Source organism: Vibrio sp. EJY3 (assembly GCF_000241385.1).
Lineage (GTDB): Bacteria > Pseudomonadota > Gammaproteobacteria > Enterobacterales > Vibrionaceae > Vibrio > Vibrio natriegens.
The window spans coordinates 3,344,945-3,460,287 of the sequence record NC_016613.1 but is presented as its reverse complement, the minus strand read 5'-3'; the positions used below and the strand labels follow the sequence as shown (position 1 = coordinate 3,460,287).

Sequence of the window (115,343 nt, the reverse complement as noted above, 5' to 3'; positions counted from 1 at the left end):
CATCGATTTCAGGTAAGTAGTTGGGTAGAGCATTTCCTGCATACCCGGACCGCCTTTAGGACCTTCATAACGAATAACTACGACTTCACCCGCTTTAACTTTACCACCTAAGATGCCATCAACTGCTGAATCTTGGCTTTCAAAAACAATCGCAGGGCCTTGGAACTTAAGGTTTTCCTCATCAACACCAGCTGTTTTGACTATACATCCATCAACCGCAATGTTGCCTGAGAGAACGGCTAGGCCACCTTCTTGACTGAATGCGTTCTCTTTTGAACGGATACAGCCATTGGCACGGTCATCGTCTAGGCGATCCCAGCGGCAGTCTTGTGAGAATGCTTGGGTGGTGCGGATACCAGCAGGGCCTGCTCGGAAGAACTTAAGTACTTCTTCGTTTTCCGTTTGCATGATGTCGTACTCGGCAAGCTGCTGCTGCATAGTCATGCCCAATACCGTACTCGTACTGCCGTTTAGCAAACCAGCACGGTCGAGTTCACCTAAGATAGCCATTACGCCACCCGCACGGTGTACATCTTCCATGTGGTATTTCTGTGTCGATGGGGCCACTTTACACAAGTGTGGTACGCGACGAGACATTTCATCGATATCGTTCATATCGAAGTCTATTTCACCTTCTTGAGCCGCAGCTAAAAGGTGTAGAACGGTGTTGCTTGAGCCACCCATTGCGATGTCCAGCGCCATTGCGTTTTCAAAGGCGTCGCGGTTGGCAATGTTGCGTGGTAAGGCGGACTCGTCATCTTGTTCGTAGTAGCGTCGAGTCAGATCAACGATGCGTTTACCAGCGTTAATAAACAGTTGTTCACGATCAGCGTGTGTTGCCAGCATCGAACCATTGCCTGGTTGAGAGAGGCCTAGCGCTTCTGTCAGGCAGTTCATTGAGTTGGCGGTAAACATGCCTGAGCATGAGCCACAGGTTGGACAAGCCGAGCGCTCGACCTGTTCGCTCTGTTGATCTGACACGGTTGGATCTGCGCCCTGGATCATCGCATCAACCAAATCTAGCTTGATGATTTGATCAGAAAGCTTGGTTTTACCTGCTTCCATTGGGCCGCCAGAAACAAAGATAACCGGAATGTTCAGGCGCATAGCGGCCATCATCATTCCTGGAGTGATTTTGTCACAGTTAGAGATACACACCATAGCATCGGCACAGTGTGCATTGACCATGTACTCTACAGAGTCGGCAATCAATTCACGTGAAGGCAGTGAGTAAAGCATACCGCCGTGACCCATTGCGATACCGTCGTCGACAGCAATGGTATTGAATTCTTTTGCGATGCCACCTGCTTTTTCGATTTCACCTGCAACCAATTGGCCCATATCTTTCAGGTGTACGTGGCCTGGTACAAATTGAGTAAACGAGTTCACCACAGCGATGATTGGCTTACCAAAGTCTTCATCTTTTACGCCAGTTGCACGCCAAAGCGCGCGTGCGCCCGCCATGTTACGACCATGTGTGGTGGTTGCTGATCTATATTTTGGCATTTCCTAATTCCTTCTTACTTCTGCTCTGTGTACACACAGTCTAAACAGCCCACTTCTCTTTCGTGGTGCTGTTAAATAGGCCATCGTCGGCCTCTTGCAGTAGTTTAGTTGTTGGACAACGCTCGGCGCTGTCCATTTCCATTGTTTCGCTTGTTGCCACAGGGCTCTTATGCACTTACCTGTTGTTGTAAGTTGTGATTTGGCAGTTCATCGTTGCGGATTTTTAGTACCTCAACTTTGCGAACATCCCACAGTTTTTCAATTTGATTGATCAAAAATGAGATTGGTCGATCGCTGTCGACGATGATTTCCACACTGGCAACTTTACTTTCGTGGTTTTGAGTCGCAGCAACTTGTTTGATCACGAAGCCTCGGTGACGAATCACACGTAGAACGCGCTCTAACAATACCGGTTTGTCATCGGCTTTGATGTCGAGTAAATATCTGTCCATGTGATCGTCTCCTAGGTGTTTTCCAACATATCACTGTTTGATGCGCCAGGTGGCACCAAAGGCCACACGTTTTCTTCTTCGTCGATTAACACGTGAAGCATGTAAGAAGTTTTGCTTTCCAGCATCTCTTTCAGAGCCGGTTCCGCTTCTTCTTTTTTGGTGATGGTTTTGCCCGGAATGTCGAATGCTTTTGCCAGCATCACGAAGTCAGGGTTGTCATCAAGGATAGTTTCACTGTGTCGGCCATCAAAGAACAATGACTGCCATTGGCGGACCATGCCAAGACGTTGGTTGTTAAGAAGAACAATCTTCACCGGAATCTGGCGACGTTTTAGCGTACCTAATTCCTGCACGTTCATCATAAATGAACCGTCACCAGTAATAAGGATAGACTGATCATCCGGACGTGCGACTGCAGCGCCCATTGCAGCTGGAAGACCAAAACCCATGGTGCCCAGACCGGCAGAAGTGATGAAGTTTTGTGGGTCACGCGGCTGGATATGCTGCGCTGCCCACATTTGGTGTTGGCCTACGTCTGTTGAGACGATAGAGCTATCCGGCATCATGTCAGACAACTGCTTAAGCAGCAGTGGTGCGTAGATCAGTTCACCCGGATGGTCGTAACGCCACTTGAAGCCACTGCGTAAGCTTTCACTGTGGTGAACCCAAGGTGTGATGTCTTGTGTAAGTTCAAGCTGAGGAAGAATGGTATTGATATCGCCACGTAGTGGTGCGTTGGCGTGGCGTAGCTTATGGATTTCTGCCGCATCGATATCGATGTGAATCACTTTCGCATTGGGTGCAAAAGTATCAAGCTTGCCCGTCACACGGTCGTCAAAGCGTGCACCGACCACAATCAGCAGATCGGCTTCCTGAACGACGAGGTTGGCCGCTTTAGTGCCGTGCATGCCTAACATGCCTAGATAGTGAGGGTCATGGCGTTCAATCGTGCCTAGGCCTTTCAGAGTGCTTACCGCTGGCATCGGGTTCAGACGTAAGAACTCTCGTACTGCATCGGTCGCTTTAGCTAACTGAACACCACCACCGACGTATAAAACCGGGCGAGTAGAAGCTGCTAGCACTTCTTGCGCACGTTTAATATCTTCGGCAGCGACATCTTCGATTGCTGGAGCAACGTAAGGAGTCAGTAAATCGGTTGGTGCTTGAGCGAGTTGAACGTCTTTCGCGATATCAACAATGACAGGACCCGGACGTCCGGTTTTCGCTACTTCAAAGGCTTCAGCCAGAGTCGGGGCAAGATCTTCGATCTCGGTAACCAGATAGCTGTGCTTAGTACAGGCTAGAGACATACCAATCACATCCATTTCCTGGAAAGCGTCGGTACCGATATGAGAGCTGGCAACCTGACCTGTGATGGCTACCAGTGGAACTGAATCAAGGAAAGCGTCGGCAAGGCCAGTCACTAGGTTGGTCGCACCAGGGCCAGAAGTCGCCATACAAACTGCAACGTCCTGAGTCGAGCGAGCCATACCGATTGCAGCCATGGCTGCCCCTTGTTCATGACGACATAAGATGTGCTCTACACCTCCGTCATACAAAGCATCGTAGATTGGCATGATCGCCCCACCGGGGTAACCAAAGATGGTCTTGATACCTTGCTGTCTTAAAGCGGCTACGACAAGTTGTGCACCAGTCATCGTAAACCTCCTTTGCTACGTTGCGGCTCGTAGCTATTACCATTTGTTTTGCACTTCATGTGCACTCCCATTCTTCCCGTTAAACTGTCTAAGGGTTAGACAGATGACAACTTGTAGTTGTAAAAAAACCCCCGGACCTTTCAGTGCGGGGGTTTTTTGTAATTTGTGGTTATCTTTCGCCCACAATACCCCGCGCGGTGCCAATAATGACCACGATAATCAGGGCTAGCAGTGAGTTAATGTAAGCGAAAAGATTCATCTGTCTGTCGTTCTGTTTTCGTTAAATTTTGTTGTGTAATGTTCTACGAAATTGTTTGCGTCATTAGTGGTATCACACAATTCCTCTGCATGACAAGCAAAAAGTCATTCTTTTTTCACATTAACTCCCAATTAAGACGCGGTATATAACATAAACACATAGTGAAAACATTTGTTTATAAAGCAATCAATAACTGGTTGGGGATCGTATGGGGCTGGCAATCATTCATAGTCGGGCAAGTGTCGGTGTACAAGCGCCGTCAGTTAGTGTGGAAGTACATATTAGTAACGGTATGCCGGGCTTTACTCTGGTCGGGCTGCCAGAAACCACGGTAAAAGAATCAAAGGATCGTGTACGTAGTGCCATTATCAATTCCAATTTTCAATTTCCTGCCAAACGCATTACGGTCAACTTAGCTCCGGCGGATTTACCCAAAGAGGGCGGACGCTTTGACTTACCCATAGCGCTGGGTATTTTGGCCGCTTCAGAGCAAATCGCGACAGATAAGCTCAAAAACTACGAATTTGTTGGTGAGTTAGCATTGTCTGGAGGCTTAAGACCAGTAAAAGGGGTGCTACCTGCCGCACTCGCTGCAAGCAAGTTTCAGCGCCATTTGGTCGTGCCACATGTGAATGGTGATCAGGCGGCGTTGGTAGGTAAAGAACAGCATAAATCCGCTCAGTCGCTGCTTGAGGTGTGTGCTGAATTGTGTGGTCAACATCGGCTTAATCTGCATAAATCACCTAAGCGTAAAACAACAGAAAGCCATAACCGAGATTTACAGGACATCATTGGCCAGCAACAGGGTAAGCGAGCGCTTGAGATTGCTGCAGCAGGAAACCATAACTTACTTTTCCTTGGACCGCCGGGAACAGGAAAAACCATGTTAGCGTCGCGCTTATGCGATTTGTTACCTGAAATGAGTGATGATGAAGCGATGGAAACCGCATCCGTCGCGTCATTAACACAAAGCGAAGTCGATGAGCATAACTGGAAGATACGGCCGTTTCGTTCTCCACACCACTCCAGTTCTATGGCGGCTTTAGTCGGCGGAGGTTCGGTTCCGAGGCCGGGAGAAATTTCTCTGGCTCACAATGGCTTGTTGTTTCTGGATGAAATGCCGGAGTTCGATCGCAAGGTGCTGGATTCGCTGCGAGAACCGCTGGAGTCAGGCGAAATAATCATCTCCCGGGCTCAGGGCAAAACACGATTTCCTGCCCGTTTTCAGCTGGTGGGCGCTCTCAACCCCAGCCCGACTGGCTACTACGAAGGCAATCAAGCACGTACCAATCCACAAGCCATTCTGCGTTATTTAGGTCGTCTGTCGGGACCGCTACTCGATCGATTCGATATGTCTCTGGAAATTCCTGCTTTGCCAAAGGGCACATTATCTGAGGGTGGGGACCGCGGTGAGCCAACAGTGGTTGTGAAAGAGCGCGTTAATGACGCACGTCAGCAGATGTTAAGTCGCAGCGGTAAGGTGAACGCTTTGCTGGGTAGTCGTGAGATAGAAGCGTTTTGCCCGTTACAAAAAAGTGATGCAGAGTTTCTGGAGACAGCTTTACATAGACTGGGACTGTCCATTCGTGCGTATCACCGAATCATTAAAGTTGCCCGCACTATTGCCGATCTGGATGGGGAAGAGCAGATTGAGCGCGCCCATCTGGCGGAAGCCCTTGGATATCGAGCAATGGACCGATTACTGAAACAGCTTACTGCTCAGGCTGTGTAATCAGTCCTTACCCTAAATAGCGGCCAGAAAATTAAAAGCGATAGCTGAAGCCTAATGAGAATAGGTATTCCTTCTCGTCATAGAAAGTAATGTTTGAGTCGGTTTGACTATAGCCTGCGAATGAAATGAAAGACCAGTCTTGCCAATCAAACACATTTTGGTATTCGTAAGCGGCAAACAAGCTCAACGTATCGTCACTGCGCGTCTTGGTGAAGGTCTGGCTTTCAGATTGATAGTCCTCAAGGGTATAACCGCCAGTCAGAGCTAAACGGTGACGATTGATGAACTTAAACCAGCTCAGTTCAAACCCATACGAGTCGAAGGATTCTGCTTTACCATCGGCATCTTGGTTAATGTAAGTAAATGCAGGTTGCAGGATGGAAGTCCGATCAAGTGAAATTCGATAGTCACCTTTGATGTAGTAAATATCAGCATCACGAGCCAAAGAGCGATCCGTCACTTCCTCTTTATCAATTTCTTTGTTGGCATAGGCAAGATCAAGATTGAAGTTTTTATCAATCAGCCCTTTAACCTGAAAACGGTACGCGTTACCGCCCTCATCGGTTGTGCGCCTAGCCATGCCCACCTGATACGGATTACGCCAGGTTTCACCTTCTAATATGGTTGGCAAGTACGATACATCGAGTACGGTGCCTGATGGCAATTGGTATTGATAGCCTAGCTGAAATGCAAGTGTACCGATGGCCACATCTGAACGAGTGGTCCCTGCATAGACTTGTTGGTTGAGCTGCGTACCGAAGGTATAGGCGATGTTTCCAAGCGGCGCTGCGACTACAGAGCTATCGCTATCTGCACTGTGATTGAGTGAATCGATGGTTTTGCTGTTATCGGTATTAAAATTAGATTCTGATGCAATAAAGGCAGCGTTAAGTGAAATCTCACCGCTGAATCCAGCGGTTTCTGCGAGTTGAGCTTGAGCTGAACTGACGATAAAGGCCAAGGTCAAGACAGTGAGTCTTGGTTTCATTCATGATCTCCCTATTTGCGAATGAATGGTGCGAGCAATGGTTGAGTGTTTATTTGTATTGGAGAGTGACTTAATTTCTTTTCCCAACCAATACGACAATATATTCCCTTTGTTTCATATTGTGCAAGGTCAAGCAGGTAAGTGGTAACTAATCAGACCATTCTCATAAATGTTTCAATGTAGCAATGTGACAGTATAATTACACGCTGTTTTATTACTCACACCTTAGCGCTGTTATCATGTTGGCATATTTGTTACTTCTTCTTAATGCGTCTCTAGTCATAATCAATTCGGCGATCTGTTCATTGGTTATTTGCTTTATCGCCGTGATTAAACTGTTACTTCCAGGCGTAAAGCTAAAAGCGAAGGGAACCGAAGCCGCTAACAAGGTGATGTGGGCGTGGGCAACGGTAAATGCGGGGATACTCGCGCTGTCCAATCGCGTTGAATGGGATGTGCAAGGTGGCGATGAGCTAAAGAAAGATGGCTGGTACCTTTTGATCAGCAATCATCTGAGTTGGACTGACATTGTGGTGCTGTGTTGTGTGTTTAAAGATCGTATCCCAATGCCAAAGTTTTTCCTCAAACAGCAACTGTTGTATGTGCCATTTATTGGTATGGCTTTCTGGGCTCTGGATATGCCGTTTATGCGTCGTTATTCGCGCGAATATCTGATCCGTAATCCGCATAAGCGTGGTCAGGATTTAGCCACCACGCGTCGCTCTTGCGCTAAGTTTAAGCATACTCCCACGACGGTAGTCAATTACGTAGAAGGCACGCGTTTTACGCTAGAAAAGCAACGCCAGAGCAAAGCACGATATCAACATTTGTTGCAGCCAAAGTCTGGTGGCATCGCTTACACGCTGGCTGCTATGGGTGATCAGTTTGATAGTATTATTGATGTCACGTTGGCTTATCCGGAAAATACCCATAAACCATTCAGAGACATGTTAATGGGCCGTATGAGCAAAATAGTGGTTCGTGTGAAGGTACTGCCGGTCAATGAACAAGTGCAGGGTGATTACTTTAACGATAAACCCTACAAGCGTCAGTTTCAGCAGTGGTTGGGTGATGTTTGGCAAGAGAAAGACCAGTTACTGCAAGAGATACACAGATAAAACAAAGGGGAGCCGAAGCTCCCCTTTGTGAAATCTAGACGGATTATTTAAGTTCTAATAAGTAGTTTACCAGAGCAAAGTACTCATCCATGGTTTTGATGCTTTGCGCTTGTACCAGGTATTTGTTGTTTACAATCACGGCCGGAACACCTGTCAGGCCACTGTCTTCAAACTGTTTGTCCATACGACGAACCATAGAGTCGACAGCAAAACCTTTGAATGCTGAGTCGAACTTCTTCTCGTCCACACCTTCATCTAAGAAGATTTGACGCAGTTCCGCATCGTCGCGCGGCGCTTTGCGCAAATTGTGAATGCGGTTAAACATCACAGGTACCATTTTATCTTCAACCTTAAGCGCAACCATAGTTGCGAATGCTTTGCTCATTGAAGGGCCCATGCTGCCACCCATAAAGGATACGTGGTTCTTTTGTAGCTTCACGCCTTCTGGTAACTGCTTTTTAAGTTGCTGAATAATTGGCTCAAACGAATTACAGTGTGGGCAGTAAAATGAGAAGAATTCAGTCACTACAGGCTTATTAGAAGCCTCTAGATCTAATACTTTGTAGTGTTCACCTTCGTTGAATTGTGCGGCTTGTGCTGAAAGGCTCAGCATCAACATAGAAAACAGTGCGAACAGCTTTTTCATTTATATATCTCCATTTTGAATTAGTTGGCTGACTTACCATTGAGGCATTAAAGAAAGGGGTGCTTCTTCTAAGTTGGCAATCTGCTCTTTAAAGCCAAGAACCTGACCTTCCCAATATTTTGGCTCATTAAACCATGGAAAAGCCAACGGAAATGCAGGGTCGTGCCAACGTTTTGCTAACCATGCCATGTAATGCACCATTCGTAGACCGCGAAGTGGTTCAATTAGTTTCAATTCTGCGGAGTTAAAATCACAAAACTCTTGATAAGCTTCCAGAACGATATCCAGTTGCATCAGCTTATCTTGTCGCTCACCATTCAACAGCATCCACAAATCTTGTACTGCGGGTCCTTTTCGGGCGTCATCCAGGTCGACGAACATCGGTCCATCGCGCCAAAGAATGTTACCCGGGTGGCAGTCGCCATGCAGACGAATAGAGCTAAAGCTGTCCTGCCAGTGATTTTCGATAGCTTTGATCAGGATATCCAGGTCGTTAAAGAAACTGTTCTCCAGATGCATTGGAATCATGTTCGAATTTTGCAGAATCTCTCTAGGCTGATAGAGGTATTCTTGTAAACCGATGCTTGGCCTGTGTTGAAAGGTCTTTTTACCGCCAACCTTATGGATTCGACCTAAAAATCGACCGACGCCTTCCAGTTGATCCAGATTGTCGACTTCAAACTGGCGTCCGCCAACACTTTCAAACAGGGCAAAACCGTAGCCTTGGTAGTGATGTAATGTTTGACCGTTAAGAATGACAGGTGGCGCGACCGGGATTTCATTTTCGATTAGCTCCAAAGTGAAATCGTGCTCTTCCTGAATTTGTTCGTTGCTCCAACGCTCAGGGCGGTAGAACTTCACCACATAGCGGCGACGCTCCTCATCGGTAAACTGATAAACGCGGTTTTCATAACTATTGAGAGGGAGAAAGCCAGATTCCGCGCGAATACCAATGCTTTCTAACGCATACCACATAAAGTCTGGGGTAAGGGCGTCAAAGTTAAACGTACCTTGGGACATATAAATAAAAAGGCTCATTACTGAGCCTTTTTCCGTTAGTCATCGAATTTGAAATCAGAGTTTCTTGATAAACCGGCTTTCCACTTCGATGGTGAATTCATTGCTCTTATCGGTGAGTATAAACTGAATTGTGGTTATCGCAGAGTTTAGCTTGTCAGGATCTGCGCCAAGACTCATTGGTAAGTTCAATACTTCTCCAGGTTGTACCTGAATGGTCTGTTTTCCATACCAGCTCACATCGCTCATGCCTGTCACATCCAGTTGGTACTCTTGCACTTGCTGGGTCTTGTTGATTACTTTGAGCGTATAAGTATTCTCGACTTCTCCCGCGCTATTGATGCGGAACAGTTGGTTACGGTCTCGAAGCACGCTCATACCAGCCGGATCAACGGACGCAATCTGAGCGAAGAATAAGCCGATCATAATCAGTAATACCGCGCCATAGCCGATCAGTTTCGGACGCATAACCTTCGTATGTTTACCAGATAAACGGTGTTCGGTGGTGTAGTTGATCAACCCTTTTTCATAACCCATGCGATCCATGGTTTGGTCACACGCATCAATACAGGCACCACAGTTGATGCACTCATATTGCAAACCGTCGCGGATATCGATGCCAGTAGGGCACACCTGCACACATAAATCACAGTCGATACAGTCACCCAAACCAAGTTGTTTTGGATCGGCCTTACGTGAGCGTGGGCCGCGTTTTTCACCACGTTTGGTATCGTAACCAACTATGAAGGTATCTTTGTCGAACATGGCGGACTGGAAACGTGCGTAAGGGCACATGTGAATACACATGATAGATCGCATCCAGCCGGCATTACCGTAGGTACAGATTGCAAAGAACATCACCCAGAAAACAGGCCAGAAGCTGGAGTTAAACGTGAAGAAGTCGATCACCAGTTGCTTCATTGGCACAAAGTAACCGACAAAGGTGAATCCGGTGATCAGCGCTATCGAAAACCAGGCGATATGCTTGAGCGTTTTACGCATAGCTAAGTTAGCGGTGAGCTTGTTGGCGTCTTGCTTACGACGCTTATTCGCACTGCCTTCGAGTTTTTCTTCAAACCAGATGTACATGAAAGTCCAGACGGTTTGTGGACACAGATAACCACACCAGACCCGACCTAAAAAGGTGGTGATGAAGAACAGACCAAATGCCCCAATAACAAACAGCAGTGCAAGTAGAGTAAGATCTTGCGGATAGAGTGTGGTGCCAAAAAAGTTGAACTGCTGATTACCGATATCCAATAAAATCGCTTGGCGATCTCCGTACGGAATCCAAGGTGTCAAAGCAAACAGTAGCAGTAAAAACCAGCCGCCGTAGCGTCTTAGCTTTTGATAGGTTCCTTTACTTTCACGTACATAGATGCGATTGCTTGGGTTAAAACGATCCCCGTTACCTTTGTGGGTTTTGGGGTTAAAAGTTTTCGGAGTCACATCTTTAATGTCGATTTTATCCTGACTCATGTACTCATCCTTCTTAGGCTTTTTATAATGTTCGGCGTCATTTCTGATGATGTCGCTCTATGACATTGCTATTCGTTAACTATTTTAGTTAATGCTGATAAACGGTGATTATACAACCAATAACATTTCCTTTTCTTTAACGTAGTCAATGTTTAACAACAAAAGTCAGCACAGTTAACCTGATAATTGGCTGAACAGTTTTAACGTCCTATTATCTCTTACGTTCGGTTGTAAAAAAGCGACTCAATTGAGTCGCTTGGAATTTTGCCGGTGGGTGGTTTATTTGATGATGCCGCGTGCACGCAACAGAGCCGTTTTGAAATCGTCTTCCTGGTCTTTTTTCAAACCTGGGATCATTTCATCTTTACTGCTGTTACGCATTTTCAAATGGTAGATCAGAACATCGTCGGTGAGGTCTTCCAGTTTGCCCTCATAACCAGCTTCTTCAGACAGCTTGATGATGAACTGTAGCAGGTTCATGTCTTGGTCTTTTTGCCACTCTGGCTCTAACAGCTGAAGTAGTTCTTCGATACGATGACACTTCATTTCTTTCTCCACAAATTTTATAGGTATTTTGTTTAAGGTATCAAATTGTAGAGAGGATACAAATAGGCGTGAGAGGAAAAGAAAAAGCGCAGCTGATGCCGCGCTTTTTATTAAGCTGCTTTGATAACTTTGGACGGAGCTTTCGACGTTACCGCTTTTTTCTCAACCAATGTTTTAGCAGGCGCAACTTGGTGTGCCTTTGGTGCAGCAGCAAAGCCACTGCGGCGACGCATTGCACTACTATTGGTGTGTGCGAACCTGACTGTTGTTGGGCGCATTTAGTTACCTAACTGTCAGGCATATCCATTGCCGTTCTAATGCCCTGAAGCACTACGAGCTAGTCTCAAACTGCTTAAAGCTTCGCTCTTTTGGCTCGCGCCAATCCAGTTAGTGAGTCAGGAATAACGATATGCATGCATATCAAATAATAGGTTAGCACTCTTGTTATAATTGGTCGATACTTGAGCAATTGAATTCTTTCGATTTTGTCATTTTAAACCGAAAATGAGTGCAAAAATTTGTTTTGATCCCCTGATCAGCAGTAGTAGTATGAGATCTCTACAAAGGAGGTGCATATGTCATTTTTAAAGAAGACACTTGCGAGTTTTGGTATCGGCAGTGCTAAGGTAGATTCGATCCTCAATCAGGATGTGATATACCCGGGTCAGAGTGTGGATGTTTCTATCCATGTTTATGGTGGAGCGACAGAACAAAAGATCGATAACATCGATATGAAGCTCTGTTGTCGCTATATTGCTGAGGCACCTGATGACCGAGGCTCTCGAGAAGGGCATAACATGCGTCGAGTGCCACAGACTCATGTCTTGGCTGAATGGAGCCTCCCTTACTCGTTCACCATTCATTCCGCAGAAGAGCGTACCTTTGATGTGAAGCTCGATGTTCCCTGGAATACCCCAGTCACGATTGGCGATGCGAAAGTATGGCTTGAAACAGGGTTGGACGTTGCCGCCTCACTTGATCCAACCGATAAAGACACGCTCACCATTCGACCTGATCCGCTTATGGACGCCATTTTGTCGGCATTTGAAGCGCAAGGATTACGTATTCGCCAAGTGGAGTGTGAAGAAGTGAATGGCTTCGATCTGCCATTTGTTCAGGAATTTGAAATGGTGCCAACTGATGGGCCGTACCATGGTGTATGGCGTGAGTTGGAATTTGTTGCCCATCGCAGCGAGGACGAGTTGAAACTATGGTTTGAAGTTGACCGAACGCGCAGCGGTGCTGGAGGGATGCTGGCGAGCTTGCTCGGAAGCGGTAAGCTCAACCGAGAATTGACGATTCCAGTGACGACCAGCCCTGAAGAGGTGGGAGAGATGGTGCTAAATTATCTCGACCAAACTACGGCCGCTCATGACTCTGAATTTTAGCTTACACGTGTACGCCTAATGTGCCATACTAGAGTGAAATCACACGCTCTAGTATAGGTGCTTCGATGTCATCATCACAGAAACCTGAATACAGTCAGAGTGAAGAATTTGCCAATTCTCTCACCCATGGCCTCGGGATGGTTCTAGGTATTGTAGGGCTGATTCTGCTGCTAGTAAGAGCATTGGATCAGCAAGCTGATACCCTGACCATAACCAGTATGGCGATCTATGGCTCAAGTATTATTGTGCTGTTTCTCGCATCAACACTCTACCATGCCATTCCGCACCCGAAAGCCAAACGCTGGCTGAAAACGTTTGACCATTGCGCGATCTACTTATTGATAGCGGGTAGCTACACGCCGTTTTTATTGGTGAGCTTACGTACGCCTCTCGCGATTGGTTTGATGATCGTGATTTGGAGTATTGCCTTGCTTGGTATCATCATGAAGGTCGCGTTTATTCATCGCTTTAAGCATCTGTCACTGACGAGCTATCTGGTGATGGGCTGGTTATCGCTGATTGTTATCTATGAGTTGGCGATCTCCCTGGATATCGGAGGTCTGACGCTGCTAGCCGCAGGTGGCTTGATCTATTCTCTTGGTGTTATTTTCTACGTGGCTAAGCGCATTCCATTTAATCATGCGATTTGGCACGGCTTTGTTCTGGCGGGGTGCGTGTGCCACTTCTTCGCTATCTACTATTTTGTCGAGCCGATCTAAGCTTGGCTAAATCAGCTCGACAACGTAGGCGTATTAGCGCGTTTGTACTTCGACCACTTTTGCCGAAAACTGGTATTGCTGCGATTGCGGCACTGCCAGTTTGATGGTTTTACCTTGCTCAGCTTGTTGTGGGCGAAGATAGGTATCTGCCATACGCTTGATTGACTGCCAAACAGTGACCTTTTCTTTCGCCAACGCCTCTCCAGACATATCGAACACCTGAACTTCGACTTCAATCTGAATTACTGACTGCGAGCTTTGATTAGTGACCGAAGTAGGAAAAACCAGTTCGCCGCCTTCGTAACTTGCGGAGCCAATCAATATATCCACACCTGAATCAGATAGCTGCATAGTTGGTTTTTTTGCATTGACGGTAACCGTCGTGCCCACGGTTTTCGAGACGACAGGAATAGTCGCTATTACTGGAACAGCCACAGATTCAGTCGCTGCGGTGACCGCTTTGGTTGCTGAAGCAGCAGTAGCTTTAGGTGCCGAGTTCTCAACCACATATTCCCAAGTAAAATCATCATTTAACTTTACGTTTCTTCCATCAGCTAACGTTACTACCTCGGCAGCATAGACCGATGATGTGGCCAGCAAAGTAGCCAAAGTAATCCAAGTTTTCATTGTTGTACCTTTTATTTCATTGCCGTTAACGACGCCAGAAGGCTGGAAAGAACAATACAAGAATAGTCAGAATTTCCAGACGGCCCATTAACATGCCAAAACTTAATAGCCATTTTGCGGAGTCTGGTAATGGTGCAAAGTTACCTGTCGGGCCAATCACAGAGCCCATGCCCGGGCCTACGTTGGCGACTGCCGTAATTGAGCCAGATATGCTGGTTATTGGGTCTAAACCGAGTGCACTCAGACAACCAGCGATAAAGATGATGGTGATAAAGAACATCAAAACAAATGCAACTACAGAGCGCACAATGTCGTCATTCACAGGGCGTTGGTTATAACGCTGGACGAACACACCGGAAGGGTGAACCAGTTTCAGCATCTGCTTGTTCAGCAGGGTCATGGCAACCTGAAAACGGAATATTTTGATCCCACCAGATGTTGAACCTGAGCAAGCACCTGCAATCATCAAGAAGGCGAATAGTGTGGTTGGTAATGCTCCCCATGCTGTGAAGTCTTCCAGGCCAAATCCGGTGGTCGTCACGACGGACACGATGTTAAACATTGAGACACGCAGTGCATCGACCATGGTGTAACCATCACGAATCACCAGCCAACTGGCAATCACTAGGCTTGAGAAGAGGAACAGATAAGCAAAGCCACGAACTTGGGCGTCTTTAAGCAATATATCAATGCGACGTTTTCTCAGTGCCGCCACGAATAGCAAGAAAGGCAATCCGCCCAAGAACATAAAGGTTGTTGCTACCCAGTGCGCTCCATTTGAGAAGTGATTCATTGAGCCATCAGAGGTCGAGTAACCACCCGTCGACAGGGTGGTGAAAGCATGGTTTATTGCTTCAAATACCGTCATACCTGTCAGTATGTAACCGCCGATACACATTCCGGTTAAGATTAGATAAACCAGCACGATGTTTTTCGCCACGGTCTTGGCTCTTGGGCTACTTTTATCAGACCAGTCAGAAGATTCCGTTTGGAACAGCTTCATACCACCGACGTTAAGCATTGGTAGTACCGCTACCGCCATCACGATAAAGCCCACACCACCAAGCCACTGCAGAATAGAACGCCACAATAAGATGCTCGGTGCCATATCATCCAAGCCGCTTAGAACCGTTGAACCAGTAGTGGTGATGCCCGACATGGTTTCGAAATAGGCATCGGTAAAACTGATGTGGTTAATGAAAACAAACGGCAACGCTGCGAAAGCACTGGCGATGGTCCAGACCAAGCTGGTAATGAGGAACATGTCGCGCACACTGAGTTTGAATTTAGCCGTTCGGCCGATACTCAGGCAGATAAACGCAGCCAGGTGCGTAATCAAGACGGCTTGGGCAAAGTCGAGAAACCCGCCCGTACCAGTGAAGAAAGCGACCAAAGTAGGCACGTACATGAAAAGGGCCAGTTTCGATAAAACCAGCCCGATAACAAACAGTACGGGACGTAAGTTGACCATAAGAGAGTCCTAGAGGAAAAATGGGCTCGGCTGGAACAGAGCTTCGACGTCTGGTACGTACTTTTTGTCGACCAGGAACATCACAACATGGTCATCTTGTTCGATGATAGTGCGGTCGTGAGCGATAAGTACTTCTTCGCCACGAACAATGGCACCGATGGTGGTTCCTGGTGGAAGTTTAATATCACCAATGGCGCGACCGACAACTTTCGATGTGGTTTCATCACCGTGGGCAACGGCTTCGATCGCTTCCGCTGCACCGCGGCGTAGCGAAGATACGTTAACAATATCGGCACGGCGAACGTGGGTCAGCAATGCGGAAATGGTCGCTTGCTGAGGTGAAATGGCTACATCAATCACACCACCTTGTACAAGATCGACATAGGCACCACGCTGAATCAGTACCATTACCTTTTTGGCACCCATGCGTTTTGCCAGCATCGCGGACATGATGTTGGTTTCATCTTCGTTGGTCAGCGCAATGAACACGTCGACCTGGTCGATGTTTTCTTCGGTCAGCAGCTCTTGATCGGCAGCATCCCCACAGAAGACGATGGTGTTGCCGAGCTGCTCAGACAGCTGTTCAGCGCGTTGGTAGTTACGTTCGATTAATTTCACGCTGTAGGTCTGCTCTAAGCGTTTGGCTAAGCTTGCACCGATGTTACCACCACCAACAATCATAATACGGCGGTAAGGCTTCTCTAGACGCTGTAGCTCACTCATTACAGAACGAATATGATTACTTGCCGCGACAAAGAACACTTCATCATCAGCTTCAATGATAGTCGTGCCTTGCGGACGAATCGGACGACCTTGACGGAAGATTGCCGCTACTCGGGTATCGATATGAGGCATGTGCTCTCGTAGCGCAGAGAGTGCGTTACCCACCAATGGGCCGCCATAGTAGGCTTTTACAGCAACCAGACTGACTTTCTGCTCAGCGAAGCTGACTACCTGTAGTGCGCCAGGATATTGGATCAGACGTTCGATATAGCTGGTTACCAGCTCTTCTGGTGCAATTAGGTGGTCGACGGGGATCGCACCAGACTTAAATAGGGCTTCTTTTTCTGCCAGATACTCAGGCGAACGGATACGTGCAACACGGTTAGGCGTGTTAAACAGAGTGAAGGCTACCTGACATGCTGCCATATTGGTTTCGTCAGTGTTGGTGACTGCAACCAGCATGTCGGCATCTTGCGCGCCAGCTTCGTGGAGTACATCCGGATGGCTTGCGTGGCCATTGACCACACGCAGGTCATATTTGTCCTGTAGTTCACGCAGTCGGTCAGAATTGTTATCGACGATGGTGATATCGTTGTTCTCACCAACCAGGTTTTCTGCCAGTGTGCCGCCAACCTGACCAGCACCAAGAATAATGATCTTCATACTCTTTTCTCGTTATCTGAAAAAGGCGATTGAATGACTCCAATCGCCCTATTTAGCCTGCTGTTACGCGTGTGTTTTCGTCAGCACAGCGTAGTAGAATCCATCCATGTCTTCTTCACCTGGTAGAATTTGACGACCAGGGTGCTCAGGGTCAGAATCCAGCAATTTCGCATCAGCGGTGCGAGCTAAGAATGCTTTCACTTGCTCTACGTTTTCTTGTGGAGTGATTGAACAAGTTGCATAAACCATTGTGCCGCCTGGTTTTAGCTGTGTCCACATCGCATCGAAAATTTCGCTTTGCAGCTCTGCTAATGCCGCAATGTCGTCGGCTCGGCGCAACCATTTGATATCAGGGTGACGACGAATCACGCCCGTCGCAGAACAGGGTGCATCCAGCAAGATGCGGTCAAATTGCTCACCTTGCCACCATTCTTGAGGATTACGTGCATCGCCGCAAACCACTTTTGCCTGAAGATTGAGACGCTTCAGGTTTTCATGTACGCGTTTCAGGCGAGTGTCGTCACAGTCAATCGCGACCACTTCACTGCCGGATGTACGCTCAAGAATATGTGCGGTTTTGCCACCTGGTGCTGCGCAGCAATCCAGAATCAACTCACCATCTTTTGGCTCTAGGTAGTTAATTGAAAGTTGAGCGGCAGCATCTTGTACCGATACCCAGCCTTTCTCAAACCCAGGCAACTTGGTCACATCGCATGGTGCAGCCAATTTTAGCGCGTCCATTGCCTCTGTGTGCGGCGTGGCCTCAATGTTTTCATTTTTGAGTAGTGCCAGATATTCATCACGAGTATGGTGTTGGTGGTTAACTCTCAGCCACATTGGCGCTTTCTGATTGTTGGCTTCTACAATGCTTTCCCACTGCTCTGGGTAAGCGTCTTGCAGCAGCTTAAGTAGCCAACTTGGGTGACCATACTTGCCAGCGTTGTGGCTAACGGCAATCTCGTCAAGTTCTTCCTGATTGCGTTGGTAATTACGTAATACCGCATTAATCAGACCACGCAGGCGAGGGCCTTTCAAATCTTTAGTGCCTTCAACGGTTTCGCCAACGGCTGCATGCGCAGGAATACGCATAAAGCTCAGCTGATAAATACCAACCAGGATTAAGTGATGGAAAACACGCTGTTTACCTTTCAGAGGCTTATCCATTAGCTGGCTTGAAATGGTTTCAAGGCGAGGTAAGTAGCGAAGTGCTCCGTAACAGATCTCTTGCAAAAGCGCGTGATCACGAGGTCGGATGGTTTGTTGAGCCGCTGGTAGAGCGCTAGAAAGAGAATGGCCCTTGTCGACGACAAGATACAGGACGTTGGCAGCCGCAGCGCGAACATTCATGATGAGTACCTTAAAGTAAAGGAGGGCATCTCTGCCCTCTAAAAGTTCGTATTATTAGGGGAATAACTCACCCTAGTATGGCTTAAATCAGCTGGGTGCCAACTTCAAACCAAGATGCACGCGAGTTCAGAATGTCTTGAACTGGCATGGCTTTTTTACCAGGAACCTGTAGTTGCTCCAGAACTAATACGCCATTGCCTGTCGCTACATAGATACCTGTTTTGTCTGCTTGCACAATCGTGCCTGCTGGCTTATCGCTGGTTTGCTCAGCCACTCGGCTTTGCCAAACCTTGATGCTGTTTTCAGCCGCTTCAAAATGGCTCATAGGCCAAGGATTGAATGCACGAACGCAACGCTCGATGTGTGCTGCGTCGTCGCTCCAGTTGATGCGAGCTTCTTCTTTGCTGAGCTTTTTCGCGTAGTTTGCGAGTTCATCATCTTGCTTAACTGGCACTGCTTTATTTGCAGCGATATCTGCCAAGCAATCAATCAGCGCTTGCGGGCCAAGGTCGGCAAGCTTTTCGTACATAGATGCGCTGGTATCCGTCGCTTCGATTGGCAGTGTCGCGATTTTCAGCATATCACCTGTATCCAGACCAATATCCATCTGCATGATGGTTACGCCAGTTTCTGCATCACCTGCCCAAATAGAACGTTGGATTGGTGCCGCACCACGCCAGCGAGGCAGGATAGAACCGTGTACGTTAATACAACCGAGCTTAGGCGTGTCTAATACTGCTTGTGGTAGCAGAAGGCCATAAGCCACAACAACCATGATATCGGCGTTCAGATCAGCCAGTGCTTGTTTCGCTTCATCTGATTTGAAGTTTTCTGGCTGATAAACAGGGATGTCGTGTTCTAGTGCAATGTTTTTAACCGGGCTTGCAGTAAGCTTTTTACCGCGACCCGCAGGGCGGTCTGGTTGAGTATACACTGCAATTACTTCGTGCTCCGAAGACAACAACGCCGCCAAGTGACGGGCGGCGAAATCCGGAGTACCTGCAAAGACAATACGTAAAGACTGACTCAAGGTAGACTTCCTTCTTAATTGGTATGGGTCGCGATTAAGCGTTTAGCTGCTTTTCGTTGTAGCGTTTGATCTTCGCCAGCTTTTCCTGAATGCGCTTACGCTTCAGAGGCGATAGATAATCAACAAACAATTTACCTTGTAGGTGATCCAGTTCGTGTTGAACACAAATCGCTAGCAGGTCGTCAGCGTCAAAGGTAAATTCTTTGCCGTCGCGATCCAATGCTTTAACGGTAACCTCAGCCGCGCGAGGCACAAGGGCGCGAGCACCCGGTACCGATAGACAGCCTTCTTCGATGCCATCTTCGCCGCGCTTTTCCAGAATCTCAGGGTTGATAAGCACCATTGGCTCATCACGAGTTTCTGAAATATCAATCACTACGATACGCTTATGAATATCAACCTGCGTTGCAGCAAGGCCAATACCTTCTTCGTCGTACATGGTTTCAATCATATCATCGACGATTTTTTGAATTTCAGGTGTCACCTCTTCCACAGGCTTAGCTACTGTGCGTAGGCGATCATCTGGAAATGTTAATACTTGTAATACAGACATATTCACTCGAAATATTGAACTGTGCCGAAACAGCACAAACCTTGTTGGCTCAATTCTAGACATTTTATGACCTAAATGACAGCATCCTTGCATTAATTTCCATACCAACTACTGCTTAATAGACCAAGGATGAGGGGCATGAATCGCATTTTTCGCAATGTTTCCAGCATTATGTTGCCGTTACTATTCTCCTTCACTGCAGCAGCAAATGCTGACTCTAAACCGCTCGCAGTCAAAGCGGATGCCCCACAAACCTATGTGGTAGTGAAAGGCGATACTCTATGGGACATTTCGGCGATGTACCTAGAAAGTCCGTGGTTGTGGCCCCGCTTGTGGCAAATTAACCCAGAGATAGATAATCCACATTTGATTTATCCCGGCGATAAGTTGTCACTGGTGTGGATTAACGGTCAGCCAGTCCTGAGCTTAAAGCCCGTTAAAAAACTGAGTCCACAGGCTCGAATTACCGAAAAGAAGGCTGTGCCGACGGTTGCGGAAGGTCTGGTGATGCCTTATCTCAGTTCTGACCGACTGGTGGATAAGGAGACGCTCGACAATGCAGTCAAAGTGATGGGCAGTTCCAAAGGCAGTCGGTATTTGACCGCAGAAGATGTGTTGTACATCAGCGGTGAGCAGACCGCGACGGAATGGGCGATTTACCGCCCGGTCGAGACTTTCTCTCGTGAAGACGTTTCAAAGGAAATCACCGCATTGCGCTTGATCGCAAAAGGGGAGTTGGTGGATGCATCTGAAGCGTTTTCTGGATTAAAAATCACCGCTCAGTTGCAAGAAATTCTCCGTAATGACATCGCCTTACCAAATCAAATGGTAGAGAGTGGCGAGTTTTCCACGACGTTCTATCCCCTTCCTTCGCCGCAGGGTAGCACTGCGAAGCTCCTGGGAAATATCGAAGGTATTCGCTTCAGTTCAACCAATCAGGTTGTTGTTATTGATAAAGGGACGGCGGATAAGCTGAAACAAGGCAGTGTTTTTGACCTCAAAGAAGACGCTCATCCGGTTGCTAAAGATGGCGATGGCTTCCAAAAAGAGGTGGGGTTGTTCGATAAACCAATCATTCTGCCACAAAGTAAGGTAGGTGAGTTGCTGGTAATCCGTCCTTATGAATACTTCAGCTTGGCTTTGATCACTAACAGTACTAAACCAATTAGTAATGAGGTAACGGTGGTTTCGCCTCTTGCTGAAGTGCCTGTCACAGATGAAACCACTCAATGAGAATGACCTTGTTGCCTGGCTAAAGCTAAGTTGCTTGCCAGGCATAGGCGGGGTCAAGCTGAATAAGTTACTTGCTAAAGACACGCCTCGAAACATCATCAACTCCTCTCATGAATACCTGCAGCGCCTTGGACTAAGTCAGAAGCAACTTCAGGCTTGGACGTCAGCCGATAAAGAAGTTGAAGCTTGCCTCAATTGGAAAGAGATCGCTTCGAACCACCATATTCTGACTTTAGATGATTCGCTTTACCCTCCGCTACTTAAACAGATTGTTGCACCGCCGCCCCTGTTGTTTTTGCAAGGCGATCCTACGTGTTTATCTCAGCCTCAGATTGCTATGGTGGGAAGCCGTAACGCGAGTGTTGACGGATTGCAGTACGCTCGACACTTTGCTGCAGATTTCGTTAGTAATGATCTCATTGTAACCAGTGGATTAGCTTTGGGCATTGATGGTCATGCGCATGACGGAGCGTTGCAAGCGGGAGGAAAGACGATCGCGGTTCTTGGTTCTGGCTTAGCTCATATTTACCCAGCCCGGCACCGTGGGTTGGCGCAGCGCGTCGCGGAGAGCGGTGCACTGATTTCAGAATTTCGCCCCAATGCGAAACCAAGGCCGGAACACTTTCCACGTCGCAACCGAATCATCAGTGGGTTATCTCTGGGGGTGTTTGTTGTCGAAGCGGCAGAGAAAAGCGGTTCTTTAATTACGGCGCGTTATGCGCTTGAGCAAGGACGAGAAGTGTTTGCTCTGCCTGCTTCTATTAATGCGAAAAATGCCAGTGGCGGAAATCATTTGATTCGCAATGGTGCTTGCCTCGTAGAAAAGACAAAAGATGTACTCGATGAAATACAGTCATTACTTGATTGGTCTGTTAATCAGAGCAGAGATTTATTTTCTACCTTAATTGATGAAGAAGAATTGCCATTTCCTCAGCTGTTAGCTAACGTAGGAAATGAGGCTACACCAGTTGATATTCTTGCAAGCAGGACCAATATACCTGTCCAGGAAGTCATGATGCAGCTCTTAGAGCTTGAGCTCTCAGGGCACGTTGTTGCAGTTTCAGGTGGCTATATTCGAAAGGGGAGGGGCTAGCTATGATGATGGATATACTGATGTATCTATTCGAAACCTACATCCATAGCGATGCAGAGTTACAGGTCGAACAAGACGAGTTGGAAGATGAGTTGCTTCGTGCAGGCTTCCAGCAAAAAGATATCTACAAGGCCCTTGTCTGGTTAGAAGAGCTTGCCGCGCTGCAGCAAAGTGATACATCTTCTGCTATATCGGCTTGTATCGCATCGTCATCGACTCGTATCTACACTGCGAAAGAGATGCAGCGTTTGGATCTAGAATGCCGAGGCTTTTTGTTATTCCTCGAGCAAATTAATGTCCTAACAACAGAAACTCGTGAAATGGTGATTGATCGGGTGATGGGGCTGGAAACAAACGAATTTGAGCTTGAAGATCTCAAATGGATCATTCTGATGGTGCTGTTTAATGTACCGGGTAATGAGAACGCTTATACGCTGATGGAAGAGCTGTTGTACACCAAAGAACAAGGGATCCTTCATTAAGCCTAATCCCAACAAGTTCGTGTTCCGTTGGATGTGAACGCGAGCTTGTGTATTTGGTGTGTCTTTCAATTAAACGGTAAGTATGAGTAGTAAAATCGACAACAGCCTTTTCTCTGCCCATGAACATGCTCTCGAACATGAGCCGTGTCCTAAGTGTGGGTCAGACTTGACGCTCAAGCACGGTAAGCACGGTCCATTCCTTGGCTGTAGCCAGTACCCAGGTTGTGATTACATCAAAGCACTGCACAGTAACGATGGTCACATCGTCAAAGAATTGGGCGTACCTTGCCCTGACTGTGGCAATGAGTTGGTGTTGCGCCAGGGTCGTTATGGCATGTTTGTCGGGTGCAGCAGTTACCCGGCTTGTCATCATATTGAGTCTATTAACCAGCCAGAGCCGGAAAAGCAGTCACAAGAACAGCATGCTTGTCCTGAATGTGGTAAAGGTCATTTAGTTGAGCGTAAGACCCGATTCGGCAAAACATTTTACGCCTGTGATAACTACCCGAAATGTAAGTTTGCCGTGAACCTGCCACCGGTCAAAGGCCGTTGCGAAGCATGCGGTTTTTCATTGCTGGTTGAGAAGAAGCTCGCCAGCGGGGTGAAGTTACAGTGCGCTAACCGCAAGTGTCAGCATACGCAAGCTAAGTAAACGAAACTACCAATTAAAAAGGGTCGCATGATGCGACCCTTTGTTGTTTTTAGCTGGATTCTAAGCTTGAGACTGCTTGGCAAAATCATGCACGGCAGGGAAAGCCTCTGCATCCAGTACTTTGCCTAACGCACATAGTCTGCGATGAAGTTCGCCAGGGTAGTCTCCACACACATTAATGTGGCCCATCTTGCGTCCTGCTCGTTTTTCTTTGCCATACCAATGAATATGGCAACCATCCATCGCTAATACGGCTTCTGGCAAAGTATCTTCACCGAGAATATTAACCATCGATGTTTCGCGAACCAGTTTTGTGCTGCCTAGTGGCAAACCACAAACCGCGCGCAAATGGTTTTCAAACTGACAGGTTTCTGCACCTTGCTGTGTCCAGTGACCTGAGTTGTGAACGCGTGGCGCGATCTCATTCACCAGTAAAGTGCCATCAACATCGAAAAACTCTAGGGCTAATACGCCAACATAACCGAGACTTTCTGCAACCGCAGTAAACATCTGCTTGGCTTGGGTTTGAAGTTCTGGTTCATCAATGGCGGTAGAAAGGCTCAGTACACCATCAGTGTGCACGTTCTCTGCCAGTGGATAAACTTCAATGCTGCCATCTTTACCGCGAGCACCAACTAAAGATACTTCACAGTTAAATGGAACAAACTCTTCAGCCACTATAGCTTGGGTTGGTGTTGCTGCGATGCACTCGGCCATTTCCGTCCAGATAGCGTCTACCTGAGAAGCTTCTTTCAAGCGCCATTGGCCTTTACCATCGTAACCGCCTAATGCACTTTTCAGTACCATCGGCATACCCACGTGTTCAATCGCGCGGTCAAAATCTTCACGTGTTTCAATCACGTAGTATTTCGCATTACGCACGCCAGCGTTGTCGAGTAGAGCTTTTTCAAGACGACGGTCACCGCCTGCCTTGATCGCTTCTGTACTCGGAAGGAACTTTCCACTCTCTTCACAGATGTCGAGCACATCGTGAGGGATATGTTCGAATTCTGCTGTGATCACATCGACTTGCTCAATGGCATTTTCCAGACCATGACCAAGCACATGTTGAGTAAGAGGGTGAACGATATTGCCGCTACCCACATCGTAAGCAGAGATTTGAATATTCAGTGGTGCACCAGCCAGAGACATCATACGAGCCAACTGACCAGCTCCTAGAACCAGTACGTGCATCCGATTAGTCCTCAGCTGGGTTTGGGTTAGCCAGAACCGTTTCTGTCTGTTCGTTGCGGAATGCTTCTACCTTCGCCATGATACTTTCATCATGCGTACCCAGAATTTGTGCTGCCAGGATACCGGCGTTTGCCGCACCTGCTTCGCCAATCGCTAACGTGCCGACCGCAATACCTTTAGGCATTTGTACGATAGACAGCAGAGAGTCCATTCCTTTTAGAGCACGTGACTGAACCGGAACGCCAAGTACTGGCAAGCTCGTGAATGCCGCCGCCATACCTGGTAGGTGAGCTGCGCCGCCCGCACCTGCGATGATTACTTTGATGCCGCGCTCTTTCGCACTGCTTGCGTAATCAGCCAATAGTTGAGGAGTACGGTGAGCTGACACCACTTTTGTTTCGTAAGACACGCCAAATTGATCCAGCATGTCCGCTGCTAGTTTCATGGTTGGCCAATCTGATTTAGAACCCATGATGATACCGACTTTCATCTCAAACTCCTTCAAGCTGCAAAATTAGGTGAGCTGATAAATTTGTGCGCATTATACGGGGATTTTTATCTCAAGCAAACGTTTGCGCGCCTTTGTAAATGCTATTGATACATTTTATAAAAAAATTGCTTTAGTCTCTGAGAATGAATCTTTGTACACTTAGGTATAGAGAAAATAATACAGTCAGATAATCAGGAAGTAATCGGTGGATAACTTTGAACAGGTGCTCAATGCACTACAGCAAGGCGAAGTGATTGCCTATCCAACAGAAGGTGTTTTTGGCGTCGGGTGTGATCCTGATAATCCAGAGGCAATCCAAAAGCTGCTGGAACTAAAACAGCGCCCGGTAGAAAAGGGGCTCATCCTCATTGCTGCCAGCTACGATCAGCTATTACCTTACATTGACGAGTCTCAGCTGACGCAAGCGCAGTTAGATAAAGTTCATGCCACCTGGCCTGGTCCTTACACTTGGATCATGCCTGCGAGCGATAAAGTCTCTAATTGGGTTTCAGGACAGTTTGATTCAATTGCAGTTCGTGTGACTGATCATCCTTTGGTGCAAAAGATGTGTAATGCATTCGGAAAGCCGTTAACCTCTACCAGCGCGAATCTTTCAGGCTTGCCGCCGTGTATGACGACGGAAGAAGTTGAGCAGCAGTTGGGTGATAAGCTGGTGGCAATTCTTCGTGGTGAAACCAGCGGGCGTGATAAGCCAAGTGAAATTCGTGACGCCAAAACCTCGCAAATATTAAGACAGGGCTAACCCTGCCTACCAGCCTTCAAATAGGTACCAGATAATAGGTAATAACGTATGTCAGCAATCGATAAGCATGCCGTAAAGCAGTTCCTGATGTCGCTTCAGGATTCCATTTGTCAGCAGTTAGAACAAGAAGATGGAAAGGCCGTCTTTGTCGAAGATGCGTGGCATCGTGAACCGGGAGAGCGTCTTGGTGGTGGTGGCCGTTCACGTGTTCTGCGTGATGGCAACGTGTTTGAGCAAGGTGGAGTGAACTTCTCTCATGTAGAAGGCAAAGAAATGCCAGCGTCAGCAACAGCGCATCGTCCTGAATTAGCGGGGCGCCGTTTTGAAGCGATGGGAGTGTCTTTGGTTATTCACCCTAAAAACCCGTATGTGCCGACGTCACATGCCAATGTGCGCTTCTTTATCGCAGAAAAAGACGGAGAAGATCCGATTTGGTGGTTCGGTGGTGGCTTCGACTTAACGCCGTTCTATCCTTTCGAAGAAGACTGCCAGTCATGGCACGATACCGCGAAGGCAATCTGTGCCCCGTTCGGTGATGAAGTCTATTCGGATCACAAAGCTTGGTGCGATAAGTATTTCTTCCTTCCACATCGAAACGAAACTCGTGGTGTCGGTGGTTTGTTCTTTGATGATTTGAACCATTGGGAGTTCGACAAATGTTTCGATTACATCAAAGCGGTGGGTGAAGGCTTCTGTCAGGCTTATCTGCCAATCGTTGCACGACGTAAAGATATTGAGTTTGGCGAGCGAGAGCGAGAGTTTCAGTTGTATCGTCGTGGCCGTTATGTTGAGTTTAACTTGGTGTATGACCGTGGCACTTTGTTTGGTTTGCAAAGTGGTGGACGTACGGAGTCGATTCTTATGTCCATGCCGCCACTAGCACGCTGGGAATACAGTTATCAGCCTGAAGCTGGGACGCCTGAAGCCGAGCTTTACGAGCGATACCTAAAACCACGTGACTGGTAAGCGCTGAATCTCCTTTTCTATATAGAAAGATAGTGATAGGGTCATCTTTAATCAGATGGCCCTGTTTTTCTCTATATTAAGGTAAGGAATAAAGGTAAGGAAATGACTCAGCAAGTTGATCGCTATGCGGTGTTTGGTAATCCCATTGGGCACAGTAAGTCGCCATTTATTCACACACTCTTTGCTCGCCAAACGAATCAATCGCTGACTTACACAGCCGAATGTGCCCCTGTCGACGGGTTTATTGAAGCCGTGAACGTGTTTTTTGCTGAAGGTGGTAAAGGATGTAATGTCACTTTGCCTTTTAAAGAACAGGCGTATCAGTTTGCCACGCGTTTGACAGAGCGTGCCCAACTTGCCGGAGCTGTGAATACACTCAAAAAGCTTGATGATGGTGAAATCATCGGTGACAACACCGACGGTGCTGGTCTGGTGCAAGACCTACTGCAGCATCAAGTTGTTTTAGAAGGCGCTCGTATCCTAATCATCGGAGCTGGTGGCGCTTCTCGAGGAGTAATTCTGCCGTTACTTGAGCAAAGACCTGCTTCATTGACGGTAACCAACCGTACATTTTCTAAAGCTAAAGAATTGGCAGCGCTGTTTTCAGATTACGGGCCAGTGTCTGCGAAAGAGATGAATAGTATTACTCAAGAATACGACGTCATTATTAACTCAACGTCAGCTTCGCTGAGTGGAGAACTTCCTGAAATATCGTCAGCTATCTTTGCTCCCAACAGCACAAGCTATGACATGATGTATGGCGGTGGTGATACCAAGTTTAACCAATGGGCTAAAGAACATGGTGCAGCTCAAGCTTATGACGGTTTAGGAATGTTGGTCGGTCAAGCGTCAGAAAGTTTTATGCTCTGGCGTGGTTTGCGTCCTGGCGCTAAACAGATTTTACGTGAGCTTAGAAAAAATCTTGAAGGTCAATAATCGATGAATCAATCCATTTTATTCCCAGACATCCAGTCCTGGGATGAAGCATCACAATCAATCCATTTTCCTGCGCAGCAATCGGGCGCACTGATTGAATGCTACGTCACGAAACAACAACTCTCAAAAATGATTGGCTTGGATATTGAAGATGAGCAAAAAGCTGTAGAAGCATTTTTAGCCTTACGCTTTGAACTGGAAGAAATGGCCGAAGAGCTCATAGAAGATGAAGCCTTCAATGAAGAAGGCCACATTGTAATTGATTAACTAGGTTATCGGATGACTAACCAATGATTTCGACTTCATTAATGTAGTCGTTCTTATTCTGGACGTAGTTATCTGAAGACTTTTGTAAAAAAGCGCGCTCTTTTTCTGACAGTGGGCGTGCTTGTTTTACCGGGCTACCAACATAGAGGTAACCACTTTCTAATACTTTCCCTGGCGGAACTAAACTGCCAGCGCCAATCATCACTTCAGATTGTATAACTGCACCATCAAGAACGATTGCTCCCATACCTACTAATACGCGATCGTGAATCTCACAACCATGCAGCATGACTTTGTGACCGACAGTGACATCATTACCAATAATTAATGGATAGCCGTTTGGGTTTTCCTGATTCTTGTGTGTCACGTGTAATACACTGCCATCTTGGATATTTGTTCGTTCGCCGATGTGGATATGATTAACGTCACCACGCGCAGCAACCAACGGCCAAACGCTAGAATCGTCCCCAATAACGATGTCTCCGACTAAAACAGATGTTGAATCGACGTAAACTCGCTCACCAAGCTGAGGCTTTATACCTTTATAACTTCTTATTGAACTCATCTTTTCTCCTTATTATGGGCGATTAAAGGGTATATAGGGGTAGAAGAGTAGTAAAAACTCGCCTTTTAGAATAAAAAACACCCAAACGACAAATAAATCAAAAAAAACCTCAAAAAGGGCTTGCCAATGTGATCGCAATCTCTATAATGCCACCTCGCTGACACGGCAACGCTTCGAAAGAAACGAGCCAGGGTTAGCAAGCCAAATTAGCCAAGCGGAAACGCTTGAAAAAAGTTTGAAAAAAGTGATTGACACTAAACTTTAACTCGCTAAAATGGCCGTCCGATTTGAGCGAAGCTCAATAGGAAAGCTCTTTAACAATATAGACCTATCAATCTGTGTGGGCACTCGTTGATGATAATCCAATTAGAAACTTCGGTTTCAAATTAGGTTTCAATGATACGAAGTGACCATTGAATCTTCGGATTCAGCACAGTCAATTCAAACATTACTTTATGTAATGTTCAGTATTCATTGAGCCGAACAAAATCTTAAATTGAAGAGTTTGATCATGGCTCAGATTGAACGCTGGCGGCAGGCCTAACACATGCAAGTCGAGCGGAAACGAGTTAACTGAACCTTCGGGGGACGTTAACGGCGTCGAGCGGCGGACGGGTGAGTAATGCCTAGGAAATTGCCCTGATGTGGGGGATAACCATTGGAAACGATGGCTAATACCGCATGATGCCTACGGGCCAAAGAGGGGGACCTTCGGGCCTCTCGCGTCAGGATATGCCTAGGTGGGATTAGCTAGTTGGTGAGGTAAGGGCTCACCAAGGCGACGATCCCTAGCTGGTCTGAGAGGATGATCAGCCACACTGGAACTGAGACACGGTCCAGACTCCTACGGGAGGCAGCAGTGGGGAATATTGCACAATGGGCGCAAGCCTGATGCAGCCATGCCGCGTGTGTGAAGAAGGCCTTCGGGTTGTAAAGCACTTTCAGTCGTGAGGAAGGTTTATGCGTTAATAGCGTATAGATTTGACGTTAGCGACAGAAGAAGCACCGGCTAACTCCGTGCCAGCAGCCGCGGTAATACGGAGGGTGCGAGCGTTAATCGGAATTACTGGGCGTAAAGCGCATGCAGGTGGTTTGTTAAGTCAGATGTGAAAGCCCGGGGCTCAACCTCGGAATAGCATTTGAAACTGGCAGACTAGAGTACTGTAGAGGGGGGTAGAATTTCAGGTGTAGCGGTGAAATGCGTAGAGATCTGAAGGAATACCGGTGGCGAAGGCGGCCCCCTGGACAGATACTGACACTCAGATGCGAAAGCGTGGGGAGCAAACAGGATTAGATACCCTGGTAGTCCACGCCGTAAACGATGTCTACTTGGAGGTTGTGGCCTTGAGCCGTGGCTTTCGGAGCTAACGCGTTAAGTAGACCGCCTGGGGAGTACGGTCGCAAGATTAAAACTCAAATGAATTGACGGGGGCCCGCACAAGCGGTGGAGCATGTGGTTTAATTCGATGCAACGCGAAGAACCTTACCTACTCTTGACATCCAGAGAACTTTCCAGAGATGGATTGGTGCCTTCGGGAACTCTGAGACAGGTGCTGCATGGCTGTCGTCAGCTCGTGTTGTGAAATGTTGGGTTAAGTCCCGCAACGAGCGCAACCCTTATCCTTGTTTGCCAGCGAGTAATGTCGGGAACTCCAGGGAGACTGCCGGTGATAAACCGGAGGAAGGTGGGGACGACGTCAAGTCATCATGGCCCTTACGAGTAGGGCTACACACGTGCTACAATGGCGCATACAGAGGGCGGCCAACTTGCGAAAGTGAGCGAATCCCAAAAAGTGCGTCGTAGTCCGGATTGGAGTCTGCAACTCGACTCCATGAAGTCGGAATCGCTAGTAATCGTGGATCAGAATGCCACGGTGAATACGTTCCCGGGCCTTGTACACACCGCCCGTCACACCATGGGAGTGGGCTGCAAAAGAAGTAGGTAGTTTAACCTTCGGGGGGACGCTTACCACTTTGTGGTTCATGACTGGGGTGAAGTCGTAACAAGGTAGCGCTAGGGGAACCTGGCGCTGGATCACCTCCTTATACGATGATTACTCACGATGAGTGTCCACACAGATTGATACGGTTTATGAAGTTTAAGAGATAGAACATCCCCCAAGATGTTCAACTTAGTGTCCCGTTCGTCTAGAGGCCTAGGACACCGCCCTTTCACGGCGGTAACAGGGGTTCGACTCCCCTACGGGATACCATTGGGTCGTTAGCTCAGTTGGTAGAGCAGTTGACTTTTAATCAATTGGTCGCAGGTTCGAATCCTGCACGACCCACCATTATCTCAAGATATGGGGCTATAGCTCAGCTGGGAGAGCGCCTGCCTTGCACGCAGGAGGTCAGCAGTTCGATCCTGCTTAGCTCCACCATTCTTGATTCAATGGGCGATTAGCTCAGTTGGGAGAGCACCTGCCTTACAAGCAGGGGGTCACTGGTTCGAGCCCGGTATCGCCCACCATCTTTAAGCGCATTTCTTTTGAAACAGAAAGTCTTAAGTGTTCTTAAAAATGGTTCTTTAATGAATCTAGCTCTTTAACAATTTGGAAAGCTGACAAAATAATCTTTAAGATTATTTGTAAAGTTCTCAAAGTATTCATGTATTTGAATACAACTAAAAACACATTCAAGTGTTCTTGGAATTTGAGTCCGGCAAAATCGAAAGCTGTCTCGCTCATTCAAATAATGAGACAGCAACTTTGGTTGTTTAACATCAATTCGAAACTCCTTCGGGTTGTATGGTTAAGTGACTAAGCGTACACGGTGGATGCCTTGGCAGTCAGAGGCGATGAAGGACGTATTAACTTGCGATAAGCCCAGATTAGGCAGTAAAAGCCACTTGAGTCTGGGATTTCCGAATGGGGAAACCCACTTACATAAGTAAGTATCCTGTTGTGAATACATAGCAACAGGAGGCGAACCGGGGGAACTGAAACATCTAAGTACCCCGAGGAAAAGAAATCAACCGAGATTCCGAAAGTAGCGGCGAGCGAAATTGGACTAGCCCTTAAGCTTTATAAGCGTTAGGTGAACAAGCTGGAAAGCTTGGCGATACAGGGTGATAGCCCCGTAACTGACGACGCATATTCAGTGAAATCGAGTAGGGCGGGACACGTGATATCCTGTCTGAATATGGGGGGACCATCCTCCAAGGCTAAATACTACTGACTGACCGATAGTGAACCAGTACCGTGAGGGAAAGGCGAAAAGAACCCCTGTGAGGGGAGTGAAATAGAACCTGAAACCGTGTACGTACAAGCAGTAGGAGCAGGCTTTGTCCTGTGACTGCGTACCTTTTGTATAATGGGTCAGCGACTTATATTCAGTGGCAAGGTTAACCATCTAGGGGAGCCGTAGGGAAACCGAGTCTTAACTGGGCGTTCAGTCTCTGGATATAGACCCGAAACCAGGTGATCTAGCCATGGGCAGGTTGAAGGTTGAGTAACATCAACTGGAGGACCGAACCGACTAATGTTGAAAAATTAGCGGATGACTTGTGGCTAGGGGTGAAAGGCCAATCAAACCTGGAGATAGCTGGTTCTCCCCGAAAGCTATTTAGGTAGCGCCTCGGACGAATACTACTGGGGGTAGAGCACTGTTAAGGCTAGGGGGTCATCCCGACTTACCAACCCTTTGCAAACTCCGAATACCAGTAAGTACTATCCGGGAGACACACGGCGGGTGCTAACGTCCGTCGTGGAGAGGGAAACAACCCAGACCGCCAGCTAAGGTCCCAAATTACTACTAAGTGGGAAACGATGTGGGAAGGCTCAGACAGCCAGGATGTTGGCTTAGAAGCAGCCATCATTTAAAGAAAGCGTAATAGCTCACTGGTCGAGTCGGCCTGCGCGGAAGATGTAACGGGGCTAAGTAGTAAACCGAAGCTGCGGCAATGCACTTTTGTGCATTGGGTAGGGGAGCGTTCTGTAAGCGGTTGAAGGTGTGTGGTAACGCATGCTGGACGTATCAGAAGTGCGAATGCTGACATGAGTAACGATAAAGGGGGTGAAAAACCTCCTCGCCGGAAGACCAAGGGTTCCTGTCCAACGTTAATCGGGGCAGGGTAAGTCGACCCCTAAGGCGAGGCCGAAAGGCGTAGTCGATGGGAAACGGGTTAATATTCCCGTACTTCTTACAATTGCGATGGGGGGACGGAGAAGGCTAGGTGGGCCTGGCGACGGTTGTCCAGGTTCAAGTGCGTAGGCTTGAGAGTTAGGTAAATCCGGCTCTCTTTAAGGCTGAGACACGACGTCGAGCTACTACGGTAGTGAAGTCATTGATGCCATGCTTCCAGGAAAAGCCTCTAAGCTTCAGATTGTAAGGAATCGTACCCCAAACCGACACAGGTGGTCGGGTAGAGAATACCAAGGCGCTTGAGAGAACTCGGGTGAAGGAACTAGGCAAAATGGTACCGTAACTTCGGGAGAAGGTACGCTCTCGACGGTGAAGTCCCTTGCGGATGGAGCTATTGAGAGTCGCAGATACCAGGTGGCTGCAACTGTTTATTAAAAACACAGCACTGTGCAAAATCGTAAGATGACGTATACGGTGTGACGCCTGCCCGGTGCCGGAAGGTTAATTGATGGGGTTAGACTTCGGTCGAAGCTCTTGATCGAAGCCCCGGTAAACGGCGGCCGTAACTATAACGGTCCTAAGGTAGCGAAATTCCTTGTCGGGTAAGTTCCGACCTGCACGAATGGCGTAATGATGGCCACGCTGTCTCCACCCGAGACTCAGTGAAATTGAAATCGCTGTGAAGATGCAGTGTACCCGCGGCTAGACGGAAAGACCCCGTGAACCTTTACTACAGCTTGGCACTGAACATTGACCCTACATGTGTAGGATAGGTGGGAGGCTTTGAAACAGGTACGCCAGTATCTGTGGAGCCGTCCTTGAAATACCACCCTTGTAGTGTTGATGTTCTAACGTTGACCCCTTATCGGGGTTGCGGACAGTGCCTGGTGGGTAGTTTGACTGGGGCGGTCTCCTCCCAAAGCGTAACGGAGGAGCACGAAGGTGGGCTAATCACGGTTGGACATCGTGAGGTTAGTGCAATGGCATAAGCCCGCTTGACTGCGAGAATGACAATTCGAGCAGGTGCGAAAGCAGGTCATAGTGATCCGGTGGTTCTGAATGGAAGGGCCATCGCTCAACGGATAAAAGGTACTCCGGGGATAACAGGCTGATACCGCCCAAGAGTTCATATCGACGGCGGTGTTTGGCACCTCGATGTCGGCTCATCACATCCTGGGGCTGAAGTCGGTCCCAAGGGTATGGCTGTTCGCCATTTAAAGTGGTACGCGAGCTGGGTTTAGAACGTCGTGAGACAGTTCGGTCCCTATCTGCCGTGGGCGTTGGAGAATTGAAAGGGGCTGCTCCTAGTACGAGAGGACCGGAGTGGACGAACCTCTGGTGTTCGGGTTGTGTCGCCAGACGCATTGCCCGGTAGCTAAGTTCGGGATCGATAACCGCTGAAAGCATCTAAGCGGGAAGCGAGCCTTGAGATGAGTTCTCCCTGATACTTTAAGTATCCTAAAGGGTTGTCGTAGACTACGACGTTGATAGGCAGGGTGTGTAAGCGTTGTGAGGCGTTGAGCTAACCTGTACTAATTGCCCGTGAGGCTTAACCATACAACACCCAAGGGGTTTTGATGGACTCAATGTAAGAACATTGAATGTGTAAAAACGAGAATTAAAAACAGCTTTCCGAATTAAAGAATTTGCTTGGCGACCATAGCGTTTTGGACCCACCTGACTTCCATTCCGAACTCAGAAGTGAAACGAAATAGCGCCGATGGTAGTGTGGGGTTTCCCCATGTGAGAGTAGGACATCGCCAGGCTTTAAATTTTGGACGTTCGCTTTAAAGCGGATGATACCACTGCGGAGTGGTAGTTCAGTTGGTTAGAATACCGGCCTGTCACGCCGGGGGTCGCGGGTTCGAGTCCCGTCCACTCCGCCACTTATTCAGAAGCCTCGCTTATGCGAGGTTTTGTCGAATTTAAAAGATACAAAATTTTTAAAGGTGCAGCTCCAATTGGCAGAGCAGCGGATTCCCTAAAGTTTGCGAGATGGCGCGTGTTGGGAGTTTTAATATCTTAAACCATCGACAATTTGATTACCTATTTCTAGGGGTGTAGCTCCAATTGGCAGAGCAGCGGATTCCAAATCCGCGTGTTGGGAGTTCGAATCTCTCCACCCCTGCCATGTTTAAAGCCTCAGTCGAAAGACTGGGGCTTTTTTGCGTTTGTACTTGGCGATTTTAAGGTGCAATTATAATTCAATACTTATGGCTGGTATGGTTCTGCTTTGTATATAGCAAAGCGCAATGGCAGAAATAGTACTGTTATAAAGTAAATTAACGATAAAACGCTTTAACGTTACTTTATCTGACCTCTCATATTTACATTATGGTGAGAATACGTTTTATTACCCCTTCACTATACTGTTTTAGTTGGAGTAGAAATGGAACTAACTCGCCGTCGCTTTCTTTCAATGAGCTCTATTTTGGGTATGTCAGCTCTTTTGCCTGCATGCTCTCTTAAGAAGTCGGTTAGCAGCCAAGGTTATGCTTATGAGCTTACTGCTGAATCAGCAAATGCTGAATTGGTTCCTGGACATCAGACACCAGTACTCGGTTTTAATGGCTCTATCCCTGCTCCAACAATACGTTGTCGCCAAGGCGAGAAGGTTACTATCCGGTTTACCAACAAGCTTGATGAACCAACAACGATTCATTGGCATGGTCTGCGTATCCCAATAGGTATGGATGGCGTACCTTTTCTAAGTCAGAAACCAATCATGCCCGGTGAAACTTTCGTCTATGAATTTACTCCGCCCGACGCTGGTACTTTTTGGTATCACCCACATATGAATAGCGTAAAGCAGTTAGGGATGGGGCTTGTTGGCCTGATTGTGGTGGAAGAAGCACAACCCGTTGAGTTTGATGAAGAGCACGAGCTGGCACTTAAACACTGGCACCTGAATAAAACTGGTCAGTGGAAAGATTTAATGATTCCTCGCTATAGTGCGCGTATGGGTACTCCAGGTGAGTGGGGGACAGTTAATGGTCAACATAATCCAACTTATAGCCTTAAGGAAAACGCAACAGTACGGTTGCGCATAGCTAATGTAGATAACACCATTACGTATCCAATCGCTGTCGAAGGGGTTGATGCCTTGGTCGTTGCTATTGACGGAAACCCGATTAAAACGCCTTATAAGCTAACTCAGCATAAGATTGGTCCGGGTATGCGGCTTGATGTCGCCTTCATTGCACCTCCTGCGGGTAACCTCGTAAGTGTTCGTCAGATGAAAGGAAAGTTTCCATTCTCACTATGTGATTTTAAATGCCAGGAATCTAGCTTGGCTGAAAACCAAAGTATTCCCGCTTTACCATTAAATCCTGTTCCCGCTGTTGATTTAGATAATGCTGAATTGATTGACTTCGTGTTTGAGTGGGAAGGTGCGGTCACACCTGCAGATAGCTCGGGACAAGCGGTACCTAAATTTTGGTTAACGAATAAAAGGGCTTGGGAGGGCATTAGTGCTGAAAGTATTCCAGAGCCCCTCGCAAAATTGGAGTTGGGTAAAACTTACATTTTTAATTTACGTAATGTCACTCAATACCATCATCCGATTCACTTGCACGGCCATACGTTTACCGTATTGGAACTTGATGGAAAGCCCGTCGAAAAACCATTTCATACCGACACGGTTTTATTAGGTAAAAATGGATCAGCAAAAGCTGCTTTTGTCGCAGATAACCCTGGTCAGTGGATGTATCACTGTCATGTGATAGAACACATGAAAACCGGATTGATGGGTTTTATTGAAGTTGCATAAAGTGACTCCTGTAACTTTTTTATAAATGCAAATTGTTGAAGCCTAAGTTATGTATTTTGAGAACATTATTTTCACTCGTTTAGGCTCAATTGTGCCCAATAAATAAGTACAATAGTTGAAATTATATTTGGAGGGGTCATGGGACAATTCGCAATTTTAGGGCTTATCGCAATCGGTGGAGCGATAGGGGCTTGTTCACGTTATCTAGTATCTGAATATTGTGTGACACTTTTTGGTCGCTCTTTCCCATACGGTACGCTAACCGTTAACATCGTCGGTTCATTTATTATGGGGCTGCTTATTGCCGCGGTAGAAAATGAGTGGTTAGCTCCATATCCATGGCGCCAAATTATTGGGTTAGGTTTTCTTGGCGCATTAACTACGTTTTCTACTTTCTCCATGGATAACGTGTTACTGATGCAACAAGGCGCATTTTTAAAAATGGGATTCAACGTGCTACTAAATGTGCTGTTAAGCATTTCTGCAGCATGGTTCGCGTACCATTGGTTGATTATACCTAAGTAATTTTCAAATCATCCCAGGCGAGTTTCTGCTCTCCTGGGTCTTTTCCTGCCTTGTAGTTAATTCAAACCTGTCTCTATTTAAATCCAGTCATATGTCACCTTTTGGTACTTGAGATACATAAAATTGATTAAAAATACGACTTTTATACTTGGTTAACTAATTTCCTTTCTCTATAATCGATTTACTTGTCGGAGTGCCATAAGGCTGAGACCGTTAATTCGGGATCCGTTGAACCTGATCTGGTTAGTACCAGCGAAGGGAACAGGAGAAGATACCTACACCAGATCTAATCTGGCTAACCTATCAAAACGTCGAATGTTGTTTTAGAGCTCTGTCAGTTCTTTATTCGACCCCTCTTGTCGCATCTATCCGCCAAGCATTTTTATCCCAATACTTTTTATTAAAAATAACAAGCAAGGAAAAATGCTATGTCGAATCGCAAGCAAGCGAGACTGGAAGCAAAACAGTTTATTGAAACTCTCTCGGTACAGCCGTACCCAAATTCAAACAAAGTCTATGTAGAAGGTTCACGCCCGGATATCCGCGTCCCGATGCGTGAGATCTCTTTAGCTGACAGCCTTATCGGTGGTACCAAACAGGCTCCTGTTTTCGAGCCAAACGAATCAGTACGTGTTTATGACACCTCTGGTGTATACACCGACCCAAATCACTCTATCGACCTTTACAATGGCTTACCGAAGCTTAGAGAGGGCTGGATTGAAGAACGAAACGACACTGAAGTTCTTCAAGATGTCAGCTCTGTTTACGCAAAAGAGCGTTTGGAAGATGAAACGTTGGACGAGCTGCGTTACGGCAATCTGCCTCATATTCGACGTGCTAAAGAAGGGCACTGTGTTACTCAGCTTCACTACGCACGTAAAGGGATTATTACGCCTGAAATGGAGTTCATCGCTCTACGTGAAAACATGGGGCGCGCTAAGTATCGTGATGAAGTGCTAAACCAGCAGCACCCAGGTCAAAACTTTGGAGCCAATCTACCAAAAGACATTACTGCTGAGTTTGTCCGCAAAGAAGTGGCAGAAGGTCGTGCCATCATTCCATCAAATATCAACCACCCAGAATCAGAACCAATGATTATCGGGCGTAACTTCTTAGTCAAAGTGAATGCGAACATTGGTAACTCGTCGGTGACATCTTCAATCGAAGAAGAAGTAGAAAAACTCGTATGGGCCACGCGTTGGGGTGGGGATACCGTTATGGATCTCTCTACCGGGCGCAACATCCACGAAACCCGTGAATGGATTTTACGTAATAGTCCGGTGCCAATTGGTACAGTTCCAATGTATCAGGCGCTAGAAAAAGTAAATGGTATTGCGGAAAACCTAAACTGGGAAGTGATGCGTGACACCTTAATCGAGCAGGCAGAGCAAGGTGTGGATTACTTTACCATTCACGCAGGTTTGTTACTCCGTTATGTTCCGATGACGGCTAAACGTGTTACTGGCATCGTTTCTCGCGGTGGCTCCATCATTGCTAAATGGTGTTTAGCGCATCATCAGGAGAGCTTCCTTTACACTCACTTCCGCGAAATCTGTGAAATCTGTGCGAAGTATGATGTTGCACTTTCGTTGGGTGATGGCTTGCGTCCTGGCTCAGTCGCAGACGCTAATGACGAAGCACAGTTTGCTGAATTAAGAACCCTTGGTGAGTTGACTAAGATTGCCTGGGAGTATGACGTACAGGTGATCATCGAAGGCCCAGGACATATCCCAATGCACATGATCAAAGAGAACATGGATCAGCAACTGGAACATTGTCATGAAGCGCCGTTCTACACCTTAGGTCCACTAACTACTGATATTGCTCCGGGCTACGACCATATTACTTCCGGTATTGGTGCGGCGATGATTGGTTGGTATGGCTGTGCAATGTTGTGTTATGTCACACCTAAGGAACACTTAGGTCTGCCAAACAAGGAAGATGTAAAGACCGGCATGATCACCTACAAGCTGGCTGCACATGCTGCTGACTTAGCCAAAGGGCATCCAGGTGCACAGGTCCGTGATAATGCGCTATCTAAAGCACGTTTTGAATTCCGTTGGGAAGACCAATTCAACTTGTCATTGGACCCTGATACCGCGCGTTCTTTCCATGACGAAACACTGCCGCAAGAGTCTGGGAAAGTGGCTCACTTCTGTTCAATGTGTGGTCCTAAATTTTGCTCGATGAAGATTTCTCAGGAAGTAAGAGAGTACGCGAAAGACACCGAGCAAGTTGCTGCTGATCAGGCGATTTCTATCAAAATGCTTGATGATCCGTTAGAAGGCATGCGTCAAAAGTCAGAAGAGTTTCGTGCCACAGGTTCAGAACTTTATCACCCAGCTGTACACGCTGAGGTGGATGAGTAATGACTAAAATCCTTATTCCGTCACCATTAATAGAGCTAACGGGTTTCGTTCAGCAAAGTTTATTATTGGCGAAAGAACAGGGTTTTAGTACTGAAAAATTTGAGTTGGGCATTAGCCCAACTCATCTTATTCAGCTTGTTCTCGACCCAAATAAAACACTGAGCGTAGGCACGGATCTAGTTGATGGATTCGATGAAGCTTTAACTGGTGATTTTACGCTTTATTACCAATCGAATTTATCTTTGAAGGAAACGAGTCAGCAAAGTTCCTCGGCTATTTTTATTGGTATTACGGATACTTCTCCAACGCCAAACAGCGATGGCAACAACGCTCTCTTAGATATCTGGCGTCATCCAATTACTGATGAAGTAAGAGCGTTGTCTGCGAACTTGTCAGCATCAAACACCTTCCAAGCAGAGCATCACTTAGCTTGGACAGTGACGCTGTTGGCTCTCGAATTTCCAATTGAAGACGCTTTGACATTAGCTCGTGCAATGACGAATGTTTCACGTGAAACACTGTTTAACGGTGAAACATGCACGCTTCACGAGTGGGCATCTCACTTTACTGATTTTCCGACTCCGATTCTAGAAGACGCTCGCTTGGGTATTCAAGTTGGTTGGTCATCGCAAAGCGAGGCGGTCAGTTTTCCCTGCCTTGATAAAGAGAGCTTAGGGCTTTATCCCGTTGTTGATGACGTCAGTTGGATAGAGCGGCTTCTGCCGTTGGGTATTAAGACCATCCAGCTGCGTATCAAAAATCCTGACCAGTCTGATCTTGAAGAACAGATTATTCGCGCTATTGAACTAGGACGTCAATATGATGCGCAGGTCTTTATTAATGACTATTGGCAGCTTGCTATTCAGCACGGCGCGTTTGGTGTGCACCTTGGTCAGGAAGATATCGAAGAATCTAACTTGATTCAGTTGAGTGAAGCGGGGATTCATTTAGGACTGTCAACGCATGGTTACTATGAGCTGCTGCGAATTGTCCAAATCAATCCAAGCTATATCGCGCTAGGTCATATCTTTCCGACCACGACTAAGCAAATGCCATCAAAGCCACAAGGTTTGATTCGTTTAGCTTTGTATCAAAAGCTGATAGACAGCATTCCATATGGAAAGCAAGTTGGCTATCCAACTGTCGCTATTGGCGGTATTGATCAATCAAATGCAGAGCTGGTTTGGCGATGCGGTGTATCCAGTTTAGCTGTGGTTAGAGCCATAACATTGTCTGAGTCGCCAAAATCGGTGATTGAGTTTTTCAATCAATTGATGGGTAGCGCTCAGCCATTGCAGGTAGTGGAGAATGAAAGTGCTTACTGATAAAGAGTTCATTCGCTATCAGCGTCAAATTGCGCTACCTGAAATCGGGGAACTGGGACAAGCTCAACTAACCAAATCACATGTTTTGATCATTGGCTGTGGCGGACTAGGAAGCGCCGCGGGTTTGTATTTGTCAGCCGCTGGAGTGGGTAAGTTGGTTGTTGTTGATGATGACCATGTCGATAGTAGCAACTTACAGCGACAGGTTGTTTATCGAGAGCGTGATATCAACCGGATGAAAACTGAAGCTACTGCTCAACAGTTAGGTGCCCTCAATTCACTGGTTCAAGTTAGAACTATTCCGAAACGTCTTGATAAGTCTCAGCTGCAATTGGAAGTGATGCTTGCCGATGTTGTACTCGACTGTAGTGACAACATGCCAACTCGGCAGCTGATTAATCAAGTCTGTTTTCAGCAAAATACGCCTTTGATATCTGCGGCTGCCATTGGTTGGCAGGGACAGTTTGCTGTATTTGATTACTCAGAAGAACAACAGAGTTCAGGGTGTTACCGTTGCCTGTATCCATTTGATGAGCTGAAGCAAGGCATGAAGTGTAGCGAAATGGGGGTTGTCGGCCCTGTGGTTGGAACATTAGGAAACTACCAGGCCTTAGCCGCTATTCAAAAGCTGGCGACAGGTAAGTTTCATGTGGCTAGTGGTCACTTGCACCTGTTTGATGGTGCACGTATGACTTGGCAAACCATGGTGATCAACAAAGACCAAGAATGCCAGGTTTGTAGAAACGCGAACGAGCCACAGCACTGAGTTAGGAGAGGAGTCACAAATGACACCACCAAATCATTCGATAACTGAATTGAACGACGCCACAAGTGGAAAAGATAAGTTGGTCATCATCACTATTAATGACCAACCTCAGCAGGTCGCGTTAAACGCTAACTTACAGCAAATCATCACACAGTTTTCTCTACCAGACGTAGGCTGTGTTTTTGCCATAAATAATCAAGTTGTACCGCGTAGCGAATGGGCAAGCACGGTACTGTCAGAGGGAGATAGTATCTCTCTGTTTCAAGCCATCGCAGGGGGATAATGTCGATGCTGAAAATTGGTGATAAAGAATTTCAATCTCGCTTGTTCACGGGAACGGGCAAGTTTTCCAATAGCGCTCTTATGGCTGAAGCAATTCAGGTTTCAGGCTCTCAACTTGCAACGATGGCACTTAAGCGTGTAGACGTAAATGACCAGCAAGATGATATTTTGCAGCCTTTAATTCATGCTGGCGTGAATTTGTTACCGAACACTTCGGGTGCCAAAAATGCTAAAGATGCAGTTTTTGCCGCTCAGCTCGCGCGTGAAGCGTTAGGAACCAATTGGGTCAAACTCGAGATTCACCCTGACCCGAAATATTTAATGCCTGATCCGATTGAAACTTTAGCTGCTGCAGAACAACTGGTTCGAGAAGGCTTTATTGTTTTGCCATATTGCCATGCCGACCCTGTGTTGTGTAAACGACTAGAAGAAGTTGGCTGTGCAGCTGTTATGCCGTTAGGTGCACCGATCGGTTCGAACAAGGGCATTGTTTCTCATGACTTTCTAGAAATCATTATCGATCAGGCAAATGTGCCTGTCGTGGTTGATGCTGGAATTGGTGCACCTTCACATGCTGCACGTGCAATGGAAATGGGTGCGGATGCAGTACTGGTCAATACAGCGATCGCCGCAGCAAGCGATCCAGTTGCTATGGCAAAAGCATTTAAGATGGCAGTAGAGTCGGGTCGGATGGCTTATGAAGCAGGTCTTGCAGGGCAGGTTTCTCATGCAGTTGCTTCAAGCCCGCTAACGGCTTTTCTTGATGATCTGTAAAAGAGAGGTCTTAACATGAGCTTTTATGACCACTTTAAGCAGTTCAACTGGGATGATATTTCTATGTCGATATACGCCAAAACGGCCAAGGATGTGGAAAGGGCGCTGGCAAAACCCAAGCGAGATTTGGAAGATTTCAAAGCGCTCATTTCTCCCGCTGCAGAACCGTATCTTGAGCAGATGGCGAAGCTTTCTTATTCTCTGACACGTAAGCGCTTCGGCAATACCATGTCGCTTTATATTCCATTGTACCTTTCTAACCTTTGTGCCAATGCTTGCACTTATTGTGGTTTCTCTATGGAAAATCGCATTAAGCGTAGAACGCTAAACAAAGAAGAAGTGGCGGCGGAAATTGAAGCTATCAAGCGAATGAAATTCGACAGTGTCTTGCTGGTAACCGGCGAGCATGAAACCAAAGTAGGAATGAAGTACTTTCGCGAAATGGTGCCGATGATAAAACAGCGCTTTAACTATTTGGCGATGGAAGTACAGCCGCTGGATCAGGATGAATATGCCGAGCTTAAATCGCTGGGTTTGGATGCCGTGATGGTTTATCAAGAAACCTATCATCCATCGACCTACGCGGAGCATCACCTGCGCGGAAACAAAATGGACTTCCGATACCGCTTAGAAACACCAGATCGGTTAGCTAGGGCGGGAATCGACAAAATAGGTATTGGCGCGCTTATCGGGTTAGAAGAGTGGCGAACGGATTGTTTTTTTGCTGCGGCTCATCTTGATTACCTTGAGCGTACTTATTGGCAATCACGTTACTCAATTTCGTTCCCTCGACTCCGTCCCTGTGCAGGCAATGCGCCGACCAGTGGCTTGCAACCAAAATCAGTGATGACAGATAAACAGTTAGTCCAACTGATTTGTGCATACCGACTGTTTAACCCCGAAGTAGAGCTTTCGTTGTCGACACGTGAATCACCAAAGTTCCGTGATAATGTTTTGCCTCTTGGGATTACTAGTATGTCCGCGGCTTCTAAAACTCAGCCTGGTGGTTATGCGACAGAAGAAGTAGAACTCGAACAGTTCGAAATCAGCGATGAAAGAAGTGCAGCTTCAGTAGAAGATATGATCAGAGCAAAAGGTTTCGATCCAGTATGGCGAGATTGGCACTCTGTTTATTCAGGATAATTTAGGTGTTCCAGATGGTGAGTGTTTCACGTGAAACATCGTGAGTGGATAGATGATAATTAAACGAAGCATTGAACTTTATCTGACGACCTTTAAAAAAGGCTCTCCATTTGGAGAGCCTTTTGATTTTGCATCATAGAGACGTTTGAGCGTATTTATTACGAATGTGTCAAAGGCAGAGTAGCTTCGCGTAGCCAGTCTTTTACATCGCCTTCGACAAGAGGGCTGATTTGCTCCCAGACTTTTTGGTGGTAATCATTCAACCATGCCAGTTCTGGACGAGTCAGCATATCCACGTTGATGTTACGTTTGTCGATTGGGCAACGAGTCAGAGACTCGAATGACAGAACAGGGAAGTCACCGTTAGTTTGTTTTTCCACCACGAGCTCTAAGTTTTCGATACGGATACCGAATGCGTCAGCGCGGTAATAACCAGGCTCATTGGATAGCACCATACCTTCTGTTAGCGGTACATTGATTTGTCTTTTAGAAATGCTTGCAGGACCTTCATGTACACTCAGGAAGTGACCGACACCATGGCCAGTACCGTGGTCGTAATCGTAACCTTCTGCCCATAGGTGTTGGCGAGCCAATGTATCGATCTGGTAGCCACAAGTCCCTTTCGGGAAACGTGCACGAGCAACACCAATATGACCTTTTAACGCCAGAGTGAATTGCTTGATCATTTCTTCTGATGGTTGGCCAATCGCAATGGTACGCGTGATGTCGGTTGTGCCATCTAAGTACTGACCGCCAGAGTCAACCAGATAAAGTGTATTCATTTCTAGCTTACCTGGCTCTGGCTGGTTCTCATGGTTGTAGTGACACATTGCGGCGTTACCACCGGCTGCTGAGATCGTATCGAAGCTTAGGTCCATCAATGTTGGGTCTTCTTTACGGAATGCTTCTAATGTGTCTGCGAGTGTTGCTTCATCATGAAGATTACCAGCCGCTACTTCTGCATCTAACCAACATAGGAACTTACTCATCGCAACGCCATCGCGTACGTGACACGCTTTCATACCCGCAATTTCAACCGCGTTCTTCGCTGCTTTCGGCATTAGACATGGATCTGCCGCCGCGATAACCGATGCGCCGGAATTCTGTAGAACCAGCTTAAACCATGCATTGCTGATTGCTGGATCGACTAATACCTTTTTGCCAGTCATTGCTTCAAGACGAGACTGAAGTGCTTCTGGGTGATGAACGGTGACACCAGTACCTACGTGTGCTTCAAATTCATCTGGCAGTCGAGCTGGGTCAAGGAAGTATTCCACGGTGGAATCCGCATGAAGAAGAGCATGGGACAGAAGTACGGGTAGGCGAGATACATCTAAGCCACGAACGTTCAATAGCCAACAGATAGAATCAAGCGCGGTGATGACTGCACTGTCAGCGCCAGCATTTTTGATTAGCTGAGCGATCTCCTGACGTTTACTTTCGCTAGATTGACCAACCGCTTCCGTTGGCATCAGGCGAACATCAGAAACCACTGGAGCTGGGCGATCATGCCACAATTCATCAATCGGGTTACTGGTTAGCATATTAAGCTCAAACTTACCGGCAAGCTTCGCCTGCGCCGTATCTAGCCATGCGGAGCTATGCATACGTGGGTCAATCGCTACTGATGCTCCCGCTGCAAGATTGTCTTTGATCCAATCAAGCGCTGGCTCTTCAATCAGGTGGCGGTATTCAAATAGTTCTGCAGGCACTTGTTTGGTGACTTGAACGGTATAGCGGCCATCAACAAACATAGCTGCTTTATCTTTCGTAATGACGGCTGCTCCGGCTGAACCAGTAAATCCGGTTAGCCAATGTAGGCGTTCGTTATGAGCCGGAACGTATTCACCCAAATACTCGTCTTCGTGTGGGATGAGTAGGGCATCAATATTATGTTGAGCAAGCCATTCGCGAATCGCGTTCACGCGGCTTTGTGTATCGTTATGCATCTGTGTTATTCCTTCAATTACGGCTCCTTCATGCTCAATTTGGGAGCTGCTTCCTTCTGCTTAGTGCAGTATCGAATTAAACATTCTTAAGTTTAATCCTGGGTACAACAGGCCTAGATGAGCCAAAAAGGACTATCGACTGTTAAGCTACTCATTTTAACCGTTAAGCGCAAATTGAGTCCGAGTTTTTATCTAAGGTGATCGGTTTTTTGCGTGATCATCGTGCGTAACCAGTTCAGTGCCGGGTCGTTTTCTCTGTCTCTATGCCAGAACAAAGTATATGCCATTGGCGGAAATTCGAGTGGCAATGGCAGAACGGCTAAGTCGAGTTGCTTAGCTGCCAGCTGAACAAAGTGACTTGGTGCTGTGAAGATAAAATCGGTATAAGAACACAAACTTGCGGCACTATTGAAATCTGGAACTGTGACCGCGATGTCCCGTTCTGCGCCAATATCGGCGAGGCGATAATCCAGTAGCCAGCGATCATTACCATCGCAACGCACCTGAACATGGCGAAGAGATAGGTAAGACTCAAGGTTCCAATTTTTGTTTAGTGCGGGATGGTTCTTACGGATAATGCACATTTGATGATCGCGATAGATTTCCTGCTCACAAATATCATCCGGTGGCAGTAGGGTGAGTTTGGCATCGTTAATGTCGATGTCTTTCCCGGTCAAACCCAAATCCAACTCGCCGCGTTGTAGCATTTTAAACGTGTTATCCGACCACGGATGGGTGCTGATGGTCACGCCGGGTGCCTGCTGAAAAATTGCGGGTAAAAAATGAGGCAATATTAAAGGGTAGACGCTTTCCACCGCAGCGATTTGAAAGCGGTACTCACTGCTTTGTGGCGAAAACTCTTCAGGCTGCGTTATTACTTCCAGCTGGTTGATCAACAGATCGAGTTTCGGTTTTAGGAATAGAGAACGAGGCGTGGGTGTCAGTCCATGTGAATTACGAGTAAACAAAGGGTCGTCAAACTGAGTGCGCAGTTTGGCGAGTGATTTACTCACCGCTGATTGGCTAAGGCAAAGTCGATGTGCGGCTCGGGTCACGTTGAGCTCTTCCATCAGAACTTTAAAACAAACCAGCAGATTCAGATCAATACGTGCCAATTTCTCTATATTCATTATGATTTTCCTTAAAGGAATAATGGTCATGAGTATACATCATTTCCATTCATATCATCAGATGATTAAGCTTCACAAATAGTTCTTGTTCAATTTGGAGTGTAGTGTGTCTAGCCATAGTTCTAACAGTAAAATGCAGATGGCGTTATTGACCCTTTTGGTACTTTTTAGCCCGCTTGCGATAGATATTTATCTTCCTGCTTTACCTCTTATCGCTTCCACGTTTCAGGTAGATAATGCGCTAGCACAAGACACGATCACTTGGTTTTTGTTTGCTATGGGTGTCGGTCAGCTTTTTGCCGGCCCGCTAGCAGACAAACTCGGACGTCGAACTGTTGCATTGGGTGGTATCACCATTTACGCAATGAGTGCTTTATTGGCGTGGAGTGCTCAAAATATTGAGTGGATGTTGATGTCCCGATTGCTACAAGGCTTAGGCGCATGTGCGACATCAGTGGCAGCCTTTGCAACAGTTCGCGATATCTTTGGCCCGGAAAAAAGTGGCAAGATGATTAGCTACCTTAATGGTGCTATCTGCTTTATCCCGGCTTTGGCTCCTATCCTGGGTAGTTGGTTGACGCAGCAATTTGACTGGCGAGCGAATTTCAGTTTTATGGCTGGTTTCGCGGTGGTTTCTGGTGCGTTTATGTTCTTTATGATGAAGGAAACCAACCCTGCGACAGAAAAACAAGCGGTATTCAAACTCAGTCGTTACTGGGCTGTGCTCAGTACGCCGTCTTTCATTTTCCACGCATCGCTGTGTTTGATGGCAATGGCGGTAATCCTTGCCTATGTGACTTCTGCGCCGTCAGTACTAATGACCGGAATGGGTCTATCGATGAACGAGTTTACGTTCTGGTTTGGCGTGAACGCAGTAATAAACATCGCCGCATGTATGCTCGCACCTAAGTTTATGGATCGTTTTGGTACGCATAACACGCTGGTTGTGGGTATTTCGACCTTAGGTCTGGCTGGCGTGGTTATGATGCTGATGAATGGTCAGAACACCGCGTTCTCTTTTATGCTGCCAATCTTTATGTCTTCGATCGGTTTCGCTCTCATTCTTGGCGGAGCGGCGGGTAAGGCGCTAGAACCGTTCGGTGATAAAGCGGGTACGGCGGCAGCGTTACTTGGATTGTTCCAAATGAGTGGCTCTGGTTTATTGGTTGGTACGCTGCAGCGTTTATCATTAGATCCGCAAACACTAATTGCACTTCAAATGTGGATAATGCTACCTGCACTTGTCATATTGTTTACCAAAGCAGGTAAGAATTGGCATTCAAGCTTCGCGAAAGCGTAAAACTGTGTAATTTAGTATTTTCCAATATGAGGATCGAGTGTATATTTGTCGTTCACACTTTTCCTGACACCATAATGGAATTCAAAAAGTAATGTCGTTAACTACGTATGAAATGGCTCGTATTTTAGAGCAAATGGAAGAATCACCAGAAAAGGTGATGTTTGGTAAGTTGCTTAATGAGCTGGGCAATCAAAGCTCCGAGCGCATTCGTAGTGCGGCAAAACAAGTACCACTGCCAATCCTGCGTGATATTGTGTACCAATTCCAGCAAGTGATTGAGTCACGTAAAGGTGAGCAAGTAGAGCTATTAGCGAAAGATATTGCTCAGAAGGGTATCTCTGCTGATGAGTTGTTAGCTTACCTAAACAAACAATAAAAAATCCCCGCTACTGCGGGGATTTTTTATTTCATCAGTTTATTTTTCAAAGCCTGATCCAGAGAAAGCGGACCTGCGCCCCATACGATGAGCATTAGAATCATCAGCCCCCAAAGCTGGTGATCGTAGAACCCTTTTTCCCAAAGTAACGGATAGGACACTACGGCGACAATATTAAAGAGAAATAAAATCGCAGCCATTGGGCGAGTCATAAACCCCAGAGCGACGAACAGCGGCAGCGTTAACTCAGCTGCCGTCCCTAGATAAGCAGCTAACTCCCAAGGTAATAACGGCACCTGATATTCCAGCTCGAATAAGTAAAGTGTGCTATCCCAGGAGGTGATTTTGACTAAGCCTGAATTCAGAAACACCCAAGCGACCCATAAACGGCAGAAAAGCAGCAGCAAAGGTATAAGCGCAGTTTGTAGGGTATGAATCCACTGATCATATCGTCCAACTAAGTTTTTTACATTTTCTGTCATCGTGGACTCCTTACATCTCTTTTATGGTAAAGCCGTCAATAAGGCCAAGAGCTGTGATGTGGTTAAGCTCGTCTAGCATTACTTTTGGCATTTCACTCAACGAAAGCTTGTTCTCTAGAGCACATAGAACGCGAAATGCCTGAGGAGTCAGCTTATAACAGACAACTTGGTCGCGTTGATAAGCCATCACTCCTTGCTGGGGTTGATTGATATTGAGTTGTTCAAGTTGTTGGCTTTGAATCGCATGGAACAAATCAAACACGGCATAATTGGAATCAAAGCCAGAGCAGCCAGCTCTCAGGTGGAAGACTAAATTGGGCTGTTGTGATTCATTTACATGAGCAAGGTCGGCCAGGGGAATCAGATTCTCTGTCGTTCTTGCGTTGCCGTGAGTTTGTCTTGTCATATCGAGACACCATTCAAATCGGGCGACTTCGGCGCAATAGGGCGCATGCGACATGACTTGGTCAAACTGCTTAATGGTTTTATGAAAGCCTTTGCCATAGTGAGTAACGTGACCTTCGGTCAATGGATGGCTCAGCACATGTTGCATAGCTATTTGTGCAAAACACGCTTCACCCACTAATGCTTCAACCATAGGGTAAGTTGCCGACAAAACTTCACTTAAGCTGATGATGAAGTTGTTGCGATAAATCTGTATGCGTTCATCTGCGCTGAATTGATCAGCGGTGATACCGCAGTCTTCTCCCGATGTTTGATAGTGAAGTGCTTTAGCGAACTGGCTTTGTAAGGTAGCAAGGTTCATGATGCTTTCCTCGCAGATTCTAAAGCGGAGTAGGTTTGGTATTCTGAAAGAACACGGTTGGCTTTATCGGCTTCTGCTAGCAACACTTCAGGTGCGGGAATATCAAGATCCCACTCAATTAAAGTCTGTCGAGGGCCATGCTGTTTGATCCAACGGCGATAGAGTTGCCATACTTCTTCGCTGACCGGACGGCTATGGGTATCAATCCAAATCTCACCTTTTTCCAATTTTTTGATAGTAAACCCGGCGAGGTGAATTTCATCGACTTTGTCAGCAGGGATCCCTGCTAAATAAGTGTCGCAATCAAAACCATGATTGAATGCCGAAACGTAGACATTGTTTAGATCGAGTAGTAATCGGCAGTCTGTGCGTTGCTGAACTTCAGCTAAAAACTCCCACTCACTAATGGTGGAATGCTGAAATTTCACATAACTTGATGGGTTCTCGATTAAGATTTCACGTTGCAGATAGTCCTGTACTTCTTGTACGTTTCGCGTGAACACGTTCAGAGCTTCTTCGGTATATGGCAAGGGTAGCAAGTCGTTAAAGTAGTGACCTCCATGCTCACTCCAGCTTAAGTGGTCAGAAACAAACATCGGATCAATCACATCGACAAGGCTTTTTAGCTGAGCGAGATGCTCCTGACTGACTCGTGCTACCGAACCCAGTGACAAGCCAACACCATGGCAGCTAATTTGATAATGGTTACGAAGCTCTTGCAGCTGAATTCTTTCGGCCGAGTTAGGTTGAAAGTAGTTCTCGCTGTGAACCTCTAGCCACGACAAGTCCGACGGGTTGCGACTGAAATAATCTAGGTGAGGCATGCGTAATCCAACCCCAACGAGGTTTTGCAAAGCTTGATGTTTCACGTGAAACTCCTTTTCCAACGAGTTCTGGAGAAAAAGGGCGTGTGGATCGAGCCTTCACACACCCTGACGAGCATCATGGGGACAATTAAGATGAAGAAGTGCTACCGCCCGCCAATTTGTCACATAAACCTTTTGGCACAACCACGAAGGCATCTTTTTGACTGTCTTGTTTAGAGGTGCCGGCACAAGAGCTGTTTTTGGTTGCACAGTCGTTCTTACCTGCCTTGGCTACGCCATAACACTTTTCTTGTTCAGCTGCGACGGCAGATGTTGCAGTCAGCATTGTGCCGCCTAGTGCGATTAGACCCGTAACTGCAGCAGTAATAGCAAGATTCGAATTTTTCATAATAATTTCCTCTGAGTAGTTTCCTTTACTTCCATTTCGCAAGAAGAAGCGACACCATGTTGTTCAGTATTTGTCCACTTGCTTAATTTATGAGATAGGAAGGAGAGGTAAAAACTTTCAGTGAAATTTGCCATTAGTCTCTATTTTGGTTGCTCTTTTGATATAAGCGACTGAAGAGGTGAGGAAAAAAACAGCAAGTTTTTTCTCAAGTTTTGTCTAAACAGCGCCCAGCTGTTTAGGTTATAATCGGTTTTTATGTATAAATAACCAGTAGCTCATCATGATGGATCCATCTCTATTACTCGACGGTTTGAACGATAAACAGCGTGAAGCCGTTGCAGCACCTCTAGAAAACTTGCTCGTCCTTGCTGGTGCAGGGAGTGGTAAGACTCGTGTTCTTGTTCACCGAATCGCCTGGCTGATGTCTGTAGAACAAGCTTCTCCGTTTTCAATTATGTCAGTAACTTTTACTAACAAAGCGGCAGCGGAAATGCGTGGTCGTATTGAAGAGTTAATGATGGGCAGCGCATCTGGCATGTGGAATGGTACTTTCCATGGTATTTGTCATCGTATTCTTCGCGCGCACTATCTTGATGCCAAGCTACTGGAAGATTTTCAAATCATCGATAGCGACGATCAACAGCGACTACTTAAACGCCTGATCAAAGCACAAAATCTGGATGAAAAGCAGTGGCCTGCGCGCCAGGTGGCTTGGTGGATTAACGGCAAAAAAGATGAAGGTCTTCGCCCGGCGCACATTGATGCGTACCACGATCCGGTCACCAAAACTTACTTACAGTTATATACCGCTTATCAGGAAGCGTGTGATCGCGCTGGTCTGGTCGACTTTGCGGAAATTTTGCTTCGCGCTCATGAGCTACTGCGCGATAACAAGTTTGTCCGCGAGCATTACCAAGCGCGCTTTAAACATATTCTGGTCGACGAATTTCAGGATACCAACAACATTCAATACGCTTGGCTGCGTATGATGGCGGGACCTGAGTGTCATGTGATGATTGTGGGTGATGATGACCAGTCCATTTATGGCTGGCGTGGCGCAAAAGTGGAGAACATTGAGAAATTTACTCTTGAGTTCCCAAGTGTTAGCACGATTCGTCTGGAGCAAAACTACCGCTCGACCAAAACGATTCTGGAAGCATCGAACACGCTAATTGCCAATAATACTGAGCGTATGGGTAAAGAGCTTTGGACCGATGGTGTCGTTGGTGAGCCAATCTCGGTCTACAGTGCTTACAACGAGTTGGACGAAGCCCGTTTTGCCGTAACCAAAATTAAAGAGTGGCAAGACAAGGGCGGTGTCCTTAATGATGCCGCAATGCTCTACCGTAATAACGCCCAGTCTCGTGTACTGGAAGAAGCGTTGATTCAAGCGGGTCTTCCATACCGTATTTATGGTGGTATGCGATTCTTCGAACGTCAGGAAATCAAAGACGCCCTGAGCTACCTGCGTCTGATTGCCAACCGTAATGATGATGCGGCGTTTGAGCGTGTGGTGAATACACCAACGCGTGGTTTAGGTGATAAAACACTTGAGACGATTCGCCGTGCGGCTCGTGATCGTGGTTGCACTATGTGGGAAGCCAGTATTGCGATGCTGGATGAGCAGGTGCTTGCTGGTCGTGCTGCGGGCGCACTAAGCCGTTTTATCGAGCTCGTTACCGCGCTGGAAGACGATACGCTAGAGAAGCCTCTGCACGAGCAAACTGACCATGTGATCAAGTATTCCGGCTTATTTGCAATGTACGAGCAAGAGAAAGGCGAGAAGTCCAAAGCGCGTATTGAGAACTTGGAAGAACTGGTAACCGCAACGCGTCAGTTTGAGAAACCTGAAGAAGCAGAAGAAATGTCACTGCTTACCGCATTCCTGACTCATGCGGCTCTGGAAGCGGGTGAAGGCCAGGCAGACGAGTTCGAAGATGCGGTTCAATTGATGACTCTGCACAGTGCGAAAGGTCTGGAGTTCCCATTAGTGTTCATGGTGGGTGTCGAAGAAGGCATGTTCCCAAGCCAGATGTCTGCCGAAGAGGCCGGGCGTTTAGAAGAAGAACGTCGCCTTTGTTATGTCGGTATGACGCGTGCGATGCAAAAACTCTACATCACTTATGCAGAAATGCGTCGTTTGTATGGTCAGGATAAGTATCACAAACCATCACGTTTTATTCGCGAACTGCCGGAAGGTTGTCTGGATGAAGTACGCATGAAAGCGCAAGTCAGCCGCCCGGCAAGTAGTGGTCGCTTTAGCCAAACCACGGTAAAAGAGAACTTTAACGAGACGGGTTTTGCGTTAGGCTCACGCGTGATGCACCCTAAGTTTGGCGAAGGGACCATTATTAACTTTGAAGGTAGTGGCCCGCAAAGCCGCGTGCAAATTGCCTTTAATGGTGAAGGGATTAAATGGTTAGTGACTGCTTACGCAAGACTTGAGAAGCTGTAAGGCCTACAAGAAAAAGTGAATATAAGAGCTGCTTCGGTGGCTCTTGTTATTTCTGGCGCTTTTAAAAAGAAAAACCCCGAGGGCTTGCGCCCGTCGGGGTTATAGTCTTACTCGCAGCAATCCAGCTACTAAAAGTGCTCCATGCATCAAATCCATGATAGTGTGCTGATTCCTTCAGCTTATTCCTTTCGTCGCCTTCCTAGCGGTGTCCTTGACCTTATCCTGGTCTGCTAACAATCCTCGTTAGCTCTCATCACTTGTTCCCTGAGCGGTGTCCCTGACATCATCCTGATGTTCAATCCTTGCCTCGTCCAGAGGTGTCCATTTCCCGTCCTTAGTAGCAACCATCCTAGTCACTATTGATTCCGTTCAATGTCCAGTTTTGCATTCCATGCCCGACTATTCATCCTGAATAACCGTTTCTTCATCCTGAAGTCTACCAAATCCTTGGTAATTCCTGTTCCGTGTCAGCATCCTTCCGACAGGTTTAATATTACGTTTTTCATGCCTCTCGGCAATGGTGGAAATTCACATTTTTATGGTTTTAATGCAGCTCAAAATAGTACTTTTCTTATTATTCAATGCCTTATGCATTTTGTAGGGTGCTTTTTCTACTAAAAAAGCGTGTTTTACCTAACCCTTTGTGCGAGATCTCGCACAAAGGGGTGGGCCAAAGACGCCTAGTTGCCGATCGCGATTCCTTCTCGGCGTGGATCGGCTGCACCTTCCAGGCCATCTGAGGTGATTCGAATGGCGTGTAAACCAGAATTCAGATCACGAATTTCTGTAGTAAAGCCAATCTTTTCTAACTCTGGTTGTAAGCGGGTGGCCGCAGTACCTTGCTCTATATCCAATGTGCCAAAGCGGTTTAATAGCCTTGGTTGATTGATAGCTTGCTGGATATCCATATCCCACTGAGTATGAGCAATAATGGTTTGAGCGACGTAACCAATAATGCGGCTGCCTCCCGGCGAACCAATGGCCATATAAGGTTTATCGTCTTTGAGCATGATCGTTGGAGCCATAGAGGAACGCGGACGTTTACCTGGCTCTAAGCGGTTAGCTATCGGAGTTCCATCTTGATGAGTTCGGAAAGAGAAGTCGGTCAATTCGTTGTTGAGTAAAAAGCCACGAACCATTAACCGCGAGCCAAAAGCGTTTTCAATCGTTGTGGTCATGGATACCACATTGCCCTGTTTGTCGACGATATTGAAATGGCTGGTGGACGGAAGCTCTATCGATTCATCCATGCTGAGATTCATTGCATGAGACCATGGAGGGTTTCCGGCAGAGGCTTCTGGCAGTGCTTTACCAACTTCTATCAAGCTAGCTCGCTCCTTGAGGTAGTCGGCATCCAATAGTCCCGCGGTTGGCATGGGTACATAGTCCTGGTCTGCCATGTATTTGCCACGATCCGCGAAGGCGAGGCGAGACGCATCCGCAATGACTTGCCAGGATTTGGCACTTTCTGAGCCCCAGCCTTTAAGATCGTAATGCTCACTGATTGCCAGAATTTGTCCTACCGTTAATGCGCCGGAGCTTGGTGGTCCCATACCGCAGACATCATAGTTTTGATAAGCCACACATATCGGTTCGCGTTGCTTTATTTGGTAGGTATTAAAGTCTGACTGTGCGAGTACTCCCGGATTACCTGGCGCATTTTGGACCGTATCGATGATGTCCTGGGCGATATCACCCTGGTAAAAGGCCACAGCGCCTTTCTCTGCAATCGCAGTTAAAGTTTGCGCGTATTGAGGGTTTTTAAGGGTTGTTCCCGCCGATTTAGGTGAACCATCTGGATTAAAGAAATAAGCTTTGGTCGCAGGGAATCGTGATAGACGCTCAGCGTCGCCTTCTATCAGGCTTGCAAGTCGGGGACTGATGCTAAATCCTTGTTCAGCAAGCTTGATAATGGGTTGAATGATCTTTTTCCATTCTAGCTTGCCGTACTTTTGATGCGTATCCCACAACAGCTTGACGGTACCAGGTGTGCCGACAGAGCGGCCGGCGACAACGGCATCGTAAAATTGCAGTGGCTGGCCGTTGTCGTCCAGAAACAATTGTGGGGTTGCAGCCAGTGGTGCGGTTTCTCGGCCATCAAAAGTGGTGAGCTTTTGCTTATCGTTATCCCAATACACCAAGAATGCACCGCCTCCGATACCTGAAGATTGAGGCTCCACTAAACCCAGCATCAATTGAACGGCCACCATCGCATCTATCGCATTACCTCCTTGTTCAATTACGTCGGCGCCTGCTTGAGTCGCAATCGGGTTTGCGGCCGTCACCATGTAGTTTTTGGCTTTTTTCAGCTGCTTTTGCTCGACGCCAGTACTTTGCTCAGGTGCTATCGCGTCAGTGGCTTGATTGGCGAGGGCTTGGCTCGTCAGAGTTAAGGTGGAAGTAAGGAAAAGACCCGTAGTGACGAGCCGATTAAACGTCCATTGCATGATGACTCTCCATGTTACCAGTTGAATATCCAGCTTGGCAGCCATGGAGAGGATCGTCGAGTAAGCGGTCTTAGAAATGTCGGTTGTGCGACGCTTTTAAATCAGCCAGTTACACCGCAAAAGTACGGATGGTTTGCAGTAAGATGCTGCCACCGACTAGCGTGAACACCACACCGCATAAACCATCGATGTAAATACCGGCTTGTTGTAATCGTCGCTGCAATCTTTGTGTAGAGAGCATCCAGGCCAGGCTGGAAAACCAAAGCAGTGATAAACCAAATAGAATCACTAAAGCGATACCTTTTCCAGTAACAGACATGCCAGCAGGAACCAAACTCGACATTAAGCTGACGAAAAATACTAAGGCTTTTGGATTCAGAATGTTGGTCGCAAAGCCTTTAGTGAATGCCTGACGTTTATTACTGATCACCAGATTGTTGGCTTGATTTGACTGATCTGATTGTGGATTTTGGATCATCGCGATCACGGCTCGCAGTGCGCCAATACCTAAATAAAGTAAATAACTGCCACCGATTAATTGCAGAACGGAGTAAAGCGTTGGGTGTTGATGCACTAGGTAGCTCACACCGGTCAGGCTGAAAAAAGAGTGCAGCAAAATACCGAAGGACAAACCAAGCGCGATGTATAAACCAGTCTGGCGTCCATGACGTGTGGCGTTTTGTACGACTAACGCGAAATCGGGGCCGGGACTCATCAAAGCAATAAAGTGAATGCTGGCCAGAGTTAGCAGGATGGTTGATTCATTCATAAGACATCTCAAAACATAATGAAGAGGTTTATTCTCTCCGACACCGGCATGCCGCGCTTGTAAAAAACTGACAGTAAATGTCTGAAAGGGGCTAGCGTGTTACTTGCGATGGAGAAACGCCGTAAGTCTGCTTAAAGGCTTTACTGAAATGGGCCTGATCGTAAAAGCCAATTTGATGTGCGACTTCGGTTCCGCATTGTCCTGACTGAAGCAGCTTCATTCCTTGCTCGAGACGAAGCCGTGCAAACCATGCATAGGGCGTCATCCCTGTTTGGGCTTTAAAGTGGCGTTGAAACTGGGTAGGACTTAGCTGGCAGAGTTCAGATAACGACTCCAAACGAACGGACTGATCGAGATTTGCCATTAAGTAATCTTTTAAGGTGTTGAGCGACTGTTTTCCGAGGGGGATGACCTTTTTCCTAGCAAGTGATCCATAGCGATCAAAAAGCAGGTTAAATCCCTCAAATGGAAGACAATCTTTGGTCAACCGGCTGAGATTATTGCGTCGAAGATGGTGGTGTAAGTTACTAAGTTGTGAAAATATCTCTGGATCGGAGATGATCAGCTCATTAAAGCTGATTATTTGACCGTTTTGTTTAAGATCGGCCAGATCACTAAATAGGTGCGGTTCGATCGAGAAGACATTCACTTCATAACCGTCAGCAAGTCTCGATTGACCATCGTGCAGCTCATCGGGCGGCATAATCACGATTTGTCCGTGCCCGACTTGGTGGTGACTGCCCTGATAATGAAACTTCTGCTCGCCATGCGTGATCAGACCAAGGTGAAAATCCAGGTGATAGTGCTTTTGAAAAGCAAATTTCTGGTATTTCGCCTCAATCAGACTTAGTTGGTCATGGTCGGTTGCGTAGTATTGAATCTGTTCCATTACATACAAAAAAGCTTGGTCATATAATGACCAAGCTTATCTATGAATTGGTGACTTGTCTTGTAAAAAACGATCACTGAGCTTGAATTGCCCTGCGGGAACGGCGACTGCTGCGCAGTCCATCAAAGCTAAACACTACTAATGCTCCCCAGATAAAGGCGAATGTAATCGCTTTATCCATGGTAAAGGCTTCACCGTAAATCAAGACCGCGAGCAAGAACATCAGACTTGGCCCAATATACTGGAAGAAGCCCAGTGTAGAGAGTTTCAATCGAGTCGCTGCGCCCGTAAAGCAGAGTAGTGGCAGTGTCGTCACCACGCCAGCGGCTATAAGCAATGTATTTAACTGCCATGCGTTGTCTGCCATGCTCGAAGTCGGTGAGCTTGCGATAAAGAACAAATAAATCGCGGCTGCAGGCAGCATGACGAGCGTTTCGATGAATAACCCGGTTTGCGCTTCAACGCTGACTTTTTTGCGCAGTAAGCCATAAATACCGAAGCTCGTTGCTAATGCCATAGCAACAATAGGTACCGAACCAAATACAACGAGTTGTACCAGGACACCGCAGGCCGCAAGTGCGACAGCGAACCACTGCAGTTTACGTAGCCTCTCTCCGAGGAATATCATTCCAAGCAGCACGTTTAGCAGAGGGTTAATGTAATAACCTAAACTGGCATCAAGCATGTGGTTTGCGTTGACCGCCCAAATGAAAATCAGCCAGTTAGCCCCGACTAAAATCGCAGTAGAAACCAGATACAGCATCTTGGTTTTGTTTCTGATGATATCGCTAACCGAGCGCCAATGACGGCCAAAGTGGAGGAGTGCAGCAAGCAAAAAGAAAGACCAAATCACGCGGTGGCTGAGGATTTCTAAAGCTGATACATCAGTAATTGATTTAAAGTATATTGGGGCGATACCCCACATCGTGTAAGCGCCAATTGCAAGCAGGACGCCTTGCCGTGCACGTTGCTGTTCTTCTTGTATCATGACGTGTCACCTAATTGTGTTTATAGAGCGGACGAGCAGTATACGAGTCGTGTTGGCAAACACCTAGTAATTTGCGGTTTTATTCACCATGAAACCCCATTACAATGTGCCCTCATTTTGTATGCTGGTGGCATATAAAAGCATTCCTATGATCACCCAATCTGAGACAATTCATGACCTCGACCTTGTTAGCCGAACCTTCAGACTCGCCTGTAACGCCTCAACGTGTGTTGGAGGACGTCTTCGGTTATCAAAAATTCCGCGATGGTCAGCAAGAAGTTATCGATGCGGCGATTGATGGACAAGACAGCTTGGTGATCATGCCTACCGGCGGTGGTAAATCTCTCTGCTATCAAATTCCCGCGCTGGTACGAAACGGGATCACCTTGGTTATCTCTCCGCTGATTTCTTTGATGAAAGATCAGGTCGACCAGCTAAAAGCCAATGGTGTCGCGGCGGAATGCGTGAATTCGACCATGAGCAGAGAAGAACTGCTGAGTGTATATAACCGTATGCACAACGGGCAGCTGAAGCTGATTTATGTTTCTCCAGAGCGGGTCTTGATGCGTGACTTTATTGAACGCCTTGAAAGTCTGCCTCTGGCGATGATTGCGGTTGACGAGGCGCATTGTATCTCGCAGTGGGGACATGATTTCCGTCCTGAATACGCGTCACTGGGCCAGCTTAAACAGCACTTTTCTCACGTTCCATTTATGGCGTTAACAGCGACTGCTGATGATGCCACCCGTCGGGATATCTTAGAGCGTTTAAGACTGAACGACCCGCAGGTTTATCTCGGCAGCTTTGACCGCCCAAACATTCGCTATAATCTGGTGGAAAAACACAAGCCTGTCTCTCAGATCATCCGTTATTTGGAAACCCAGAAAGGGAACTGCGGCATTATTTATTGTGGTAGCCGCAAGAAAGTGGAAATGGTGACAGAGAAACTGTGTAACAACCATATTCGCGCAGCAGGTTATCATGCTGGCATGGATACCGATGAACGCGCTTATGTTCAGGAAGCGTTTCAGCGTGACGATATCCAGATCGTAGTAGCGACCGTCGCTTTTGGTATGGGCATCAATAAACCTAATGTGCGCTTCGTGGTGCATTTTGATATTCCGCGCAATATCGAGTCCTACTATCAGGAAACGGGCCGAGCAGGGAGAGATGGCTTACCAGCAGAAGCGATGATGCTTTTTGACCCAGCCGACATCAGCTGGCTGAGACGTATGCTGGATGAAAAAGACGATGGTCCGCAGAAGCAGGTAGAAAGCCATAAGCTGAATGCGATGAGTGCATTTGCTGAAGCTCAGACTTGTCGCCGTCAGGTTCTGCTCAACTATTTTGGCGAATATCGTGAGAAACCATGTGGTAACTGCGATATCTGCCTCGATCCACCGAAACACTTCGACGCTACCGAAGAAGCACGTAAAGCGCTGTCTTGTGTCTATCGTGTGAACCAAAGCTTTGGCATGGGTTATGTCGTGGAAGTACTGCGCGGTATGCAAAATATCCGCGTGCGTGAAAATGGACACGATAAGATATCCACTTATGGAATCGGCCGTGACCACAGCCATGATTATTGGGTAAGTATCTTCCGCCAGTTAATCCACAAAGGTTTGTTGTTCCAGAACATTACCCGTAACTCAACCTTGCAGCTTACGGAAGAAGCGCGTCCATTACTGCGTGGCGATGTGGCACTGGAGCTCGCGGTACCACGTCTGGATACCGCAGCACGAGCGGCTAAGTCGGATAAACTGACCAGTAAAAACTACGATAAAAAGCTGTTTGCCAAACTGCGTAAACTGCGTAAGTCGATTGCGGATGAAGATGGCTTACCACCTTATGTGGTCTTCAGTGATGCGACACTGATTGATATGGCGGAGATTCTGCCAACTTCTTATGGCGAAATGCTTGCAGTCAGTGGGGTGGGTCAACGTAAACTTGAGAAATACGCCGATCCATTCTTAGATCTTATTCAAGAACATATTACCCATCACGGTTAAGGATATTACATGCACAAGGAATTTGGCCTTGCTGAATACATTGCCGAAGAAGGTCGTTTACTTATTACTGCGCCAAGCTTCGATTTGGATACGTTTCCGGTGCTGGGTGAACGTTTGGTCGGCTTGCTGTCGGCCTCGGTTGTCGAGAAGCAGTGGGATGCCGATATTCATTCGTGGCTTATCGATTTTGAAGGTTGCCGTCTGTTTATGAAGGCAGAACACTACAGCGAAGCGATATGGTTTGAAGCACTAGCAGTGGAAGAGAGCAGGGAAGAGCTCGATTATCTTGCCGGATTATTCCAACGCGGATTCTGATCAAAGCAGTAAAATCTTGTTAAGGGTGTTTCACATGAAACACCCTTTTTTGTGTATACCCAAGTGACTTCAAGATGCAGGATTCAGAGCGGTGTCACTGATTCAAGTTCAAGGAAAACGACGCCGTGGAATAGCGAGCTCTTTCCAAGTTGTTTGACGATGAAATTGTTGCAGTGACACGCTCCCAAAGGGCGAGTTGTCTTGGCTTGCATACTTTGTTAACGGTTTTCGATTTAGAACCACTAGATCATCAAATCGTTGCCTTGTCTGTAAGCCAAGTCATTCTCGCTGAACTAAGCATCTTGAGGTTACTTGGGTATAAACGTTTGCGTAAAAACCACTGCTTGCGAGCAAAATTGGTTAATGTATAATCGCCCACCGCTTAGCTCTTAGGAGCCAAGTCAGTTTATTTTTTCATTTTACATTGTTGGTAAGAGTCGTTTTTATTTTAAAAGCGCTCGATTTGGGTTCCCTCGCCCCCAAACCAAACTAAAAAGGTATCGCATGAGTAACTTTACCCCTGCGCAGCAGCGCAACGCCCTTATTTATCTGGTTTTATTCCACCTGATCATTATTGCATCCAGCAATTACCTCGTTCAGCTACCCTTTACGATTTTTGGTCTCCATACCACATGGGGCGCATTTACCTTTCCGTTTATCTTTTTGGCAACGGATTTGACGGTACGTATCTTTGGCGCAGGATTAGCGCGTAAGATCATTTTCTTAGTCATGTTACCAGCGCTGGCCGTATCTTACCTTTTGTCAGTGGTGTTCTTTGAAGGTCAGTTCCAAGGGTTTGGACACCTAGGAGAATTTAACCTGTTTGTGGCGCGTATCGCGGTGGCGAGTTTTATGGCGTACCTATTGGGTCAAATTCTGGATGTGCATGTCTTCAATCGCCTGCGCCAGATGAAACAATGGTGGGTGGCACCAACCTGTTCAACGCTGTTTGGTAATGCGCTTGATACCATCGCGTTCTTTGCTATCGCATTTTACCAGAGCCCAGATCCATTTATGGCGGAGCATTGGACTGAAATAGCGCTGGTGGACTATGGCTTTAAGCTGGTGATCAGCCTTGGCTTGTTTGTTCCGATGTACGGTGTCTTACTGAATTATCTGATCAAAAAGCTGACCGCAGTAAACCCGGACTTCAAAGTGACGACGACTGCTTAGTCAGGAAGCATTCCGCGAATACCAAAAAGCCGCTTGTTTTTAACAGCGGCTTTTTGTGTTTTTTAGGGGGATGTACAGCATAGGAAGCATTTAGATCATGGGTGTCCAAAAGCTCTTTGAGCTGTACAGAACCATCATTAAGGCAATAAAAAAGGCTCCCAATGGAGCCTTTTACCTATCACTAATTAATTGTTAGAGCGCTGAAATTGTCAATGGCCAGCCAATATCGGTCTGGCGGTTTGATTCAATTTCCAACTCTGCGGCGGTCAGCGGGTTGGCTTCTAACCACTTTGCATCAATGCTTAGTGTCAGGTTGTCACCTTCGGCAGAAAGTTCCACTTGAGGCTCTAAGCTTTGATTACGTCGATGAGTTAGCAAGACTGCAAGTCGCAATAAGCGCAATAGGCGTTTTGCACTGTTACCAGATAGTGCATGTTGCTCTGGTAATGAAGTGAGCTGCTCACGGTAACGGCGGGCTATCTCACCAATAAAGAATTTTTGTGCGCGTGTGAACCCCGGTAAATCCAAGTTTTGCAGCAAGTAAGCGCTGTGTTCACCACCTTTTTTAAAGTCGATGGTTAAGCCAATTTCATGTAACTTGGCTGTGGTTTCCAGTAGAACTTCACCTTGAGGCTCCGCAATCCACGCATCACCACCGGCTTGCTGTAATAGCTTACTTGCAAGGGTTGCTACTTGTTCACCGTACTCGCAATCCAATTGATAACGACTTTGAACACTGCAGATAGTGCGTGAGCGAATGTCTTTTTGGCGCAATTCTTCGACCATTTCGTACACCAGACCTTCACGCAGAGCGCCGCCTGCAAGGGTCATCGCGTCTATCTCAAGTAACTCAAACACAGCAATCAGAATGGACAGACCGCTTGGGAAGACCAGTGCACGCTCGAGCGTCAGGCCTTCTATGTCGAGCTCTTCTAAATGATCGGCTAACATGGCTTGCTTTTGCAGGCGTTTAAGTTTGGAGTGAGTAATTACTTCGTCCATTCCCTGTGCCAGCATTATCTCTTGTAGCGCCTGAACGGTACCTGAAGCCCCGACACAAACATCCCAACCCAAGTCGATATACTGCTCTAAAATCGGCTTGATAGTCTGTTTTGCACCTTCTATGGCGGCATCGAAGTTACGAGCATTCAGTTGACGATCTTTGAAGAAGTTCTCCAACCAGGTCACGCAGCCCATTTTTAAACTGGTGAGTGCTTTGGCTTCAAAACCCTCTCCGATGATAAGTTCAGTGCTGGCACCGCCAATATCGACCACAAGACGGCGGCCACTGCCACCAGAAGTATGAGCGACGCCTTTATAAATAGTCGCCGCTTCTTCTTCACCGGAGATAACTTCGATCGGATGACCAAGAATTTGACGTGCTTTCTCGAGAAACTCATCCACATTCGTCGCAGTACGTAATGTCGCAGTACCGACGATACGAATGTTCTGTTTAGGAATATCTTGCAAGCGTTCCGCAAATAGACTTAAGCAGTCCCATCCTCGCTGCATAGCTTCCATACTAAGAGAATTATGTTCATCTAAGCCCGCCGCTAGACGAACTTTGCGCTTAATTTTAGCCATTGTTTGAACGCTGCCATCGATGTGACGCACAACGAGCATGTGAAAACTGTTCGACCCGAGGTCGATGGCGGCGTATAGCGGTGATGATCCTGCTTGACTCATATACGACTTAACATTCCTTTATGATTGTTTTGGCGCTGATTGACGTGGCTGACGAGGACGACGTCCTTGTTGCTTACGGTTACCAGAGCGAGTGCCACCTGTATTCGTACGGCGTTGTTGCGTTCGTGGTGCACGCATACGGATTGGAGCTGGCAGATCTTGAATTAGAGCTGATGCATCATATTCCGATACAGGGATAGTGTGTTCAATGTATTCTTCAATCGCAGGTAGGTTGATCGCGTACTCTTCACAAGCAAAGCTGATAGAGTTGCCGCTCGCACCTGCTCGACCGGTACGACCGATACGGTGTACGTAGTCTTCACAATCGTCTGGCAGATCATAGTTGAATACGTGTGTTACTTGAGGAATATGCAGGCCACGAGCCGCTACATCCGTCGCCACTAGGATATCAACATCACCTTTAGTGAACTGCTCAAGAATCTTTTCACGTTTCTTCTGCGGTACATCACCTGTCAATAGACCAACACGATGGCCGTCTGCCGCCAGGTGACCCCAAACTGATTCACATTTGTGCTTGGTGTTAGCAAATATAATCGCACGATCTGGCCATTCTTCTTCTATAAGTGTTTGAAGGAGCGCCATTTTGTCTTCATTTGAAGGATAGAAAAGTTCTTCCTGGATGCGGTGACCAGTTTTTTGCTCTGGTTCTACCACAACATGTTCTGGGTTATGCATGTGTTCAAACGCGAGTTCTTGTACGCGGTAAGACAGCGTTGCTGAGAACAGCATGTTCAAACGCTCTTTTGGCTCTGGCATACGGCGGAACAAGAAACGGATGTCTTTAATAAAACCAAGATCGAACATGCGGTCGGCTTCATCTAACACCACCGCTTGAATGTTGTTTAGATTAAATACGCGCTGTTTATAGAAATCGATAATACGACCAGTCGTACCGATCAGGATATCGACACCATCTTGTAGCTTAGCCAGTTGCTTGTCGTAGCTTTCACCACCGTAAGCCAGTGCCGCTTTTAGGCCCGTGCTTGCAATCAGAGTTTCAGCATCATTGTAGATCTGAATCGCTAACTCACGCGTAGGCGCCATGATGATGGCACGTGGTTGTGTTGGTTTGCGGCCTTCGTGCTCCGGTGTCGTCATTAGGTGGTTGAAGGTTGCAGTGAGAAACGCGAGTGTTTTACCAGTGCCCGTTTGGGCCTGGCCTGCGATGTCTTGGCCGGTGAGCAGTACCGGCAACGCCAAGGCTTGGATAGGGGTACAAAACTCAAACCCTTTTTTATCCAATCCATCAATAACTTGGGGCTCTAACCCCAAATCGGCGAACTTTTGCTCTGTGATATGCGTCTTTTTCATGGCTATAGAATATCAGCTAAAGCTTGCATTACGAAAGTAAATACATTCCAATAGGGCATCAAATTACTGGTTATCATCCAACCAGTTTCGAAAAACACATTGGAGTGGAAGATGAGTGATAAGATTTTGCAGCTAACTGATGACGGTTTTGAAAACGATGTAATCAACGCTGCAGGCCCTGTATTAGTAGATTTTTGGGCAGAATGGTGTGGTCCTTGTAAGATGATCGCTCCTATCCTGGACGAAGTCGCTGAAGAGTACGAAGGCAAACTCACTATCGGTAAACTAAACATCGACCATAACGCAGGCACACCACCTAAGTTTGGTATTCGTGGCATTCCAACGCTACTGCTATTCAAAGATGGCAACGTAGCGGCAACGAAAGTTGGTGCTCTGTCTAAAACTCAACTTAAAGAGTTTTTGGACGCAAACATATAATCACCAAGTGATTACAGATAAAACCGTGCAACCATCAATGCACGGTTTTGTTTTTCTAACTCTGGACTAGAATATTAATTAGTGCTAACTTATCGCGCGTTAATTGAACAAATTTCTCTTCTTGGTCGATCCTGTGACCAAATCCATCTTAACTAGAAAACAGATCTTATTTTGACTAAACAAGAATCCACTACCATGAACCTTACCGAACTGAAGAACAGACCTGTGTCTGACCTTGTAAAACTGGGCGAAAGCTTAGGATTAGAGAACCTAGCGCGCTTAAGAAAACAAGACATCATCTTCGCGATTTTAAAAGCGCATGCTAAAGGCGGCGAAGACATCTTTGGCGATGGGGTTCTGGAAATTCTGCAAGACGGCTTTGGTTTCCTACGCAGTGCCGATAGTTCATACCTTGCGGGTCCGGACGATATTTATGTATCGCCAAGTCAGATTCGTCGTTTTAACCTACGTACAGGTGACTCAATTGCTGGTAAAATTCGCCCGCCAAAAGACGGCGAACGTTACTTTGCACTTCTGAAAGTCAACACGGTTAACGATGACAAGCCAGACAACGCTCGTAACAAGATCCTATTTGAAAACTTAACGCCTCTACATGCGAATGAGCGCATGGTAATGGAGCGCGGTAACGGTTCTACAGAAGATATCACTGCACGTGTTCTAGATTTGGCATCGCCAATCGGTAAAGGTCAACGTGGTTTGATTGTTGCTCCGCCAAAAGCGGGTAAGACAATGCTTCTGCAAAACATTGCTCAAAGCATCGCTTATAACCACCCTGAGTGTGAACTCATGGTACTTCTTATCGACGAACGTCCGGAAGAAGTAACAGAGATGCAGCGTCTGGTTAAAGGTGAAGTGGTTGCTTCTACATTTGATGAGCCAGCATCTCGTCACGTTCAAGTAGCAGAAATGGTTATCGAGAAAGCGAAGCGCTTGGTAGAACACAAGAAAGATGTGGTTATCCTACTTGACTCGATTACTCGTCTGGCTCGTGCATACAACACGGTTGTACCTTCATCAGGTAAAGTACTAACAGGTGGTGTGGATGCAAACGCACTGCACCGTCCTAAGCGTTTCTTCGGTGCAGCACGTAATGTAGAAGAAGGCGGTAGCTTAACAATCATCGCAACAGCGCTAGTTGATACTGGTTCTAAGATGGATGAAGTTATCTACGAAGAATTTAAAGGTACAGGTAACATGGAATTACACCTGAACCGTAAGATTGCAGAGAAGCGTGTTTTCCCTGCGATTGACTTCAACCGCTCAGGTACTCGTCGTGAAGAGCTACTGACTAAGACTGACGAACTGCAGAAAATGTGGATTCTGCGTAAGATTGTTCATCCAATGGGTGAAATCGACGCAATGGAATTCCTAATCGATAAGCTTGCAATGACGAAGACGAACGATGAATTCTTCGATGCGATGCGTCGTCAGTAACAACTGAGTTCTTATTTTGAAAAAGCCACCATAAATTATGGTGGCTTTTTTATTGCTTTCTACCGATAGAAGCCTCAAAATGAGGACTAATGTTATCGGGAGGTTAACATGCAACAAGGAATGTTGTCGTCATTACTCCTGAGTTTGTCACTCGTGACCATACCTATGACCGCGCCTGCGAAGGAAATGCAGGAGTCAGTGGTAGAACAGTGGCTTCAGGATACCCAAATACAAACCAAGGTCTCTGAACTTCTAGAATATGTTGTCAGGGATGAGGTTGAGTCGCTTAAATTTTCCCTCAATAGACTGGCGTTACCTCAACAAGAGGTGGTGCGTTTCCGCTTACTCGAAAAACTAGAACAGCAAGACGTGATTCTTACGCCGCGTATGGCGCTGTTTGTTGAATCGCAAAGCCGTATTACTCCCACTTATCAAGTACTCGAGCGTGGTGAAGGTTACGAATTCACTGTGCCAGCTTTTAATTTTCCCGCCGTTGCAAGCCGCTTGATCAAGCGCTGGAAGCAAGACCAGAGCACGCTAGAATTTGTTCTACAAGCGGAGCGAAAAGAGCTCGATCTCAGCCAGTGGTTAACCGCAGGGACTTCACAGCAAACTCAGGCTCGTGAGGCATTATTGATTCGCGAACTCGATAGCTTGTCTCCCGGCGCGTTAAATGCGTTAACCGTGCAGTTAACTCAAATAGATGTGACCAGTTGGTTACCGTCCACCGCCGTCATTGCTCGTTTAGCGCAAGTGAGCCAGGACCAGTCGATGTACGATTTGTTGTGGAGAATGAGAGCGGACTACAACAGCCATGCCGAGCTGGAGAGATTAGCAGAATCAGGCGATGCTTTTTCATTGCAGCAGTTGATGAACTCAACGGTGAATCCAACGCTCAAACCTTATGCTATCGGTCTTTTAACCAAAGCGAATCCATTAAGCCCCGAAGTGAAACAGTTTTTAATCACTAAGATGGCTTTGTCTGAAGAAGCGACATTGGTGGCGAGAGAGTTAGCGCAACAGGGCCATCAAAGCTGGCTTAAAGAGTTAGTGACGGGGAATTATCAGGTTAAAGCCCGTCAAATAGAGCAAGTGTTGCAGTAATACAATCCTTATACCCACACAAAATAGGAGGACCTTAGTGTCCTCCTATTTGTTATACTGCGAAAAGTTTAATCAGTCAGTAGTCATGAAGGCCTATGAGTTTTAAGGATTTACGCGAATATATTGATCACCTGGAACAGAAAGGTCGACTCAAGCGCATTACTCACCCTGTTGATCCCGCTTATGAAATGACAGAAATCAGCGATCGTACTCTGCGAGCTGGTGGTCCTGCATTATTATTTGAAAACCCTATTGGTTACGATGTTCCGGTTTTAACCAACCTGTTCGGCACCCCGGAAAGGGTCGCGATTGGTATGGGACGTGAAGACGTAAAAGAACTGCGTGAAGTCGGTAAACTGTTGGCTTATCTCAAAGAGCCTGAGCCGCCAAAAGGCTTCAAAGATGCGCTAGAAAAGCTGCCTGTCTTTAAGCAAGTCTTGAATATGCCAGCTAAGCGTCTGCGTAAAGCGCCTTGTCAAGAGATCGTGTGGCAGGGTGACGAAGTCGATTTGAATAAGATTCCGGTGATGAGCTGCTGGGCAGAAGACGTAGCACCATTATTGACGTGGGGTTTGACGGTTACCAAAGGGCCGAATAAAAAACGCCAAAACCTCGGTATCTACCGCCAGCAGAAAATCGCTAAAAACAAAATCATCATGCGCTGGCTTGCCCACCGTGGTGGCGCGTTAGACCTACGTGACTGGATGGAGACCAACCCCGGCAAGCCATTCCCAGTATCGGTCGCATTCGGTGCGGATCCTGCGACTATTCTTGGTGCGGTAACACCAGTACCTGATACATTGTCAGAATATGCTTTTGCTGGCTTATTGCGTGGCAGTAAAACGGAAGTCGTCAAATCCATCAGTAACGAACTGGAAGTGCCAGCGAGTGCTGAGATTGTAATGGAAGGCTACATCGACCCGACTGAGTTTGCGAATGAAGGCCCGTATGGCGATCACACGGGCTACTATAACGAAAAAGAAAAGCATCATGTCTTTACCATTACTCATATCACTATGCGTAAAGACCCGATTTATCACAGCACTTACACTGGTCGTCCGCCCGATGAGCCCGCCGTTCTGGGTGTAGCACTGAACGAAGTCTTTGTGCCTATTCTGCAAAAGCAATTTCCTGAGATAGAAGATTTCTATCTGCCTCCAGAAGGTTGTTCGTACCGTATGGCGGTCGTGACGTTGAAGAAGCAATATCCGGGACATGCGAAACGCGTCATGATGGGCGTCTGGTCTTTCTTACGCCAGTTTATGTACACCAAGTTTGTGATTGTGTGTGATGAGTCGGTAAATGCGCGTGACTGGAATGACGTGGTGAAAGCCATGTCTGAGCATATGGACCCAGTGCGTGATACGGTAATGATTGATAACACGCCGATAGACTCACTGGATTTTGCTTCTCCGGTTGTTGGTTTGGGCTCCAAAATGGGACTCGATGCGACCATAAAATGGGAAGCGGAGTTGGCGACTCGCACGCAAGTCAATCCTTCAGAGAGCAAACCGATCACTCAAGAAGACTTAGACTCACTAAAAGCCCTTCGTCCGGACATTGTCGATATCTATCTACCTCCGACGGCAAACAACCAGTTCGCTGTGGTAACAATGAAGAAAGACGAAGCGGGTCAATCCCAGGCATTGCTTGAAAGTCTGTGGGCATACTTTGCCGACTACACAGACATTAAGTTCATCATTTTATGTGATGACGACGTTAATGCACGGGATTGGAATGATATTATTTGGGCAGTAACGACTCGCATGGATCCTGATAGAGATACGATTCAACTTCGGGGAAGCTCGTCGAGCAGTTCGAAACTAGCGCTCGATGCGACCAATAAGTTTGAGTCTGAGGTAACGCGCGAGTGGGGTATCCCAATTAAGAAAGATCCTAAACTTGTCGCTAAAATTGATGAGATTTGGGACCAGTTAGGTATTCTATGAGTCATACAGTCCTCCTTCTTCCTATAAACATATCATTTGAGGTTGAAGCTGGGGAGACGGTGTTGGAAGCTGCGCTCAACAATAATATTCGCTTCCCACATCGTTGCCGAGTTGGCGCTTGTGCCATGTGTATGTGTAAAAAGGTAACGGGCGAGGTGAGTTATCATCTGGAACCCATGTTAACCGACAAAGAACAGCAGCAAGGTTGGATATTTCCTTGCCAAGCCTATACAGAAAGTAATTTAGTGCTTACTTTTGATGAGTAAGCGAGAGGGACATCATGACCATCCAATGTAAAGTAAAGTCTATTCAGCCGTTAGCTTGTAATACTTATCAAATTCTACTTCACCCAGAATCACCAGTGTCTTTCAAAGCTGGCCAATACCTTATGGTTGTGATGGGCGAGAAAGACAAGCGCCCGTTTTCTATCGCAAGTAGCCCTTGCCGACATGAAGGTGAGCTGGAACTGCACATTGGTGCGGCAGAACATAACGCTTACGCAATAGAAGTCGTAGAATCGATGAAAGCAGCATTAGAATCGGGTGGTGATATTGAAATTGATGCGCCTCATGGAGACGCTTGGATTCAAGAAGATAGCGAGCGTTCTTTATTACTGATCGCTGGTGGTACAGGATTCAGTTACGTACGCTCGATCTTGGATCATTGTGTTGCACAGAATAAGACTAATGAAATCTACTTGTACTGGGGTGCTCGTGACGAAAGCCAGTTATACGCAAAAGATGAACTTATCGCTATCTCAGAGAAGTTTTCTAACGTGCACTTTATTCCTGTAGTAGAAGACGCTCCCGCTGAGTGGCAAGGTAAAGTTGGAAACGTGCTACAAGCCGTCAGTGACGATTTCGAAAGTCTGGAAGACTATGATATCTATATTGCTGGTCGCTTTGAAATGGCTGGCGCAGCTCGAGAACAGTTTACTCAAAATAAGAAAGCCAAAAGCGAACGTATGTACGCAGACGCGTACGCTTTCATTTAAATACGGCTTTTATGCGATAAAAAAGAGGGTTTATTACCCTCTTTTTTACGTTTTTGATTAAATAATCATCGAGTGTTCGTTTTTTTGGTTTTTTTTCTAAAAAAGGGTTGCGCTCCAATCGTAACTCCCTATAATGCGCATCCACCGACACGGCAGACGCGATAAGGCTTCAGCAGGGTCGGAGAGGTAAAAGCTTCTACGAAAAATTAGTTGAAAAAAGTGTTTGACACTTACAATTAAATCGCTAGAATGCACCTCCGCTTTGAGAGAAAAGTTTCTCGCAAAGCAAGCTCTTTAACAATATAGACCTATCAATCTGTGTGGGCACTCGTTGATGATAATCCAATTAGATACCTCGGTATCAAATTAGGTTTCAATGATACGAAGTGACCATTGAATCTTCGGATTCAGCACAGTCAATTCAAACATTACTTTATGTAATGTTCAGTATTCATTGAGCCGAACAAAATCTTAAATTGAAGAGTTTGATCATGGCTCAGATTGAACGCTGGCGGCAGGCCTAACACATGCAAGTCGAGCGGAAACGAGTTAACTGAACCTTCGGGGGACGTTAACGGCGTCGAGCGGCGGACGGGTGAGTAATGCCTAGGAAATTGCCCTGATGTGGGGGATAACCATTGGAAACGATGGCTAATACCGCATGATGCCTACGGGCCAAAGAGGGGGACCTTCGGGCCTCTCGCGTCAGGATATGCCTAGGTGGGATTAGCTAGTTGGTGAGGTAAGGGCTCACCAAGGCGACGATCCCTAGCTGGTCTGAGAGGATGATCAGCCACACTGGAACTGAGACACGGTCCAGACTCCTACGGGAGGCAGCAGTGGGGAATATTGCACAATGGGCGCAAGCCTGATGCAGCCATGCCGCGTGTGTGAAGAAGGCCTTCGGGTTGTAAAGCACTTTCAGTCGTGAGGAAGGTTTATGCGTTAATAGCGTATAGATTTGACGTTAGCGACAGAAGAAGCACCGGCTAACTCCGTGCCAGCAGCCGCGGTAATACGGAGGGTGCGAGCGTTAATCGGAATTACTGGGCGTAAAGCGCATGCAGGTGGTTTGTTAAGTCAGATGTGAAAGCCCGGGGCTCAACCTCGGAATAGCATTTGAAACTGGCAGACTAGAGTACTGTAGAGGGGGGTAGAATTTCAGGTGTAGCGGTGAAATGCGTAGAGATCTGAAGGAATACCGGTGGCGAAGGCGGCCCCCTGGACAGATACTGACACTCAGATGCGAAAGCGTGGGGAGCAAACAGGATTAGATACCCTGGTAGTCCACGCCGTAAACGATGTCTACTTGGAGGTTGTGGCCTTGAGCCGTGGCTTTCGGAGCTAACGCGTTAAGTAGACCGCCTGGGGAGTACGGTCGCAAGATTAAAACTCAAATGAATTGACGGGGGCCCGCACAAGCGGTGGAGCATGTGGTTTAATTCGATGCAACGCGAAGAACCTTACCTACTCTTGACATCCAGAGAACTTTCCAGAGATGGATTGGTGCCTTCGGGAACTCTGAGACAGGTGCTGCATGGCTGTCGTCAGCTCGTGTTGTGAAATGTTGGGTTAAGTCCCGCAACGAGCGCAACCCTTATCCTTGTTTGCCAGCGAGTAATGTCGGGAACTCCAGGGAGACTGCCGGTGATAAACCGGAGGAAGGTGGGGACGACGTCAAGTCATCATGGCCCTTACGAGTAGGGCTACACACGTGCTACAATGGCGCATACAGAGGGCGGCCAACTTGCGAAAGTGAGCGAATCCCAAAAAGTGCGTCGTAGTCCGGATTGGAGTCTGCAACTCGACTCCATGAAGTCGGAATCGCTAGTAATCGTGGATCAGAATGCCACGGTGAATACGTTCCCGGGCCTTGTACACACCGCCCGTCACACCATGGGAGTGGGCTGCAAAAGAAGTAGGTAGTTTAACCTTCGGGGGGACGCTTACCACTTTGTGGTTCATGACTGGGGTGAAGTCGTAACAAGGTAGCGCTAGGGGAACCTGGCGCTGGATCACCTCCTTATACGATGATTATTCACGATGAGTGTCCACACAGATTGATACGGTTTATGTAAAAGAGACGATACTGGGTCTGTAGCTCAGGTGGTTAGAGCGTTCGCCTGATAAGCGAGAGGTCGGTGGTTCGAGTCCACTCAGACCCACCAATTCCCTTCCCAAGGAATTGGCATACAGTATCGACACACCTTGATGGGGCTATAGCTCAGCTGGGAGAGCGCCTGCCTTGCACGCAGGAGGTCAGCAGTTCGATCCTGCTTAGCTCCACCATCTTTAAGCGCATTAGCGATAGTGCTTTTAAAAATGGTTACTTCATTAGAAGTGATTAGCTCTTTAACAATTTGGAAAGCTGACAAAATAATCTTTAAGATTATTTGTAAAGTTCTCAAAGTATTCATGTATTTGAATACAACTAAAAACACATTCAAGTGTTCTTGGAATTTGAGTCCGGCAAAATCGAAAGCTGTCTCGCTCATTCAAATAATGAGACAGCAACTTTGGTTGTTTAACATCAATTCGAAACTCCTTCGGGTTGTATGGTTAAGTGACTAAGCGTACACGGTGGATGCCTTGGCAGTCAGAGGCGATGAAGGACGTATTAACTTGCGATAAGCCCAGATTAGGCAGTAAAAGCCACTTGAGTCTGGGATTTCCGAATGGGGAAACCCACTTACATAAGTAAGTATCCTGTTGTGAATACATAGCAACAGGAGGCGAACCGGGGGAACTGAAACATCTAAGTACCCCGAGGAAAAGAAATCAACCGAGATTCCGAAAGTAGCGGCGAGCGAAATTGGACTAGCCCTTAAGCTTTATAAGCGTTAGGTGAACAAGCTGGAAAGCTTGGCGATACAGGGTGATAGCCCCGTAACTGACGACGCATATTCAGTGAAATCGAGTAGGGCGGGACACGTGATATCCTGTCTGAATATGGGGGGACCATCCTCCAAGGCTAAATACTACTGACTGACCGATAGTGAACCAGTACCGTGAGGGAAAGGCGAAAAGAACCCCTGTGAGGGGAGTGAAATAGAACCTGAAACCGTGTACGTACAAGCAGTAGGAGCAGGCTTTGTCCTGTGACTGCGTACCTTTTGTATAATGGGTCAGCGACTTATATTCAGTGGCAAGGTTAACCATCTAGGGGAGCCGTAGGGAAACCGAGTCTTAACTGGGCGTTCAGTCTCTGGATATAGACCCGAAACCAGGTGATCTAGCCATGGGCAGGTTGAAGGTTGAGTAACATCAACTGGAGGACCGAACCGACTAATGTTGAAAAATTAGCGGATGACTTGTGGCTAGGGGTGAAAGGCCAATCAAACCTGGAGATAGCTGGTTCTCCCCGAAAGCTATTTAGGTAGCGCCTCGGACGAATACTACTGGGGGTAGAGCACTGTTAAGGCTAGGGGGTCATCCCGACTTACCAACCCTTTGCAAACTCCGAATACCAGTAAGTACTATCCGGGAGACACACGGCGGGTGCTAACGTCCGTCGTGGAGAGGGAAACAACCCAGACCGCCAGCTAAGGTCCCAAATTACTACTAAGTGGGAAACGATGTGGGAAGGCTCAGACAGCCAGGATGTTGGCTTAGAAGCAGCCATCATTTAAAGAAAGCGTAATAGCTCACTGGTCGAGTCGGCCTGCGCGGAAGATGTAACGGGGCTAAGTAGTAAACCGAAGCTGCGGCAATGCACTTTTGTGCATTGGGTAGGGGAGCGTTCTGTAAGCGGTTGAAGGTGTGTGGTAACGCATGCTGGACGTATCAGAAGTGCGAATGCTGACATGAGTAACGATAAAGGGGGTGAAAAACCTCCTCGCCGGAAGACCAAGGGTTCCTGTCCAACGTTAATCGGGGCAGGGTAAGTCGACCCCTAAGGCGAGGCCGAAAGGCGTAGTCGATGGGAAACGGGTTAATATTCCCGTACTTCTTACAATTGCGATGGGGGGACGGAGAAGGCTAGGTGGGCCTGGCGACGGTTGTCCAGGTTCAAGTGCGTAGGCTTGAGAGTTAGGTAAATCCGGCTCTTTTTAAGGCTGAGACACGACGTCGAGCTACTACGGTAGTGAAGTCATTGATGCCATGCTTCCAGGAAAAGCCTCTAAGCTTCAGATTGTAAGGAATCGTACCCCAAACCGACACAGGTGGTCGGGTAGAGAATACCAAGGCGCTTGAGAGAACTCGGGTGAAGGAACTAGGCAAAATGGTACCGTAACTTCGGGAGAAGGTACGCTCTCGACGGTGAAGTCCCTTGCGGATGGAGCTATTGAGAGTCGCAGATACCAGGTGGCTGCAACTGTTTATTAAAAACACAGCACTGTGCAAAATCGTAAGATGACGTATACGGTGTGACGCCTGCCCGGTGCCGGAAGGTTAATTGATGGGGTTAGACTTCGGTCGAAGCTCTTGATCGAAGCCCCGGTAAACGGCGGCCGTAACTATAACGGTCCTAAGGTAGCGAAATTCCTTGTCGGGTAAGTTCCGACCTGCACGAATGGCGTAATGATGGCCACGCTGTCTCCACCCGAGACTCAGTGAAATTGAAATCGCTGTGAAGATGCAGTGTACCCGCGGCTAGACGGAAAGACCCCGTGAACCTTTACTACAGCTTGGCACTGAACATTGACCCTACATGTGTAGGATAGGTGGGAGGCTTTGAAACGAGTACGCCAGTATTCGTGGAGCCGTCCTTGAAATACCACCCTTGTAGTGTTGATGTTCTAACGTTGACCCCTTATCGGGGTTGCGGACAGTGCCTGGTGGGTAGTTTGACTGGGGCGGTCTCCTCCCAAAGCGTAACGGAGGAGCACGAAGGTGGGCTAATCACGGTTGGACATCGTGAGGTTAGTGCAATGGCATAAGCCCGCTTGACTGCGAGAATGACAATTCGAGCAGGTGCGAAAGCAGGTCATAGTGATCCGGTGGTTCTGAATGGAAGGGCCATCGCTCAACGGATAAAAGGTACTCCGGGGATAACAGGCTGATACCGCCCAAGAGTTCATATCGACGGCGGTGTTTGGCACCTCGATGTCGGCTCATCACATCCTGGGGCTGAAGTCGGTCCCAAGGGTATGGCTGTTCGCCATTTAAAGTGGTACGCGAGCTGGGTTTAGAACGTCGTGAGACAGTTCGGTCCCTATCTGCCGTGGGCGTTGGAGAATTGAAAGGGGCTGCTCCTAGTACGAGAGGACCGGAGTGGACGAACCTCTGGTGTTCGGGTTGTGTCGCCAGACGCATTGCCCGGTAGCTAAGTTCGGAATTGATAACCGCTGAAAGCATCTAAGCGGGAAGCGAGCCTTGAGATGAGTTCTCCCTGATACTTTAAGTATCCTAAAGGGTTGTCGTAGACTACGACGTTGATAGGCAGGGTGTGTAAGCGTTGTGAGGCGTTGAGCTAACCTGTACTAATTGCCCGTGAGGCTTAACCATACAACACCCAAGGGGTTTTGATGGACTCAATGTAAGAACGTTGAATGTGTAATAACGAGAATTAAAAACAGCTTTCCAAGTTTTCTCTAGAAATAGAGAGTAAGAATTTGCTTGGCGACCATAGCGTTTTGGACCCACCTGACTTCCATTCCGAACTCAGAAGTGAAACGAAATAGCGCCGATGGTAGTGTGGGGTTTCCCCATGTGAGAGTAGGACATCGCCAGGCTTTAAATTTTGGACGTTCGCTTTAAAGCGGATGATACCACTGCGGAGTGGTAGTTCAGTTGGTTAGAATACCGGCCTGTCACGCCGGGGGTCGCGGGTTCGAGTCCCGTCCACTCCGCCACTTATTAGAAAGCCTAGTCGAAAGACTAGGCTTTTTTCGTTTATGGCACATGACTTCCCTTTCAGGGACATCGACTCAGGCTTGTGCGCAAGCCCGGCCATTCCACCACTTATTCGAGACCTCAGCAGAAATGCTGGGGTCTTTTAGTTTGTGCTGAGTTAAGTTAGTCATTTGAATAGTGAGCCCTACAGGAGAACCTGTCGTAGCCTGTGACTCCAGCCACTTATTACAAAGCCTATTCTTAATGCTCGGTTTTATCGTTTTGATATTTTTGACTTTACTAGCTAGAGCGCTCCTACTTAAGACGCTCTGTAGTCACCACAATTATCTTCGACTCTACCGAGTACTGAATGTAATCAAGAAGGTCTTATCAGTTTTTCCTATTCACGTTTCTAAAAGTCAGAACCTATCTACAACGCAGTCTACAGAGAGTAATAAGGTGTATTAGGCAGCATTAATGAATGAAAGAGGAGATGCATAATAGAGTCTATTTTCTGGTTAGTTTCAGCAATAGAGTCCGCCTGATAATCCATATTCTTTGAGTAAATCTCTAATGGCGTATGTCGCTTAAACGATACTAACCTTTCTTTGATTGGAATAAATATGAAGATACTGAACCCTCCAGATTGAACTGAGAATGCCTATTTCGTTGCTGTAGAGAAGCTCCAGCAATTCCGTTCCTATATCTCTAGTTTGTCGTCTTAAATGTGGAATGAACTCTGAGAGTGGGCTTGTTTGTGGATTGAGGTTATTGGGAGGAATGAGGGGATGTTTGAAAGGTGATAAAAAAGCCGACACTTGCATGTCGGCTTTTAGCTATGGGTTGAACCATCTACTTAATCGTTTTGAACGAGTGTCAGCGCTTTACGAGAAACTTCGTGTGCCGCTTTAGTGAGATTTTGCTTCTCTAGTGTGTCGGCTAGGAAAGCGTAATCAGAAACGTCTGAACGAAGTTTTAAGGCTGCTTCAAATTGCTCCTGAGACTCATGCCATTTCTCTTGGCGGAAGTAGAAGTGAGCCAGTGCACTGTGTGCAGCTGCATTATCTGTCTCTTTCCTCACTACGCCTTCAAGGAAGACAACGATAGGATGGATGTCTGGTACATTTAACTCAGGAAGAAGCTCGTATAACTCCGGTGCTGGTGTTTTATTTAACGCTTCTTTTAATACAGTAAATGCTTCGTTATCTGCTTTACGGGCAATCAACTCGCGAGCAAAACATGCGATCAAATGAGGGTCTTGTTTTACTTTGCGAGCCAAACTGTTCCAGTGAGAAATCAATCCTTCACTACCTTGTTGTTGAGCAACATCGTGTAGCAATCCGCATTGTGCTGTTTTAATCAGCTCAATTTCTTCGTCTTCAGTCACCTGTTTTGCTTTGTTTAGCTGAGGCATCAAGTCAATTAATGGTTGCCATAGCTTCAACTGCATGTAGGTAGTTTTCAGCAGGTTTAATACAATCGGGTTGTTTGCGTGCTGATTTTTTAGTGAAGATAGCGTGTCAAATGCCGCTTCAAACTCATTGTCGCGAATAAACTGTTTGGCACGGGTCAGCTCAACGGCTAGGTGCGCGTTTTCTTGCTGACTCGCTAGCTCTAAGTATTTGTCACGTTTCTCTTTATCACCTTGGCCTTGTGCAGCTTCTGAGGCGACTAGGTAGCAAAGAAGTGGCATATCGTGGTGATTTGCCCAGCGAGTGACTTTCTTCTCTGCACCTTTCCAGTCACCTTCTAGCAATTTGATGATACCTTCATTGGTGTAGCGACGAGAGCGACGCATTTTTCGTACACTGAAATAGTTCCAGGTACTTGAACTTGCGTAGACCAGTTTCTTAATTAGGTATTCTAAAATGAACAGACCAGCAAGCGCCGCGATAACAAAAATGACCAGTGTCGTTACACTCATCTCAATGGTTTTCTCGGCGATCGAGATCAGAACGTAACCCTGTTGGCCTGAGTATTGTGTACCCACAAATAGGCCGGCTCCTAGAATGGCAAATAGGAAAATAAGACGAAACATTACTTATCCTCCGTGCCTGTCATAGTGGTTACTTCACGACGTAGGCGCTCACGAATAACATCAGATAGCTGAGACTGAGTTTCCAGTTTAGCCGGGTATTCAACCTGGATGTTTTGCTGGCTAAGCTGGCCGATCGTTTTGTTGAACTCTTTTACTGAGTTATCGTCCTGATTAAAGAACGCTAACGCCCATTTATCGGCTGTTTTTAGCGAGGTCGAGTACACTTCGCCTTGCTCTTGATAAACCGCTTTAATAGCCGTTTCTAGCTTAGCTTTGATGTTCTCTTTAAGGTAGAAATGCTGCTGAGGAGAAAGCAGTGGGATGACATTGCCATCGCGAGTACGGAAAGTAATGAAGTTTTCTGAGAAGTCCTTCAGAGACGTCATCAGGTTATCTTGCCAGTTGGCAATGTCTTCAGACACTTCTTGCTCAGTCACAGCCGCAGCTTCAGGAAGTAGGGCATTCGCCAGTGGCATTTTGTCGACTTGTTGTTGCAAGGCTGTCAGACGTAGCACTAAGCCGTCACGGTCGATTAATGGCACGGTACGTAATTTAGTGATGTCATTCGCCATCGCTTTACGAAGGTTAACTAAACTCGGATCATTGAGAGCAGCAATACGTTGGTCTGCGCTTTCCATCAATTGAGTTGCGCTTTCAACGTCGTGCTCTAGGAACAGCTTGCGACCAGCCAGTTTAACTAAGTAATCGGCTTCGGCCAGTAACCAGTCGTTTGGACGGCGGCCTTTCACGTCAGCCACAGCCAATTGAAGGCTTTCGATACTTTTTTGTTGCTGACCAAGAACCACTTCAGCTTTATGCGTTACCGTAGTCGCCTTCTCAATAGTTTCTTCTTTAACCTGAGTCAGTTCCTGCTTCATAGAAGCTTGAGCTTGTTCTAGTTGGCTTTGAAGCTGAGCTATTTTTGCTTGGTAGTCAGTCTGCTGTTCGTGAAGCTTATACGCTAAGCCTCCACCAAAGATGATCGACAAGATGATTGCGACTGTGCCCAGTTTGACGCCTCGCTTGCCTTGTTTCTCTTCAAACTCAACTTTCTTTTGTTCTGCTGGCTTTTCTGTATCAGCAGGTTGTGATGATTCCTTGGTAGGCTCAGCATCCTGTTTCGGGGTATCTTTTTCAGCTAGCGGTGCCGAAGAGGTTTCTTCAGCAAGGTTTTTATCGTTATTTTTTTGGTCGTTATTTTTACTTGTCATGCCTTTATCCTGTGTAGCTAGGGCTGGAGAGCAGCCAGTAATTCTTGGTTGGATGCGCTTCCTGTGCACCTCACCTGAGTGAACCCCTTTTGAATTGCGATGTCGGCGATACGCTGACTGGGTATATACAACTCTCGTTGATTAAGCCAAGCCAATTGATCTGACGTTAATTGGCTGCACAAATAATCAAGTTGTTCACCACTAGTGACGATGATCTGATTGATTTGTTGGGCTTTCCATAGTGAGACACAGCTTACTGGATCGAATGGGATGAATTCTCTCTTGTAAGTCTCACTATAGTGAACTTTTGCTCCACGTCTCACCAATGCATCTTTAATAAGCTCTCTTCCACCGTTTCCACGCAGAATAACAACGTTCTGTTTTTCTACATTGTTTAACGCTGGAAGTTGCAATAAGTGTTCACTATCACTGACTTGAGGATAGTGTACTTTTTGTTGCGTGCATTTGCTTAAATAGTGTGCTGTTTTTTGACCAACGGCAAGGTAAATGGCGTGTTTAGGCCATGATATACCGTTGTTTGATAATATTTGCTGTGCGCACTGCACGGCATGTCTGCTGACAGCAATAATGAAGTGTGCGTGATTGAGGTGATCGGAGAGCTGTGTATCCGAAAGATCGGCAACAATGTCGATCAATGGATGGTGGTATGCGGGAATGCCGTGCCTTTCGAGCAGAGAGCAAAGCTCAATGCCTTGCTCTCCCGGCCGAGTGACCAACACTGCCATGATTAGTCGTGATCTGCGTACAGCTTTGTGAGAATGTCGCGAGCACCATTATCCAGCAGTTCATTTGCTAATTGGATACCGAGTGCTTCGCCATCTTTACGGTGGCCACGGATTTCGCCACGGACAATTTCGCTGCCGTCTGGTTCTCCGACTAGTGCGCGTAACCAAACGTTATCGCCATCAAGCAGAGCGTAGCTACCGATAGGAACCTGACAGCCACCTTCCAGCGTTAGGTTCATTGCACGCTCACACAGTACTCGATCTTCAGTATCTTTGTGGTTAAGTGGCTCAAGCAGTTTGAGTAATCTTTCGTCGTCTAAGCGGCATTCAATACCCACTGCACCTTGACCTACAGCTGGAAGTGATTGCTCAGGTTCAATAAAACTTCTGATACGTTCTTCAAGCTTTAATCGTTTCAGGCCTGCGGCTGCCAGAATGATAGCGTCGTATTCGCCAGCATCTAATTTACTAAGGCGTGTGCCTACGTTGCCACGCAGCTCTTTGATGATGAGATCTGGTCGATATTCCTTGAGCTGGCACTGACGGCGTAAACTGCATGTGCCGACAATCGCGCCTTGAGGTAATTCATCAACGCTGCTATAGGTATTAGAAACAAAAGCATCACGAGGGTCTTCTCGTTCGCAGATGGTGACAAGGCCTAATCCTTCAGGAAAGTCGACAGGTACGTCTTTCATTGAATGTACCGCCAGATCCGCACGGCCTTCCAGCATAGCGACTTCCAGCTCTTTAACGAATAAACCTTTACCGCCTACTTTAGCCAACGGTGTATCTAGGATCACGTCACCTTTGGTCACCATAGTTACTAACTCGACTTCTAAACCCGGGTGAGCGGCTTGAAGGGCATCTTTAACAAAGTGAGCTTGCCATAAAGCAAGTGGGCTTTTTCGAGTTGCAATGCGAATTGGTGTGGATTGTGTCATGATCTTCTCAAAGCTGTTTGGATTTGGCTTTATCCTACCATCCTCATCAAGAAATTCTTACTGTTAGTTGGATATCTGGCGGTGCTATGAATGGAATTACATGATGTTATGAAAATAGTGTGACTAGATTCTCAATTAGACTAAGGACTATTATTAGTTTGAGGCGTTTACAAGCGACACTAGCTCGCTGTTAATTTTGTGACTGGGGTATAGTTTTTTCTCTGCAATGAATTAGAGAGCAGAAACTTTACCATACACAATAAAAGTGTTAAATTGATCACGTTTTTAGGCTTTTTGGGCTTAAAATATCATCAGGTATCTTTGATTGTTCAACCAAGGAATTACCCTTGCAGGCTTACACCCAAAAAATAATTCAGCGATTAGATAAATTGAATCAGCAACGTGTTGAACGTGCGCTGGCGCTTATGGATTCGCAAAGCCAGCAAGTTTTTCACTTGATTCCTGTCTTATTGAATTACAACCACCCTGTCATTCCAGGCTACTACGATGCTGACGTCCCAGTTGGTGTCTATGGTCTGGAGCCTAATGACGTTCAACAGCAGTTCATCGACGATACACAACTTACCATTAGCGATAAGCTAGAGGATGCAGCGCAACCAGCGATCCTTGGCCTGTACACCATGGGTAGTACCTCATCGATTGGTCAAAGCACCTCGAGTGACTTAGACATTTGGGTATGTGTTTCTCCACAGATGGACTGCGATGAGCGTGAATTACTCACCAACAAGTGTCTATTGATTACTGATTGGGCGCAGACGAAAGGTGTCGAGGCGAACTTCTTCCTGATGGATGAAGAGCGTTTCAGAAGTAACCATTCTGAAGAGATGACTGGTGATAACTGTGGTTCATCACAGCACTTATTGTTACTTGATGAATTCTATCGCAGCGCCGTGCGTATCGCTGGTCAGCGATTGTTGTGGCAAATTGTGCCACCAGAGATGGAAGAGTCTTACGACGAGTACGTTTCTCAACTTTGTCGCGATGGCTACATTGACTGTAAAGAGTGGATCGACTTTGGCAAATTGAACCGAATTCCAGCAGAAGAGTACTTTGGCTCGAATTTGTGGCAGTTGTACAAAAGTATCGATTCTCCTTACAAGTCAGTATTAAAAGCCATTTTGCTTGAAGCTTACTCGTGGGAATACCCTCACACTCAACTGTTAAGTATCGATACTAAGCGTCGTTTCTTTGCCCATGAGCCTGATCTCTACGGTATGGACGCGTATTATTTGATGCTGGAAAAAGTCACTCGCTATCTTGAACGTATTCAAGACTACACGCGTTTAGACTTAGTTCGTCGCTGTTTTTACCTTAAAACCCATGAAAAACTCTCTCGTCAGCCGGGTGTTGGCTCTGTTGCTTGGCGTCGTGAAGCCTTGAGCGACATGATTACCCGCTGGGACTGGGATGAAAGCGTGGTGGCAGAACTTGACGACCGCCGTAACTGGAAGGTCGAACAGGTGAAAGTAGTGCATCATGCGCTGTTGGATGCCTTGATGCAGAGTTACCGTAACCTTATCCAGTTTGCGCGTCGTAACGACATCACGTCGGCGATCAGCCCGCAAGACATCAGTATTCTGGCTCGTAAGCTTTATGCGGCATTTGAGGTGCTTCCGGGTAAAGTGACGCTGCTGAATCCTCAAATCTCACCAGATTTACATGAGCCGGATTTGAGCTTTATCGAAGTGAAGAATGGTGGTGTGAATAAGTCCGGTTGGTATCTGTACAAACAGCCGCTGGTTGCACACCGTATTCTGGGTCAGCCATACCTTGAACACCATGAATATCTGAGCAAACTGGTTTCGTGGGCATTCTTCAATGGCCTGATCACGGAATCGACTCGTTTGCACGCTGTCGTACGTGAAGCGCAGTTAGATATTGATAAGTTCTACCAAATGGTGAGCGATTTACGTAACACCTTTGCATTGCGTAAACGCCGTCCGACTATGCAAGCTCTAGCGAGTCCATGTGAAATCAGTCAATTGACGATGTTCATCAACTTTGAAAGTGACCCTAGTGAAGAGTTATCCGGTCGTGCGCTCAAAGTAGATGTGAAGAATACTGATATTTTCAGTTTTGGTCCTGAGCATAAAAACTTAGTCGGCAGTGTTGATTTGGTTTACCGCAATTCCTGGCATGAAGTTCGTACGCTGCATTTTAAAGGCGAGACGGCGATGCTTGATGCACTAAAAACCATTTTGGGCAAAATGCACCAGGATGCGCTTCCGCCAGAGTCGGTGGATGTGTTCTGTTACGCGAAAAACATGCGCGGTGTGATGCGTAATAAAGTGTATCAGTTGCTGGCAGAGTGTATCGACTTACGTTTGAAGCCTGTCGAACAAGAAAAACGTCGCCGCTTTAAAGCGATGCGTCTTGGCGAGAAAACCTATGGTTTATTCTTCGAGCGCCGCGGCGTATCGGTACAGAAGCTAGAAAACTCCGTCGACTTCTATCGCAGTATCTCAACTAATAAGCTGAAAGGTTCTCCGCTACTAATGCTCGATCGCGAGCAAGAATATCAAATGCCGGATGCGGTGGATGGCTTTGCTAGTGAAGGGTTAGTGCAGTTCTTCTTCGAAGACAGCGAGAAGGGGTTTAACATCTACGTACTTGATGAGTCGAATCAGGTGGAAGTGTATCACCAGTTCAGTGGCTCTAAAGATGAGATGATTGCTTCGGTTAACAGTTTCTATACCTCGGTGAAAGACGATACTCGTGTGGCTTCGAAGTTCATTAACTTTAACTTGCCGCAGTACTATCAGATCATTCATCCCGAAGAAGGTAACGCTTACATCATACCTTACCGTAATGATTGTCCTCCTCATCGTCCCAACAAAGCGGTGAATGCATAACAGCAAATCGAACAAAATAAAAAAGAGCACCGCGGTGCTCTTTTTCTGTATTGGTCAGGACAAAATGAACTTATGCCCAGTCTATTTCTTCACCAGCGTGCTTTTCACACTCTTGCTTGACCATTTCAAACAGTTCCATGCCAGTCTTCGAGCAGGTCCATTTATCTTCGATAAGCTTGAAGTGGAAGCCACCTGATTTTGATGCCAGCCAAATTTCATGCATCGGTTCCTGGCGGTTGATGATGATCTGGCTGCGGTCTTCAAATTCTAATGTCATTACGTTACCAGACACTTCGTAATCAATGTCTGCACCTGAATCATCGATGGATTCTTCAATGATTTGCATCTGTACATCCACCAGTTGATGAAATTCAGTATCGTTCATCCGTCTGTCCTATTGCTTTTCCTGAGTGTGGTGCGATTATAGGGGGCATTGATTCAATAATCACGATATGCCAAATGAAAAAATTAGTTACTGTGTTGTTTGTGATGGCTGCCGCTACGCTGGCAGGGTGTGGACAGTCAGGTTCACTCTACATTCCAGATGACACACAACAAAACGAGCAATCACAATAAATATCCGCACCTTTGGGTGAAATTAGGGTTCTGCAGTCGAATAAAATAAGGGAAGCGAATTTTGGATTACTTCAACTATCAGGATGATGGCCAGCTTTGGGCCGAAGACGTCTCACTTCAAGCTCTGGCCGAGCAATATGGCACTCCTCTTTATGTATACTCTCGAGCCACGCTAGAGCGCCACTGGAAGGCGTTTGATAGTGCAGTGGGTCAACATCCTCATCTGGTTTGTTATGCCGTAAAAGCAAACTCAAACTTAGGCGTACTGAATACACTGGCTCGTTTGGGCTCAGGCTTTGATATCGTATCTGGTGGTGAACTAGAACGTGTTATTGCTGCCGGTGGTGACGCGAAGAAAGTGGTATTTTCTGGTGTAGGTAAAACCCCAGCAGAAATGAAACGCGCACTGGAACTTGGTATCAAGTGCTTCAACGTTGAATCTGAGCCTGAACTTGAGCGCCTGAATAAAGTGGCAGGCGATCTTGGTGTGGTTGCTCCTATTTCACTGCGCATCAACCCAGATGTAGACGCAAAAACTCACCCTTATATTTCGACTGGTCTTCGCGACAACAAATTTGGTATTGCGTTTGATCGTGCACCAGAGGTGTACAAATTCGCCCAAAGCTTGCCGAACCTAAACGTACAGGGTATCGACTGTCATATTGGTTCTCAGTTGACTGATATTGAACCTTTTATCGATGCGACTGATCGCTTGCTTGCTCTGATTGATGATCTGAAAGCGCAAGGCATCAACATTCGTCACTTGGATGTTGGTGGTGGTCTTGGTGTGGTTTACCGTGATGAGCTTCCTCCACAGCCATCAGATTACGCGAAAGCGCTGTTGGGACGTCTGACTAATCACCAAGATCTGGAACTGATTTTTGAACCTGGTCGTGCGATTGCAGCGAATGCTGGCATCTTGCTGACTCGCGTTGAGTTCTTAAAGCACACTGAGCATAAAAACTTTGCCATTATTGATGCAGCAATGAACGACCTGATGCGTCCTGCTCTTTACCAGGCATGGCAAGATATCGTGCCAGTTTCGCCCCGCGATGGTGAAGCGCAAACTTACGATTTGGTTGGACCAATTTGTGAAACCGGTGATTTCCTGGGTAAAGATCGCGCGTTGGTTTTACAAGAAGGTGATCTACTCGCGGTTCGTTCTGCTGGCGCCTATGGTTTTGTTATGTCTTCGAATTACAATACTCGTACCCGAGCGGCGGAAGTGATGGTGGACGGTAAGCAAAGCCATCTTGTTCGTCAGCGTGAGGAGCTGACAAGTTTGTGGCAGCTGGAACAGATTCTACCGGAGTAACACAAAGCAAATGCATTTCCACTTTTCCAAAATGCACGGTTTGGGTAACGACTTCATGGTCGTCGACTGCATTACCCAGAACGTGTTTTTCTCGCAAGATTTGATCCGCCGCCTGGCGGATCGACACACTGGTGTTGGCTTTGACCAATTGCTCGTGGTAGAAGCGCCGTATGACCCAGAGACCGACTTCCACTATCGCATATTTAATGCCGATGGCAGCGAAGTTGAGCAGTGCGGGAACGGTGCGCGTTGTTTTGCGCGTTTTGTTCGCCTTAAAGGTTTGACCAACAAATACAGCATTAGCGTGAGTACCAAGAAAGGGAAAATGATCCTTAACGTCGAAGACGATGGCGAAGTAACGGTCAATATGGGCGTGCCAGAGTTTGAGCCGAACAAGATCCCTTTCAAAGCGAAGCAAAAAGAGAAAACCTACATTATGCGCGCTGGTGACAACACCCTGTTTTGTGGTGCTGTTAGTATGGGCAACCCTCATGTTGTGACGGTCGTGGATGATGTCGATACTGCTGATGTCGATACATTAGGTCCGCTGCTAGAGTCTCACGAGCGTTTCCCTGAGCGAGTGAATGCAGGCTTTATGCAGGTTGTCGATCGCAGCCATATCCGTCTGCGTGTTTATGAGCGCGGTGCGGGCGAAACTCAGGCATGCGGCAGTGGCGCCTGTGGTGCGGTTGCAGTTGGTATTCTACAAGGCTTGCTCGATGAAAATGTCAAAGTGTCGCTACCTGGTGGTGAACTGAATATTTCTTGGCAAGGTCTGGGTAAGCCGCTGTTTATGACAGGCCCTGCTACTCATGTCTTTGACGGGCAACTGTCGTGCTAGTGGAAGAGAAAGGAAACGTTTTGTCTGAAGTGGAAGCCGATACGTTGACGGCCGAAGTGGTCGCTGAGTACCTCAAAGATCACCCGGACTTTTTTGTTCAGCGTCCAGAACTGGTAGACCGTTTGTCATTTCCACATGTGGATTTGGGGGCGGTTTCACTTGTTCATATTCAGATGAACCGTCAGCGTCAACGCATCGAAGAGCTTGAGGAAGAGATTACGACACTGATGTCTCTGGCTGCCAATAATGACCGAACTTTTTACGAGTTCATGGATTTGCAGGGACAGATTCTCAAGTGTGGTGATTTCAAGCAGGTGATTCATGCCATTGAGCAGAAAGCGCATGATCTCGGCTTGCGTGCTTACGTTCGTCTGTTTAGTCAATGTGATGCCTCTGTTCAACTGGGTAAGGAAAGCTACCAGCGTTTTGCTACGACGCACCTCAATGGCAAAGATGCCTACTTAGGTCGCTTACGCAAAGTCGATCGTGAAGCCTTGTTTGGCAGTTTGGAAATGCCAGAAATGGGGTCTTATGTGGTATTGCCGTTAATCAAGAAACAGACACTGGGTGTTCTTGCATTTTCGAGCCAGGACGGCGGACATTTCCAACCAGATATGGATACCTTGTTCTTGCGTCATCTATCCTTAGTAGTGGCACATCTTGCTCAAACATTGGTATGGCAACGTTACGATGACGACAACTCCAAACACTCCTCTGCCAAATAGTCTGCAAAAGCCTCTTGAACGCTTCTACGAATTTCTGCGAAGTGAAAAGGGGCTAAGTTTGCATACCCAGCGTAATTACAAACAGCAGCTGGAAACCATGGCGCACCACTTAACCGAAATGGGGTTGAAAGACTGGTCTCAGGTTGATGCGGGCTGGGTTCGACAACTGGCAGGTAAAGGCATGCGTGAAGGAATGAAAGCCAGCAGTCTGGCCACTCGTTTATCTTCACTGCGCAGTTTCTTCGATTTTCTTATCCTGCGCGGCGAAATGTCGGCAAACCCGGCCAAAGGTGTTTCCGCACCGCGTAAGCAGCGTCCGCTGCCAAAAAACCTCGATGTCGATGAAGTTAACCAGTTATTGGAAGTGAACGAAGACGACCCGCTAGCGGTTCGCGATCGCGCCATGATGGAGCTGATGTACGGTGCGGGTTTACGATTGGCTGAGTTGGTTAGTGTCGATGTGCGTGACGTGCATTTACGCAGTGGCGAACTTCGTGTCATTGGTAAAGGTGATAAAGAGCGTAAAGTTCCGTTCTCAGGCATGGCGACCGAGTGGGTAGGCAAGTGGCTTAAAGTGAGAGGTAACCTCGCAGATCCCGGAGAACCAGCATTATTTGTATCCAAGCTCGGTACGCGTATTTCGCATCGCAGTGTGCAAAAGCGTATGGCAGAGTGGGGACAAAAACAGTCGGTAGCGAGCCACATCAGCCCACACAAATTGCGTCACTCATTTGCGACCCATATGCTGGAATCAAGCAACAACTTACGTGCGGTCCAAGAGCTGTTAGGCCACGAAAATATTTCGACCACGCAGATCTACACCCATTTGGATTTCCAACATTTGGCGCAAGCCTACGATCAAGCACATCCACGAGCACGTAAAAAGAGCGGGGACTGAACCAGAGCATGAAATTTTACCGCCGTATTGCGCCAATTAAGGCGATGACGTTTGACCTTGATGACACTCTCTATGACAACTATCCGGTCATAGTACGCATGGAGCGTGAGCTTCTGACGTGGCTCCAACAAGCACATCCTGCGGTCGCCCACATGGAAAAACCAGACTGGGTCAAAGTGAAAAAGCAGGTTTTGCAACAGGATCCAGAGTTAAAAAGTGACGTGACGCTTTGGCGCTTGGTGCAGCTGAAGCAGGGCTTTATCGATGCTGGTTATCATGAAGAGCAAGCGCAAACTGCGGCGGAAAAAGGCGTGCAAGTCGCCCTTGACTGGCGTAATCGTTTCGAGGTTCCGCAACTGAGCCTTAACGTACTCGCGCAGCTTGGTGAGCAAATTCCTTTGGTTGCGATCACTAATGGTAACGTGGACTTAGATAAAGTCGGCCTGACCCCCTATTTTAAAAGTGTGCTGAAAGCGGGACCGGATGGATTAGCCAAACCAGCCGGAGACATGTTTGCTAAAGCGCAACAGATTTTAGATCTGCCGGCAGAGAATATTTTGCACGTCGGCGACCATATCATAACGGATGTTCACGGAGCTAAACTGGCTGGTTTTTCGGCTTGTTGGTTTAACGACGTAAACAAGAATATCGCGCATTTACCTAGAGCCAGAACGTTGCCGGATATGGAAATTCATAGCTTACCGCCGTTACTCTCTCTGATTTGATGTGACAGAGACTCAGAGTTTAAATTGTTTCACGTGAAACACGTCTAATAAAGCGCAGCCAAGGCTGCGCTTTTTTGTTGTTACTTTCTGCGCTAGTGCTTAAGCGCATGGCCACTTTTGTCTGCTTGAAAGGCGGCAAGGTAGTGCGTAAAGAAGCGTTGCATCTGCTGTTGGTTATCTACTTCCCCTAATTGCCCTAACAATTGCGCCGCAATTTCAAACGTACATAGGTTGCCTTGTTGCTGGTTGCGACGCAGCTGATAATGCGAATCGCCCTGGGTTACAAGCCCCATCAATGGCACGTTCTCCAGCCAGCGACTTTTATTAATCATTTTGCGCGCCTCTTGCCAGGTTGCATCCAAAATAATAAACAAAGGCTTTCGGCTTTGTTGCTGGCTCTGCTCTGCCACTTGTTCGAGAGTCAGGCTTTCCTCGCTGGGAAACAGTAGCACTGGGTACATGCTTGAATCTTCTAGGTGAGCAATCAACTCACCAGGTGGTTGCTTGCGATCCCAAATGGCTTGCTTCACATTCAGTTTGCATTGCAGCAGCAGTTTACCTGTGTTGGTATCTCGCGCCAGTTCATTGGGGTGCATCAATAGCATGATGCTGTGCTCGCTGCTGAGATTAGGCAGCAGTGAGCAAATACAGTTGAACTGAAAACCACAGTCAGGGCATGGTAGTGCCATTACAAGCGAACTCCTTCGCGGACTGGGCTAATACCATCCGAGAACAGGCGCACACCACTCACTTGTGTTGACGTTGCCTTTGGCGCCATGCTCGGATTGATTGGGTAGCTGACGCCAGTGTATTGCATGACGTGTTGAGCCGGTGTTGCACCACCTCCACTGACATTAAAAACCAGGTCTCGCCAGCCGTGTGAGGTTTGCTGGCCCAGCATTATCGGGCTATGTACTAGAGTGATACGGCTGTTAAAACGCCACTCACTTTGATGATTTTCAAACACGAGTAAGGTACAGCCACCCGATCCACACCAATCTAGCTGTACGAACAGTTCTTCGTTTCCATCACCATTCAGATCGTAAGTCAGCCAGCGGTATTGGTTGTTGCTAGGATTGGTTTGATTGATAAAAAAGTAATTCCGTACTGCTGCATCGACTTTGGAGTTGAAGTCGGCACTAGAGGGAATATCTGCGCTGCTGATAGGACTGTTAGATCGCTCTGGGGAGGAGGTCTTAGTTCCTGATTGACGTACTGTTGCCGGATACAACACCAAGCCGCCATCAGCAATTGGGTAAACCATAGTGCCAACTTTTTCTTGCGTGGCTTTAAGCTGGTTTCCTTCGCGGATGAAAAGTCGCTCTGACTGTAAACGCTGTTGCTGGTGGTGGGTCATTACGACCTGAATCTGTGACGGACTTAACTGCTGCCAGTAACCACGTTCAACCAGTGGCGCCTGACCGTCAGAGTAACTGTATTGGGTTGTCGCACTGTGATCTGGTTTTAAAGTCATCTGTACTTCAAACCCTTGTGATTGCGTTGACGTTGCGACGTAAGTGTTTGCCCATTCGAGTGTCGAGTCGACATTCGATGCCATGCCACAGCCCTGATACGCTGTACCATCGTGTTTAAGCGTCGCTGTCCAGCCATAGAGGGAATCACTCATGGTGTCAGAGCAAAGATTTTCCGTCATGCGCAGTTCGCCATCCGCAAGTTGATAAGTGCGTTGACGTGCTTGTAGCTGTCTGGATTCAATGGTTATAGATTGTGCCGGTTTACCCGGTTGCTGAAATTGCAGTGCGTCCGACTCAAAACTTGCTGACCAGAATGGCTCATTACCAAATACACGCGTGGGTTTACTTGGCTGACTGCAGCGCTGCGGGTTTTCACTGGTGAGGAGGTTAACCTGTTCAACGACAAAGTTGGCGTCGAAATCGGCAGAGAAGCCTTCATTGCCTGGAGGATTTAGGTGGCCAATCATTTCCCCATATATGGGTTTATAAGGCTCGTTACTCAACGACATGGCGCGTTGAGCTTGTTGTGGTGACAGTTGCAGCCAGTATTGTTTGTCACTGCCACAAGGCATGATGTACTGACTTTCGTGGCCAATGACCACTTCACCACGCAGCATAAACGTTTGAGGTTGAATGGTTTCAGGCTTATCTAGTGATGCTGGTGGGGTGGTTATTTCCTCGTTGCCATTTTCTGGCAGTTGCGAGCTACATGCTTGCAGAACCAGCAGAGTGGCCAGGGCCACTGGGTTTTTCAAAGCCTTCATGTTATATCTTCCTCATTATTGTTACTCAATCAGCATCGGATGGCATTATGGCATATTGGTTATTTAAAACTGAACCAGATACCTTTTCTATTGACACGCTTCGAACCCAAAAGGTTTCATGTTGGGAAGGCGTTCGTAATTATCAGGCGCGTAACATGATGCGTGATCAGCTGAAATTGGGCGATTTGGTTCTGATTTATCACTCTTCGTGTAAAAACGTTGGTGTCGCAGGAATTGCCAAAGTCGTACGCGAGGCGTATCCAGACCATTTTCAGTTCGATCCAGAAAGCGATTATTACGACCCGAAATCGGATCCGGACAATCCTCGCTGGATAATGGTTGATGTCGAGTTTGTGCGTAAAACGGATCGCGTGATTCCGTTGTCAGTGATGAAAGCGATGCCTGAGCTGGAGAACATGCCTTTGGTCAAACGCGGAAATCGTTTATCGATCATGCCAGTGGCAGAGGAAGAGTGGGAAGCGATTCTTGGCCGAGAGAAGCTGCCCAGCCAGCGTTAGACTAGATAAAAACAAGGGCTGATTTATACAGCCCTTGTGAAGATTTTCTTATTGCTCGTCTTGCAGCAAATGCTTTTGCAGATAGCGTGCAACCGCATCGTCGGCGTTACTGCCAATCACTTCGTTGTTTGGTAGCGCTTTCATTACTTTTTCGTGCGCAGTCCCCATAATCAGCCCTTTACCTGCCATTGACAGCATTTCGACGTCATTCATGCCGTCACCAAATGCAAGGCAGTTTTTCAGTTCTAGATCGAGTGACGCCGCGATGGCTTGCAGAGCATGACCTTTAGAGACTTCTCCGTTCATGACTTCCAGACACCAAGGCGTGGAGAAGGCGATATTTAGTTTGTCTCCAAACTGGTCACGTAACTGAGTTTCGAACGCGACCAGACGTTCATGATCTTTGTCTGCATGGGTAAAGAAGATTTTCGCGATGCCGTCAGTTGGTGCCTGATTTTCATCGAACAGCTTGTAAGTAAACTCTTCATGGAATTCACGCAGCGTTTCATCGTCTTTGTTTAGTAACCAGTCGTCATTCTGATACATGTGGATAAGTATTTCATGATCGTGCTTGATCGTGTCGATCACGCCTTGAACGAGCTCCTGTGGGACGTTTTCGCTGTACATCAACTTATCGTTTTGATCATGCACGCGCGCACCGTTTGAGGTGATCATGTAAGCCGGAATTCCAACCTGAGAGCGAATACCAGCGACGTCTACGTGGTGACGACCTGTAGCAAAGACAAAGGTGTAGCCCATTTCATGTAGTGTTCGCAGCGTCATTTTTGAGTAAGCGCTGAGTTGATGATTGGGCGCAAGTAAGGTGCCATCCAGATCTGAGGCAACGATTTTAGTGATCTCTTTGCAAGGTAGCGATGTGCTCATGAAGTCCTCGTAAACGGTTTGGATAGTGTCGATTAAGTAGAGTGCAGACGGAGCCCTGCAGACTGACTAGATCATGCGGCTCCGAATGCTAGGGGGAACTTAAGGTGCTATTCACCTTTCGGGGTTACATCTCGGTTGAAAGCTGAACAAGCCTAATCAGTGTACGTTAAAATAGGGATGAAAAAGAGGGTAAATCGCGTTGCATATATTTCCTCTTTAAATTGCCCAGAGAATAGGGACGTATAAAGCCCACTTCGCGTATCTGGCGGCGCACTGTTTTTTATGAAACGGAAGAAGGCTTAGGCTGTTTCATAAAACGGAAAATCGCATCCAGAGCCTGATTACGGTATTTATCGGCTTCGAACAAAATTTCATGATGAGCTCCTTCTACGGATACCAGATCGGCATTCGGGTTGGTTTTACTCAACTTATCAATAAAACGTTTCTGGGCCAGATTACTGACAATACGATCTTCTCCGGCTTGAATAAGCAGCACGGGTATTTTTACCTGACGTGTTAATAAAAAGCATTGTTTGGCTGCCATCAGCCCTTGCCATACCCAGCGGGTACTTGGTCCACCGACTTGTAGCTCCGGCATGTCTGAATAAAGTCCACGAAACCAACGATAGCGATCATGGCTCTGGCTGAGGAGATTATTCTCAAACGGTTTGGGGAAGTACGGCTGATGACCAGGCGCATAACGTGGCAGCGTTGATACTGCCGAAAGAATTTGGGTCACCGGTAGGGCAATCGGAGATAAGTACCACGGCAGGTTAATCCCGAACATCGGTGCACTTAAAATCAACCCTGTGAAATGATGCTTCGGGTGAGTTTGAAGATATCGAGTGGCGATGGCTCCGCCCATGGAGTGCGCGACGATAAAACACTGGTCATAGTGGCCGAGATCGTGCTTTTTTATCACTATGTCCATATCTTCAACATAGTCTGCAAAGTCGTAGACGTGACCCATGTCCGAGTCTTCTAGTAGCCGGTCGGATAATCCTTGCCCACGGTGGTCAAATGAGTAAACGTCGTAACCTTGGCGGTAGAAATCATAAAACAGTTCTTGGTATTTCCAGGAAGACTCGATTCGTCCATTAACAACCAGCACCGCTTTTTTGTGTTCAGGGTGGGTGAGTTTGCACCAGTAGATTTTCTTTTTTTCTGTCCCTTTCACAAAGCCTTCTTGGCGACTTTGCCAGAGTTCAGCGATCGGACCACCTATCGCTTGCCCAAATAAGTTCTCTTGAGTATAAGTCGTAGGGGAATGGTGAGTAGCCATTAGTCGATTACCTGAAAATACATTGTAGACGCGATGTATCATCGAAGAATTAGTGAGGAAATGCAATGGATACCCATGTTTGGTTTGCCTATTTGGTCACAGCAATTGTTTTTAGCCTTGCTCCGGGATCAGGTACCGTAAACTCGATCAGTAATGGTCTGAGCTACGGTACACGTAAGTCACTTGGCGCGATTATGGGTTTGCAAATTGGTTTAGCGATTCATATTGCTATGGTGGGTGCTGGTATTGGTGCGCTGGTGGCACAATCGGCCACGGCGTTTGCGGTTATCAAATGGGTTGGTGCAGCTTATCTTGTCTGGCTTGGTTTTCAGAAGTGGCGCGATACGTCTGGTTTGGTGGCGGCAGAGAGTCAAAAAGAGATGTCAGCAACAGCGCTGATGTATAAAGCGATCCTCATTAATTTAACCAATCCAAAATCGATTGTTTTTCTCGTGGCTTTGTTCCCGCAGTTTATTGATCCGGCAAGAGACCAGCTCACTCAGTTATTGGTACTCGGGGTAACAACAGTTGCGGTGGATTCATTTGTGATGCTTGGTTACACGTCGCTGGCATCAAAGATGGGCCGTTTTATTCGCTCAGATAAAATTATGGCGAACATAAATAAAGTCTTTGGTTCCATGTTTATGGGATGTGGTGCACTATTAGCAGCTGCAAAATCATAAGTCGCTAATTATTAGGTTGTTTTTAGTATGAATACCACGTATGTCGCTCGCCAGCCTATCTTTAATCGTAAAAGACAAACGCTTGGCTACGAACTGCTGTTTCGGGATGGGGAGCGCAATGTTTTCCCTTCTCATATTGATGCAGACCGGGCGACATACCGATTGGTTGTCGAAAACTTCCTATCTGTTGGCTTAAATCCGGTGATTACATCATCACGATGTTTCATCAACTTCCCTCATCAGAGTTTACTGCGCCGTTTACCGCACAGCTTGCCGAAACATAAAATCGTCGTTGAAGTGCTAGAAACTTGTCAGCCTACTGATGAGCTATTTGAGGCGATCAGAGAGCTTTATCGAGAGGGCTACCTGATCGCATTGGACGACTTCACCCTTACTCCAGAATGGAAACGTTTCTTGCCTTACGCGCACATTGTAAAGCTGGACATTATGGCAATGGGGTTAGAGGCCGCGTGTGAATTGGTTAAAACGCAGCTAGCGCAACGAGTTAAATACCATTTTCTTGCTGAGCGGGTAGAGACAGAGGAAGAGTTTAATCAGGCCAAAGCAGCCGGTTTCAAATTCTTCCAGGGTTACTTTTTCAGTAAGCCTCTGGTGTCTCAAACCCATTATGTCAGCCCAGAGCAGGTTGTGGCACTGCAGCTATTTCGTGAAGTGTGTGTGCCCGAACCAAATTTTCAGCGTATTGAAGACCTGATAACGCAAGATGTGGCGCTGTCGTACAAACTACTGCGCTTTGTGAACATGCAGGCGACCAAGCTGGAAGTGGAAATCCGTTCGTTTCGTCAGGCTCTGATTTATCTTGGGCAGGATAATCTAAAGCAGTTCGTCTCACTTGTCGTGGCGTCTTATATTTCGACTAACAAACCACGTGAACTGTTTAACCTCTCACTTCAACGAGCTCAATTTTGTCAGTTGATGTCTCGTCACCAGCCATTCTCTCATTTGAACGAGCAAGGTTTTATGGTCGGCTTGTTGTCGATTCTAGATGCCATACTCGATCTGTCTACTGAATCCTTAATCAAGCAATTACCGCTCAGTGAGCCTGTGCAACAAGCGTTGCTGCATCGAAAAGGGGAATATGGTGCGCTTATTTCTCTGGAAGAATGCTACGAACGCGCTGACTGGCTTGGAGTGGAAAAATTTTCGAATCAGCTGGGCCTTTGTTTTGAGCAAGTACAGGCCTCTTTGGGTGAAGCGGTTCGTTGGAGCCAAAGCGTCGCTAACGCCTAGCTTTTCCATTATTAAACTTTTGTGACGTTAAGTGCTGAGTGCTTGACGCTGTCGTGGTTTTAAATAAACATATACGCATATCCATATATAGGTATGTTTACTATGCTTCCACATCAGTTTTTCAAACTTTTATCTGACGAGACTCGCGTGCGTTGTTTAATGCTGGTGGCTCGTGAAGGAGAAGTTTGTGTGGGCGATTTAGCGTTTGCACTTCAAGAGAGCCAACCGAAAGTTTCTCGTCATCTTGCCCAGTTACGATCCAATGGCATCTTAGTTGATAAACGCCAGGGGCAATGGGTGTTTTACCAGTTGTCACAAGAGTTGCCAGGTTGGATGAGAAAAGTGATTAACGATTTAGTGGCATCGAACTGTTTGAAGCAAGAGTACCAGCAAGATATTTCGCGCCTGCACGATAAAAATCGTGAGGCCTGCTGCTAACAGCACACAACGGATAAATATTTCAACGCAGAAGATTTGAAGGGAAAATTATGACGATTAAAGTAGGAATTAACGGTTTTGGCCGAATTGGCCGTTTGGCATTGCGTGTGGCGTTTGATTGGCCTGAATTGGAATTTGTTCAGATCAATGATGTCGCTGGTGATGCGGCAACGCTAGGGCATTTGCTGGAATTCGATTCGGTTCAGGGGCGTTGGCACCATGAAGTTAAGGTCGAAGGCAACGAACTGATCATTGATGGTAAGCGTATCGTCACTACCCAGCAGCGAGATATCGATGCTGTTAATTGGTCAGGCTGCGATGTTGTGATTGAAGCCACTGGCGTGCATCGCAAAACATCGTACTTAGATCAGTATCTTGACCAAGGTGTTAAGCGAGTTGTCGTCAGTGCGCCAGTGAAAGAAGAAGGTATTGCCAACATCGTTGTGGGTGTGAACGACCATATCTTTGACCCTGAAAAACACCGTATCGTGACCGCGGCATCTTGTACTACCAACTGTATTGCGCCAGTGGTGAAAGTGATTCATGAGAAACTTGGTATCGAGCAGTCTTCCTTCACAACCATTCATGATCTGACCAACACACAGACTATTCTGGATGCGCCACACAAAGACCTTCGTCGTGCTCGCGCTTGTGGCATGAGCCTTATCCCAACCACGACAGGCAGTGCGACGGCGATTGTGGAAATTTTCCCTGACCTGAAAGGCAAAATTAACGGTCATGCCGTACGTGTTCCTTTAGCCAATGCATCTCTGACTGACATCATCTTTGATGTTAAGCGTGATACCACAGCAGAAGAAGTGAATGCATTACTGAAAGAAGCGTCTGAAGGTGAACTGAAAGGCATTCTTGGTTTTGAAGAGCGCCCATTGGTATCGATTGATTACAAAGGCGACCAGCGCTCTACCATCGTCGACGCACAATCAACCATGGTCGTGGGCTCACGCATGGTGAAGATTTACGCGTGGTACGACAATGAAATGGGTTACGCAACACGTACAGCAGAGCTGGTACGTAACGTTGGTCTGGCTTAAAGAGGTTTAACTATGTCTCATCCTACATGGCAATTAGCGTTAGAGTCGGGCGCATTGGTATTAACACCGTGTCCGGGTACTAAAGATGTTGCGCTACAAGCATCACTTGAGCAGTTGAAAGAGCAGGGTGTTCAAGCCGTCGTTACCGCATTGGATAACACTGAACTGTCAGCCAAAAATGTTTCTGAGTTGGGTGAAATCACTCAGCAACTGGGTATGAAATGGTTTCAGGTCGAGATCGAAGACGATTGTGCACCAGATGATGCGTTTGCGACGAAATGGCAGCACGCAAGTCCCGAGCTACACGCTATTCTTGCCGAGGGCGGTAAAGTTGCCATGCACTGTATGGGCGGCTCCGGCCGGACTGGTCTTTTGGCTGCGCACTTACTGCTTGAGAAAGAGTGGGCGCTCGAAGATATCGTGCGTGAAGTGCAGGCTTTGCGTCCTGGTGCGTTCACTAAACCCGTGCAGATTGAGTATATCGAGCGCGTAGCACAGAGTGCTTGATCAGCTTATAGAGCTTTTGGAACATCATGATCCAAAAGCTCTAGTTCAGTCAGCTTAGCGTCTATTTTGAAGACATTAATTAAATTCAAATTACTATTATATAGATGATTTAAATAATCTTTTTGTTTTTACTCTGAAAGATTATTGAGCTTGCACGTTTGTACCAATGCCGATAGAAACTTATTGGTGTTCAGGTTTTACAGTATTTGGCACATCATGATCCAAATGCTTTTATTGCTGTACATCTGAGGTCAAAATGATTTCACAACTAAGCAAAAGCATTCGTCAGTACATGTTAGTGACGTTCAATTATTGGAACTTTACGGTTACCGATGGTGCGTTACGCATGCTGGTGGTGCTTTACTTTCATGACTTGGGTTACTCAACCCTGGCGATTGCGTCACTGTTCCTTTTCTATGAATTTTTTGGCGTGGTCACCAATCTGATTGGTGGTTGGTTAGGTGCGAGACTTGGCCTGAACAAAACCATGAATATTGGCTTAGCAATGCAAGTTTTTGCGTTATTGATGCTTGCTGTGCCAAATGCTTGGCTGACTATCCCTTGGGTGATGGCGGCACAAGCCCTATCTGGTATTGCTAAAGACCTCAACAAAATGAGTGCGAAGAGTGCCATTAAAACCTTAGTCCCTGATGAACAACAAGGTGCGTTGTACAAATGGGTGGCTATTTTGACTGGCTCGAAGAATGCGCTCAAAGGTGCGGGATTCTTTATTGGTGGCTTATTGCTGTCTTGGGTGGGTTTCCAAAATTCTATGTTCATTATGGCTGCCGTTCTGGCAGTGGTGTTTGTTTGTAGCATGATCTGGCTGGAAGCCGATATGGGCAAAGCAAAAAGCAAACCCAAGTTTCGCCATATTTTCTCTAAATCAGAATCAGTAAATATTTTGTCTGCAGCGCGTATGTTCCTGTTCGGAGCCCGTGATGTTTGGTTTGTGGTTGCTCTGCCAGTCTACCTCGGCAGCGTTTTTGGCTGGGATCACTTGTGGGTCGGTGGCTTCTTAGCGGCCTGGGTTATTGCGTATGGCTTTGTTCAAGGCTTTGCACCACGTATTACCGGTAAAGCTCAAGGTCGCGTACCTGATGGCAGTGCAGCACTTGTATGGGCGGGCATATTAGCTCTGATTACAGGAGGGATTGCCTACGGAGTACAAGTCGGTTGGCAACCAGAAATTGTGATTGTGGCTGGGCTAATGATTTTTGGCGCGGTATTCGCGATTAACTCTTCGCTTCATTCATATTTGATAGTCAGCTATGCCAAAGGCGATGGCGTGTCGCTGGATGTCGGCTTTTACTACATGGCCAATGCGATGGGCCGTTTGATAGGGACCGTTCTGTCGGGCTGGATTTATCAGGAAGCCGGATTAGCCGCTTGTCTGTGGGTCTCGTTTGCTTTCCTTGCTTTGACCACTCTGATTTCAATCAAGTTGCCCAAAGCCAAGACAGTGAGGGCTTAAGCGTACGCATTTACATTTATCGGGCTCCTCAATGGAGCCCTTTTTTGTATCGATATGGTTCGTTCTATCCCTGTGTTCTGGTTTTTCGCCTTGGTTCTGGCTCTCTGCGGGCAAAAATAGGCTGTTTTGTCGCACTGCGTTAAAAATAAGCAAAAACAGTTTGTTAAGCATTCCCCTGACTGGAAATTACCCTATGCTATAAACAAACGATAAGCGACTCAGTTTAGGAAGAAGTATGAGAGAAAGGGTTCTGTTTTTTGATCTATTGCGCTGTGTGGCGGCAGTAGCTGTGATCGCTATTCACGTCTTAGCGCCATATCGAAATGAATTAGGGGTCATTCCTTTCGATCAGTGGCTTACGGCTGTGGGAGTCAATAGTGTAACCCGTTGGGCGGTGCCAGTTTTCATCCTGATCACAGGCGCATTAATGCTCACTGACACTCGACCTTTTGATGGGAAATATTATTTGAGAAGGCGCTTGGGTAAGGTGTTGGTGCCTTTTCTTTTATGGTCGGTTTTCTATGCTTACTTGTCCGGATGGACGGCTGAGGGATTTAACTTTGAAACGGTTAAAGAGGTATTAAGTAACAGTGTCCACCATGAAACCTATTACCACTTAGGTTTTTTCTATTACTTTATTCCGCTCTATTTCGTGATTCCTCTGTTTCAGTGGATGGTGCGCAATGTCGACGACAACGTTTTATATACTTACCTAGCATTCTGGTTGTTCACCAGTACCTTATTCCTGTTTAAGGTAGACGGCCCTTGGAGTAATCAGTTATGGCTCTATATGGGCTATTTACCTCTGGGTTACGTGTTGTACCAAAAGCTGCCTTTGAACCGCTCGAACGTCACTCTGTTTACTGGCTTGGGACTAGTCGCATTGGCGGTTACCTTTACGATGGTTGTGACCAACAGTCTGGAAGCGGAGAAATACACAGTAGGACGCTGGTTGTCATACAAAACGCTGAATGTGATTCTGGCCGCGTCGATGATTTTTATGTTGGCACGCTATTTTGGCGAAGGACTATCGCCTAAGGTACAAAAAGTCGTGAGCTTTATCAGTCAGCACAGTTTAGGTATCTATTTACTGCATCCAATCTTTTTGTGGCCGATGAAAGAGTTTGGCTGGTATGAAGGGCATCCGGTGTGGGTGATACCAGTGTGGATAGTATTAAGCGGTGCTGGAGCCTTGGCGATGAGTTATCTCTTCTCTCGTTCGGCCAAGACTCGCTGGCTACTGCCTTAATTGGTACCAATCGTAGTATTACTGCTTCAGGGCGAAATGGAGAAACTTGTCGCCCTGGTAGGTAAGTTTGCCTTTGTCGCCCGGATTGAGCGCATGGTAATAGTGGACACCAATTTGGAACTCGCGTTTAGGGCCGATAGGGCCTCTCTGCACGTAAATCCAATACTCTTGATCATCTTCTCCCGGCTCTGCATCCGGAATATCGATGGCCTGTTTATCTAAAATGGTTACTTGGACACATTGCTCAGGGGCATCTTCACCAACATAGTGTTTGCTGTAAAAGCGAAAGAAAACCCAGGCTCCTAGCGCTATCAGAGCAAAAAGAGCCAAAATAAGTGGAATTGGCATGATGATCTCCAGTGTTTCGATAGCGCTTATTTTACAGAACTCCCCGTTTAAACGATGCGTTGAGATACAGGATTCGTGATCCATCAAAATGCGGTGATATTTTATTCGGCGCACTTCACATTTTATATGCGCACAAGGACACAGTTTGAATGGAAAGTAGTACTTAACAGCTCGAAAAAGCTCTAAATTTATAGAAGAATAAAATGAGTAATAAAGAAAGCGTCATGTGAGGAGGGTTACGATGTCAGATATTGAAAAAGTAGTCATGCGTACCCGAACGATCGAAAAACTTTTGCGTACTCAATATCATGCAGAAGGGAAAGGGTTACATCAGCTCATCAATAGCTGTGAAGAGCGGTTACCGCATGATGTGATTGCCAAGCTACGTTATATCGCCACGGTGCGTAATAAGATTGTTCACGAAGAAGATTTTCAGTTAGAGAATCGAAAAAATTTTATGACAGTGTGTGATGATTGTGAAAAAGAACTCACACCAAGAAGCTCGCGCTTTATCTGGAGGGCGGCAATTTTGTTGATGGCGCTGATTACGCTTGCGGCTCTTGGTTTTTATTACATGCATTGGGACGTACTGTCTGAGCACATACAGTAGGGTCATATTGAGAAAATAAAAAAGGACGCGTTAGCGTCCTTTTTTATTTTTAATCAGTAGCTTAGTACATCATTGGCAGTGTCATTAAACCCACAACCACTGCAATCATTACCAGCCCTTGTTTTTGAGAAGATGAAATCATAACACTACCCCTTAATCTTGATGAACTCTATGCATTTAATATAGCACCATTTTTTAGGTTTGATCAACGTATCTAATGAAAAGTTTTTAAAACTTACAGTTAACTGACCTGTTTTGACCTTGTTTTGACTAATTGAACTGTGTTTTTTACGTTGTATTTAAAGTGTTCGGTTTGTGTCTTTGTTGTTCGTTTTTGATGTAAGTGTATGATTTTAAATTGTAAGAAAGGTCTTACATATTGTTTAAATATTGTTTTTTGTCTCAGGGGTTAGGTTGGTGCTTAATGTTGCCTGTGTTTCTCAAAATCTGAGAAAACCTAGTTAATTCTATTCCGACGGAAGACGAGGAGCAGCTATCTCGAAGGTATATTTCTCAACTGGTGAGATAATCTAAGTGCCAAAAGGGTTTAGCACGCAACGTTAATGCGAACCTGTGGTTTGTGAGTCTAACTTTATTAATATTCTTAAATATCATTATGTTAATGTTGGTTTGGTCTACTTTATTATCTGTATGTATGCCTGATATTAGGCTCTTATGTTGGCCCTGCAGGGGTTAATGGTGCATTCTATGGCGTACAATGGGACTTTTGTTTTTTATGTTTGTTCTTTGTACGTATTGACTGACGAGTAGGCATCTTGACTGAATAGTTAGCAACTTTTCTATTTAAGTATTGAGTGAGTTGGTGTCGTATTTAGTTGCTCTAAATAGAAGGTCAAATGTCCCGAATCGCTAGCGAGATCCAACTTTCGTAGATTGTGCCTTTACATCAACATCGGTCTACCTAGACTAGCGGCGAGTTTAAGTAAAAGGTATGTACAGCATGTGGAGTTGGCTGGCTATAGGGCTATCAGGTGTGTATTCCGTGTTGGGGGCAAAACAAGCCAATCCGACGCAATCTCTCGTATTTAAAATCTTTACTCTGGTACTCCTTCTTGTTCTGGTATTAACCCAAGGTACTCCAGCCACTTATACCTATTGGATTGCTGGTGGTTTGGGCGTATCAATCATTGCCGACACGTTACACTCGTTCCGTTCGCGTAAACTGATTTATTTCTGCGGTTATTTAGTTGCGCAGATTTGCTACAGCAAGTCGTTCTGGATGCAGTTGAACGGAGACATTATTTGGTGGCTATTGGCTTTATTGCTGGCGGCTAGTATCGTGGCGTTCTTTTTGTTGTTACCACAACTCGACTCGTTGGTTTTCCCTGTGGTGATTATGGGAATGATGCTGGTGCAGATGGCGTGGGCTGCAGGCGAGGTTTGGTTGCAGTCACCTACTTACGCGAATGCGATAGGATTCAGTGGAACCTTGGTCATGACCTACTCTGCACTAGCCTATGCAATACATGGTTACCGTAAGCCTATGAAACGCGCTTATGTGTGGGTTAGTGGAAGCTATTTCTTGGCGCATGCACTTATTGTGGCTTCTATCGTCTACTAATCTCGTTTACTAACCTAAATCAAAGCAGAGCTGGAGGATGCGGGTAAACTGGTCGTATCCAATTTGATAACTGGAGTTGATGATGAGTGATATTCACGCTCACGAGCTGTTGAACCTGCTTCGTGAAATCCCGATGAATCGTGAAGAGCTTGCCGCGCATTTCGGCTTAGAAGTTCGCTTCCACACGTGCAAACTGAATGATCTAGATTTAGACGCACTGCTCGCGTTTTTGCAGCAACGCGAAAAAATCCAAGAGTTAGAAGGGAAGTATGTGGTTAATATGGCGCGTATTTGCAATCACTAAACGGCAACACGCTCTCAGATAACCTCTGATGACCAATACGAAACAGCCGCTCATGAGAGCGGCTGTTTTATTATCTGGTGTTTACATCATGTGCTTACGACGAATGTCGAGCAGAGCAAAGATGCCAAAAATTAGGATGGAGTATTTCTCCCAGCTGTTCATTTTTATCTTATCGCCAAATGCGCCGATGAAAATCGCCATTTGCAGGCCATGCATAATGAACAGGAACGCAGTCATAATATAGAGCGCGATGGCTGCATTACCTGGAAACGGCGCAACAATGTTAATGATCAATACCAACCAAACAAAGGCGATGGCCGCTTTGGCTAAGATGATTAGTGCTTTCATTTTGGTATCCTTTTGAATTATGGCACTACACGGACGTGCGTTCGTACAGGCGGTAACTGACCTGGCCAGCGGTTTTTTCTCTATGCAGATGCCAGCTTTCCGGTAGGTCGATAATATTCAGTTCTTTCTCGGTTTCAATATAAATCATCGCATCCTCAGCAAGCCAGCCGTTTTGCTCTAGCAAGGTCACGGTTTCATCTAATAAACCTTTACGAAATGGTGGGTCAATAAAGACCACATGATGAGGCGTCCCAGGTTGCTTTAGGAAGCTCAGAGCATCGGCGTTCACCACTTCAATGTTGGTTGCATTTAAAGAAGCGACGTTTTTCTTCAGTTGCTGAAACGCTTGCGGGTTCAGTTCAACCATCGTTACTTGCTCTGCCTGACGCGAGGCGGATTCAAAGCCTAAACCGCCTGAACCAGCAAACAAGTCGAGACACTTTGCCTGCGGCACATCTTGCGCCAGCCAGTTAAATAGCGTTTCTTTTACGCGATCGGTGGTTGGACGTAAGCCCTCAGCGTCATGAACTGGGAGTTTTCGGCCTCTCCATAAGCCACTAATAATACGAACGAAGCCCGTTGTTGGCTTTTTTTGTGATGAGTTTTGCTGGCGACGTCTTACCATAGATTTTTTGACCGCTAATAAAGTGATACTATACCCAATCGCCCAAGCATTGAGCTTGGATACAGCCCAGAATATTCAAGATGACAGAGTGTAACACTAATAAGATTAGATTCACCTAGTTGAAAAGTTTTCACAGCTTTGTCATTCGCCTTTTTTAGACGGATAATAATCTTGTCAAAAAAGAGTCATTAATAGATAAAAAGATAATCTAGGATAGCCCCAGATGACGGAAAAAAAGAAGCGCGGATTACTTTCGTGGCTAGGTTTTGGTGATGAAGAACAAAGCCAACAACCAAAAACTGAAGAAACAGTAAAAGAAGAAGCAGTGGAAGCGGCTTCTGAAGAGCAACCTTCCGAAGAGGGTGCTCTGCAAGCAGAAGAAAAAAATAGAGTTGAAGACGAGCCTGAAAAGGCTGAGGCTGTCCCAGCAGAAGCAGAAGCAGAAGCAGAAGCAGAAGCAGAAGCAGAAGCAGAAGCAGAAGCAGAAGCAGAAGCAGAAGCAGAAGCAGAAGCAGAAGCAGAAGCAGAAGAGCCTGAAGTGCCAGTGGCACCTCGCGTTCAGGAGCAGGAAAAGCCGACTGAGAGTTTCTTCGCGCGCCTCAAACGCAGTTTAAGCCGCACCAAGGCAAACATCGGTGCTGGCTTCTTTGGTTTGTTCAGCGGTAAAAAAATCGATGACGACCTGTTTGAGGAGCTGGAAGAGCAACTGCTTATCGCTGATGTGGGTATGAATACCACAACAAAAATCATCAACAACCTGACAGATAAAGCCTCTCGCGGTGATCTTAAAGATGGCGAAGCTCTTTACGGCTTGTTGAAAGAAGAAATGGCAGAGATTCTGTCTAAAGTAGAACAGCCGCTAGAAATCGATACCAGTAAAACGCCTTACGTTATCTTAATGGTTGGCGTAAATGGTGTAGGTAAAACCACGACGATCGGTAAGCTGGCGAAGCAGTTCCAGAATCAGGGTAAGAAAGTGATGTTGGCTGCTGGCGATACTTTCCGGGCGGCAGCGGTAGAGCAGCTTCAAGTATGGGGTGAGCGCAACAACGTTCCTGTGATTGCTCAACATACTGGTGCTGACAGTGCTTCAGTTATCTATGATGCGATTGAAGCGGCAAAAGCACGTGGTGTGGATGTAGTGATCGCAGATACGGCAGGTCGTCTGCAAAACAAAGCGAACCTGATGGAAGAGTTGCGCAAGATCATTCGTGTGATGAAGAAGATTGATGATTCTGCACCTCACGAAATCATGCTGACACTCGATGCCGGAACTGGTCAAAATGCGATCAGCCAGGCGAAGCTTTTCAGCGACGTTTCACCTATCACTGGGATTACATTAACTAAACTGGATGGTACAGCGAAAGGCGGCGTGATTTTCGCTATTGCTGATCAGTTTGGTATTCCAATTCGTTACATTGGTGTAGGCGAAGGCATCGAAGATTTGCGTCCTTTTGAAACTCAAGAGTTCATTGACGCACTGTTCAGCCGCGAAGAGTAAATTAAGTGAGAGGGAATCAAGGGTGATCAAATTTCAGCAAGTGAGTAAAGCTTACCGCGGTGGTCGACAAGCACTGCAAAAAGTCGACTTTCACCTGAGGCGTGGAGAGATGGCGTTTTTAGGCGGGCATTCTGGCGCTGGTAAAAGTACCTTGCTGAAACTGATCTGTGCGATTGAACGCCCGACTGATGGCACCATTCATTTTAATGATCATGACATCACTCGTATTTCGAACCGAGATATCCCGTTTCTACGCCGTAATATCGGCATCGTATTTCAGGATCACCGTTTGTTGATGGATCGCAGTGTGTACGACAATGTCGCACTGCCGATGCGCATTGAATCGATTTCTGAAAATGAAATTAAACGTCGCGTTTCGGCATCGTTGGATAAAACCGGTCTGCTCGATAAAGCGCGTTGTTTGCCAAGTCAGCTTTCTGGCGGTGAGCAACAACGTGTTGGGATTGCCCGCGCAGTTGTGAATCGACCAACCTTGCTGGTTGCGGACGAGCCTACGGGTAACCTTGACCCTGAGTTGTCTAACCGAGTCCTGCGACTGTTTGAAGAATTTAATCGTGCAGGCGTCACCATCCTACTCGCAACGCACGATATCGGGTTAGTGAACACTCGCCCACAATATCGTCATTTTGAATTGAATCAAGGTTTCCTAAGCGAGGTAGAAGACTATGGCAGGTAAAAAACTCTCGCAAAAGAAAGGTAAAGGCAGCAGTGCTAAGCGAGCCAACACCGATGGGTTTTTCTCTGTTCATATTAAGCAGGCAAAAGCGTCTTTTTCTGCCTTGTGGCAACGGCCATTAGGCAACATATTAACGCTGGCGGTGGTCTCCATTGCGTTGGCGATGCCAGCCTGTCTGTACTTATTAGGTAAGAATGTCGCAGGTGCAGCAGAAGATGTCGCCTCACCATCACAAGTGAGTGCGTATTTAGTAGAAGGTATGCCTGATGCACGCGTGATGGTGCTTAAGGACGAAATCGAAACCTGGCCATTAGTAAAAACTGTGGAATATATTTCTCCGCAGCAAGGGTTGGCTGATCTGAGCCAATATGCGGGCTTCGATCAGGCGCTGAGTTTGTTAAGTGGCTATGCACTGCCAGGCGTACTGGTGATTACACCGGACTCTGAACTGAAAAGTGATATTCAGTCGATAGCTCAGGACGTACGTAAGCAGCAAGATGTTACCGATGTTCGCCTCGATGAAGATTGGCTGGCTCGTCTTGATGCCATTAAAACACTCGCCAGTATTATCGTTATCACACTGACGGTACTGATGTTAGGCGCGGTGTTTTTAATTGTCGGCAATACATTACGATTCAATGTGTTGGCGAATAAAGAAGAAATTCAGACCATGAAGCTGATTGGTGCAACTGACAGCTTTATTCTTCGCCCTTATTTATACACTGGCATGTGGTTTGGTGTATTGGGGGCAATCATCGCTTGGTTAGCGACGACGGTAATGACCTTTGTAATGAATAGTGCGGTGGAAGATTTAGCGGCATTGTATGACAGTCAGTTCCGTTTGAATGGTCTAAACTGGGATGAATCTCTGCTGCTTATCATCACGGGTAGCTTGATAGGTTGTATCGCTGCACGCATTTCTGCACAGCGTCACCTAAAAGAAATTGAACCAGTTTAAGTGATGACGGTCTTATACTTGGAATTTATTAGCACAAGCTAATTTGTACCTCTTGTATAGAACACTTGTTTATGGATAATTGCTCGCCCTTCTTGAAACTTGTTCATTTTGAGTTCAAGATATCGAAGCTAAATTGCAATGTAATGCTCCAGATCAGAGATTGATGAGGAATTGAATGACAAAAGAAGCGTATCCGATGGCTCTAGTCACGCAAGATAGCCTTGATAGCTATATTCGCTCCGTTAACAGCTACCCAATGCTGACGGTAGATGAAGAGCGTGAGCTGGCAGAACGATTACACTACAAAGGTGAGATTGAAGCAGCGAAAGGGCTGATCCTGTCGCACCTGAGATTCGTTGTTCACGTTGCTCGAGGTTACTCAGGCTACGGTTTGCCAATGGCAGACTTAGTGCAAGAGGGCAATATCGGCCTAATGAAAGCGGTTAAGCGTTTTAACCCAGAAGTGGGTGTGCGTTTGGTGTCTTTTGCGGTCCACTGGATTAAAGCTGAGATCCATGAATACGTGCTACGTAACTGGCGTATTGTTAAGATCGCAACGACTAAAGCACAACGTAAATTGTTCTTTAACCTACGCAAGTCGAAAAAGCGCTTGGGTTGGTTCAATAACGGCGAAGTAGAAACCGTTGCTCGTGAATTAGGTGTTGAGCCTTCAGAAGTCCGTGAGATGGAATCCCGTCTGGCGGCGGTCGACTCAACGTTTGATATGCCAACCGACGAAGACGACAGCTCAAACAACTACACAGCACCGATGCTTTATCTAGAAGATAAATCGTCAGATGTTGCTGATAACGTTGAAGCAGCAAACTGGGAAATGCATACCAACAATCGTCTTGGACATGCATTGGCAAGTTTGGATGAGCGTAGTCAGCGTATTGTGCGTTCTCGTTGGTTAGATGACGAGAAAGCCACACTGCAGGATTTGGCTGATGAGTTTGGTGTATCTGCCGAGCGTATTCGTCAGTTAGAAAAGAATGCAATGAAGAAGCTCAAACTGGCCGTTGGTGAGTTCTAACGCTAGCTTCTAAACAAAAGCAAATTTTCATAGAAAGCCGAGATCATGTGATCTCGGCTTTTTTATTTTGGATCGAAAGTCGATAACGTTTGCGATCTAAATTTTATGTGCTACCTGTGCATAACTCTGTGTAGTAATTATTTATCAACTGTTCGAAAGCGGGGAAAAATAAGGCGTTCAGGCGTTTTTCCGGCTGGGGATAGTTAGTAATATACACACAGCTAGATCAAGATCATCACTACATATTGTGGATCAAAAGATCAAAATATACTTTATCAACGCAATCCACAGCTTTATCCACATGTGGTTGTAATGTGTACACTTTTAAATTCCCGGATAATTCTTGTGTCTAAATTTAGCGTTGGATAGGTTACAATGGCAGCATATACCCAAGTGACTTTATGACGCAGAACCTCGGCTACCATTGTGATAATGGCTCAATCGCACGTTACTAGGTTATTTGGGTATATTAATAAGACAATGAGAAAGTAAATGGATCAGTTTCAGCATATCGATGTGCAAGGTGCACAAGCACTGCTCGAGCAGGGCGAAGCAAAACTTGTAGATATCCGTGACCCTCAATCGTTTGCCGTAGCGCATGCAGAGTCAGCCTTTCATTTAACCAACGACTCGATCGTCTCTTTCATGGACGATGTGGAGTTCGAGCAGCCAGTACTTGTGATGTGCTACCACGGCATTAGTAGTCAGGGTGCCGCGCAATACCTGGTCAACCAAGGCTTTGAGCAAGTGTACAGTGTCGATGGTGGTTTTGAAGCCTGGCAACGAGCCGAGCTACCGATAGTGAGAAGTTAATGAAGAGATTGGTAACGTTAAATAATCCACGCATGGCACAGGCTTTCATCGATTATATGGCGTCTCGTCATATTGAAGTTCAGATGATGCCCGAGGGCCAGGGGCAGTTTGCGCTATGGCTGACGGATAGCCAGCATGAAATCGAAGCAGAGGCAGAGCTGAAACATTTCTTAGCCAATCCTTCCGATTCCAAATACAGCGCAGCTTCGTGGAACGTTGCCGAGACTCGCAAGAGTCAATTTCATTATTCAAGCCCAAGTATCATGAGCATGGTCAAAGCGAAAGCTGGCCCTGTGACACTTTTGATCATGACAGTGTGTGTCATTATCTACGGTTTACAGATGATCGGCTTTGGTCGGGGCGTGTTTGCATTGCTGCACTTCCCGGCGTTTGAAGGTCAACAATGGCAATTGTGGCGTTGGTTGAGTCATGCTCTGCTGCACTTCTCTGCAACTCATATCATCTTTAACTTGCTGTGGTGGTGGCAACTGGGTGGCGATATTGAACGTCGCCTGAGTTCCGGAAAACTACTGCAAATTTTTGTTGTTTCTGCAGCCTTGTCTGGCGCGGGGCAATTTTATGTTGAAGGTGCGAATTTTGGTGGGTTGTCTGGTGTTGTATACGCGCTGCTCGGTTATCTGTGGATCTTAGGTTATCGTCGACCACATCTGGGATTGACGTTACCAAAACCGATCATCGTGTTTATGTTGGTGTGGCTAGTGCTAGGTTTCGTTCAGCCGTTTATGGCGATTGCCAATACCGCGCACTTGGTGGGACTGATTTCGGGAATGGCGATTGCGCTGTTTGACTCCGGAAAAATGAAGTACCAGCAGAAAGCTTAAGGCATAAAGAAGAGATAAAAAAGACCGCCAGAAGCGGTCTTTTCGTATCAGTGCATGTCCCGTTTACTGATAGAGATATTTGGTAAACAGCAAATCCGCAATAACGGTTTTCCCGGTTTCCGGCAGGAGTGTTTCGTTTAACCTCGTTACCAAGGTCTTACGCAAATCTTCCCGACCAGAAAGAGACTTGATGGTATCTTCTGTCTGCTTACCGAGTAACTCGATGATGGCATCGCGAATCAGTGGTTGGTGATGTTCAATGATGGTCAGGTCTTGCTGGCTCATGACCATGATATCGATACGCACCTGAACGTAACCTAACTTTTTTCCTTTGGTGTAAAAGTTGGTGGTTAAGTCTGGTTCTAAAGTGAAGTACGCCAACTGAGGTCCAGCTTGTTCCGTTTCAGCCCAGGTTGGTGTGGAGATAAGCATGGTTAACGCAAAAATAGTTTGGGCTATATAACGTTTGTACATATTTCTAACTTTTCTTTCTCTGGATCGCGATATTCGAATCGCTTCAGTCTTGGTACAATAGACCGTCTATAACAAATAATGAACTTACGGTTTCAGTAAGACGGTAAGTTGTTGCTTTATTCTACGCATAAAGCCTCTAATTGAATACTAGTATGAATCAGCCAACATCACTCTATCTTGCTTCTTTATTGGAAGTAGAGTGGCAAAAGCCCGAAGAATTTGAATTTCCAAATGAATTGTCCAAGCATTGGCTTGAAGAACAAGGGTCTTTGTCACGTCGTTTAAAGCAACACTGTCAGGCTTTGACAGTGGAATTGCTACAAAATCAAATTGTCACTGCCAAGACACTGAAACAGGATGAAAGTCAGTTATTGTCTGAGCAAGATTGCCTGTTACGAGAGGTTGTTTTGTGTGGTGATGACAGTCCTTGGGTCATAGGACGTACGCTCATTCCATGCACGACGCTGGTGGATCAGCAATACGATTTGGCTGAACAAGGGGATATCCCTTTAGGCCTGACCGTTTTTAGCGCGGATAACGTAGAGCGAGACTCACTGCAAATGGGGTGGGCCAACCTGCCTCAAGGACGATTTTTAGCGCGACGTTCAAGGTTGTGGATGAATCACAAACCAATGTTAGTCGCCGAGTTATTCTTATCTCTTTCACCTATTTACGCTAAGGAGAGGGTGTAAATGTCCGCAGAAAAAGCCAAAGCATATTGGCAACTGACGCGAATGGATCGACCAATAGGGTCCTTGCTACTGCTATGGCCTACCGTTTGGGCACTTGTTATTGCCGCTCAGGGTATGCCGAGTTGGGATGTATTGCTTGTGTTTGTATTAGGCGTATTTCTAATGCGAAGTGCAGGTTGTGTGATTAACGACTTCGCTGATCGTAAAGTCGATGGTCACGTTAAGCGCACCAAACAACGCCCGTTACCGTCGGGCAAAGTCACGGCGAAAGAAGCAATAGGCCTGTTTCTGGTGTTAGCCGTGAGCTCATTCTTATTGGTTCTGACCATGAATCCACTGACGATTCAGCTGTCGTTTGCGGGTGTTGTGTTGGCTTTGATCTACCCATTTATGAAGCGCTACACCCATCTTCCACAATTGTTTTTGGGGCTGGCGTTTAGTTGGGCAATTCCGATGGCGTGGGCAGCACAAACGGGTGAACTGCCTTTGATCGTATGGTTTATCTTTGTGATTAATGCGCTGTGGACCATTGCTTACGACACCCAATATGCCATGGTTGACCGTGATGATGATTTGAAAATTGGTATCAAATCGACCGCGATTCTGTTTGGTCGTCATGACAAGTTAATCATTGGTATTTTACAGCTCATTACCTTAGCGATGCTGGTTGGACTAGGGCAGTATTACCAGTTAGGGCAGAGCTACTACTGGACGATTCTGATTGCCGCTTCACTGTTTGTTTATCAGCAGCATTTGATTCGCCACCGAGAACGCGATCTATGCTTTAGAGCATTTCTCAACAATAACTATGTCGGTATGGTTATCGCCGTCGGTTTATTAGTGGCGTTTTGGTAGGAACTCGAAAATTGAAAAAGGCATCCGATTGGATGCCTTTTTTGTTTGTGCGTTTTGTTATGACTGAAGCTGGTGAATACTTTCTTCTATCGTTAGCTTCACCTCGGGATAAAGCAGAGTAAATAACAGTTTGGCAAATTGCTGCGTATTTTCTGTATCGCAGTTGCCGTCATTGTCTAAGTACGCTTGCTGCTTCAGGGTATTGAACATCGCGCTAAATACACCTTTATCAAAGAACTCCGGCGCGTTAATGCCATGCAGTCGACCCAGACGCTGAGCGATGTCCTGACTTTTCTGCTCCAAGTCTGATTTCCCTAACTCTGGGTACGCCACCAACAAGTTCGTTGCGATGGAGTAGCGCTGCAGTGTCTCAGTAATTGTGCGCCCTAGCAGAACCAGTGACTGGTTGTTGGACTGATTGATTTCCAGCTTATTGCCATCAAGACAGATCATCTTTTGCTCGACAAATTCGTTAAGAATTTTCTCGACCAGATCATTCAAATCCTCTTCCTGATAGCTTAAGAACAGCTCTTTTTTCAGGAATGGGTAGATTAGCGCAACGTTCTGCTGAACGCTTTCCACCGTGACGTTGCGCTGACGAATAATCATCTGAGCGATAAGTGACGGAAGCGCAAACAAGTGAATGATGTTATTGCGGTAGTAAGTCATCAGAATCGACTGGTTGCGATCCAGTGAAATGATATCGCCCATGCTGTCTGTTTCAATCACAAACTTATCAAGTGAGATTGCGTGATCAACCAACTCTTCTGCGCTTTCGCTTGGAATGGTCGAGGTGCTTGAGTACGGGTTGTTCTTGAGTAGCTTCAGGTAACATTCAATCTGGCTGATTAGAGAGTCACGAGATAACGCGCGCTGACGAGAAGCAAGCAAGGCGGTAGCACAGAGTGTCAGTGCGTTAGCTGCAGCTGCATCGTTAATGTGCGTCATCATCTTGTTGGCCAGTCCGTTCACCACCGGATTCATCCATTGTGGTTTGCTGCTACCCATCGGATCGATATCTTTAGTCCACTCCGGAGCATGCTCGTTAAGGTATTGGTTAAGCTGAATTGGCTCACCAAAGTTTACGTAGCCCAAACCAAAGTTGCGCAGTTTACGCAGAGTACGCAGTACCAAACCGGCATTCTCTTTCTCTTTACGCTTACCGCGAAGTTCTTTGGCGTAAGTACTTACTTCCATTACATGCTCGTAGCCAATGTAAACCGGCACCAAAGTAACTGGACGGTTTAGACCACGTAGCATGGCCTGAATCGTCATCGCCAGCATACCTGTTTTGGCTTGCAGTAATCGCCCAGTACGCGAGCGGCCGCCTTCACTGAAGTATTCAACTGAATAGCCTTTAGCGAAAAGCTCGGCCAGATACTCGCGGAAAATCGTCGAGTACAGTTTATTGCCTTTAAAGCTGCGGCGGATAAAGAATGCACCACCACGGCGGAAAATAGGACCAGCCGGAAAGAAATTCAGGTTAATACCGGCAGCAATATGTGGTGGAACCATGCCTTCGTTGTACAGCACGTACGAAAGCAGTAGGTAGTCCATGTGGCTACGGTGACATGGAACGTATACGATCTCATGACCATCTTGTGCTAAACGGCGTACTGTAGAGGCATTATTGATATGCAGACCCTGATACAGCTTATTCCAAAGCCAGCCGAGAATGCGGTCACCTCTTTTCACCAAGCCATAAGAAAAGTTCGCGGCAATTTCATCCATGATGTCATGGGCTTCTTTACGCGCTTTTTCAATCGAGATATTTTTGCTTTTAGCTTCATCTGCGATGGCTTGCTCAATCGCGGGTGATTTCATTAAACGCGCAAACAATACCTGACGCTGGGGTAGGTTAGGACCCGATGCTGCCAGCTTTTGGCGAGAGAAGTGGATACGAGCCACTCGCGCGAGCTTGTGAGCAATCGCACTGTCAGTGCCATGAGAATCTGCCATGTAGCGCAGCGATACCACTGGGCTAAAACGCACTAAACAGTCACGGCCAGATGCCATCACCGCCTTGGCTTTTTGTGGACCATTCATTGGCTGAAGGTACGGTTTACTATTCTCTTCTTTACCTGGCTTGCGTCCCCACAGCACGGTCGCTGGGATCATTTGTACATCCAGTTCGCTGTCCAGTTTGTGTAGCTCTAATAACTCGCGAAAGAGAGAGTCAGATTCTGTTGGTACGTCATTGTCATTTCCCATCACGGTTGGACGAGCAGCAATAAATACGTAACGGTTGAGTGTTTTGCCATTAATTTCCAATGGACTGAGCGGGTCTGGCAGACCAAGGCTCATGGCTTGTTTTTGCAGTGTCAGCAAATCCACGTTCGAACGGAACGGTAAGGCATACACAATCGGTTTAGCCAGATCGATATCAAGATCGTCAATAGGGTTCGATGGGATTGTGGTGCCCTTTACCAGTACCGATAAAGGTAGTTTTAGTAATGAACGTGAAAATGATTGTCCAGAAGACATAAAGTTCACAGCCTCGATAGGTATTCAAACAGGCCCTAGCTTATTTCTGTGTCCGCATGGCCCATCTTGAGAGAAAATGAGTACGGCAATAGAAATAAGCCTAGGCGATAAAATT

Annotated in this window: 101 protein-coding genes, 9 tRNA genes, 6 rRNA genes, 1 pseudogene and 1 riboswitch (1 of these 118 cut by a window edge); of the genes and pseudogenes, 73 read left to right on the top strand and 44 right to left on the bottom strand. The window is 46.7% G+C overall.

Going from position 1 to position 115,343, the window contains the following annotated elements:
- The 3 genes from ilvD to ilvG all read right to left on the bottom strand — a co-directional run.
- Positions 1-1,506, bottom strand: partial view of a dihydroxy-acid dehydratase gene (ilvD, locus tag VEJY3_RS15770; protein WP_014233404.1) — the 5' portion only. It extends 336 nt beyond the left edge of the window; only the first 1,506 of its 1,842 coding nucleotides appear in the window; the start codon lies at positions 1,504-1,506; its stop codon lies beyond the left edge, outside the window.
- 167 nt (positions 1,507-1,673) lie between these two features.
- Positions 1,674-1,958, bottom strand: coding sequence for an acetolactate synthase 2 small subunit (gene ilvM, locus VEJY3_RS15765; protein ID WP_014233403.1), 285 nt, complete (start codon positions 1,956-1,958; stop codon positions 1,674-1,676).
- Positions 1,959-1,969: 11 nt separating this feature from the next.
- Positions 1,970-3,616, bottom strand: a complete 1,647-nt coding sequence (gene ilvG / locus VEJY3_RS15760) for an acetolactate synthase 2 catalytic subunit (protein WP_014233402.1) — start codon at positions 3,614-3,616, stop codon at positions 1,970-1,972.
- A 467-nt stretch (positions 3,617-4,083) separates the two neighbouring features.
- Here ilvG and VEJY3_RS15755 point away from each other — a divergent pair, with 467 nt between their 5' ends.
- On the top strand, positions 4,084-5,607 hold the full coding sequence (locus VEJY3_RS15755) for a YifB family Mg chelatase-like AAA ATPase (RefSeq protein WP_014233401.1): 1,524 nt from the start codon (positions 4,084-4,086) through the stop codon (positions 5,605-5,607).
- A gap of 31 nt (positions 5,608-5,638) precedes the next feature.
- On the opposite strand, the gene VEJY3_RS15750 is transcribed toward VEJY3_RS15755, so the two are convergent.
- Positions 5,639-6,595 carry a DUF2860 domain-containing protein gene (locus VEJY3_RS15750; RefSeq protein WP_014233400.1) on the bottom strand — a complete coding sequence of 319 codons (957 nt, stop codon included), beginning with the start codon at positions 6,593-6,595 and terminating at the stop codon, positions 5,639-5,641.
- Between the two features lie 239 nt (positions 6,596-6,834).
- Between VEJY3_RS15750 and VEJY3_RS15745 the strand changes: the two genes are divergently transcribed.
- Complete coding sequence (locus VEJY3_RS15745; protein WP_014233399.1) at positions 6,835-7,713, top strand: acyltransferase; 879 nt, start codon at positions 6,835-6,837, stop codon at positions 7,711-7,713.
- A 43-nt stretch (positions 7,714-7,756) separates the two neighbouring features.
- Here the strand turns inward: VEJY3_RS15745 and VEJY3_RS15740 are convergent, their stop codons facing one another.
- From VEJY3_RS15740 to VEJY3_RS25855, 5 genes are all read right to left on the bottom strand, one after another.
- The gene (locus tag VEJY3_RS15740; protein WP_014233398.1) at positions 7,757-8,359 is read right to left on the bottom strand and encodes a thiol:disulfide interchange protein DsbA/DsbL; all 603 of its coding nucleotides are present in this window, start codon (positions 8,357-8,359) and stop codon (positions 7,757-7,759) included.
- 33 nt (positions 8,360-8,392) lie between these two features.
- The gene (locus VEJY3_RS15735) at positions 8,393-9,379 is read right to left on the bottom strand and encodes a serine/threonine protein kinase (protein ID WP_014233397.1); all 987 of its coding nucleotides are present in this window, start codon (positions 9,377-9,379) and stop codon (positions 8,393-8,395) included.
- 54 nt (positions 9,380-9,433) lie between these two features.
- Positions 9,434-10,855: a cytochrome c oxidase accessory protein CcoG gene (gene ccoG, locus VEJY3_RS15730; RefSeq protein ID WP_014233396.1), complete on the bottom strand. Its 1,422-nt coding sequence runs from the start codon at positions 10,853-10,855 to the stop codon at positions 9,434-9,436.
- Positions 10,856-11,134: 279 nt separating this feature from the next.
- Complete coding sequence (locus VEJY3_RS15725; RefSeq protein ID WP_014233395.1) at positions 11,135-11,401, bottom strand: YihD family protein; 267 nt, start codon at positions 11,399-11,401, stop codon at positions 11,135-11,137.
- Positions 11,402-11,511: 110 nt separating this feature from the next.
- Entirely contained in the window at positions 11,512-11,679 is a 168-nt protein-coding gene (locus VEJY3_RS25855) for a hypothetical protein (RefSeq protein WP_014233394.1), read from the bottom strand.
- Positions 11,680-11,976: 297 nt separating this feature from the next.
- On the opposite strand from VEJY3_RS25855, the gene VEJY3_RS15720 reads away from it, so the two are divergent.
- The gene (locus VEJY3_RS15720; protein WP_014233393.1) at positions 11,977-12,789 is read left to right on the top strand and encodes a sporulation protein; all 813 of its coding nucleotides are present in this window, start codon (positions 11,977-11,979) and stop codon (positions 12,787-12,789) included.
- A gap of 65 nt (positions 12,790-12,854) precedes the next feature.
- On the top strand, positions 12,855-13,508 hold the full coding sequence (locus VEJY3_RS15715) for a hemolysin III family protein (protein WP_014233392.1): 654 nt from the start codon (positions 12,855-12,857) through the stop codon (positions 13,506-13,508).
- Positions 13,509-13,541: 33 nt separating this feature from the next.
- On the opposite strand, the gene VEJY3_RS15710 is transcribed toward VEJY3_RS15715, so the two are convergent.
- From VEJY3_RS15710 to def, 6 genes are all read right to left on the bottom strand, one after another.
- Positions 13,542-14,135 (bottom strand): DUF3157 family protein, encoded by a 594-nt coding sequence (locus VEJY3_RS15710; RefSeq protein ID WP_014233391.1) that lies wholly within the window; start codon positions 14,133-14,135, stop codon positions 13,542-13,544.
- Positions 14,136-14,160: 25 nt separating this feature from the next.
- Complete coding sequence (locus tag VEJY3_RS15705) at positions 14,161-15,606, bottom strand: TrkH family potassium uptake protein (RefSeq protein WP_014233390.1); 1,446 nt, start codon at positions 15,604-15,606, stop codon at positions 14,161-14,163.
- Positions 15,607-15,615: 9 nt separating this feature from the next.
- Complete coding sequence (gene trkA, locus VEJY3_RS15700; protein WP_014233389.1) at positions 15,616-16,992, bottom strand: Trk system potassium transporter TrkA; 1,377 nt, start codon at positions 16,990-16,992, stop codon at positions 15,616-15,618.
- Positions 16,993-17,055: 63 nt separating this feature from the next.
- Positions 17,056-18,339 (bottom strand): 16S rRNA (cytosine(967)-C(5))-methyltransferase RsmB, encoded by a 1,284-nt coding sequence (gene rsmB / locus VEJY3_RS15695; RefSeq protein ID WP_014233388.1) that lies wholly within the window; start codon positions 18,337-18,339, stop codon positions 17,056-17,058.
- A gap of 82 nt (positions 18,340-18,421) precedes the next feature.
- Entirely contained in the window at positions 18,422-19,369 is a 948-nt protein-coding gene (gene fmt / locus VEJY3_RS15690; protein ID WP_014233387.1) for a methionyl-tRNA formyltransferase, read from the bottom strand.
- Between the two features lie 34 nt (positions 19,370-19,403).
- Entirely contained in the window at positions 19,404-19,922 is a 519-nt protein-coding gene (gene def, locus VEJY3_RS15685) for a peptide deformylase (RefSeq protein ID WP_014233386.1), read from the bottom strand.
- 138 nt (positions 19,923-20,060) lie between these two features.
- On the opposite strand from def, the gene VEJY3_RS15680 reads away from it, so the two are divergent.
- The 4 genes from VEJY3_RS15680 (at position 20,061) to VEJY3_RS15665 (ending at position 23,382) form a co-directional block, all read left to right on the top strand.
- Entirely contained in the window at positions 20,061-21,155 is a 1,095-nt protein-coding gene (locus VEJY3_RS15680) for a LysM peptidoglycan-binding domain-containing protein (RefSeq protein WP_014233385.1), read from the top strand.
- Positions 21,139-22,248, top strand: coding sequence for a DNA-processing protein DprA (dprA, locus tag VEJY3_RS15675; protein WP_014233384.1), 1,110 nt, complete (start codon positions 21,139-21,141; stop codon positions 22,246-22,248). The genes VEJY3_RS15680 and dprA overlap by 17 nt, the downstream gene beginning before the upstream one ends.
- Positions 22,249-22,250: 2 nt before the next feature.
- Positions 22,251-22,730, top strand: coding sequence for a DUF494 family protein (locus tag VEJY3_RS15670; RefSeq protein WP_031779194.1), 480 nt, complete (start codon positions 22,251-22,253; stop codon positions 22,728-22,730).
- A gap of 82 nt (positions 22,731-22,812) precedes the next feature.
- Positions 22,813-23,382 (top strand): type I DNA topoisomerase, encoded by a 570-nt coding sequence (locus VEJY3_RS15665; protein ID WP_014233382.1) that lies wholly within the window; start codon positions 22,813-22,815, stop codon positions 23,380-23,382.
- A 60-nt stretch (positions 23,383-23,442) separates the two neighbouring features.
- Here the strand turns inward: VEJY3_RS15665 and VEJY3_RS15660 are convergent, their stop codons facing one another.
- A complete protein-coding gene (locus VEJY3_RS15660; protein ID WP_014233381.1) occupies positions 23,443-24,576 on the bottom strand; it encodes a 5-(carboxyamino)imidazole ribonucleotide synthase in 1,134 nt (377 codons plus the stop codon).
- Between the two features lie 4 nt (positions 24,577-24,580).
- Positions 24,581-25,066: a 5-(carboxyamino)imidazole ribonucleotide mutase gene (gene purE, locus VEJY3_RS15655; RefSeq protein ID WP_005394016.1), complete on the bottom strand. Its 486-nt coding sequence runs from the start codon at positions 25,064-25,066 to the stop codon at positions 24,581-24,583.
- A 205-nt stretch (positions 25,067-25,271) separates the two neighbouring features.
- On the opposite strand from purE, the gene VEJY3_RS15650 reads away from it, so the two are divergent.
- The 4 genes from VEJY3_RS15650 (at position 25,272) to VEJY3_RS15635 (ending at position 27,998) form a co-directional block, all read left to right on the top strand.
- The gene (locus VEJY3_RS15650) at positions 25,272-25,829 is read left to right on the top strand and encodes an L-threonylcarbamoyladenylate synthase (RefSeq protein WP_014233380.1); all 558 of its coding nucleotides are present in this window, start codon (positions 25,272-25,274) and stop codon (positions 25,827-25,829) included.
- A gap of 48 nt (positions 25,830-25,877) precedes the next feature.
- Positions 25,878-26,795 carry an oxygen-dependent coproporphyrinogen oxidase gene (hemF, locus tag VEJY3_RS15645; RefSeq protein WP_014233379.1) on the top strand — a complete coding sequence of 306 codons (918 nt, stop codon included), beginning with the start codon at positions 25,878-25,880 and terminating at the stop codon, positions 26,793-26,795.
- 102 nt (positions 26,796-26,897) lie between these two features.
- On the top strand, positions 26,898-27,731 hold the full coding sequence (aroE, locus tag VEJY3_RS15640; protein ID WP_014233378.1) for a shikimate dehydrogenase: 834 nt from the start codon (positions 26,898-26,900) through the stop codon (positions 27,729-27,731).
- A gap of 3 nt (positions 27,732-27,734) precedes the next feature.
- Positions 27,735-27,998: a DUF1488 domain-containing protein gene (locus tag VEJY3_RS15635; RefSeq protein ID WP_014233377.1), complete on the top strand. Its 264-nt coding sequence runs from the start codon at positions 27,735-27,737 to the stop codon at positions 27,996-27,998.
- Between the two features lie 16 nt (positions 27,999-28,014).
- On the opposite strand, the gene VEJY3_RS15630 is transcribed toward VEJY3_RS15635, so the two are convergent.
- Positions 28,015-28,563 (bottom strand): gamma carbonic anhydrase family protein, encoded by a 549-nt coding sequence (locus tag VEJY3_RS15630; protein WP_014233376.1) that lies wholly within the window; start codon positions 28,561-28,563, stop codon positions 28,015-28,017.
- A 493-nt stretch (positions 28,564-29,056) separates the two neighbouring features.
- On the opposite strand from VEJY3_RS15630, the gene VEJY3_RS15625 reads away from it, so the two are divergent.
- The 17 genes from VEJY3_RS15625 to thiH all read left to right on the top strand — a co-directional run bounded on the left by VEJY3_RS15625 (position 29,057) and on the right by thiH (position 43,599).
- Positions 29,057-30,609: ribosomal RNA gene (locus VEJY3_RS15625) — 16S ribosomal RNA — on the top strand.
- A gap of 91 nt (positions 30,610-30,700) precedes the next feature.
- A tRNA-Glu gene (locus tag VEJY3_RS15620) sits at positions 30,701-30,776 on the top strand.
- 2 nt (positions 30,777-30,778) lie between these two features.
- A tRNA-Lys gene (locus VEJY3_RS15615) sits at positions 30,779-30,854 on the top strand.
- Positions 30,855-30,868: 14 nt separating this feature from the next.
- A tRNA-Ala gene (locus tag VEJY3_RS15610) sits at positions 30,869-30,944 on the top strand.
- A gap of 13 nt (positions 30,945-30,957) precedes the next feature.
- Positions 30,958-31,033, top strand: a tRNA-Val gene (locus VEJY3_RS15605).
- A 279-nt stretch (positions 31,034-31,312) separates the two neighbouring features.
- Positions 31,313-34,203, top strand: a 23S ribosomal RNA gene (locus tag VEJY3_RS15600).
- A 92-nt stretch (positions 34,204-34,295) separates the two neighbouring features.
- Positions 34,296-34,412, top strand: a 5S ribosomal RNA gene (gene rrf / locus VEJY3_RS15595).
- The 16S, 23S and 5S rRNA genes sit together here with 6 tRNA genes alongside, the layout of an rRNA operon.
- 43 nt (positions 34,413-34,455) lie before the next feature.
- Positions 34,456-34,532 (top strand) — tRNA-Asp (locus VEJY3_RS15590).
- A 168-nt stretch (positions 34,533-34,700) separates the two neighbouring features.
- Positions 34,701-34,777: transfer RNA gene (locus tag VEJY3_RS15585), tRNA-Trp, on the top strand.
- A gap of 258 nt (positions 34,778-35,035) precedes the next feature.
- The gene (locus VEJY3_RS15580; protein WP_014233375.1) at positions 35,036-36,415 is read left to right on the top strand and encodes a multicopper oxidase family protein; all 1,380 of its coding nucleotides are present in this window, start codon (positions 35,036-35,038) and stop codon (positions 36,413-36,415) included.
- 138 nt (positions 36,416-36,553) lie between these two features.
- On the top strand, positions 36,554-36,940 hold the full coding sequence (gene crcB / locus VEJY3_RS15575; RefSeq protein ID WP_014233374.1) for a fluoride efflux transporter CrcB: 387 nt from the start codon (positions 36,554-36,556) through the stop codon (positions 36,938-36,940).
- A 179-nt stretch (positions 36,941-37,119) separates the two neighbouring features.
- Positions 37,120-37,218, top strand: a riboswitch (TPP riboswitch).
- 150 nt (positions 37,219-37,368) lie between these two features.
- Positions 37,369-39,309 carry a phosphomethylpyrimidine synthase ThiC gene (gene thiC, locus VEJY3_RS15570; protein WP_014233373.1) on the top strand — a complete coding sequence of 647 codons (1,941 nt, stop codon included), beginning with the start codon at positions 37,369-37,371 and terminating at the stop codon, positions 39,307-39,309.
- Positions 39,309-40,634, top strand: coding sequence for a thiamine phosphate synthase (locus tag VEJY3_RS15565; RefSeq protein WP_014233372.1), 1,326 nt, complete (start codon positions 39,309-39,311; stop codon positions 40,632-40,634). The genes thiC and VEJY3_RS15565 overlap by 1 nt, the downstream gene beginning before the upstream one ends.
- Entirely contained in the window at positions 40,624-41,400 is a 777-nt protein-coding gene (gene thiF, locus VEJY3_RS15560) for a thiazole biosynthesis adenylyltransferase ThiF (protein WP_041170374.1), read from the top strand. Before VEJY3_RS15565 ends, thiF begins: the two co-directional genes overlap by 11 nt.
- 19 nt (positions 41,401-41,419) lie before the next feature.
- Positions 41,420-41,683: a sulfur carrier protein ThiS gene (gene thiS / locus VEJY3_RS15555; RefSeq protein ID WP_014233370.1), complete on the top strand. Its 264-nt coding sequence runs from the start codon at positions 41,420-41,422 to the stop codon at positions 41,681-41,683.
- A 5-nt stretch (positions 41,684-41,688) separates the two neighbouring features.
- Positions 41,689-42,456, top strand: a complete 768-nt coding sequence (locus tag VEJY3_RS15550) for a thiazole synthase (protein WP_014233369.1) — start codon at positions 41,689-41,691, stop codon at positions 42,454-42,456.
- 15 nt (positions 42,457-42,471) lie between these two features.
- Positions 42,472-43,599, top strand: coding sequence for a 2-iminoacetate synthase ThiH (gene thiH / locus VEJY3_RS15545; protein ID WP_014233368.1), 1,128 nt, complete (start codon positions 42,472-42,474; stop codon positions 43,597-43,599).
- 158 nt (positions 43,600-43,757) lie between these two features.
- Here thiH and VEJY3_RS15540 read toward each other — a convergent pair whose 3' ends face one another.
- Together VEJY3_RS15540 and VEJY3_RS15535 are read right to left on the bottom strand one after the other, a co-directional pair.
- Entirely contained in the window at positions 43,758-45,548 is a 1,791-nt protein-coding gene (locus tag VEJY3_RS15540; RefSeq protein WP_014233367.1) for an aminopeptidase P family protein, read from the bottom strand.
- Between the two features lie 188 nt (positions 45,549-45,736).
- Positions 45,737-46,678, bottom strand: coding sequence for a LysR family transcriptional regulator (locus VEJY3_RS15535; RefSeq protein ID WP_014233366.1), 942 nt, complete (start codon positions 46,676-46,678; stop codon positions 45,737-45,739).
- A 106-nt stretch (positions 46,679-46,784) separates the two neighbouring features.
- Here VEJY3_RS15535 and VEJY3_RS15530 point away from each other — a divergent pair, with 106 nt between their 5' ends.
- Together VEJY3_RS15530 and VEJY3_RS15525 are read left to right on the top strand one after the other, a co-directional pair.
- Positions 46,785-47,978 carry a multidrug effflux MFS transporter gene (locus tag VEJY3_RS15530; protein ID WP_014233365.1) on the top strand — a complete coding sequence of 398 codons (1,194 nt, stop codon included), beginning with the start codon at positions 46,785-46,787 and terminating at the stop codon, positions 47,976-47,978.
- Positions 47,979-48,069: 91 nt separating this feature from the next.
- A complete protein-coding gene (locus tag VEJY3_RS15525) occupies positions 48,070-48,354 on the top strand; it encodes a hypothetical protein (RefSeq protein WP_014233364.1) in 285 nt (94 codons plus the stop codon).
- Between the two features lie 26 nt (positions 48,355-48,380).
- Here the strand turns inward: VEJY3_RS15525 and VEJY3_RS15520 are convergent, their stop codons facing one another.
- The 4 genes from VEJY3_RS15520 to VEJY3_RS15505 all read right to left on the bottom strand — a co-directional run bounded on the left by VEJY3_RS15520 (position 48,381) and on the right by VEJY3_RS15505 (position 50,817).
- Positions 48,381-48,836, bottom strand: coding sequence for a DoxX family protein (locus tag VEJY3_RS15520; RefSeq protein WP_014233363.1), 456 nt, complete (start codon positions 48,834-48,836; stop codon positions 48,381-48,383).
- Between the two features lie 10 nt (positions 48,837-48,846).
- Positions 48,847-49,602 carry a DNA-binding domain-containing protein gene (locus VEJY3_RS15515; RefSeq protein ID WP_014233362.1) on the bottom strand — a complete coding sequence of 252 codons (756 nt, stop codon included), beginning with the start codon at positions 49,600-49,602 and terminating at the stop codon, positions 48,847-48,849.
- Positions 49,599-50,471: a DUF692 domain-containing protein gene (locus VEJY3_RS15510; protein ID WP_014233361.1), complete on the bottom strand. Its 873-nt coding sequence runs from the start codon at positions 50,469-50,471 to the stop codon at positions 49,599-49,601. The genes VEJY3_RS15515 and VEJY3_RS15510 overlap by 4 nt, the downstream gene beginning before the upstream one ends.
- 85 nt (positions 50,472-50,556) lie before the next feature.
- Complete coding sequence (locus VEJY3_RS15505; RefSeq protein WP_014233360.1) at positions 50,557-50,817, bottom strand: DUF2282 domain-containing protein; 261 nt, start codon at positions 50,815-50,817, stop codon at positions 50,557-50,559.
- A 280-nt stretch (positions 50,818-51,097) separates the two neighbouring features.
- Here VEJY3_RS15505 and uvrD point away from each other — a divergent pair, with 280 nt between their 5' ends.
- Positions 51,098-53,272 (top strand): DNA helicase II, encoded by a 2,175-nt coding sequence (gene uvrD / locus VEJY3_RS15500; RefSeq protein ID WP_041170281.1) that lies wholly within the window; start codon positions 51,098-51,100, stop codon positions 53,270-53,272.
- 680 nt (positions 53,273-53,952) lie between these two features.
- On the opposite strand, the gene ggt is transcribed toward uvrD, so the two are convergent.
- From ggt to rarD, 4 genes are all read right to left on the bottom strand, one after another.
- Positions 53,953-55,719: a gamma-glutamyltransferase gene (gene ggt, locus VEJY3_RS15495; RefSeq protein WP_014233357.1), complete on the bottom strand. Its 1,767-nt coding sequence runs from the start codon at positions 55,717-55,719 to the stop codon at positions 53,953-53,955.
- A gap of 109 nt (positions 55,720-55,828) precedes the next feature.
- Positions 55,829-56,488: a LysE family translocator gene (locus tag VEJY3_RS15490; RefSeq protein WP_014233356.1), complete on the bottom strand. Its 660-nt coding sequence runs from the start codon at positions 56,486-56,488 to the stop codon at positions 55,829-55,831.
- A 91-nt stretch (positions 56,489-56,579) separates the two neighbouring features.
- A complete protein-coding gene (locus tag VEJY3_RS15485) occupies positions 56,580-57,377 on the bottom strand; it encodes an AraC family transcriptional regulator (RefSeq protein WP_041170280.1) in 798 nt (265 codons plus the stop codon).
- Positions 57,378-57,450: 73 nt separating this feature from the next.
- The gene (gene rarD / locus VEJY3_RS15480) at positions 57,451-58,365 is read right to left on the bottom strand and encodes an EamA family transporter RarD (protein WP_014233354.1); all 915 of its coding nucleotides are present in this window, start codon (positions 58,363-58,365) and stop codon (positions 57,451-57,453) included.
- A gap of 173 nt (positions 58,366-58,538) precedes the next feature.
- Between rarD and recQ the strand changes: the two genes are divergently transcribed.
- The 3 genes from recQ to VEJY3_RS15465 all read left to right on the top strand — a co-directional run bounded on the left by recQ (position 58,539) and on the right by VEJY3_RS15465 (position 61,862).
- Complete coding sequence (recQ, locus tag VEJY3_RS15475) at positions 58,539-60,374, top strand: ATP-dependent DNA helicase RecQ (protein ID WP_014233353.1); 1,836 nt, start codon at positions 58,539-58,541, stop codon at positions 60,372-60,374.
- Positions 60,375-60,383: 9 nt separating this feature from the next.
- Entirely contained in the window at positions 60,384-60,689 is a 306-nt protein-coding gene (locus VEJY3_RS15470) for a DUF3630 family protein (RefSeq protein ID WP_014233352.1), read from the top strand.
- A 504-nt stretch (positions 60,690-61,193) separates the two neighbouring features.
- Positions 61,194-61,862 carry a 7-cyano-7-deazaguanine/7-aminomethyl-7-deazaguanine transporter gene (locus VEJY3_RS15465; RefSeq protein ID WP_014233351.1) on the top strand — a complete coding sequence of 223 codons (669 nt, stop codon included), beginning with the start codon at positions 61,194-61,196 and terminating at the stop codon, positions 61,860-61,862.
- A gap of 192 nt (positions 61,863-62,054) precedes the next feature.
- Here the strand turns inward: VEJY3_RS15465 and gppA are convergent, their stop codons facing one another.
- Both gppA and rhlB read right to left on the bottom strand, forming a co-directional pair.
- On the bottom strand, positions 62,055-63,548 hold the full coding sequence (gppA, locus tag VEJY3_RS15460) for a guanosine-5'-triphosphate,3'-diphosphate diphosphatase (RefSeq protein WP_014233350.1): 1,494 nt from the start codon (positions 63,546-63,548) through the stop codon (positions 62,055-62,057).
- Positions 63,549-63,566: 18 nt separating this feature from the next.
- Positions 63,567-64,880, bottom strand: a complete 1,314-nt coding sequence (rhlB, locus tag VEJY3_RS15455; protein WP_014233349.1) for an ATP-dependent RNA helicase RhlB — start codon at positions 64,878-64,880, stop codon at positions 63,567-63,569.
- 111 nt (positions 64,881-64,991) lie between these two features.
- Between rhlB and trxA the strand changes: the two genes are divergently transcribed.
- From trxA to VEJY3_RS15395, 12 genes are all read left to right on the top strand, one after another.
- Positions 64,992-65,318, top strand: a complete 327-nt coding sequence (trxA, locus tag VEJY3_RS15450; RefSeq protein WP_014233348.1) for a thioredoxin TrxA — start codon at positions 64,992-64,994, stop codon at positions 65,316-65,318.
- A gap of 195 nt (positions 65,319-65,513) precedes the next feature.
- Complete coding sequence (gene rho, locus VEJY3_RS15445; protein WP_005378757.1) at positions 65,514-66,773, top strand: transcription termination factor Rho; 1,260 nt, start codon at positions 65,514-65,516, stop codon at positions 66,771-66,773.
- Between the two features lie 108 nt (positions 66,774-66,881).
- On the top strand, positions 66,882-67,877 hold the full coding sequence (locus VEJY3_RS15440) for a hypothetical protein (protein ID WP_014233347.1): 996 nt from the start codon (positions 66,882-66,884) through the stop codon (positions 67,875-67,877).
- A 95-nt stretch (positions 67,878-67,972) separates the two neighbouring features.
- Positions 67,973-69,826: a 4-hydroxy-3-polyprenylbenzoate decarboxylase gene (ubiD, locus tag VEJY3_RS15435; RefSeq protein WP_014233346.1), complete on the top strand. Its 1,854-nt coding sequence runs from the start codon at positions 67,973-67,975 to the stop codon at positions 69,824-69,826.
- Positions 69,823-70,092, top strand: coding sequence for a 2Fe-2S iron-sulfur cluster-binding protein (locus tag VEJY3_RS15430; protein WP_014233345.1), 270 nt, complete (start codon positions 69,823-69,825; stop codon positions 70,090-70,092). Before ubiD ends, VEJY3_RS15430 begins: the two co-directional genes overlap by 4 nt.
- Before the next feature lie 14 nt (positions 70,093-70,106).
- Positions 70,107-70,820, top strand: coding sequence for an NAD(P)H-flavin reductase (gene fre / locus VEJY3_RS15425; RefSeq protein ID WP_014233344.1), 714 nt, complete (start codon positions 70,107-70,109; stop codon positions 70,818-70,820).
- 473 nt (positions 70,821-71,293) lie between these two features.
- Positions 71,294-72,846, top strand: a 16S ribosomal RNA gene (locus VEJY3_RS15420).
- A gap of 65 nt (positions 72,847-72,911) precedes the next feature.
- Positions 72,912-72,988: transfer RNA gene (locus tag VEJY3_RS15415), tRNA-Ile, on the top strand.
- Between the two features lie 45 nt (positions 72,989-73,033).
- A tRNA-Ala gene (locus VEJY3_RS15410) sits at positions 73,034-73,109 on the top strand.
- A gap of 268 nt (positions 73,110-73,377) precedes the next feature.
- Positions 73,378-76,268, top strand: a 23S ribosomal RNA gene (locus VEJY3_RS15405).
- 110 nt (positions 76,269-76,378) lie between these two features.
- A 5S ribosomal RNA gene (rrf, locus tag VEJY3_RS15400) occupies positions 76,379-76,495 on the top strand.
- A 43-nt stretch (positions 76,496-76,538) separates the two neighbouring features.
- Positions 76,539-76,615, top strand: a tRNA-Asp gene (locus tag VEJY3_RS15395).
- A gap of 836 nt (positions 76,616-77,451) precedes the next feature.
- On the opposite strand, the gene VEJY3_RS15390 is transcribed toward VEJY3_RS15395, so the two are convergent.
- From VEJY3_RS15390 to hemC, 4 genes are read right to left on the bottom strand one after another with little or no spacing between them, the layout of a single operon-like run.
- Complete coding sequence (locus VEJY3_RS15390; protein WP_014233343.1) at positions 77,452-78,633, bottom strand: heme biosynthesis protein HemY; 1,182 nt, start codon at positions 78,631-78,633, stop codon at positions 77,452-77,454.
- Positions 78,633-79,844, bottom strand: a complete 1,212-nt coding sequence (locus tag VEJY3_RS15385; RefSeq protein WP_014233342.1) for a uroporphyrinogen-III C-methyltransferase — start codon at positions 79,842-79,844, stop codon at positions 78,633-78,635. Before VEJY3_RS15385 ends, VEJY3_RS15390 begins: the two co-directional genes overlap by 1 nt.
- Before the next feature lie 17 nt (positions 79,845-79,861).
- Positions 79,862-80,590: a uroporphyrinogen-III synthase gene (locus VEJY3_RS15380; protein ID WP_014233341.1), complete on the bottom strand. Its 729-nt coding sequence runs from the start codon at positions 80,588-80,590 to the stop codon at positions 79,862-79,864.
- Positions 80,591-80,592: 2 nt separating this feature from the next.
- Positions 80,593-81,531 carry a hydroxymethylbilane synthase gene (gene hemC, locus VEJY3_RS15375; RefSeq protein ID WP_014233340.1) on the bottom strand — a complete coding sequence of 313 codons (939 nt, stop codon included), beginning with the start codon at positions 81,529-81,531 and terminating at the stop codon, positions 80,593-80,595.
- A gap of 347 nt (positions 81,532-81,878) precedes the next feature.
- Here hemC and VEJY3_RS15370 point away from each other — a divergent pair, with 347 nt between their 5' ends.
- Positions 81,879-84,404 (top strand): class I adenylate cyclase, encoded by a 2,526-nt coding sequence (locus VEJY3_RS15370; RefSeq protein ID WP_014233339.1) that lies wholly within the window; start codon positions 81,879-81,881, stop codon positions 84,402-84,404.
- A 70-nt stretch (positions 84,405-84,474) separates the two neighbouring features.
- On the opposite strand, the gene cyaY is transcribed toward VEJY3_RS15370, so the two are convergent.
- Positions 84,475-84,789 (bottom strand): iron donor protein CyaY, encoded by a 315-nt coding sequence (gene cyaY / locus VEJY3_RS15365; protein WP_014233338.1) that lies wholly within the window; start codon positions 84,787-84,789, stop codon positions 84,475-84,477.
- Here cyaY and VEJY3_RS24910 point away from each other — a divergent pair.
- From VEJY3_RS24910 to yigB, 6 genes and pseudogenes are all read left to right on the top strand, one after another.
- Positions 84,769-84,980: pseudogene (locus tag VEJY3_RS24910) on the top strand (lipoprotein). The gene cyaY and the pseudogene VEJY3_RS24910 sit on opposite strands and share 21 nt — an antisense overlap.
- A gap of 61 nt (positions 84,981-85,041) precedes the next feature.
- Positions 85,042-86,295, top strand: a complete 1,254-nt coding sequence (gene lysA, locus VEJY3_RS15360; RefSeq protein WP_014233336.1) for a diaminopimelate decarboxylase — start codon at positions 85,042-85,044, stop codon at positions 86,293-86,295.
- Positions 86,296-86,305: 10 nt separating this feature from the next.
- The gene (dapF, locus tag VEJY3_RS15355) at positions 86,306-87,136 is read left to right on the top strand and encodes a diaminopimelate epimerase (protein WP_014233335.1); all 831 of its coding nucleotides are present in this window, start codon (positions 86,306-86,308) and stop codon (positions 87,134-87,136) included.
- Positions 87,130-87,861 carry a DUF484 family protein gene (locus VEJY3_RS15350; protein ID WP_024372612.1) on the top strand — a complete coding sequence of 244 codons (732 nt, stop codon included), beginning with the start codon at positions 87,130-87,132 and terminating at the stop codon, positions 87,859-87,861. Before dapF ends, VEJY3_RS15350 begins: the two co-directional genes overlap by 7 nt.
- A complete protein-coding gene (xerC, locus tag VEJY3_RS15345; protein ID WP_014233333.1) occupies positions 87,827-88,759 on the top strand; it encodes a tyrosine recombinase XerC in 933 nt (310 codons plus the stop codon). Before VEJY3_RS15350 ends, xerC begins: the two co-directional genes overlap by 35 nt.
- Positions 88,760-88,767: 8 nt before the next feature.
- A complete protein-coding gene (gene yigB / locus VEJY3_RS15340) occupies positions 88,768-89,484 on the top strand; it encodes a 5-amino-6-(5-phospho-D-ribitylamino)uracil phosphatase YigB (protein ID WP_014233332.1) in 717 nt (238 codons plus the stop codon).
- A 92-nt stretch (positions 89,485-89,576) separates the two neighbouring features.
- On the opposite strand, the gene VEJY3_RS15335 is transcribed toward yigB, so the two are convergent.
- The gene (locus tag VEJY3_RS15335; protein ID WP_014233331.1) at positions 89,577-90,173 is read right to left on the bottom strand and encodes a tRNA-uridine aminocarboxypropyltransferase; all 597 of its coding nucleotides are present in this window, start codon (positions 90,171-90,173) and stop codon (positions 89,577-89,579) included.
- Positions 90,173-91,723 (bottom strand): COG3650 family protein, encoded by a 1,551-nt coding sequence (locus VEJY3_RS15330; protein ID WP_014233330.1) that lies wholly within the window; start codon positions 91,721-91,723, stop codon positions 90,173-90,175. Before VEJY3_RS15330 ends, VEJY3_RS15335 begins: the two co-directional genes overlap by 1 nt.
- 47 nt (positions 91,724-91,770) lie before the next feature.
- On the opposite strand from VEJY3_RS15330, the gene VEJY3_RS15325 reads away from it, so the two are divergent.
- A complete protein-coding gene (locus VEJY3_RS15325) occupies positions 91,771-92,241 on the top strand; it encodes an EVE domain-containing protein (protein WP_014233329.1) in 471 nt (156 codons plus the stop codon).
- 48 nt (positions 92,242-92,289) lie between these two features.
- Here the strand turns inward: VEJY3_RS15325 and VEJY3_RS15320 are convergent, their stop codons facing one another.
- Positions 92,290-93,126: a Cof-type HAD-IIB family hydrolase gene (locus VEJY3_RS15320; RefSeq protein WP_014233328.1), complete on the bottom strand. Its 837-nt coding sequence runs from the start codon at positions 93,124-93,126 to the stop codon at positions 92,290-92,292.
- 280 nt (positions 93,127-93,406) lie between these two features.
- Complete coding sequence (locus VEJY3_RS15315; protein WP_014233327.1) at positions 93,407-94,408, bottom strand: alpha/beta fold hydrolase; 1,002 nt, start codon at positions 94,406-94,408, stop codon at positions 93,407-93,409.
- Between the two features lie 65 nt (positions 94,409-94,473).
- On the opposite strand from VEJY3_RS15315, the gene rhtB reads away from it, so the two are divergent.
- From rhtB to VEJY3_RS15280, 7 genes are all read left to right on the top strand, one after another.
- Positions 94,474-95,091, top strand: a complete 618-nt coding sequence (gene rhtB / locus VEJY3_RS15310; RefSeq protein ID WP_014233326.1) for a homoserine/homoserine lactone efflux protein — start codon at positions 94,474-94,476, stop codon at positions 95,089-95,091.
- Between the two features lie 27 nt (positions 95,092-95,118).
- On the top strand, positions 95,119-96,342 hold the full coding sequence (locus VEJY3_RS15305; protein ID WP_014233325.1) for an EAL and HDOD domain-containing protein: 1,224 nt from the start codon (positions 95,119-95,121) through the stop codon (positions 96,340-96,342).
- Positions 96,343-96,444: 102 nt separating this feature from the next.
- Complete coding sequence (locus VEJY3_RS15300; RefSeq protein ID WP_014233324.1) at positions 96,445-96,780, top strand: metalloregulator ArsR/SmtB family transcription factor; 336 nt, start codon at positions 96,445-96,447, stop codon at positions 96,778-96,780.
- 50 nt (positions 96,781-96,830) lie between these two features.
- Positions 96,831-97,832 carry an ArsJ-associated glyceraldehyde-3-phosphate dehydrogenase gene (locus tag VEJY3_RS15295; RefSeq protein ID WP_014233323.1) on the top strand — a complete coding sequence of 334 codons (1,002 nt, stop codon included), beginning with the start codon at positions 96,831-96,833 and terminating at the stop codon, positions 97,830-97,832.
- Between the two features lie 12 nt (positions 97,833-97,844).
- Positions 97,845-98,339: a cyclin-dependent kinase inhibitor 3 family protein gene (locus VEJY3_RS15290; protein ID WP_014233322.1), complete on the top strand. Its 495-nt coding sequence runs from the start codon at positions 97,845-97,847 to the stop codon at positions 98,337-98,339.
- A 256-nt stretch (positions 98,340-98,595) separates the two neighbouring features.
- On the top strand, positions 98,596-99,813 hold the full coding sequence (arsJ, locus tag VEJY3_RS15285; RefSeq protein WP_014233321.1) for an organoarsenical effux MFS transporter ArsJ: 1,218 nt from the start codon (positions 98,596-98,598) through the stop codon (positions 99,811-99,813).
- Between the two features lie 235 nt (positions 99,814-100,048).
- Positions 100,049-101,062: an acyltransferase gene (locus VEJY3_RS15280; RefSeq protein ID WP_014233320.1), complete on the top strand. Its 1,014-nt coding sequence runs from the start codon at positions 100,049-100,051 to the stop codon at positions 101,060-101,062.
- Positions 101,063-101,080: 18 nt separating this feature from the next.
- Here VEJY3_RS15280 and VEJY3_RS15275 read toward each other — a convergent pair whose 3' ends face one another.
- Entirely contained in the window at positions 101,081-101,410 is a 330-nt protein-coding gene (locus VEJY3_RS15275) for a DUF2500 domain-containing protein (protein ID WP_014233319.1), read from the bottom strand.
- A 241-nt stretch (positions 101,411-101,651) separates the two neighbouring features.
- Here VEJY3_RS15275 and VEJY3_RS15270 point away from each other — a divergent pair, with 241 nt between their 5' ends.
- The 3 genes from VEJY3_RS15270 (at position 101,652) to VEJY3_RS15260 (ending at position 103,906) form a co-directional block, all read left to right on the top strand.
- Positions 101,652-102,020, top strand: a complete 369-nt coding sequence (locus tag VEJY3_RS15270) for a hypothetical protein (protein ID WP_014233318.1) — start codon at positions 101,652-101,654, stop codon at positions 102,018-102,020.
- Positions 102,021-102,981: 961 nt separating this feature from the next.
- Entirely contained in the window at positions 102,982-103,602 is a 621-nt protein-coding gene (locus VEJY3_RS15265) for a lysoplasmalogenase (protein ID WP_014233317.1), read from the top strand.
- Between the two features lie 82 nt (positions 103,603-103,684).
- A complete protein-coding gene (locus tag VEJY3_RS15260) occupies positions 103,685-103,906 on the top strand; it encodes a YecH family metal-binding protein (RefSeq protein ID WP_014233316.1) in 222 nt (73 codons plus the stop codon).
- 81 nt (positions 103,907-103,987) lie between these two features.
- On the opposite strand, the gene VEJY3_RS15255 is transcribed toward VEJY3_RS15260, so the two are convergent.
- A complete protein-coding gene (locus VEJY3_RS15255) occupies positions 103,988-104,254 on the bottom strand; it encodes a DUF1145 domain-containing protein (protein WP_014233315.1) in 267 nt (88 codons plus the stop codon).
- Between the two features lie 25 nt (positions 104,255-104,279).
- Positions 104,280-104,879: a 16S rRNA (guanine(966)-N(2))-methyltransferase RsmD gene (gene rsmD, locus VEJY3_RS15250; protein ID WP_014233314.1), complete on the bottom strand. Its 600-nt coding sequence runs from the start codon at positions 104,877-104,879 to the stop codon at positions 104,280-104,282.
- 223 nt (positions 104,880-105,102) lie between these two features.
- Here rsmD and ftsY point away from each other — a divergent pair, with 223 nt between their 5' ends.
- The 6 genes from ftsY to glpG all read left to right on the top strand — a co-directional run bounded on the left by ftsY (position 105,103) and on the right by glpG (position 110,723).
- The gene (gene ftsY / locus VEJY3_RS15245) at positions 105,103-106,380 is read left to right on the top strand and encodes a signal recognition particle-docking protein FtsY (RefSeq protein ID WP_014233313.1); all 1,278 of its coding nucleotides are present in this window, start codon (positions 105,103-105,105) and stop codon (positions 106,378-106,380) included.
- Between the two features lie 22 nt (positions 106,381-106,402).
- Positions 106,403-107,077 (top strand): cell division ATP-binding protein FtsE, encoded by a 675-nt coding sequence (gene ftsE / locus VEJY3_RS15240; protein WP_014233312.1) that lies wholly within the window; start codon positions 106,403-106,405, stop codon positions 107,075-107,077.
- On the top strand, positions 107,067-108,035 hold the full coding sequence (gene ftsX, locus VEJY3_RS15235) for a permease-like cell division protein FtsX (RefSeq protein ID WP_014233311.1): 969 nt from the start codon (positions 107,067-107,069) through the stop codon (positions 108,033-108,035). The genes ftsE and ftsX overlap by 11 nt, the downstream gene beginning before the upstream one ends.
- A 175-nt stretch (positions 108,036-108,210) precedes the next feature.
- Positions 108,211-109,068, top strand: a complete 858-nt coding sequence (rpoH, locus tag VEJY3_RS15230; protein WP_014233310.1) for an RNA polymerase sigma factor RpoH — start codon at positions 108,211-108,213, stop codon at positions 109,066-109,068.
- 492 nt (positions 109,069-109,560) lie between these two features.
- Positions 109,561-109,881 (top strand): thiosulfate sulfurtransferase GlpE, encoded by a 321-nt coding sequence (gene glpE, locus VEJY3_RS15225; protein WP_014233309.1) that lies wholly within the window; start codon positions 109,561-109,563, stop codon positions 109,879-109,881.
- Positions 109,881-110,723: a rhomboid family intramembrane serine protease GlpG gene (gene glpG, locus VEJY3_RS15220; protein ID WP_014233308.1), complete on the top strand. Its 843-nt coding sequence runs from the start codon at positions 109,881-109,883 to the stop codon at positions 110,721-110,723. The genes glpE and glpG overlap by 1 nt, the downstream gene beginning before the upstream one ends.
- A gap of 63 nt (positions 110,724-110,786) precedes the next feature.
- Here glpG and VEJY3_RS15215 read toward each other — a convergent pair whose 3' ends face one another.
- Entirely contained in the window at positions 110,787-111,197 is a 411-nt protein-coding gene (locus VEJY3_RS15215; RefSeq protein WP_014233307.1) for a flagellar basal body-associated protein FliL, read from the bottom strand.
- Between the two features lie 152 nt (positions 111,198-111,349).
- On the opposite strand from VEJY3_RS15215, the gene VEJY3_RS15210 reads away from it, so the two are divergent.
- Together VEJY3_RS15210 and ubiA are read left to right on the top strand one after the other, a co-directional pair.
- Complete coding sequence (locus tag VEJY3_RS15210) at positions 111,350-111,889, top strand: chorismate lyase (protein ID WP_020334038.1); 540 nt, start codon at positions 111,350-111,352, stop codon at positions 111,887-111,889.
- The gene (gene ubiA / locus VEJY3_RS15205; protein ID WP_014233305.1) at positions 111,890-112,744 is read left to right on the top strand and encodes a 4-hydroxybenzoate octaprenyltransferase; all 855 of its coding nucleotides are present in this window, start codon (positions 111,890-111,892) and stop codon (positions 112,742-112,744) included.
- Positions 112,745-112,801: 57 nt separating this feature from the next.
- Here the strand turns inward: ubiA and plsB are convergent, their stop codons facing one another.
- On the bottom strand, positions 112,802-115,228 hold the full coding sequence (gene plsB / locus VEJY3_RS15200; RefSeq protein ID WP_014233304.1) for a glycerol-3-phosphate 1-O-acyltransferase PlsB: 2,427 nt from the start codon (positions 115,226-115,228) through the stop codon (positions 112,802-112,804).
- Positions 115,229-115,343 lie beyond the last annotated feature (115 nt).

What these genes read in the sequence shown, in the direction of transcription:
- VEJY3_RS15520 (WP_014233363.1), bottom strand. Translation starts at nt 48,836, where the DNA reads ATGACAGAAAATGTAAAAAACTTAGTTGGACGATATGATCAGTGGATT.
- rsmB (WP_014233388.1), bottom strand. Translation starts at nt 18,339, where the DNA reads ATGAATGTTCGCGCTGCGGCTGCCAACGTCCTGTATCTTGTCGTCGAC.
- VEJY3_RS15720 (WP_014233393.1), top strand. Translation starts at nt 11,977, where the DNA reads ATGTCATTTTTAAAGAAGACACTTGCGAGTTTTGGTATCGGCAGTGCT.
- rsmD (WP_014233314.1), bottom strand. Translation starts at nt 104,879, where the DNA reads ATGGTAAGACGTCGCCAGCAAAACTCATCACAAAAAAAGCCAACAACG.
- ubiA (WP_014233305.1), top strand. Translation starts at nt 111,890, where the DNA reads ATGTCCGCAGAAAAAGCCAAAGCATATTGGCAACTGACGCGAATGGAT.
- VEJY3_RS15465 (WP_014233351.1), top strand. Translation starts at nt 61,194, where the DNA reads ATGAGTAACTTTACCCCTGCGCAGCAGCGCAACGCCCTTATTTATCTG.
- VEJY3_RS15295 (WP_014233323.1), top strand. Translation starts at nt 96,831, where the DNA reads ATGACGATTAAAGTAGGAATTAACGGTTTTGGCCGAATTGGCCGTTTG.
- rpoH (WP_014233310.1), top strand. Translation starts at nt 108,211, where the DNA reads ATGACAAAAGAAGCGTATCCGATGGCTCTAGTCACGCAAGATAGCCTT.
- def (WP_014233386.1), bottom strand. Translation starts at nt 19,922, where the DNA reads ATGTCTGTATTACAAGTATTAACATTTCCAGATGATCGCCTACGCACA.
- fre (WP_014233344.1), top strand. Translation starts at nt 70,107, where the DNA reads ATGACCATCCAATGTAAAGTAAAGTCTATTCAGCCGTTAGCTTGTAAT.
- dapF (WP_014233335.1), top strand. Translation starts at nt 86,306, where the DNA reads ATGCATTTCCACTTTTCCAAAATGCACGGTTTGGGTAACGACTTCATG.
- ccoG (WP_014233396.1), bottom strand. Translation starts at nt 10,855, where the DNA reads ATGAGTCAGGATAAAATCGACATTAAAGATGTGACTCCGAAAACTTTT.
- VEJY3_RS15275 (WP_014233319.1), bottom strand. Translation starts at nt 101,410, where the DNA reads ATGCCAATTCCACTTATTTTGGCTCTTTTTGCTCTGATAGCGCTAGGA.
- trkA (WP_014233389.1), bottom strand. Translation starts at nt 16,992, where the DNA reads ATGAAGATCATTATTCTTGGTGCTGGTCAGGTTGGCGGCACACTGGCA.
- VEJY3_RS15740 (WP_014233398.1), bottom strand. Translation starts at nt 8,359, where the DNA reads ATGAAAAAGCTGTTCGCACTGTTTTCTATGTTGATGCTGAGCCTTTCA.
- recQ (WP_014233353.1), top strand. Translation starts at nt 58,539, where the DNA reads ATGACCTCGACCTTGTTAGCCGAACCTTCAGACTCGCCTGTAACGCCT.
- purE (WP_005394016.1), bottom strand. Translation starts at nt 25,066, where the DNA reads ATGAAAGTCGGTATCATCATGGGTTCTAAATCAGATTGGCCAACCATG.
- VEJY3_RS15215 (WP_014233307.1), bottom strand. Translation starts at nt 111,197, where the DNA reads ATGTACAAACGTTATATAGCCCAAACTATTTTTGCGTTAACCATGCTT.
- dprA (WP_014233384.1), top strand. Translation starts at nt 21,139, where the DNA reads ATGAAACCACTCAATGAGAATGACCTTGTTGCCTGGCTAAAGCTAAGT.
- VEJY3_RS15635 (WP_014233377.1), top strand. Translation starts at nt 27,735, where the DNA reads ATGAATCAATCCATTTTATTCCCAGACATCCAGTCCTGGGATGAAGCA.
- ftsY (WP_014233313.1), top strand. Translation starts at nt 105,103, where the DNA reads ATGACGGAAAAAAAGAAGCGCGGATTACTTTCGTGGCTAGGTTTTGGT.
- VEJY3_RS15335 (WP_014233331.1), bottom strand. Translation starts at nt 90,173, where the DNA reads ATGGCACTACCATGCCCTGACTGTGGTTTTCAGTTCAACTGTATTTGC.
- VEJY3_RS15270 (WP_014233318.1), top strand. Translation starts at nt 101,652, where the DNA reads ATGTCAGATATTGAAAAAGTAGTCATGCGTACCCGAACGATCGAAAAA.
- VEJY3_RS15660 (WP_014233381.1), bottom strand. Translation starts at nt 24,576, where the DNA reads ATGCACGTACTGGTTCTAGGAGCTGGTCAGTTGGCTCGTATGATGTCT.
- VEJY3_RS15305 (WP_014233325.1), top strand. Translation starts at nt 95,119, where the DNA reads ATGAATACCACGTATGTCGCTCGCCAGCCTATCTTTAATCGTAAAAGA.
- ilvG (WP_014233402.1), bottom strand. Translation starts at nt 3,616, where the DNA reads ATGACTGGTGCACAACTTGTCGTAGCCGCTTTAAGACAGCAAGGTATC.
- VEJY3_RS15540 (WP_014233367.1), bottom strand. Translation starts at nt 45,548, where the DNA reads ATGCATAACGATACACAAAGCCGCGTGAACGCGATTCGCGAATGGCTT.
- VEJY3_RS15300 (WP_014233324.1), top strand. Translation starts at nt 96,445, where the DNA reads ATGCTTCCACATCAGTTTTTCAAACTTTTATCTGACGAGACTCGCGTG.
- VEJY3_RS15385 (WP_014233342.1), bottom strand. Translation starts at nt 79,844, where the DNA reads ATGACAAGTAAAAATAACGACCAAAAAAATAACGATAAAAACCTTGCT.
- crcB (WP_014233374.1), top strand. Translation starts at nt 36,554, where the DNA reads ATGGGACAATTCGCAATTTTAGGGCTTATCGCAATCGGTGGAGCGATA.
- VEJY3_RS15715 (WP_014233392.1), top strand. Translation starts at nt 12,855, where the DNA reads ATGTCATCATCACAGAAACCTGAATACAGTCAGAGTGAAGAATTTGCC.
- ilvM (WP_014233403.1), bottom strand. Translation starts at nt 1,958, where the DNA reads ATGGACAGATATTTACTCGACATCAAAGCCGATGACAAACCGGTATTG.
- VEJY3_RS15390 (WP_014233343.1), bottom strand. Translation starts at nt 78,633, where the DNA reads ATGTTTCGTCTTATTTTCCTATTTGCCATTCTAGGAGCCGGCCTATTT.
- VEJY3_RS15265 (WP_014233317.1), top strand. Translation starts at nt 102,982, where the DNA reads ATGTGGAGTTGGCTGGCTATAGGGCTATCAGGTGTGTATTCCGTGTTG.
- uvrD (WP_041170281.1), top strand. Translation starts at nt 51,098, where the DNA reads ATGATGGATCCATCTCTATTACTCGACGGTTTGAACGATAAACAGCGT.
- ftsX (WP_014233311.1), top strand. Translation starts at nt 107,067, where the DNA reads ATGGCAGGTAAAAAACTCTCGCAAAAGAAAGGTAAAGGCAGCAGTGCT.
- VEJY3_RS15255 (WP_014233315.1), bottom strand. Translation starts at nt 104,254, where the DNA reads ATGAAAGCACTAATCATCTTAGCCAAAGCGGCCATCGCCTTTGTTTGG.
- yigB (WP_014233332.1), top strand. Translation starts at nt 88,768, where the DNA reads ATGAAATTTTACCGCCGTATTGCGCCAATTAAGGCGATGACGTTTGAC.
- VEJY3_RS15580 (WP_014233375.1), top strand. Translation starts at nt 35,036, where the DNA reads ATGGAACTAACTCGCCGTCGCTTTCTTTCAATGAGCTCTATTTTGGGT.
- VEJY3_RS15535 (WP_014233366.1), bottom strand. Translation starts at nt 46,678, where the DNA reads ATGAATATAGAGAAATTGGCACGTATTGATCTGAATCTGCTGGTTTGT.
- cyaY (WP_014233338.1), bottom strand. Translation starts at nt 84,789, where the DNA reads ATGAACGATACTGAATTTCATCAACTGGTGGATGTACAGATGCAAATC.
- arsJ (WP_014233321.1), top strand. Translation starts at nt 98,596, where the DNA reads ATGATTTCACAACTAAGCAAAAGCATTCGTCAGTACATGTTAGTGACG.
- ggt (WP_014233357.1), bottom strand. Translation starts at nt 55,719, where the DNA reads ATGCAATGGACGTTTAATCGGCTCGTCACTACGGGTCTTTTCCTTACT.
- thiS (WP_014233370.1), top strand. Translation starts at nt 41,420, where the DNA reads ATGACACCACCAAATCATTCGATAACTGAATTGAACGACGCCACAAGT.
- VEJY3_RS15505 (WP_014233360.1), bottom strand. Translation starts at nt 50,817, where the DNA reads ATGAAAAATTCGAATCTTGCTATTACTGCTGCAGTTACGGGTCTAATC.
- VEJY3_RS15745 (WP_014233399.1), top strand. Translation starts at nt 6,835, where the DNA reads ATGTTGGCATATTTGTTACTTCTTCTTAATGCGTCTCTAGTCATAATC.
- ubiD (WP_014233346.1), top strand. Translation starts at nt 67,973, where the DNA reads ATGAGTTTTAAGGATTTACGCGAATATATTGATCACCTGGAACAGAAA.
- plsB (WP_014233304.1), bottom strand. Translation starts at nt 115,228, where the DNA reads ATGTCTTCTGGACAATCATTTTCACGTTCATTACTAAAACTACCTTTA.
- VEJY3_RS15665 (WP_014233382.1), top strand. Translation starts at nt 22,813, where the DNA reads ATGAGTAGTAAAATCGACAACAGCCTTTTCTCTGCCCATGAACATGCT.
- hemF (WP_014233379.1), top strand. Translation starts at nt 25,878, where the DNA reads ATGTCAGCAATCGATAAGCATGCCGTAAAGCAGTTCCTGATGTCGCTT.
- VEJY3_RS15565 (WP_014233372.1), top strand. Translation starts at nt 39,309, where the DNA reads ATGACTAAAATCCTTATTCCGTCACCATTAATAGAGCTAACGGGTTTC.
- VEJY3_RS15705 (WP_014233390.1), bottom strand. Translation starts at nt 15,606, where the DNA reads ATGGTCAACTTACGTCCCGTACTGTTTGTTATCGGGCTGGTTTTATCG.
- VEJY3_RS15440 (WP_014233347.1), top strand. Translation starts at nt 66,882, where the DNA reads ATGCAACAAGGAATGTTGTCGTCATTACTCCTGAGTTTGTCACTCGTG.
- VEJY3_RS15755 (WP_014233401.1), top strand. Translation starts at nt 4,084, where the DNA reads ATGGGGCTGGCAATCATTCATAGTCGGGCAAGTGTCGGTGTACAAGCG.
- glpE (WP_014233309.1), top strand. Translation starts at nt 109,561, where the DNA reads ATGGATCAGTTTCAGCATATCGATGTGCAAGGTGCACAAGCACTGCTC.
- VEJY3_RS15470 (WP_014233352.1), top strand. Translation starts at nt 60,384, where the DNA reads ATGCACAAGGAATTTGGCCTTGCTGAATACATTGCCGAAGAAGGTCGT.
- VEJY3_RS15320 (WP_014233328.1), bottom strand. Translation starts at nt 93,126, where the DNA reads ATGAGCACATCGCTACCTTGCAAAGAGATCACTAAAATCGTTGCCTCA.
- trxA (WP_014233348.1), top strand. Translation starts at nt 64,992, where the DNA reads ATGAGTGATAAGATTTTGCAGCTAACTGATGACGGTTTTGAAAACGAT.
- thiH (WP_014233368.1), top strand. Translation starts at nt 42,472, where the DNA reads ATGAGCTTTTATGACCACTTTAAGCAGTTCAACTGGGATGATATTTCT.
- VEJY3_RS15550 (WP_014233369.1), top strand. Translation starts at nt 41,689, where the DNA reads ATGCTGAAAATTGGTGATAAAGAATTTCAATCTCGCTTGTTCACGGGA.
- VEJY3_RS25855 (WP_014233394.1), bottom strand. Translation starts at nt 11,679, where the DNA reads ATGCGCCCAACAACAGTCAGGTTCGCACACACCAATAGTAGTGCAATG.
- VEJY3_RS15380 (WP_014233341.1), bottom strand. Translation starts at nt 80,590, where the DNA reads ATGGCAGTGTTGGTCACTCGGCCGGGAGAGCAAGGCATTGAGCTTTGC.
- aroE (WP_014233378.1), top strand. Translation starts at nt 26,898, where the DNA reads ATGACTCAGCAAGTTGATCGCTATGCGGTGTTTGGTAATCCCATTGGG.
- xerC (WP_014233333.1), top strand. Translation starts at nt 87,827, where the DNA reads ATGACGACAACTCCAAACACTCCTCTGCCAAATAGTCTGCAAAAGCCT.
- VEJY3_RS15430 (WP_014233345.1), top strand. Translation starts at nt 69,823, where the DNA reads ATGAGTCATACAGTCCTCCTTCTTCCTATAAACATATCATTTGAGGTT.
- VEJY3_RS15490 (WP_014233356.1), bottom strand. Translation starts at nt 56,488, where the DNA reads ATGAATGAATCAACCATCCTGCTAACTCTGGCCAGCATTCACTTTATT.
- rho (WP_005378757.1), top strand. Translation starts at nt 65,514, where the DNA reads ATGAACCTTACCGAACTGAAGAACAGACCTGTGTCTGACCTTGTAAAA.
- VEJY3_RS15525 (WP_014233364.1), top strand. Translation starts at nt 48,070, where the DNA reads ATGTCGTTAACTACGTATGAAATGGCTCGTATTTTAGAGCAAATGGAA.
- rarD (WP_014233354.1), bottom strand. Translation starts at nt 58,365, where the DNA reads ATGATACAAGAAGAACAGCAACGTGCACGGCAAGGCGTCCTGCTTGCA.
- VEJY3_RS15735 (WP_014233397.1), bottom strand. Translation starts at nt 9,379, where the DNA reads ATGTCCCAAGGTACGTTTAACTTTGACGCCCTTACCCCAGACTTTATG.
- VEJY3_RS15485 (WP_041170280.1), bottom strand. Translation starts at nt 57,377, where the DNA reads ATGGAACAGATTCAATACTACGCAACCGACCATGACCAACTAAGTCTG.
- rhlB (WP_014233349.1), bottom strand. Translation starts at nt 64,880, where the DNA reads ATGAAAAAGACGCATATCACAGAGCAAAAGTTCGCCGATTTGGGGTTA.
- VEJY3_RS15210 (WP_020334038.1), top strand. Translation starts at nt 111,350, where the DNA reads ATGAATCAGCCAACATCACTCTATCTTGCTTCTTTATTGGAAGTAGAG.
- VEJY3_RS15630 (WP_014233376.1), bottom strand. Translation starts at nt 28,563, where the DNA reads ATGAGTTCAATAAGAAGTTATAAAGGTATAAAGCCTCAGCTTGGTGAG.
- VEJY3_RS15260 (WP_014233316.1), top strand. Translation starts at nt 103,685, where the DNA reads ATGAGTGATATTCACGCTCACGAGCTGTTGAACCTGCTTCGTGAAATC.
- VEJY3_RS15280 (WP_014233320.1), top strand. Translation starts at nt 100,049, where the DNA reads ATGAGAGAAAGGGTTCTGTTTTTTGATCTATTGCGCTGTGTGGCGGCA.
- VEJY3_RS15315 (WP_014233327.1), bottom strand. Translation starts at nt 94,408, where the DNA reads ATGGCTACTCACCATTCCCCTACGACTTATACTCAAGAGAACTTATTT.
- VEJY3_RS15710 (WP_014233391.1), bottom strand. Translation starts at nt 14,135, where the DNA reads ATGAAAACTTGGATTACTTTGGCTACTTTGCTGGCCACATCATCGGTC.
- hemC (WP_014233340.1), bottom strand. Translation starts at nt 81,531, where the DNA reads ATGACACAATCCACACCAATTCGCATTGCAACTCGAAAAAGCCCACTT.
- gppA (WP_014233350.1), bottom strand. Translation starts at nt 63,548, where the DNA reads ATGAGTCAAGCAGGATCATCACCGCTATACGCCGCCATCGACCTCGGG.
- glpG (WP_014233308.1), top strand. Translation starts at nt 109,881, where the DNA reads ATGAAGAGATTGGTAACGTTAAATAATCCACGCATGGCACAGGCTTTC.
- VEJY3_RS15750 (WP_014233400.1), bottom strand. Translation starts at nt 6,595, where the DNA reads ATGAAACCAAGACTCACTGTCTTGACCTTGGCCTTTATCGTCAGTTCA.
- rhtB (WP_014233326.1), top strand. Translation starts at nt 94,474, where the DNA reads ATGGATACCCATGTTTGGTTTGCCTATTTGGTCACAGCAATTGTTTTT.
- VEJY3_RS15725 (WP_014233395.1), bottom strand. Translation starts at nt 11,401, where the DNA reads ATGAAGTGTCATCGTATCGAAGAACTACTTCAGCTGTTAGAGCCAGAG.
- VEJY3_RS15670 (WP_031779194.1), top strand. Translation starts at nt 22,251, where the DNA reads ATGATGATGGATATACTGATGTATCTATTCGAAACCTACATCCATAGC.
- thiC (WP_014233373.1), top strand. Translation starts at nt 37,369, where the DNA reads ATGTCGAATCGCAAGCAAGCGAGACTGGAAGCAAAACAGTTTATTGAA.
- VEJY3_RS15290 (WP_014233322.1), top strand. Translation starts at nt 97,845, where the DNA reads ATGTCTCATCCTACATGGCAATTAGCGTTAGAGTCGGGCGCATTGGTA.
- VEJY3_RS15680 (WP_014233385.1), top strand. Translation starts at nt 20,061, where the DNA reads ATGAATCGCATTTTTCGCAATGTTTCCAGCATTATGTTGCCGTTACTA.
- VEJY3_RS15515 (WP_014233362.1), bottom strand. Translation starts at nt 49,602, where the DNA reads ATGAACCTTGCTACCTTACAAAGCCAGTTCGCTAAAGCACTTCACTAT.
- VEJY3_RS15330 (WP_014233330.1), bottom strand. Translation starts at nt 91,723, where the DNA reads ATGAAGGCTTTGAAAAACCCAGTGGCCCTGGCCACTCTGCTGGTTCTG.
- VEJY3_RS15325 (WP_014233329.1), top strand. Translation starts at nt 91,771, where the DNA reads ATGGCATATTGGTTATTTAAAACTGAACCAGATACCTTTTCTATTGAC.